General features: G+C 71.5%; 104 protein-coding genes and 7 pseudogenes (1 of these 111 running past the window's edge). 53 read left to right on the top strand and 58 right to left on the bottom strand.

Annotated elements, in window-relative coordinates:
- Positions 1–15: 15 nt before the first annotated feature.
- Positions 16–240 carry a hypothetical protein gene (locus IEZ19_RS17595; RefSeq protein WP_189312150.1) on the bottom strand — a complete coding sequence of 75 codons (225 nt, stop codon included), beginning with the start codon at positions 238–240 and terminating at the stop codon, positions 16–18.
- A gap of 47 nt (positions 241–287) precedes the next feature.
- Positions 288–416 (bottom strand): hypothetical protein, encoded by a 129-nt coding sequence (locus tag IEZ19_RS52595; RefSeq protein WP_268248639.1) that lies wholly within the window; start codon positions 414–416, stop codon positions 288–290.
- Between the two features lie 144 nt (positions 417–560).
- On the opposite strand from IEZ19_RS52595, the pseudogene IEZ19_RS50735 reads away from it, so the two are divergent.
- Positions 561–698: pseudogene (locus IEZ19_RS50735) on the top strand (SAM-dependent methyltransferase); the annotation flags it as partial.
- A 217-nt stretch (positions 699–915) separates the two neighbouring features.
- Here the strand turns inward: IEZ19_RS50735 and IEZ19_RS17605 are convergent.
- The 4 genes and pseudogenes from IEZ19_RS17605 to IEZ19_RS17620 form a co-directional block, all read right to left on the bottom strand.
- Complete coding sequence (locus IEZ19_RS17605) at positions 916–1,500, bottom strand: recombinase family protein (RefSeq protein ID WP_189312151.1); 585 nt, start codon at positions 1,498–1,500, stop codon at positions 916–918.
- A 108-nt stretch (positions 1,501–1,608) separates the two neighbouring features.
- A pseudogene (gene rsgA / locus IEZ19_RS17610) lies at positions 1,609–2,034 on the bottom strand (GTPase RsgA); the annotation flags it as partial.
- Between the two features lie 242 nt (positions 2,035–2,276).
- Positions 2,277–3,770 (bottom strand): cellulose-binding domain-containing protein, encoded by a 1,494-nt coding sequence (locus IEZ19_RS17615; protein ID WP_189312152.1) that lies wholly within the window; start codon positions 3,768–3,770, stop codon positions 2,277–2,279.
- 334 nt (positions 3,771–4,104) lie between these two features.
- Entirely contained in the window at positions 4,105–5,427 is a 1,323-nt protein-coding gene (locus IEZ19_RS17620) for a radical SAM protein (protein WP_189312153.1), read from the bottom strand.
- A gap of 159 nt (positions 5,428–5,586) precedes the next feature.
- Between IEZ19_RS17620 and IEZ19_RS17625 the strand changes: the two genes are divergently transcribed.
- Positions 5,587–6,126, top strand: a complete 540-nt coding sequence (locus IEZ19_RS17625) for a TetR/AcrR family transcriptional regulator (RefSeq protein ID WP_189312154.1) — start codon at positions 5,587–5,589, stop codon at positions 6,124–6,126.
- A 4-nt stretch (positions 6,127–6,130) separates the two neighbouring features.
- Entirely contained in the window at positions 6,131–6,451 is a 321-nt protein-coding gene (locus IEZ19_RS17630) for a hypothetical protein (protein ID WP_189312155.1), read from the top strand.
- On the opposite strand, the gene IEZ19_RS50745 is transcribed toward IEZ19_RS17630, so the two are convergent.
- Both IEZ19_RS50745 and IEZ19_RS50750 read right to left on the bottom strand, forming a co-directional pair.
- Positions 6,430–7,491 (bottom strand): LacI family DNA-binding transcriptional regulator, encoded by a 1,062-nt coding sequence (locus IEZ19_RS50745; protein ID WP_229840429.1) that lies wholly within the window; start codon positions 7,489–7,491, stop codon positions 6,430–6,432. The genes IEZ19_RS17630 and IEZ19_RS50745 overlap by 22 nt on opposite strands.
- On the bottom strand, positions 7,488–8,495 hold the full coding sequence (locus tag IEZ19_RS50750) for a hydroxyacid dehydrogenase (RefSeq protein WP_229840431.1): 1,008 nt from the start codon (positions 8,493–8,495) through the stop codon (positions 7,488–7,490). The genes IEZ19_RS50745 and IEZ19_RS50750 overlap by 4 nt, the downstream gene beginning before the upstream one ends.
- Before the next feature lie 108 nt (positions 8,496–8,603).
- Between IEZ19_RS50750 and IEZ19_RS17640 the strand changes: the two genes are divergently transcribed.
- From IEZ19_RS17640 to IEZ19_RS17650, 3 genes are all read left to right on the top strand, one after another.
- Positions 8,604–9,848 carry an FAD-binding protein gene (locus IEZ19_RS17640; RefSeq protein WP_189312156.1) on the top strand — a complete coding sequence of 415 codons (1,245 nt, stop codon included), beginning with the start codon at positions 8,604–8,606 and terminating at the stop codon, positions 9,846–9,848.
- A gap of 144 nt (positions 9,849–9,992) precedes the next feature.
- Positions 9,993–11,303 carry an ROK family protein gene (locus IEZ19_RS17645; protein ID WP_229840433.1) on the top strand — a complete coding sequence of 437 codons (1,311 nt, stop codon included), beginning with the start codon at positions 9,993–9,995 and terminating at the stop codon, positions 11,301–11,303.
- A 54-nt stretch (positions 11,304–11,357) separates the two neighbouring features.
- Positions 11,358–14,219 carry a glycoside hydrolase family 2 TIM barrel-domain containing protein gene (locus tag IEZ19_RS17650; RefSeq protein ID WP_189312157.1) on the top strand — a complete coding sequence of 954 codons (2,862 nt, stop codon included), beginning with the start codon at positions 11,358–11,360 and terminating at the stop codon, positions 14,217–14,219.
- Positions 14,220–14,307: 88 nt separating this feature from the next.
- Here the strand turns inward: IEZ19_RS17650 and IEZ19_RS17655 are convergent, their stop codons facing one another.
- The 6 genes and pseudogenes from IEZ19_RS17655 to tnpA all read right to left on the bottom strand — a co-directional run.
- Positions 14,308–15,558, bottom strand: a complete 1,251-nt coding sequence (locus tag IEZ19_RS17655) for an MFS transporter (RefSeq protein ID WP_189312158.1) — start codon at positions 15,556–15,558, stop codon at positions 14,308–14,310.
- Positions 15,555–16,532 (bottom strand): AraC-like ligand-binding domain-containing protein, encoded by a 978-nt coding sequence (locus IEZ19_RS17660; RefSeq protein ID WP_189312159.1) that lies wholly within the window; start codon positions 16,530–16,532, stop codon positions 15,555–15,557. The genes IEZ19_RS17655 and IEZ19_RS17660 overlap by 4 nt, the downstream gene beginning before the upstream one ends.
- A 168-nt stretch (positions 16,533–16,700) precedes the next feature.
- Positions 16,701–17,960, bottom strand: a complete 1,260-nt coding sequence (locus IEZ19_RS17665) for an MFS transporter (RefSeq protein WP_189312160.1) — start codon at positions 17,958–17,960, stop codon at positions 16,701–16,703.
- Positions 17,957–18,577, bottom strand: coding sequence for a helix-turn-helix domain-containing protein (locus IEZ19_RS17670; RefSeq protein WP_189312161.1), 621 nt, complete (start codon positions 18,575–18,577; stop codon positions 17,957–17,959). Before IEZ19_RS17670 ends, IEZ19_RS17665 begins: the two co-directional genes overlap by 4 nt.
- Positions 18,578–18,594: 17 nt before the next feature.
- Entirely contained in the window at positions 18,595–19,005 is a 411-nt protein-coding gene (locus tag IEZ19_RS17675) for an ATP-binding protein (protein ID WP_189312162.1), read from the bottom strand.
- A gap of 299 nt (positions 19,006–19,304) precedes the next feature.
- A pseudogene (gene tnpA / locus IEZ19_RS17680) lies at positions 19,305–19,737 on the bottom strand (IS200/IS605 family transposase); the annotation flags it as partial.
- A 39-nt stretch (positions 19,738–19,776) separates the two neighbouring features.
- On the opposite strand from tnpA, the gene IEZ19_RS17685 reads away from it, so the two are divergent.
- The 4 genes from IEZ19_RS17685 (at position 19,777) to IEZ19_RS17700 (ending at position 22,525) form a co-directional block, all read left to right on the top strand.
- A complete protein-coding gene (locus IEZ19_RS17685; RefSeq protein ID WP_189312163.1) occupies positions 19,777–21,021 on the top strand; it encodes an RNA-guided endonuclease InsQ/TnpB family protein in 1,245 nt (414 codons plus the stop codon).
- Positions 21,022–21,128: 107 nt separating this feature from the next.
- The gene (locus IEZ19_RS17690; protein WP_189312164.1) at positions 21,129–21,773 is read left to right on the top strand and encodes a DUF5753 domain-containing protein; all 645 of its coding nucleotides are present in this window, start codon (positions 21,129–21,131) and stop codon (positions 21,771–21,773) included.
- Complete coding sequence (locus IEZ19_RS17695; protein WP_189312165.1) at positions 21,770–21,955, top strand: DUF397 domain-containing protein; 186 nt, start codon at positions 21,770–21,772, stop codon at positions 21,953–21,955. Before IEZ19_RS17690 ends, IEZ19_RS17695 begins: the two co-directional genes overlap by 4 nt.
- Before the next feature lie 3 nt (positions 21,956–21,958).
- Entirely contained in the window at positions 21,959–22,525 is a 567-nt protein-coding gene (locus IEZ19_RS17700; RefSeq protein WP_189312166.1) for a TetR-like C-terminal domain-containing protein, read from the top strand.
- A gap of 42 nt (positions 22,526–22,567) precedes the next feature.
- Here the strand turns inward: IEZ19_RS17700 and IEZ19_RS17705 are convergent, their stop codons facing one another.
- A complete protein-coding gene (locus IEZ19_RS17705; protein WP_189312167.1) occupies positions 22,568–23,317 on the bottom strand; it encodes an alpha/beta hydrolase in 750 nt (249 codons plus the stop codon).
- A 314-nt stretch (positions 23,318–23,631) separates the two neighbouring features.
- Here IEZ19_RS17705 and IEZ19_RS17710 point away from each other — a divergent pair, with 314 nt between their 5' ends.
- Together IEZ19_RS17710 and IEZ19_RS17715 are read left to right on the top strand one after the other, a co-directional pair.
- A complete protein-coding gene (locus tag IEZ19_RS17710; protein ID WP_189312168.1) occupies positions 23,632–25,020 on the top strand; it encodes a prenyltransferase/squalene oxidase repeat-containing protein in 1,389 nt (462 codons plus the stop codon).
- 51 nt (positions 25,021–25,071) lie between these two features.
- The gene (locus IEZ19_RS17715) at positions 25,072–25,809 is read left to right on the top strand and encodes a hypothetical protein (protein ID WP_189312169.1); all 738 of its coding nucleotides are present in this window, start codon (positions 25,072–25,074) and stop codon (positions 25,807–25,809) included.
- Here the strand turns inward: IEZ19_RS17715 and IEZ19_RS17720 are convergent.
- The 5 genes from IEZ19_RS17720 to IEZ19_RS17740 form a co-directional block, all read right to left on the bottom strand.
- Positions 25,790–26,230: an NUDIX hydrolase gene (locus IEZ19_RS17720; RefSeq protein WP_373296996.1), complete on the bottom strand. Its 441-nt coding sequence runs from the start codon at positions 26,228–26,230 to the stop codon at positions 25,790–25,792. The genes IEZ19_RS17715 and IEZ19_RS17720 overlap by 20 nt on opposite strands.
- Before the next feature lie 99 nt (positions 26,231–26,329).
- Positions 26,330–27,163 (bottom strand): isocitrate lyase/PEP mutase family protein, encoded by an 834-nt coding sequence (locus tag IEZ19_RS17725; protein ID WP_189312170.1) that lies wholly within the window; start codon positions 27,161–27,163, stop codon positions 26,330–26,332.
- A gap of 228 nt (positions 27,164–27,391) precedes the next feature.
- Positions 27,392–27,760: a VOC family protein gene (locus tag IEZ19_RS17730; RefSeq protein ID WP_189312344.1), complete on the bottom strand. Its 369-nt coding sequence runs from the start codon at positions 27,758–27,760 to the stop codon at positions 27,392–27,394.
- 88 nt (positions 27,761–27,848) lie between these two features.
- Entirely contained in the window at positions 27,849–29,546 is a 1,698-nt protein-coding gene (locus IEZ19_RS17735; protein WP_189312171.1) for a DUF2264 domain-containing protein, read from the bottom strand.
- A gap of 162 nt (positions 29,547–29,708) precedes the next feature.
- Positions 29,709–30,857 carry an aminoglycoside phosphotransferase family protein gene (locus IEZ19_RS17740; RefSeq protein WP_189312172.1) on the bottom strand — a complete coding sequence of 383 codons (1,149 nt, stop codon included), beginning with the start codon at positions 30,855–30,857 and terminating at the stop codon, positions 29,709–29,711.
- A 59-nt stretch (positions 30,858–30,916) separates the two neighbouring features.
- Between IEZ19_RS17740 and mmuM the strand changes: the two genes are divergently transcribed.
- Entirely contained in the window at positions 30,917–31,843 is a 927-nt protein-coding gene (gene mmuM, locus IEZ19_RS17745; RefSeq protein WP_189312173.1) for a homocysteine S-methyltransferase, read from the top strand.
- 100 nt (positions 31,844–31,943) lie between these two features.
- Here mmuM and IEZ19_RS17750 read toward each other — a convergent pair whose 3' ends face one another.
- Together IEZ19_RS17750 and IEZ19_RS17755 are read right to left on the bottom strand one after the other, a co-directional pair.
- Positions 31,944–33,512, bottom strand: a complete 1,569-nt coding sequence (locus tag IEZ19_RS17750; protein ID WP_189312174.1) for a carboxylesterase/lipase family protein — start codon at positions 33,510–33,512, stop codon at positions 31,944–31,946.
- Between the two features lie 121 nt (positions 33,513–33,633).
- Positions 33,634–34,290 carry a ThuA domain-containing protein gene (locus IEZ19_RS17755; protein ID WP_189312175.1) on the bottom strand — a complete coding sequence of 219 codons (657 nt, stop codon included), beginning with the start codon at positions 34,288–34,290 and terminating at the stop codon, positions 33,634–33,636.
- 44 nt (positions 34,291–34,334) lie between these two features.
- Here IEZ19_RS17755 and IEZ19_RS17760 point away from each other — a divergent pair, with 44 nt between their 5' ends.
- Positions 34,335–34,967: a VOC family protein gene (locus IEZ19_RS17760; RefSeq protein WP_189312176.1), complete on the top strand. Its 633-nt coding sequence runs from the start codon at positions 34,335–34,337 to the stop codon at positions 34,965–34,967.
- 55 nt (positions 34,968–35,022) lie between these two features.
- Positions 35,023–35,424: a VOC family protein gene (locus IEZ19_RS17765; RefSeq protein ID WP_189312345.1), complete on the top strand. Its 402-nt coding sequence runs from the start codon at positions 35,023–35,025 to the stop codon at positions 35,422–35,424.
- Here IEZ19_RS17765 and IEZ19_RS17770 read toward each other — a convergent pair.
- Together IEZ19_RS17770 and IEZ19_RS17775 are read right to left on the bottom strand one after the other, a co-directional pair.
- A complete protein-coding gene (locus tag IEZ19_RS17770) occupies positions 35,407–36,084 on the bottom strand; it encodes a helix-turn-helix domain-containing protein (protein WP_189312177.1) in 678 nt (225 codons plus the stop codon). The two genes, IEZ19_RS17765 and IEZ19_RS17770, sit on opposite strands and share 18 nt — an antisense overlap.
- Before the next feature lie 5 nt (positions 36,085–36,089).
- Complete coding sequence (locus tag IEZ19_RS17775) at positions 36,090–37,025, bottom strand: AraC family transcriptional regulator (protein WP_189312178.1); 936 nt, start codon at positions 37,023–37,025, stop codon at positions 36,090–36,092.
- 82 nt (positions 37,026–37,107) lie between these two features.
- On the opposite strand from IEZ19_RS17775, the gene IEZ19_RS17780 reads away from it, so the two are divergent.
- Positions 37,108–37,944 carry a Rossmann-fold NAD(P)-binding domain-containing protein gene (locus IEZ19_RS17780; RefSeq protein ID WP_189312179.1) on the top strand — a complete coding sequence of 279 codons (837 nt, stop codon included), beginning with the start codon at positions 37,108–37,110 and terminating at the stop codon, positions 37,942–37,944.
- Positions 37,945–37,952: 8 nt separating this feature from the next.
- On the opposite strand, the gene IEZ19_RS17785 is transcribed toward IEZ19_RS17780, so the two are convergent.
- On the bottom strand, positions 37,953–39,101 hold the full coding sequence (locus IEZ19_RS17785; protein WP_189312180.1) for a YihY/virulence factor BrkB family protein: 1,149 nt from the start codon (positions 39,099–39,101) through the stop codon (positions 37,953–37,955).
- Positions 39,102–39,178: 77 nt separating this feature from the next.
- On the opposite strand from IEZ19_RS17785, the gene IEZ19_RS17790 reads away from it, so the two are divergent.
- The 17 genes from IEZ19_RS17790 (at position 39,179) to IEZ19_RS17865 (ending at position 54,972) form a co-directional block, all read left to right on the top strand.
- A complete protein-coding gene (locus IEZ19_RS17790; RefSeq protein WP_189312181.1) occupies positions 39,179–40,816 on the top strand; it encodes an acyl-CoA dehydrogenase family protein in 1,638 nt (545 codons plus the stop codon).
- Positions 40,817–41,132: 316 nt separating this feature from the next.
- Positions 41,133–42,410 carry a GAF domain-containing protein gene (locus IEZ19_RS17795; RefSeq protein WP_189312346.1) on the top strand — a complete coding sequence of 426 codons (1,278 nt, stop codon included), beginning with the start codon at positions 41,133–41,135 and terminating at the stop codon, positions 42,408–42,410.
- Between the two features lie 187 nt (positions 42,411–42,597).
- The gene (locus IEZ19_RS17800) at positions 42,598–43,932 is read left to right on the top strand and encodes a hypothetical protein (protein ID WP_189312182.1); all 1,335 of its coding nucleotides are present in this window, start codon (positions 42,598–42,600) and stop codon (positions 43,930–43,932) included.
- Between the two features lie 17 nt (positions 43,933–43,949).
- A complete protein-coding gene (locus IEZ19_RS17805) occupies positions 43,950–44,522 on the top strand; it encodes a GNAT family N-acetyltransferase (RefSeq protein ID WP_189312183.1) in 573 nt (190 codons plus the stop codon).
- Positions 44,523–44,660: 138 nt separating this feature from the next.
- Complete coding sequence (locus tag IEZ19_RS53485) at positions 44,661–44,744, top strand: putative leader peptide (protein ID WP_309486338.1); 84 nt, start codon at positions 44,661–44,663, stop codon at positions 44,742–44,744.
- Positions 44,745–44,871: 127 nt separating this feature from the next.
- Positions 44,872–46,569 (top strand): nitrite/sulfite reductase, encoded by a 1,698-nt coding sequence (locus tag IEZ19_RS17810; protein ID WP_189312184.1) that lies wholly within the window; start codon positions 44,872–44,874, stop codon positions 46,567–46,569.
- The gene (locus IEZ19_RS17815; RefSeq protein WP_189312185.1) at positions 46,566–46,745 is read left to right on the top strand and encodes a hypothetical protein; all 180 of its coding nucleotides are present in this window, start codon (positions 46,566–46,568) and stop codon (positions 46,743–46,745) included. The genes IEZ19_RS17810 and IEZ19_RS17815 overlap by 4 nt, the downstream gene beginning before the upstream one ends.
- Positions 46,742–47,452: a phosphoadenylyl-sulfate reductase gene (locus tag IEZ19_RS17820; RefSeq protein ID WP_189312186.1), complete on the top strand. Its 711-nt coding sequence runs from the start codon at positions 46,742–46,744 to the stop codon at positions 47,450–47,452. Before IEZ19_RS17815 ends, IEZ19_RS17820 begins: the two co-directional genes overlap by 4 nt.
- 25 nt (positions 47,453–47,477) lie before the next feature.
- Positions 47,478–48,014, top strand: a complete 537-nt coding sequence (cysC, locus tag IEZ19_RS17825; protein ID WP_229840437.1) for an adenylyl-sulfate kinase — start codon at positions 47,478–47,480, stop codon at positions 48,012–48,014.
- Complete coding sequence (gene cysD, locus IEZ19_RS17830) at positions 48,011–48,946, top strand: sulfate adenylyltransferase subunit CysD (protein WP_189312188.1); 936 nt, start codon at positions 48,011–48,013, stop codon at positions 48,944–48,946. Before cysC ends, cysD begins: the two co-directional genes overlap by 4 nt.
- Positions 48,947–48,948: 2 nt before the next feature.
- Positions 48,949–50,286: a sulfate adenylyltransferase subunit 1 gene (locus tag IEZ19_RS17835; RefSeq protein WP_189312189.1), complete on the top strand. Its 1,338-nt coding sequence runs from the start codon at positions 48,949–48,951 to the stop codon at positions 50,284–50,286.
- Between the two features lie 226 nt (positions 50,287–50,512).
- Positions 50,513–51,634, top strand: a complete 1,122-nt coding sequence (locus tag IEZ19_RS17845) for an aliphatic sulfonate ABC transporter substrate-binding protein (RefSeq protein WP_189312191.1) — start codon at positions 50,513–50,515, stop codon at positions 51,632–51,634.
- 37 nt (positions 51,635–51,671) lie between these two features.
- Positions 51,672–52,451: an ABC transporter ATP-binding protein gene (locus IEZ19_RS17850; protein ID WP_189312192.1), complete on the top strand. Its 780-nt coding sequence runs from the start codon at positions 51,672–51,674 to the stop codon at positions 52,449–52,451.
- The gene (locus tag IEZ19_RS17855) at positions 52,438–53,328 is read left to right on the top strand and encodes an ABC transporter permease (RefSeq protein WP_189312193.1); all 891 of its coding nucleotides are present in this window, start codon (positions 52,438–52,440) and stop codon (positions 53,326–53,328) included. Before IEZ19_RS17850 ends, IEZ19_RS17855 begins: the two co-directional genes overlap by 14 nt.
- A 5-nt stretch (positions 53,329–53,333) precedes the next feature.
- Positions 53,334–54,071, top strand: coding sequence for a sirohydrochlorin chelatase (locus IEZ19_RS17860; RefSeq protein ID WP_189312194.1), 738 nt, complete (start codon positions 53,334–53,336; stop codon positions 54,069–54,071).
- 221 nt (positions 54,072–54,292) lie between these two features.
- Positions 54,293–54,424 carry a hypothetical protein gene (locus IEZ19_RS52600; protein WP_268248640.1) on the top strand — a complete coding sequence of 44 codons (132 nt, stop codon included), beginning with the start codon at positions 54,293–54,295 and terminating at the stop codon, positions 54,422–54,424.
- On the top strand, positions 54,421–54,972 hold the full coding sequence (locus IEZ19_RS17865) for a GAP1-N2 domain-containing protein (RefSeq protein WP_229840439.1): 552 nt from the start codon (positions 54,421–54,423) through the stop codon (positions 54,970–54,972). Before IEZ19_RS52600 ends, IEZ19_RS17865 begins: the two co-directional genes overlap by 4 nt.
- Positions 54,973–55,009: 37 nt before the next feature.
- Here IEZ19_RS17865 and IEZ19_RS17870 read toward each other — a convergent pair whose 3' ends face one another.
- The 6 genes from IEZ19_RS17870 to IEZ19_RS17895 all read right to left on the bottom strand — a co-directional run bounded on the left by IEZ19_RS17870 (position 55,010) and on the right by IEZ19_RS17895 (position 59,528).
- The gene (locus IEZ19_RS17870; protein ID WP_189312195.1) at positions 55,010–55,330 is read right to left on the bottom strand and encodes a hypothetical protein; all 321 of its coding nucleotides are present in this window, start codon (positions 55,328–55,330) and stop codon (positions 55,010–55,012) included.
- 298 nt (positions 55,331–55,628) lie between these two features.
- Complete coding sequence (locus IEZ19_RS17875; protein ID WP_189312196.1) at positions 55,629–56,249, bottom strand: mycothiol-dependent nitroreductase Rv2466c family protein; 621 nt, start codon at positions 56,247–56,249, stop codon at positions 55,629–55,631.
- A 55-nt stretch (positions 56,250–56,304) separates the two neighbouring features.
- A complete protein-coding gene (locus IEZ19_RS17880) occupies positions 56,305–57,204 on the bottom strand; it encodes a sigma-70 family RNA polymerase sigma factor (RefSeq protein ID WP_229840441.1) in 900 nt (299 codons plus the stop codon).
- A 91-nt stretch (positions 57,205–57,295) separates the two neighbouring features.
- On the bottom strand, positions 57,296–57,886 hold the full coding sequence (locus IEZ19_RS17885; protein ID WP_189312197.1) for a TIGR03086 family metal-binding protein: 591 nt from the start codon (positions 57,884–57,886) through the stop codon (positions 57,296–57,298).
- A gap of 25 nt (positions 57,887–57,911) precedes the next feature.
- Positions 57,912–58,934 (bottom strand): ketopantoate reductase family protein, encoded by a 1,023-nt coding sequence (locus tag IEZ19_RS17890; protein ID WP_189312198.1) that lies wholly within the window; start codon positions 58,932–58,934, stop codon positions 57,912–57,914.
- 48 nt (positions 58,935–58,982) lie between these two features.
- The gene (locus IEZ19_RS17895) at positions 58,983–59,528 is read right to left on the bottom strand and encodes a DUF1697 domain-containing protein (RefSeq protein ID WP_189312199.1); all 546 of its coding nucleotides are present in this window, start codon (positions 59,526–59,528) and stop codon (positions 58,983–58,985) included.
- A gap of 374 nt (positions 59,529–59,902) precedes the next feature.
- Here IEZ19_RS17895 and IEZ19_RS17900 point away from each other — a divergent pair, with 374 nt between their 5' ends.
- A complete protein-coding gene (locus IEZ19_RS17900) occupies positions 59,903–62,152 on the top strand; it encodes an MMPL family transporter (protein WP_189312200.1) in 2,250 nt (749 codons plus the stop codon).
- Positions 62,153–62,243: 91 nt separating this feature from the next.
- On the opposite strand, the pseudogene mgt reads toward IEZ19_RS17900, so the two are convergent.
- Positions 62,244–63,483 (bottom strand): annotated as a pseudogene (gene mgt, locus IEZ19_RS17905) (macrolide-inactivating glycosyltransferase).
- 127 nt (positions 63,484–63,610) lie between these two features.
- On the opposite strand from mgt, the gene IEZ19_RS17910 reads away from it, so the two are divergent.
- Positions 63,611–64,474 (top strand): phosphotransferase enzyme family protein, encoded by an 864-nt coding sequence (locus IEZ19_RS17910; protein ID WP_189312202.1) that lies wholly within the window; start codon positions 63,611–63,613, stop codon positions 64,472–64,474.
- Between the two features lie 70 nt (positions 64,475–64,544).
- Here IEZ19_RS17910 and IEZ19_RS17915 read toward each other — a convergent pair whose 3' ends face one another.
- From IEZ19_RS17915 to IEZ19_RS17930, 4 genes are all read right to left on the bottom strand, one after another.
- Complete coding sequence (locus IEZ19_RS17915; RefSeq protein ID WP_189312203.1) at positions 64,545–65,291, bottom strand: 3'-5' exonuclease; 747 nt, start codon at positions 65,289–65,291, stop codon at positions 64,545–64,547.
- Between the two features lie 102 nt (positions 65,292–65,393).
- Positions 65,394–66,632 (bottom strand): DUF5919 domain-containing protein, encoded by a 1,239-nt coding sequence (locus IEZ19_RS17920; RefSeq protein WP_229840443.1) that lies wholly within the window; start codon positions 66,630–66,632, stop codon positions 65,394–65,396.
- A 103-nt stretch (positions 66,633–66,735) separates the two neighbouring features.
- Positions 66,736–68,052, bottom strand: coding sequence for a copper amine oxidase (locus tag IEZ19_RS17925; RefSeq protein WP_189312204.1), 1,317 nt, complete (start codon positions 68,050–68,052; stop codon positions 66,736–66,738).
- Between the two features lie 51 nt (positions 68,053–68,103).
- Positions 68,104–68,916, bottom strand: a complete 813-nt coding sequence (locus tag IEZ19_RS17930) for a Tat pathway signal sequence domain protein (protein WP_189312205.1) — start codon at positions 68,914–68,916, stop codon at positions 68,104–68,106.
- 195 nt (positions 68,917–69,111) lie between these two features.
- On the opposite strand from IEZ19_RS17930, the gene glgX reads away from it, so the two are divergent.
- The 3 genes from glgX (at position 69,112) to IEZ19_RS17945 (ending at position 75,209) form a co-directional block, all read left to right on the top strand.
- A complete protein-coding gene (glgX, locus tag IEZ19_RS17935; protein WP_189312206.1) occupies positions 69,112–71,220 on the top strand; it encodes a glycogen debranching protein GlgX in 2,109 nt (702 codons plus the stop codon).
- A gap of 165 nt (positions 71,221–71,385) precedes the next feature.
- Positions 71,386–73,851 (top strand): malto-oligosyltrehalose synthase, encoded by a 2,466-nt coding sequence (treY, locus tag IEZ19_RS17940; RefSeq protein WP_189312207.1) that lies wholly within the window; start codon positions 71,386–71,388, stop codon positions 73,849–73,851.
- Between the two features lie 110 nt (positions 73,852–73,961).
- Positions 73,962–75,209 (top strand): M14 family zinc carboxypeptidase, encoded by a 1,248-nt coding sequence (locus IEZ19_RS17945; protein WP_189312208.1) that lies wholly within the window; start codon positions 73,962–73,964, stop codon positions 75,207–75,209.
- A gap of 73 nt (positions 75,210–75,282) precedes the next feature.
- Here IEZ19_RS17945 and IEZ19_RS17950 read toward each other — a convergent pair whose 3' ends face one another.
- The 3 genes from IEZ19_RS17950 to IEZ19_RS17960 all read right to left on the bottom strand — a co-directional run bounded on the left by IEZ19_RS17950 (position 75,283) and on the right by IEZ19_RS17960 (position 77,768).
- Positions 75,283–75,729, bottom strand: a complete 447-nt coding sequence (locus IEZ19_RS17950) for an SSI family serine proteinase inhibitor (protein WP_189312209.1) — start codon at positions 75,727–75,729, stop codon at positions 75,283–75,285.
- Positions 75,726–77,051: a M14 family zinc carboxypeptidase gene (locus IEZ19_RS17955; protein WP_189312210.1), complete on the bottom strand. Its 1,326-nt coding sequence runs from the start codon at positions 77,049–77,051 to the stop codon at positions 75,726–75,728. Before IEZ19_RS17955 ends, IEZ19_RS17950 begins: the two co-directional genes overlap by 4 nt.
- Positions 77,052–77,219: 168 nt before the next feature.
- Complete coding sequence (locus IEZ19_RS17960; RefSeq protein WP_189312211.1) at positions 77,220–77,768, bottom strand: FHA domain-containing protein; 549 nt, start codon at positions 77,766–77,768, stop codon at positions 77,220–77,222.
- A gap of 141 nt (positions 77,769–77,909) precedes the next feature.
- On the opposite strand from IEZ19_RS17960, the gene treZ reads away from it, so the two are divergent.
- Positions 77,910–79,655: a malto-oligosyltrehalose trehalohydrolase gene (gene treZ / locus IEZ19_RS17965; RefSeq protein ID WP_189312212.1), complete on the top strand. Its 1,746-nt coding sequence runs from the start codon at positions 77,910–77,912 to the stop codon at positions 79,653–79,655.
- A gap of 18 nt (positions 79,656–79,673) precedes the next feature.
- On the opposite strand, the gene IEZ19_RS17970 is transcribed toward treZ, so the two are convergent.
- Entirely contained in the window at positions 79,674–80,618 is a 945-nt protein-coding gene (locus tag IEZ19_RS17970) for a phosphotransferase family protein (protein ID WP_189312213.1), read from the bottom strand.
- Positions 80,619–80,674: 56 nt separating this feature from the next.
- Positions 80,675–81,802, bottom strand: coding sequence for an aminopeptidase P family protein (locus IEZ19_RS17975; RefSeq protein ID WP_189312214.1), 1,128 nt, complete (start codon positions 81,800–81,802; stop codon positions 80,675–80,677).
- A gap of 214 nt (positions 81,803–82,016) precedes the next feature.
- On the opposite strand from IEZ19_RS17975, the gene IEZ19_RS17980 reads away from it, so the two are divergent.
- Positions 82,017–82,772 carry a metallophosphoesterase gene (locus IEZ19_RS17980; RefSeq protein WP_189312215.1) on the top strand — a complete coding sequence of 252 codons (756 nt, stop codon included), beginning with the start codon at positions 82,017–82,019 and terminating at the stop codon, positions 82,770–82,772.
- Here the strand turns inward: IEZ19_RS17980 and IEZ19_RS17985 are convergent.
- Both IEZ19_RS17985 and cyc2 read right to left on the bottom strand, forming a co-directional pair.
- Entirely contained in the window at positions 82,765–83,334 is a 570-nt protein-coding gene (locus IEZ19_RS17985) for a PDZ domain-containing protein (protein ID WP_189312216.1), read from the bottom strand. The genes IEZ19_RS17980 and IEZ19_RS17985 overlap by 8 nt on opposite strands.
- A 20-nt stretch (positions 83,335–83,354) precedes the next feature.
- On the bottom strand, positions 83,355–85,583 hold the full coding sequence (cyc2, locus tag IEZ19_RS17990) for a germacradienol/geosmin synthase Cyc2 (RefSeq protein ID WP_229840445.1): 2,229 nt from the start codon (positions 85,581–85,583) through the stop codon (positions 83,355–83,357).
- Between the two features lie 164 nt (positions 85,584–85,747).
- Between cyc2 and IEZ19_RS17995 the strand changes: the two genes are divergently transcribed.
- A complete protein-coding gene (locus IEZ19_RS17995) occupies positions 85,748–87,013 on the top strand; it encodes a cytochrome P450 (protein ID WP_189312217.1) in 1,266 nt (421 codons plus the stop codon).
- Here IEZ19_RS17995 and IEZ19_RS18000 read toward each other — a convergent pair.
- Both IEZ19_RS18000 and IEZ19_RS18005 read right to left on the bottom strand, forming a co-directional pair.
- Complete coding sequence (locus IEZ19_RS18000; RefSeq protein ID WP_189312218.1) at positions 86,985–88,190, bottom strand: damage-control phosphatase ARMT1 family protein; 1,206 nt, start codon at positions 88,188–88,190, stop codon at positions 86,985–86,987. The genes IEZ19_RS17995 and IEZ19_RS18000 overlap by 29 nt on opposite strands.
- Positions 88,191–88,212: 22 nt before the next feature.
- Positions 88,213–88,860: a ScbR family autoregulator-binding transcription factor gene (locus IEZ19_RS18005; protein ID WP_189312219.1), complete on the bottom strand. Its 648-nt coding sequence runs from the start codon at positions 88,858–88,860 to the stop codon at positions 88,213–88,215.
- A 415-nt stretch (positions 88,861–89,275) separates the two neighbouring features.
- Between IEZ19_RS18005 and IEZ19_RS18010 the strand changes: the two genes are divergently transcribed.
- The gene (locus IEZ19_RS18010; RefSeq protein ID WP_189312220.1) at positions 89,276–90,211 is read left to right on the top strand and encodes a lytic polysaccharide monooxygenase; all 936 of its coding nucleotides are present in this window, start codon (positions 89,276–89,278) and stop codon (positions 90,209–90,211) included.
- A gap of 18 nt (positions 90,212–90,229) precedes the next feature.
- Here the strand turns inward: IEZ19_RS18010 and IEZ19_RS18015 are convergent, their stop codons facing one another.
- Positions 90,230–90,859: a Tat pathway signal sequence domain protein gene (locus IEZ19_RS18015; RefSeq protein ID WP_189312221.1), complete on the bottom strand. Its 630-nt coding sequence runs from the start codon at positions 90,857–90,859 to the stop codon at positions 90,230–90,232.
- A gap of 140 nt (positions 90,860–90,999) precedes the next feature.
- Here IEZ19_RS18015 and IEZ19_RS54165 point away from each other — a divergent pair.
- Positions 91,000–91,122, top strand: a pseudogene (locus IEZ19_RS54165) (DUF6114 domain-containing protein); the annotation flags it as partial.
- A gap of 14 nt (positions 91,123–91,136) precedes the next feature.
- On the opposite strand, the gene IEZ19_RS18020 reads toward IEZ19_RS54165, so the two are convergent.
- Complete coding sequence (locus tag IEZ19_RS18020; protein ID WP_189312222.1) at positions 91,137–91,871, bottom strand: Type 1 glutamine amidotransferase-like domain-containing protein; 735 nt, start codon at positions 91,869–91,871, stop codon at positions 91,137–91,139.
- Between the two features lie 128 nt (positions 91,872–91,999).
- Here IEZ19_RS18020 and IEZ19_RS18025 point away from each other — a divergent pair, with 128 nt between their 5' ends.
- A complete protein-coding gene (locus tag IEZ19_RS18025; RefSeq protein WP_189312223.1) occupies positions 92,000–92,455 on the top strand; it encodes a tellurite resistance TerB family protein in 456 nt (151 codons plus the stop codon).
- A 71-nt stretch (positions 92,456–92,526) separates the two neighbouring features.
- Here the strand turns inward: IEZ19_RS18025 and IEZ19_RS18030 are convergent, their stop codons facing one another.
- The gene (locus tag IEZ19_RS18030) at positions 92,527–93,483 is read right to left on the bottom strand and encodes an ABC transporter substrate-binding protein (protein ID WP_189312224.1); all 957 of its coding nucleotides are present in this window, start codon (positions 93,481–93,483) and stop codon (positions 92,527–92,529) included.
- 301 nt (positions 93,484–93,784) lie between these two features.
- Between IEZ19_RS18030 and IEZ19_RS18035 the strand changes: the two genes are divergently transcribed.
- Genes IEZ19_RS18035 through IEZ19_RS18050 form a run of 4 tightly spaced genes read left to right on the top strand, consistent with a single transcriptional unit; the run spans position 93,785 to position 97,983 of the window.
- Positions 93,785–96,466 (top strand): ATP-binding protein, encoded by a 2,682-nt coding sequence (locus tag IEZ19_RS18035; RefSeq protein WP_189312225.1) that lies wholly within the window; start codon positions 93,785–93,787, stop codon positions 96,464–96,466.
- Positions 96,463–96,939 (top strand): roadblock/LC7 domain-containing protein, encoded by a 477-nt coding sequence (locus tag IEZ19_RS18040; protein WP_189312226.1) that lies wholly within the window; start codon positions 96,463–96,465, stop codon positions 96,937–96,939. The genes IEZ19_RS18035 and IEZ19_RS18040 overlap by 4 nt, the downstream gene beginning before the upstream one ends.
- A gap of 38 nt (positions 96,940–96,977) precedes the next feature.
- On the top strand, positions 96,978–97,394 hold the full coding sequence (locus IEZ19_RS18045) for a DUF742 domain-containing protein (protein WP_189312227.1): 417 nt from the start codon (positions 96,978–96,980) through the stop codon (positions 97,392–97,394).
- On the top strand, positions 97,381–97,983 hold the full coding sequence (locus IEZ19_RS18050) for a GTP-binding protein (RefSeq protein ID WP_189312228.1): 603 nt from the start codon (positions 97,381–97,383) through the stop codon (positions 97,981–97,983). Before IEZ19_RS18045 ends, IEZ19_RS18050 begins: the two co-directional genes overlap by 14 nt.
- 3 nt (positions 97,984–97,986) lie before the next feature.
- On the opposite strand, the gene IEZ19_RS18055 is transcribed toward IEZ19_RS18050, so the two are convergent.
- The 3 genes from IEZ19_RS18055 to IEZ19_RS18065 are packed head-to-tail and all read right to left on the bottom strand — an operon-like array spanning position 97,987 to position 100,438.
- Complete coding sequence (locus IEZ19_RS18055) at positions 97,987–98,655, bottom strand: ABC transporter permease (RefSeq protein ID WP_189312229.1); 669 nt, start codon at positions 98,653–98,655, stop codon at positions 97,987–97,989.
- Positions 98,652–99,305, bottom strand: coding sequence for an ABC transporter permease (locus tag IEZ19_RS18060; protein ID WP_189312230.1), 654 nt, complete (start codon positions 99,303–99,305; stop codon positions 98,652–98,654). The genes IEZ19_RS18055 and IEZ19_RS18060 overlap by 4 nt, the downstream gene beginning before the upstream one ends.
- On the bottom strand, positions 99,302–100,438 hold the full coding sequence (locus IEZ19_RS18065) for an ABC transporter ATP-binding protein (RefSeq protein WP_189312231.1): 1,137 nt from the start codon (positions 100,436–100,438) through the stop codon (positions 99,302–99,304). The genes IEZ19_RS18060 and IEZ19_RS18065 overlap by 4 nt, the downstream gene beginning before the upstream one ends.
- 135 nt (positions 100,439–100,573) lie before the next feature.
- On the opposite strand from IEZ19_RS18065, the pseudogene IEZ19_RS50755 reads away from it, so the two are divergent.
- Positions 100,574–100,717 (top strand): annotated as a pseudogene (locus tag IEZ19_RS50755) (response regulator); the annotation flags it as partial.
- Between the two features lie 285 nt (positions 100,718–101,002).
- Here the strand turns inward: IEZ19_RS50755 and IEZ19_RS18070 are convergent.
- Both IEZ19_RS18070 and IEZ19_RS18075 read right to left on the bottom strand, forming a co-directional pair.
- Positions 101,003–102,319: a GAF domain-containing SpoIIE family protein phosphatase gene (locus tag IEZ19_RS18070; RefSeq protein WP_189312232.1), complete on the bottom strand. Its 1,317-nt coding sequence runs from the start codon at positions 102,317–102,319 to the stop codon at positions 101,003–101,005.
- 298 nt (positions 102,320–102,617) lie between these two features.
- Positions 102,618–102,767: pseudogene (locus IEZ19_RS18075) on the bottom strand (peptide-methionine (R)-S-oxide reductase); the annotation flags it as partial.
- 438 nt (positions 102,768–103,205) lie between these two features.
- Between IEZ19_RS18075 and IEZ19_RS18080 the strand changes: the two are divergent.
- Complete coding sequence (locus tag IEZ19_RS18080) at positions 103,206–105,905, top strand: type 1 periplasmic-binding domain-containing protein (RefSeq protein ID WP_189312233.1); 2,700 nt, start codon at positions 103,206–103,208, stop codon at positions 105,903–105,905.
- A gap of 308 nt (positions 105,906–106,213) precedes the next feature.
- Positions 106,214–106,693, top strand: a complete 480-nt coding sequence (locus IEZ19_RS18085) for a hypothetical protein (protein ID WP_189312234.1) — start codon at positions 106,214–106,216, stop codon at positions 106,691–106,693.
- 66 nt (positions 106,694–106,759) lie between these two features.
- On the opposite strand, the gene IEZ19_RS18090 is transcribed toward IEZ19_RS18085, so the two are convergent.
- On the bottom strand, positions 106,760–107,056 hold the full coding sequence (locus tag IEZ19_RS18090; RefSeq protein WP_189312235.1) for a hypothetical protein: 297 nt from the start codon (positions 107,054–107,056) through the stop codon (positions 106,760–106,762).
- Between the two features lie 235 nt (positions 107,057–107,291).
- Here IEZ19_RS18090 and IEZ19_RS18095 point away from each other — a divergent pair, with 235 nt between their 5' ends.
- Entirely contained in the window at positions 107,292–108,446 is a 1,155-nt protein-coding gene (locus IEZ19_RS18095) for a site-2 protease family protein (RefSeq protein ID WP_189312236.1), read from the top strand.
- A gap of 296 nt (positions 108,447–108,742) precedes the next feature.
- Here IEZ19_RS18095 and msrB read toward each other — a convergent pair whose 3' ends face one another.
- The 4 genes from msrB to IEZ19_RS18115 all read right to left on the bottom strand — a co-directional run bounded on the left by msrB (position 108,743) and on the right by IEZ19_RS18115 (position 112,241).
- Positions 108,743–109,150: a peptide-methionine (R)-S-oxide reductase MsrB gene (gene msrB / locus IEZ19_RS18100; RefSeq protein ID WP_189312237.1), complete on the bottom strand. Its 408-nt coding sequence runs from the start codon at positions 109,148–109,150 to the stop codon at positions 108,743–108,745.
- 15 nt (positions 109,151–109,165) lie between these two features.
- Positions 109,166–110,557: a UDP-N-acetylmuramate--L-alanine ligase gene (gene murC, locus IEZ19_RS18105; protein WP_189312238.1), complete on the bottom strand. Its 1,392-nt coding sequence runs from the start codon at positions 110,555–110,557 to the stop codon at positions 109,166–109,168.
- A 179-nt stretch (positions 110,558–110,736) separates the two neighbouring features.
- Positions 110,737–111,210, bottom strand: coding sequence for an indole-3-glycerol phosphate synthase (locus IEZ19_RS18110; RefSeq protein ID WP_189312239.1), 474 nt, complete (start codon positions 111,208–111,210; stop codon positions 110,737–110,739).
- Positions 111,211–111,365: 155 nt separating this feature from the next.
- Positions 111,366–112,241: a pyrimidine reductase family protein gene (locus IEZ19_RS18115; protein ID WP_189312240.1), complete on the bottom strand. Its 876-nt coding sequence runs from the start codon at positions 112,239–112,241 to the stop codon at positions 111,366–111,368.
- Positions 112,242–112,278: 37 nt separating this feature from the next.
- Between IEZ19_RS18115 and zapE the strand changes: the two genes are divergently transcribed.
- Positions 112,279–112,313: the 5' portion of a cell division protein ZapE gene (gene zapE, locus IEZ19_RS18120; RefSeq protein ID WP_189312241.1), read on the top strand. 1,072 nt of this gene lie beyond the right edge of the window; only the first 35 of its 1,107 coding nucleotides appear in the window; it begins with the start codon at positions 112,279–112,281; its stop codon lies off the right edge, out of view.

The following is a 112,313-nucleotide window of genomic DNA, read 5'->3' on the forward strand; positions in this document are numbered from 1 at the left end:
TGAGTCCCACTCAACTCAAGCGACCTCGTGTCGCACGGCGATGGTCCAGCCGTTCTTGCGCTGCAACGGGGAGAGGAGCCCGCGCAGGTACTGAACGGCGTGCTCTTGGGATTCTGGGCGGTAGAATAGCGGGGTTATCCGCTCGCCCAGCGCGGTGAACTCGCGGTCCCAGACGGCTAAATCGGCCGGGCCGACGGCTTTTGACGAGCGGTCTGGATCATGGGGCTGTGTCGTGGCCACAGTCGTAGCCTCCCATCACCCCATGATCAAGATCTAGCCCTGGAGTACTAGCCGGGTTCGGGTTCGGGTTCGGGTTCGTCGTGGATGGTCAATGCTCCAGCGAGGTCGAGGTCGCCGTTGGTGCCGTGTGCATCGGCGCGGACGAGTAGCACTGCGCCCAGCGCGGTGCTCCTCACGGCACCACGCGTCACGTACAGCCTCGACCACATCATGACTTACGCGAACGCACCCTTGTCCGCGGAGAGTTGGCCGCCGCAGCGAAGGGTCGGTACGGGGCCGGAGAACGGCGGCGAACGGCACGGGTGTTAGGTTTCCTTCCCGTGTTAAGACACCAGGATGAGACCAGGGCGGCCTACGACGGGGTCGTCGAGCTGTATGCGTCGATGTTTGCCAATCGGTTGGAGACGCAGCCGTTCGCGCGGAACATGATCGGCACCTTCGCCGAGCTCGTGCGTGCTGGTGCTCGCCCTGGCCGGTGACGCGGAAACGGACCAGCAACTCGCCCAGGCGAGCGAGAAGTTCCCCACCTCCGCGATCGCCGTACTCACGTTGCCCCGAGCCTGGAAGGAACTGACGCCGGGCAACGCCGTGTTGGCGACTTCGCGGTCCCGCGTGGCCGTAAGAGCTGACCGGTGGTCCGCCGGTCGGCCTGTGAGGGGCTTGCCTCCCTGCCGCTCAGCCGGTGGTGAGGCCGAAGGAAAGTGAGGCGTCCGCCTCGGCGATCTCGATCAGCCTGTTGTACTTGGCGACTCGCTCGCCGCGAGCCGGGGCGCCGGACTTGATCTGACCGCAGCCTGCGGCCTTGCCCGTAGTGACACGGAGGGTGAGATCCTTGATCTCCTCGCGCGCTCGCTCAGCGAGGATCGCAAAGACGATACGGGAGCCGGGCTGGCTGGAGTCCAAGCCCTCCTGAAGGACGTAGAGCCGCGCCTTCCGACGGTCGAATTCGTCGAGGGCGGCCCCTACGGCAGCCATGCCCCGGCGGTCGAAGCGATCGGTCTTCCAGACCGCCAGCGTCTTGACCTCGCCGGCGATGACGTCAGCCATCGCTCCCTCGAGCTTCTCCCGTCGTATGTGCTGCTTCGAGGCGCTCCGCTGCTCGAGCCAAACTTTGCGGACGGTCAGGCCCTGCCGTTCGATCTCCCTGCGCAGTTCACGGGCATGCTGCTTGAGGGTGTCGAGGGTTCTTCTTGCTCCGCCGAAGGTAGAGATCCGCCAGATCCGCCGGCCCCTTCCCCACCAACTCGTCGGGACGGGCATCCCGGAACTCTTCTGCCACACGCCTTGCCATAAGGCCCTCCTACCTGACGGATCCGGCCGGTCCAAACCGGTATCTGTGCAGGTGAGGGCAGGTGTGCATTACATGGCGGACTCCCAGGCCAGCGCCAGGAACCGTTCGACACGGCCGAGGTCGAGTTCGACGGCCAGGGACACGGCGACGATCGCGTGGTCGACGTTGGCGGCGAGGATCTGCCCCTCGGACCGCTTGGAGGAGGTGGAGCGTACGAAGGCGGTACGGCGCGGCAGATACGCCCGTACGTAGCGCGGGGTGCCGCCGGGCTCGACGGCGACCCAGTCGCCGGTGCACACGACACGCATCGGATCGTGCGGGGTGACGAACGCGGTGTCGGCCCGCAGGACGCCGCCGGCGGTGACGACGTCGCACTGGCCGCGGTCGACCCGGATCACCCGCCCGGGCAGCAGCCCTTCGGTGTCGTACGGGGCGAACGCGTCCGCCCATGCCTCGTCCCAGCCGTAGGGAGCGAGAGTGGAGAAGACGGAGCTGGAAGTCAAGGGAGACCCTTCACAAGGGTGGCCCCGGCGGTCGCACGCGAACAGGCGCGGCGAGCTGAGAGGTCGTCAGCCGCCACGGAGGTGGACTTGATGAACTCCTGAATGCGGGCAGCGCCCAGCTCGGCGACAGTCATCGGTCGACACCTCCTCGTACGCACTCGTGCGGTCTCACGCCCCTCGGCCTGAGACCGCAACTGTATCCCTCGCCCGGCGCACCCCGTCAACGCGTTTTCGGCGGGCGGTCACGCGGCCGCGCAGGTCTCGTCGTTCAGTGTGAAGGCGTACGGCGTCGAGTTCCTGTCGTGCCGGGAGGCGAGGAAGCCGAAGGTGAGGGTGCCGTTCTCGGGGACCGACTTGTTGTAGTCGGCTGCGGTGGCCGTGACGCGGGTGCCCGTCTGGGTGGCGGTGGCGTCCCACATCTGGCCGACCTGCTGGCCGTCCCGGAAGGACCAGCCGACGTGCCAGTCGGAGAGGGGCTCGGTGGTGTGGACGGTGACCGTGGCCTGGAAACCTTCGGACCATTCGTCGTCCACGCCGTACTCGACCCGGCAGGTGGGGGCGGGGGCGGTCGTGGTGGGGGGCGGTGCCGCGTCGTCCGGAGTGGACGAGGACGAGCCCTGGGGTTCCGGGTCCGGGTTCTTCCGGTCCTCCTTGGTCGTCGTGCCTTTGGGCGTCGGGTGGGAAGTGGGGGCGGACGACGACGGCGGCGGCGGGGTCGCTGCGGGGAGGGGCAGGGTCGGGTCGGCCACCGGTTGGCCTTCCTCATGGGCCGCCGTGCCGTTCTCGCCGGAGTCGCCGAACGGCATCATCGACACCCCGAGCGCCACCACCGAGAGCAGGACGGCCGTGGCGAGCAGTCCGTTGCGCAGGACGCGGTGCCTGCCGGTCCTGCCGTCCTTCGGGTCTCCGGTGTCTTCCGGATCGGCCGTCGTGTCGGGGCTGGCGCCCAGGCGGACCTCGGCCGCGCGGCGCCGGCGTTCGAGGTAGGCGAGGCCGCCCCAGCCGAGCACGCCGCCCGCCAGGGCCGCGGGCAGTCCGCCGCCGTGCAGCCGCAGACAGGCCGCGGCATCGGCGCACCGTACGCAGGTGGCGAGGTGCCGGGAGAGGTCGTCGGGTGTGTCGGCCGCGGTCGAGCGGGTGACCGCGTCGAGGAGCCGGGCGTAGCTGCGGCACTCCGCGTCCATCGGGCTGTCGAGATGCGCGCGACGGCAGCGGTCCCGTAACAGGGCGCGGACCTGGTCGACTTCCTGTGCGGCTACGCCCGGGTCGAGGCCCAGGCGGCGGGCGACGGCGGACAGCGGCAGCGCCTCGACCTCGGTCAGCCACAGCAGCGTGGCGTCCGCCTCCTGCAGGTCCCTCAACCCGCGTAGCGCGACCGGGCGTTGCAGTGGCGGGCCGGTGTAGCGCGCGGCCTTCCCGGAGTTGAGCCACAGTCTGAGGCCGGGGTCGAGCCGGTGTCCGACGCCGCCGGCGTCCCAACCGGCGGCCGTGGTGCGTACGGCCGTCAGCAGGAGGGGGATCATGGGCAGCCGGGGCGTACGTCGCCCGGTGCCCCGTACGACCGAGGACTCCGCCGCCCGCACCTCGCGCATGCCCAGCGTGAAGGCCTCCGTGGCCAGTTGGTTCGCCGCCTGGGACCCGGACGTGCACAGGTCGGCGTAGGAGAGCACCGCGTCCCAGCACTCGGAGAACAGTGCGGCCTCGGCGGCGTCCTGGGGGGTCGGCAGGTCGGACATCGGACTCCTGCATCCACGAGCGAGGTCAACTCACCATATTGGCGATGGAGTTGGGGGGAACCTCGCGGCAGGGCCCGAGCCTTTCACGTCTTCGACGCAACCGACAAGCGGTCTGTTCACATCCGGTTACGGACAGTCGAACGACCGGTTGCACCGAGTCGAGGCCCGGGTGCGCACAGCTCCACCCTCACGGCAACTCCGCTCTCCTGTACGGACCGCCACCGCGTTCCGACTCAGTGTCCTCCTGAATCCCCTCGTTCTCCCGGCTTTCCCCGTTTCTCCCCCAACTCCTCGAACTCCTCGTTCTCTCCGAACTCCCGGTGCCCGGGACGGCTCACACGCGCGCCGACTCCTCGGCCGCCGGCAGGCTGTCCATGAAGGAGCTGACGGAGAAGACCGCGCGACCGGGACCGGGCGGGCCGTAGCCGGGGGGCGAGGAGAGGCCGAAGTCGTCCATCGTGGCGCGGTACGCCTCGAGCAGCCGGATGTGGTACTCAAGCGGCGCACCCTGCGGGTTGGCCTTGCCGAGCGGAGTCGTCGGCTCGGGGCACCAGGTGGTGAAGCGGGGCGTGATGCCGTGGGACATGAAGAAGCGCAGGCCCTCGGTCGTGGACGCGATCGCCTCGTCGACCGTCGTGAAGCCGAAGGGCTCCGCCATCTCGACGCCGGCCACGAAATTGGGGATGACGTTGCGCGCGCCGAAGATCTCGGCCGAGTCCAGGATGCGCTTGTGCCACTCGTCGCGGCCGACGTAGCGTTCCTTGCCGGGGCAGTACAGCTCGAACAGGCGCCGGTCCCACACCTCGAAGTTGGGGTGGTAGATCTGCACGCCGTAGTCCTTGAAGCGCTGTACGTCGTCGCGCGGCAGCGCCTGCGCCACCACCTTGCCGATCCACCGGCCGGGGAAGCGCTCCTCGATGGCCCTGGCGTAGTGGCCGTAGAAGTCGGCCTCGTCGCGCCCCCCGACCGTCTTGGTGATCGCGCCGCCGGTGAGGGTGTAGGCGGTGGAGGCCCTGGCCGTGTCGTACCGGTCGATGATCTCGAGGGCCTCGAGCACCTCCTCGACGTCCTTGACCCCGGTGTAGGGCCGCCCGGCCGCCTTGTGCTGGCGCCAGTTGTGGTTGATGTCGCAGTACTGGCACTCCTCCTTGGCGCCGAAGTACTGACAGACCCGGAAGACGGTGAGGTAGATCAGGTAGCCCCACTGGATGGTCGGGGCGACCTCCATCACGGACTTCCCGTTGGAGAGCTTGTGCCGGTAGTACTCCGGCATCGGCGGCACACCCACGTCGGCGATCCGCCTGCCGTCGAGGTAGAGACCGAGCAGCCCCTCGTCGTCGGCGGCGACCCGGTACGGCGAGGCGGGGTTCACGCGGACCGACACGACGGTGCGGCGCAGGTCGTACGGCCCGCCCGTGAGGATGATCTCCTCCGGGGGCCGCCGCAGCGCGGCCTCGCCCAGCTCCGGCAGGGTGCCGTGGTCGAACGAGAAGATGAAGTACGACTTCGGCTTGACCTCGCCACCCTCGTTGTCGGACAGGGCGGACGCGTCGAAGGCCACGCCGCCCCGGAGCAGGTCCTCCTTGAAGACGGCTTCCCGCGGTACGTGCGGGAACCGCTCCATCAGATCCTCGACCAGCGCGGTACGGCTGCCCATCCCGTGTCTCCTCCCGGCTCAGGCGTTCGACTCCTCACGGTATGCCCCCGCCCGCGCGCCGGACGTGCCGGGTCCCTCGTGTGCCCCGAAGGCATTGACGTGTCTGACATTTTTCGTCAGGATCGTCAGCATAAATCTGGGTGAACGAGGCACATCGGCATGAGCAAACGGGACGACATCGTGACGGCGGCGGTCGGGGTCTTCAGCCGCCACGGTTTCCGGCGGACGTCGATGGACCTGGTCGCCCAGGCCGCCGGAGTCTCCCGGCCCGCGCTGTACCAGTACTTCCGCAACAAGAGGGACGTGTTCGCCGCCGTCGCCGACCTGGTGACCGAGCGGGTGACGCGGGCGGCGCTCGACGCCGCGCGGGCGGAGGGCACGGTCGCCGACCGGGTGTACGGCGTGCTGGCGGTGAAGCTCGACACGACGGCCGGGATCGCCGAGGCGCGTTTCGTCCAGGAGCTGGTGGCCGAGGCGGCGGCGATGGAGCTGGGCTCGGCGGAGAGCCGGCTCACAGAGATCACCGCGGACCTGCTCACGGGCACGCCCGAACCCCGTGAGACGGCCGCCCTCCTGCTCGCCTCGACGGTCGGCGTCGCCCGGTCCGAGGGCTCGCCCAAGACCCTCCACCGCCGCCTGCGCCGCCTGGTCGACCTGGTCGTCGACGGGCTCGGCACCCCCGCGTCCTCGAGGAGTTGAGAGCATGCCGGCCACCCTGCTCCTGGCCTCCGCGGCCGGGTTCTGGGCCGGGAACGGTCTGCCGTACTACACGGCGGGCAGCACCGGCGACAGCACGAGCCCCGGTCCGTTCCGCCCCTCGGCGTCGGCCGACGTCGTGTGCGGCTGGGTGATGCTCGTCGTCGGGGCCGTCTGCTGGCACTACGCGCACACGGCGGCGCATCCGCTGCCCGCGTACACGGCGGCGGCCCTGGGCGTCCTGTCCGTCGGCCTGATCCACGCTCGCCTGTGGCGGGCCGACCCGTGGAAACGGGCGCGGAAGGCTCAGTCCGCGTCGTCCGGCTGAGGCGAGGGCGCTTTCGTCGAGCCCCTCAGCATCACGTGCGTGCCCAGGACGATGTGCCGCCCGTCGGGCGGTTCGGCTCGCTGCAGGGCGAGGCGCACCGCGGCGCGGCCCAGCTCCTCCTGCGGTACGTGCACGGTGGTGAGCGCGGGGTGGACGTCGAGCGCCGGCGGTATGTCGTCGTACCCGGCCACCGCCACGTCGTGCGGGACACGGCGGCCCGCCTCGCGCAGCGCCTGCACCGCACCGGCGGCGACCAGATCCGTCGCCCCCTGGACGGCGGTGAACTCCCGCCCGGCAGCGAGGAGTTCCCGGGTGGCCCGGTATCCGGACGCGCGCGTGAACGCGCCGTCGACGATCAGGCCGGCGTCCGGAGTCAGGTCGAGAAGCGCGTGCGCCCGGTCGAAGCCGCGGACGCGTTCCGCACTGGTGGACAGTCCCGCGACCCGGCCGAGATACGCGATGCGCCGGTGCCCGGCCGACAGCAGATGCGAGGTCAGGGCGAACGCGCCACCCTCGTTGTCGTACTCGACCACCCCCGCGGGCACGCCCGGACCCAGCGGTGGGCGGCCGACCAGGACGAGGCGGGAGCCCGCGCGGTCGAGGGCGTGCGCGAAGTGCGTCATACGGTCCCGGTAGTCCGGGTCCTGCCAGGCGCCGCCCACCACGATCACCGCATCGGCCCGCTGCTCGCGCATGGTGTCGACGACGGCGACGATGCGCCGCGGGTCGCCGTGCGTGGTGCACAGCAGGCAGAGCCTGCCCGCCGCCGAGGCAGCCTCCTCCACTCCGCGGGCGATGTGCGCGTAGAAGGGGCTGGTGACGTCGTCTACCACGACGGCGACCGTCTTGGTGGTGGCGCCGCCCAGGGCGCGGGCGTGCGCGTTGACGACGTAGTCGAGGTCACGGATCGCGGCGAGCACGCGTGCGCGGGTCGCCGGGGCCACCGGATACGTGCCGCCGAGGACCCGGGAGACGGTCGACGCGGAGACGCCGGCCCGCGCGGCGACGTCCCGCACGGTCGTGGCGTCCCGGCCGCTCACGCCGTCCTCTCCAGCGCGGCGTGGTCGACTGTGTGCGCCAACGCGCGCCCGGAGACCAGCCGTTCGGCCTCTTCCACGACGGTGAGGCCGAGCCGCGCCACCTCGTTCCCCTGGGAGCCCGCGAGGTGCGGGGTGAGGAAGGCTCCCGGCAGGCCGAAGAGGGGCGAGTCGGCGGGAAGGGGTTCGGGATCGGTGACGTCCAGTACGGCACTCAGGCGACCGGTGCGCAGTTCCGCGATCAGGGCGTCGTGGTCGAGCAGGGCACCGCGCGCGGTGTTGATCAGCACCGCTCCGCTGGGCATCAGGGCCAGCTCGCGGGCGCCGACGAGGTGCCGGGTCTCGGGGGTGTCGGGGGCGTGCAGGGTGACGATGTCGCTGGTGCGCAGCAGGTCGTCCAGCGGCAGCAACGGTACGCCGAGCCGGACGGCCTCGGCCTCGTCGACGTACGGGTCGGCCAGGCCGACACGCAGGTCGAAGGGGCGCAGCAGCTCGATCAGGCGGCGGCCGATGCGGGAGGCGCCGACGACGCCGACGCGGCGGCCGTGGTTGCCGATGCCGGGGACGATCTCGCCGTAGGGGAAGGCACGGTCGGTGCGGAGGCGGTCGCGGACGGCGAACACGTCCTTCCCGGCGAGCAGGATCATCCCGAGGGTGTACTCGGCGACGGGCAGCGCGTTGGCGGCCGCGGCCGAGGAGACCACGATGCCGCGCTGCCAGACCTCGGCGGAGGTGAAGCCCTTCACGGAACCGGCCGCGTGCAGCACCGCGCGCAGCTTCGGCGCCGCGTCCAGGGCGGTGGCGTCGAGGCGGGGGCAGCCCCAGCCGGTGATCAGGATCTCGGTGCGGGCGAGCGCCTCCCGTACTCGTGGTGCGGTGAAGTCCTCGGCCACCAGAGTGGGATCGATTTCTACGGACCGCCTCAGCCGCGCGAGTGCATCCGGGGGAAAAATATGTGGAATGTTGCGGTCTGTCATGGCGAACAGTGCCTGTGGACGCTCGGGCAAGGACGTGGCCCTCCGGCTCGGTGACGCGCGGGCAGCAACCGGTCTCTACGCTAGGTGGCGCCCATGAGAGGGTCAATGCACGGGGCATTCACCGGGAGGACGGCAGGGATGACGGAGACGGTCACCAACTGGGCGCGCAACATCACCTATACGGCCAAGGAACTCCACCGCCCCCGTGCACTGGACGCCCTGCGGACGCTGGTGGCCGGAAGCTCGCGGGTGCGGGTGCTGGGCAGCGGCCACTCGTTCAACGAGATCGCGGACCCGGGTGTCGACGGCGTGCTGGTGTCGATCGCCGACCTGCCGCCGGTGCTGGACGTGGACACCACGGCCCGTACGGTACGGGTCTCGGGCGGCCTCCGGTACGCGGAGCTGGCCCGCGCGGTCCACGCGCACGGCCTCGCCCTGCCCAACATGGCGTCCCTGCCGCACATCTCCGTGGCGGGCTCGGTGGCGACCGGCACGCACGGCTCGGGCGTCCGCAACGGCTCGCTCGCCGCGCCGGTGCGCGAGGTGGAACTGGTGACCGCGGACGGCTCGACGGTGACGATCGCCCGCGGCGACGCCCGCTTCGACGGCGCCGTGACCTCCCTGGGCGCGCTCGGCGTGGTCACCGCGCTCACCCTCGACCTGGAGTCGGCGTACGAGGTCGAGCAGTACGTCTTCACCGAACTCCCGCTCGACGGGCTCGACTTCGAGACGGTCGCGGCGTCGGCGTACAGCGTGAGCCTGTTCACCGACTGGCGGGAGCCGGGCTTCAGGCAGGTGTGGCTGAAGCGGCGCACCGACCAGGCGCCGGTGGACTTCCCGTGGGCCGCGCCCGCGAAGGAGGCGATGCACCCGGTGCCCGGCATGCCCGCGGGCAACTGCACCCAGCAGTTCGGGGTGCCCGGTCCCTGGCACGAGCGGCTGCCGCACTTCCGTGCCGAGTTCACGCCGAGCAGTGGCGACGAGCTGCAGTCCGAGTATCTGCTGCCGCGCGCGTCCGCCGTCGAGGCCCTGCACGCGGTCGACGCGATCCGGGAGACGGTCGCCCCGGTCCTGCAGACCTGTGAGGTGCGCACGATCGCCGCCGATCCGCAGTGGCTCAGCCCGGCTCACGACCGCGACTCGGTGGCGCTGCACTTCACGTGGGTCGACGACCTGGCCGCCGTACGTCCGGTGGTGGGGAGGCTCGAGGAGGCGCTGGACGCCTTCGATCCGCGTCCGCACTGGGGCAAGGTGTTCACGGTGCCGGCGCAGGTGCTGCGGGGGCGGTACGAGCGGCTCGGGGACTTCCTGGCGTTGGCCCGGGAGCTGGACCCGAACGGCACGTTCGCGAACACTTTCGTCCGGGACGCGCTCGGCGCCTGACATCACAGGCCCGGACTTCATAAATCCCCTTTACCAAGCCCCTTTCCGAAGGCCTTGTCGAAAGCCCTTCCCCGCCCGTAGCGTTGCGCCGCGCCGGAGCCGACGTCGCCGCGGCCCGGCGCGAGAGCAGGGAGGGGCCCCGCCGTGAAGCGCACGTCACGTGACATCCGTACTGCGAACCGCTACGAGGTGCTGCGCCAGATCATCGCCGCGTCGCCCACGTCCCGCCAGGAGCTGGCCGCCGCCACCGGGCTGAGCCTGGCCACGGTCGCCACGCTCGTCGGCGAGCTGCTCGGCCTGCGGATGATCACGGAGGTCGGCTTCGAGGACTCGGCGGGCGGCCGGCCGCGCGGGCTGGTCGCCGTCCATGCCTCCGGGGGCGCACTGATCGGCGTCGACATCGCGGAGACGTACGTCCATGTCGAGCTGTTCGACCTGGCGCTCACCGTGCTGGCGCGGGCCGAGGAGGACATACGCCCCGGGGAGAGCCGCCCCGAGCAGGTGGTCGGGCATGTCGCCGCGGCCGTCGGCTCGGTGGTCGCGCAGGCCGGGGTCGAGGCGGACCGGGTGCTCGGCGTCGGGGTGAGTGTGCCGGGGCAGGCGGACCGGGACACCGGTGTCTGCGAGTACGCGCCCAACTGGGACTGGCACGACGTGCCCTTGCTCGATCTGCTCGCCGAACACATCGCGTATCCCCTGTACTTGGACAATCCGCTGCACGCCTGCGCGGTGGCCGAGCTGTGGTTCGGGGCGGCGCGCGGACGCGGGGACGCCGTGGTGATCAACCTCGGTACGGGGGTCGGTGCCGGGCTGGTGCTGGGCGGGGGGCTGCACCGGGGCGTGAGCAACAGTGCCGGCGAGTGGGGCCACACCACGCTCGTGCTGGACGGGCGGCTGTGCCACTGCGGCAACCACGGCTGCGTGGAGACGTACGTCGGGGCGCCCGGCATCATGCAGAACCTGCGCGAACTCAGCCCGCAGAGTCCGCTGTTGCACCCGCAGGACCAGACGGCGACCATCGCGGCGCTGGCCCGCGGGGTCGCGGAGCAGGACCCCGTGGCCGTCGAGGTGGTGCGGGACACGGCCCGTTGTCTGGCCGCGGGCATCAGCGATCTGATCAACCTCCTGAACCCGGAGGTTGTCGTACTGAGCAGCTGGGTCGCCGTCCGGCTCGGCGAGCCGCTCCTGACCGCGGTACGCGCGGCCGTCGCCCGGCACGCGCTGCGCCGGCCGCTGGCCGCCACAGAGATCGTCCTGTCCCCGATCCCCACCGACCCGGTGTGCCTGGGCGCGGCGACGTTCGCGCTGGAGGGCGCGCTCCAGTCGGGCGGCCGACGCGCCGGCACCACCAAACGCGCCGCCGCAACTGACCTCCACCGCCGGGCCGTTCGGGTTACCGAACCTGGTGCGGCGCTCCAGATCGGCTCTTCGTCCAACCCCTTGCCGAAGTATTAGCCGAAGGTTAACGTCCCGCACCGCACCCCAGCCGCACTCGAGACGAGGACGTCCATGTCTTTCCGTACCCCCACGGCCGTCGACTACATCGAGAACGTCTCACCGGGCTCCGGGGCGCTGCCGCCCCGGGCCTGGTACGCCTCCTCCGACGCAAAGTGTCTTTCCCTGAACGGAAGCTGGAGTTTCCGCCTGTCCCCGACGGCGGACACCGAGGACGACGCGTTCGCCGAGCCGGGGTACGACGCCGGCGACTGGGACCGCATCGCGGTGCCGGGCCACTGGGTCCTCCAGGGGCACGGCTCCCCCATCTACACGAACCACCTCTACCCCTTCCCGGTCGACCCGCCCCGCGTCCCGACCGAGAACCCGACCGGAGACCATCTGCGCGTCTTCGACCTGCCGCACGACTGGCCGTCGGACGGCGGAGCGGTCCTGCGCTTCGACGGCGTCGAGTCCTGTGCCCGCGTCTGGCTGAACGGCACGGACATCGGCGAGTTCAAGGGCTCCCGGCTGCCGCACGAGTTCGCGGTCGGACATCTGCTGAAGCCCGCCGGCAACGTCCTGGCGGTCCGCGTCCACCAGTGGTCGGCCGGCTCGTACCTGGAGGACCAGGACCAGTGGTGGCTGCCGGGCATCTTCCGTGACGTCACCCTGCTGCACCGCCCGGCCGGCTGCGTCGCGGACTTCTTCGTGCGCGCCTCCTACGACCACGTCACCGGCAAGGGCACCCTGCGCGTCGACTCGGACGTCGAGGGCCGGGTGACCGTGAGCGCGCTCGACATCGATGCCGCCACCGGCGAACCGGTGACAGTCCCGGTCCGGCCGTGGACCGCGGAGACACCGGTGCTGTACGACGGCGTGCTCACCACCGAGGGCGAACGCGTCCCGCTGCGCATCGGGTTCCGTACGGTGGAGCTTTCCGACGGCCTGATCAGGGTGAACGGCAGGCCGGTCCTGTTCAAGGGCGTCAACCGGCACGAATGGCACCCCGAGACGGGCCGCGCGCTCGATCTGGAGACCATGCGCGAGGACGTCCTGCTGATGAAGCGGCACAACCTCAACGCCGTCCGCACCTCCCACTATCCGCCGCACCCGGCCTTCCTCGCCCTGTGCGACGAGCTGGGCCTGTGGGTGATCGACGAGTGCGATCTGGAGACCCACGGCTTCACCGAACAGGCGTGGCGGGACAACCCCGTCGACGACGACCGCTGGACCCCGGCCCTCCTCGACCGCGCCGCCCGCATGGTCGAACGCGACAAGAACCACCCGTCGGTCGTGGTCTGGTCGCTGGGCAACGAGGCGGGCACCGGCCGGGGCCTGACGGCGATGGCCGAGTGGATCCGCGCCCGCGACTCCTCCCGGCTGCTGCACTACGAGGGCGACCTCACCTGCCGCGACACGGACATGTACTCACGGATGTACACCCGGCACGGCGAGGTCGAGCGGATCGGCCGGGGCCTGGACGGCGGCACCCTCAAGCGTCGCCAACTCCCTTTCATCCTCTGCGAGTACGGGCACGCCATGGGCAACGGCCCCGGCGGACTGTCCGACTACCAGCGGATCTTCGAGTCGTACGACCGGCTCCAGGGCGGGTTCGTCTGGGAGTGGATCGACCACGGCATCAAGGACGAGCGGTACGGCTTCGCGTACGGCGGCGACTTCGGAGAGGAACTGCACGACGGCAACTTCGTGTGCGACGGACTGCTGTTCCCGGACCGGCGGCCGTCGCCGGGACTGGTCGAGTACAAGAAGGTGATCGAGCCGATCCGGTTCGCGGGCGAGGGCGCGACGACGGTCCGGGTCACCAACCGGCATGACTTCGCGGACCTTTCGGCGTTCGCCTTCGAGTGGTCGTACCAGGCGGACGGCGCGACGATCGCCTCGGGCCCGCTGCCGGTGCCGGCCCTGGCACCCGGCGAGTCGGCGGAGGTGAAGCTGCCCGAGCCGCCGGCGGACGTGCCCGATGGCGCCGAGACCCAGTGGACGGTACGGGCGCTGCTCGCCGCCGACACCGCATGGGCGCCGAAGGACCATGTGGTCGCCTGGGGTCAGTTCCCGGTCGCGGCACGTCAGTTGCCGTCGGTCACCCAGTCCGCCGCCCCCGTGCCCGGCGAGCGGCTGATCACCCTCGGACCGGCCACCTTCGACGCCCGCACCGGCGCGCTGCGCACGATCGGCGGGGTGGCCGTGACCGGGCTGCGCCTCGACGTGTGGCGGGCGACGACCGACAACGACGACGGCGCGCCCTGGCAGCCGGACGTCCGGCACGGCCTGGTGTGGCGCAAGCTCGGCCTGCACCGCATACACCACCGCCTCGACGCGGTGGACCTCACGGACGACGCGCTGACGGTACGCACGCGCGTGGCACCGGCCGCCCGTGACCTGGCCCTGACCACGAGGTACCGCTGGAGCTCCGACGGCACCCGGTTGCGGCTCACGGTGTCCGTGTCCCCCGAGGGCGACTGGCCGGTGCCGCTGCCCCGGCTCGGCATCCGCTTCGGGCTCACGGAGGCGGACCGGGTGCGCTGGTTCGGCGGCGGTCCGGGCGAGGGCTACCCGGACACCAAGTCGGCGTCGCTGCTGTGCCGTTGGGAGTCCACGGTCGACGACCTGCAGACCCCGTACGTACGTCCGCAGGAGAACGGCGCCCGTGCCGACGTCCGCTGGGCGGAGCTGGGCGGGCTGCGCGTCGAGGGCGATCCGGAGTTCTGGTTCACGGCCCGGCGCTGGACGACCGAGCACCTGGACGCCGCCGCCCACCGCACGGACCTGGTGCCGGGCGACACGGTGTGGGTCAACCTCGACCACGGCCAGCACGGCATCGGCTCCCAGTCCTGCGGGCCGGGCCCGCTGCCGCAGTACCACCTGAACGCCGGACCGGCCGAGTTCTCCTTCGTGTTCTCGGTGGCGGACTGACCGCGCCGGCTCAGTCGGGCCCGGCGACCAGCCCCACGCGACAGCGGCGCGTCCTTGGGGAGAAATGCTGATCCCGGGCCCGGCCCTGTCACGATCGCCGGATCGCCGTCCCCAGTGCCGCCGTCGCGATCAGCACGCAACAGCCGCCGGCGACCAGCGCCACCGGGGTCGTCCCCCGGTGCTCCGCAGCCCAGGTGAGGGTGGCCGCGCCGATCGGGGCCGCCGCGTACTGGAGGGTCCAGAAGGAGGAGGTCACCCGGCCGAGGAGGTGTTCCGGGGTGACTTCCTGCCGTAGGGACATGGAGCAGGTGCCGGCCATGCCGACACAGGCCAGGTAGGCCGCGCTCAGGGCCGCCACCGCCGGGATCGGCCGGAACCAGCCCAGGCCCGCGAAGGCCAGACCGCACACCGTCACCGAGCCGATCCAGGTGGGCCCGAAGCCGAGGCGGCGACGGACGCGGGCGACGAGGAGGGAGCCCGCGATGGTGCCGAGCGCGCCCACCGCCAGGACGGTGCCCACCGTGCCGTCGTCGTGACCGAGGTCGTGCTTGACGTGGTAGATGACCAGGTCGGTCAGGCCGAGGGTGAGGAAGCTGAACACGAAGAGGAGGGCGGTGAGCGCGCGCAGCACGGGGTGACCGTAGAGAAAGGACACGCCGGTGCGCAGGTCCCGCCGGAGGCTCGTGTCCCGGGTGCGGCGGTCGTCCCCGGCACGTTCCCGCAGCCGTACGAACAGCATGCAGGCCGCCGACACCCCGAAGCTTCCGGCGTCCACGGCGACCGCGTTCGCCGGTCCCGACCAGGCCGCCACCACGCCCGCGCCGAGCGGGCCCAGCACCCCGGCCGCCGCTGCCGTCGCGTTCAACCGGCCGTTCGCCTCCGTCAGTCGGTCGGTGCCGACCAGTCCTCGTACGACGGTGACGTAGCCGACGGCGAACAGCATGCCGATGGCCTCGCACACGGGAAGGATCGTGTACAGGAGCCAGACCTGCGGGCCGAACAGCCACACCAGTGGAATCAGCCCGTACAGCACCATCCGCACCAGGTCGCAGCCGATGAGCAGCCGTCGCCGGTCCACCCGGTCCACCACGGTGCCGGCGAACACGGCCGCCAGCACCGAGGCCGCTCCGCCCACCGCGGTCAGCAGCCCCATCCGGGCGAGCGAGCCCGTGACTTCGAGTACCAGCAGGGGCAGGGCGATCAGGGCGAAGGAGTCCCCGAGGATGGACAGGGTCTGCGCGGCCCAGAAGATCCCGAAGTTCCGCTGCCGCCAGAGGGGACGTGCCACGGGCGCGTCCGGCGTGCCCTCCTCTCCCTCACGTCGCGTCTCACGCGTCACGCGTGTCCCCTCGGCCTGGAGGTCCCGGTCATCGATCTCGACATCCTGACGCACTCCTGACGCATGTCGCGCGCCGTCCGCCCGTATTGCCGCTTGAGCGCGCGGGCCATGTGGGCCGCATCGACGTAGCCCCAGCGGGCGGCAACTCCCGCCACGGTGAGCCCGAGGTAGGCGGGGTCGAGCAGGTCGCGGCGGATGCGTGCCAGTCGTTCCTGGCGGAGCCAGGTCGCGAACGGGGTGCCCGTGCGGTGGAAGAGACGGTGCAGGTGGCGGTGCGAGATGCCGTGGGCCCGCGCGACCGACTCGCCGCACAGGGACGGGTCGGAGATGTCGAGGAGGGCGTACGAGCGGATGCGGTCCACCAACTCCGTGGCCGTGTCGGTCCGGCAGGGCTCCCGCTCGGTGAACGCCGCGAGCAGCAGGGACACCAGCGCGTCGCCCACGTGGTGGGCCGTCGGACCGGTCAGTTCCTCGAGATGAGGGCCCAGGCCCAGCAGGAGCGCGGACAGGGACGCCGGGATCCCCGCGTCGCCCGGCAGCCGCACGGCCGCGTGCCGGGCGACGGTGTCGGCGTGCCGGCCCGGTTCCGCGCGCGGGACGGCGACGGCCATGACGTCGCAGCCGTCCATCACGTCGAGCCGGTACGGCCGTGTCATGTCGATGACCACGAAGTCGCCCTGGCCTGCCCGGGCTTGACGTCCGCCCTGGTCAAGGACGGCGGGCCGCGCGTTGTGCAGGGTCAGCGTCAGCACCTCGGGGTCGGTGGACGTGATCACGCGGGGCGGGCGCGTGACCCGGTGCTGGGAGCCGCGGATGCGGGCCACGGCCAGCCGTCCCAGCACGGCCGCGTCGATGTCGGCGCGGAAGGCCGCCGTGTCCGGGGCCGTCACGGAGAGCGGGGCGAGGATCGACGAGGCCGCGGTCTGCAACTCGTCGGCTCCGGCCCGCTCGATGCGTAACGCACCATCACCCATGAAAAGCTCCTCCCCCTCCTTCACTTGGGCCTCTCCCCGTTGACGCGACGTGGCATGCGGCGGTTCCGTGGCGCGGAAGGGAGAAACAGCGGGCGGGATCGGGGGACTTGGCGCCTCACCGCGAACGTACTCTGAGGCATCGGGGGAGCGAGGTCGGCCGGCACGTCATCACAGATCCGGCCGGCCGACCCCCGCCAGCGCGCGGATGCCCGGCACCGGCGACGGCAGCAGCCACAGCAGGGACAGGGCGCCGCCCACCGCGGCCACCGTGATGGTCGGGCGCAGGCCGATGACCGTGGCGAGGGCGCCGCCGGTCAGGGCGCCCAGGGGCCGTATGCCGTAGTTCATGGTGGTGTAGGCGCCGGCGACGCGGCTGCGCAGGGCGTCCGGAACCACCGATGTGTTCAGCGAGTTGAGGTTCACGTCGAAGAGCATCACGCCTGACGCGGAGACGAACTCGACCCCCGCCAGCACCCCGGCCCGCGCCCACCACGGTCCCTCGGCGGCCCACACCAGCACGTACGGCGCCGGGAACAGCACCGCGCCCACCGCCACGCTGCGGCCGATCCCGATCAGCCGGGATATCCGGGGTGCCGTCACCGCGCCGAGGAGACCACCGGTCGCGCCCGCGCCGAACGCGAGCCCGATCACGCCTGCGGACAGGCCGAGTTCCCGGTCGGCGAACAGCACGAGCAGGCCGGTGCCCATGAGGAAGGTGAAGAAGTTCAGGGTGGCCGCGCAGGCCAGACCCGCCCGCAGCACCGGGTGGCGGACGATGAAGGTGAGCCCTTCCCGTGCGCTCCGCAGGAGCGAGGGGGCGGCGGGGACGTCCTCGGCCGCGGATCGTGGTTCGTCGACGCGGATACGACCCACCAACACTGCCGACACCACGAACGACACGGCGTCCACGGCCACGGCGACCGGCGCGGTGAGCAATTGGACCAGCCCGCCGCCCACCGCCGGCCCGGCGATGAACGAGGTCGAACGACTGGCGCTCAGCTTGGAGTTGGCGTCGACGTACGACGAACGCGGCACGAGCCGGGCGAAGAACGACTGGTACGCGTTCCCGAACACCACCCCCGCCAGCCCGGTCAGCAGCGCCACCACGTACACCTGACCCAGCGTCACCATGTCGAACAGCGCGGCCACCGGCAGCGACACCAGTATCCCGGCACGCACCAGATCGGCGGCGACCATCAGCCCCTGCTTGCCGGGCCGCCGGTCCACCCACGCGCCGAGGACCAGGGCGAGCAGGTTCGGCGCCCAGGAGAGCGCGGTCAGTACGGCGACCTGTCCGGCGGACGCGTGCAGCGCGCCCACGGCGATGAGGGGCAGGGCCAGTTCCGTGATGCGGTCGCCGAACTGGGAGACGGTCTGGCCCGCCCAGAACCGTACGAAGCGCCGGTCCTGCCAGAGGGAGCGGGTCACTGCGCCGCGTCCGTGGTGCCCTCGGCGGCTTCCGGCAGTGCGTACATCAGCAGCCGTACGCCCCGGGTTCCGTCCGGCCTGTCCGCCGCGTCCCGGGTGACGTACGGCTCGACGAGTTCCTCCACTTTGTCCTGCAGCGCGGCCAGTTCCTCCACCGAGATCACGATCCGGGTGTTGGCCGCGCCCGCACGCCGGGTCCATTCGGGCTCCAGCCCCGGCTCGGTCTCGGTCAGCCAGCGCAGCGGCAGTTCGGCGGCGCGCGCGAAAATCTCCCCGGACAGCACCCGGGCGGCCGACCGGCCGTCCTCGTCCTCCGGCACCTCGAAGCGGAAGCCGCGCGCCACCGCCTCCCACCGCCGCTCCCGCCTGTCCGTCGAGCCCTCCGCGTCCCGCACCAGGCCGAAGCCGGCCAGGTGCCGCAGATGCCAGCTGGTCACGGACGGGGTGGCACCGACGTGCGGGGACAGCTGAGTGGCGGTGGCGGGACCGTGCCGCTGAAGCCGCTCCAGGGCGGCGAGCCGTACGGGGTGGGCCAGCGCCCGCATGGCCTTGGGGTCGGTTATCTCCAGATCGCCATAGCGATTTGCCGATGCTCCTGGTACGGATGCGCATGCCATGACGTGAGAGTGTCCTCTCACAAACTATGAGAGTCAACTCTCACATCGGCCCAGACGGTCTCGTAGATCCCGTCCGGCCGGAGTTCGACACCCCACTTCTCCGCCAGCGCCTCGACGAGCGGCAGCCCGCGCCCGCCCTCGCCCAACTCCCCGTCTCTGCACACCGGTAGCCGGTCCGTGCGAGCGTCAAGGACCTCGACCCGTACGACTCCGGTGTCCAGCACCAGGCGTACGCGGAAGCCACGCCCGCGAACCCGCCCGTGCCGTACGGCATTCGCGGCCAGCTCGGCCACGACGAGCGTGACGGCGTCGCTCGCCTCGCTTCCGTGTGCGAACCCCCATACGTCTATCCGGTTCGCCACCAACTGCCGTGCGTGGCTCGCGCCGCGCGGCGTCGCGCCGAAGAGCTGCGTGAACGTACTCTGCATGGCTCAAAAGTCGCGTGGCGTACGGAAGTCGGGCCAGCACCGCAACTCGTACGCTGCGCACTGTACGAGTTCACTCGCTGGACAGTGTCCGTGACTTTCCGTGACCCTTTCTTGGTATGACCGACAGCACGATCAGCACCGAGCAGCCCACCAACGAGCCCGAACCGTCGGACAGCCTCAAGGCGTTCGGCGCGACCCACAAGGCGTTTCGCCGCCGGGCGGGTTACCGGGTTCCTTGCAGAAAGCCCCGGCGTTCACGCCGGGGATGAATGCATCTCAGGAGCGCTCTGACGTGCAGTTTAGAGCGGACGTTGCTGCTGCTCGATGTACTGACGGACGATGGCCAACGGCGCCCCGCCGCACGACGCGGAGAAGTAGGAGGGCGACCACAGATGTCCGTGCATGAGGGCGCGGTTGATCCGGCCGGTGAACTCTCCCCCAGCCTTCGGCCCGGAGGTGCCCCCAGCCGTATCCGGCGAGCGGAGACGCCCTTGAGACTGTTGACCAGCTTGGAGACGGCGGCCTTCGGCGGGTAGTGCACCAGGAGGTGAACGTGATCGCGTGCGATGTTGAACTCCCTCGGCTGCGCCCCGACGTCTTCGCACGCCGTGCGCGCGATCGCTTCGCAGCGCGTCAGCGTCTCGTCGTTGAACACCCCGCGCCGCCACCTCGTCACAAGGACCAAGTGCACATGCAGCCCCGAAACAACATGCCTGCACGCCTGTAATCGTTCCGCTACTCTATGAGACCAATCGTAGTAGGGTCCTGGGTGTGCAGCTCCGCTACAACTACCGGGTCTACCCAAACGCCCCGCAGCGCCGTGCGCTGGCGAAGGCGTTCGGGTGCGCTCGCGTGGTGTGGAACGACTGCCTGCGGGACCGCAAGGAGGCACACGCGGCGGGGCTGGCGTATGTGACGTCGGCGGAGTTGTCCCGGCTTCGCATCACCCAGGCCAAGCGCACCGAGCAACGCGCCTGGCTCGCCGATGTGTCAGCCGTCGTCCTGCAGCAGTCCCTGCGGGACCTGGATACCGCCTACCAGAACTTCTTCGACAGTCTGAAGGGCAAGCGGCAGGGCCAAAAGGCCGGTCCGCCCCGCTACAAGTCGAAGAAGGACGCCCGGCAGTCGATCCGCCTCAACACCAACGCCTTCCGCCTGAAGGGCAACGGCACGGTGTACGTGGCCAAGGTCGGTCATCTCAAGGTGAAGTGGTCGCGGCGGCTTCCGGCCGGCCCGACGTCCCTGACCGTCATCAAGGACAGCTGCGGCCGGTACTTCCTGTCCTTCGTCGTGGACACCGGAGCGGATATCCTGCCCGCACTGGAGGCGGAGGCCGGGATCGACCTCGGCCTGTCTGCCTTCGCGGTCCTGTCCGACGGAACAAAGATCAGCGCCCCGCGTTTTTTGCGCCGGGCGGAGAAGAAACTCAAGCGTCTTCAGCGCGAGTTGTCCCGCAAGGCCAAGGGGTCGAAGAACCGGGCCAAGGCCCGTATCAAGGTCGCCCGCCAGCACGCGAAGGTGGCCAACCGGCGCCGGGACTTCCACCACAAGGTTTCCACGCAGATCATCCGCGACAACCAAGCGGTGTATGTGGAGGACCTCGCGGTCTCCGGCCTCGGCCGTACCCGGCTCGCCAAGTCCGTGCACGACGCGGGATGGTCCGCATTCGTCGGCATGCTCGAGTACAAGGCGGAAAGACACGGGCGCACCTTCGCCAAGGTGGACCGGGCTTTCCCGTCCTCTCAGCTCTGCTCGGCCTGCCGCTTCCGGGACGGCCCCAAACCCCTGCACGTCCGCGAGTGGACGTGCGGTGCTTGTGGTGCAGTGCACGACCGCGACCACAACGCAGCCCGCAACCTCCTTGCAGAGGGACGCCGTATCGTCGCCGCCGGACGGGCGGAGACGCTAAACGCCTGTGGAGCGCCGGTAAGACGGGCACACATGCCCGCACAGCGCGGTGAAGCAGGAAGCCCCCGGAAGGGTCAGCCGACCCAGGCCGGACTCCCTGGACTTTAGGCCAGGGAGCACGTCAAACGCAGGAGCAGTACGCGCCGCTGGTGCGGTACCAGCCGGGGACGGTTGCTTCTATTGAGCAGGGGCGGGGGTTTCCACCGCGTGTCTTTGTGGAGCGGGCCGAGGAAGTACGGGACGCGTTCGGGGTGTTGAAGGGGGTGTACAAGCATGCCACGCGAGAGAAGGGGCTGGCGTCGTGGTTCCGGCAGTGGGCGGACCTCGAAGAGCAGGCGATCAGCCTCTACACATGGGAGAACCGCCTGGTACCAGGTCTCCTTCAGACGGATGCGTACGCTCGCACGCTGTTCGGCGGGCGGATCCCGATGTTCACCGACTCGGAGATCGAAGCACAGGTGACAGCTCGCTTGGCGCGTCAGGCCCTGCTGGACGACCGGCCCAACACGTTGTTCAGCTTCATCATCGAAGAGCACGTTCTCAGGCGCCCGATCGGCGGAACCCACGTCATGCGGCAGCAGATCGAGCACCTTCTGGCGGCGACGGAACCGCGCAACCTGGAGTTCCAAGTGATGCCGGCGGAGCGCGGCTTCCACGCAGGCCTGAACGGCCCCATCCGCCTGCTGGAGACCCCTGACAACGAATGGTTCGCCTACTGCGAGGGACAGGAAAACAGCCAGTTCGCCACCAACCCCCAGACGATCAGCGTGCTCCACATGCGGTATGCGAAACTTCGCTCACAGGCTCTGACCCCCGAGGACTCCCGGAGCCTGCTGGAGCGGATGCGAGGAGCGCTATGACGGCCACCGAACTGGCATGGTTCAAGAGCAGCTACAGCGGCGACGACTCCGGCGACTGCGTCGAAGTCGCCACCTCCCCCATCACCATCCACGTCCGCGACTCGAAGAACACCACCGGCCCCCACCTCGCCCTCTCCCCCACCGCCTGGACGGAGTTCGTCGGGTTCGCCGCCGTCGGCTGAATCGTGGCCCGTGCCGGAATCACCGCCGACCGGCTCGTCGCGGCGGCAGCCGATCTCGCTGACGAGGTCGGGTTCGAGAACGTCACCCTGTCGGCGTTGGCCCGCCACTTCGGCGTGAAGGACGCGAGTCTGTACTCGCACGTCAGAAATCTGCACGACCTGCGCACCCGGCTCGCCCTGTACGCGGGTGCCGAGATGATCGACCGGATCGCGGCGGCCGTGGCGGGGCGGGCCGGGAAGGACGCGCTGGTGGCGTTCGCCGGGGCGTACCGGTCGTACGCGCTGGACCGGCCCGGCCGCTACGCCGCCACCCAGATCCGTATCGACCAGAGCCTGATCGCCGACTCCCCCGCCCTGCGCCGCACCGCCGAGATCACGTACGGCATGCTGCGCGCGTACGGCCTCGACGAACCCGATCTCACCGACGCCGTACGGCTGTTGCGCAGCACCTTCCACGGCTACTGCGCCCTGGAGTCGGCGGGCGGCTTCGGCGCCGCGCGTGATGTGCAGGCCTCCTGGGACAAGGCGGTCGACGCCCTGCACATCACGCTCACGCACTGGCCGCGGTAGCGGCACCCGATGGGCAGCCCTGGGCGCCGCTACCGATCTTCCTCAGGCCCGGCCGAGGTGCCGGGCGAAGAACCGGACCGCGCTGTCGGCCTCGAACCTCGGCAGTTCCTTGTGCAGGCCCGCGTTGGCGTGCAACGTCTTCTCCTTCGAGGCGAACGCGTCGAACAACGCGAGGCCGGACTCGCGCGGGATGTGCTCGTCGTCCCACTGGAGCATGAACTCGATCGGGATGGTGATCTGCTTCGCCGTCTCCGCCAGTGCGTCGGGCCAGTGGAGACCGAAGACCGCGGCGGTGATCCTGGGCTCGACCGCCGTCAGCGGCACACCGATCGCGGTGCCCATGTTCAGGCCGAAGTAGCCCACCGGCCCATCCGCGCCGATGCCCGGAAGTTCCTGGAGGGCGTCCAGGGTCGCTTGCCACTCCGGTACGGCGCGCTCGGCCAGGTGGGTGTTGTACCGGACGACGACCGGGCCTTCCGGCTCGCCGGCCGCCCTGGCCCGGTACAGCGCGGCGATCTCCTGCTCGTCGTGCGCCGTGCGCGGCCGGTCGCCGTGACCGGGCGCGTCGATGACGGCGACGTGGAAACCGCAGCCGGTCACAAGCCGGTCGGCGCGGCCTGTCATCGCCGGCCACTTCTTGTGCGTGCCGCCACCGTGGCCCATCAGTACCAGGGGCGCGCGGTCGGCACCGGATGCGGGCGACCAGAGAACGCCGGGGACCTCGCCCACGGTGAAGTCGCGTTCAACTACGCCGTTCGACGACGACTCGGCGGTGAACTGCAGGGAGTGCATTGGTTGTTGCCTTTCGGGAGCGCTTGGTTGTCGAGGCGCTCCCGGCGACATCTATGTCGATCGCCCGACCGTGACGAGAAGTGGGAGCACCCACGTCGATACAGCGTTCATGGGTCTCACCTCCTCGGGCGGTATCACGGCTGACTGGAAGCTAGCAGCCCGACACCGTCCCGCCCAACTCGTTTTCTGCCGGAGATCAGAGGCACGACGGCCTGCGCTTCCTCTCCTCCTGGACCACGGACACCATGCGCACGGCGACGCCCTAGACTGGGCTTTCCGCGGGTGTTGCGTGCCGCCTCGGGGGAGGAAGCGTCTTGTCCCAACAGCAGCTCGGACGCTGGCCGTTGCGATCAGGCGGTACGGCGCCCACACCCGCGCCGGATCCGGGCTCGCCGTCGGCGCGGTTCGTCGGCAAGCTGGCGAGTCTGGGGTGCGTGGCGGCTGGATACGGCGTATTTCAGGGCCTGTTCGGGGTGCTGCCGGACTCGCTCGGCGGAGAGGCGGCGAAGTGGCTGATCTCCGTGGTGAGCGGGGTCGGTACGATGGTGGCCGCCTGGCTGGCGGCGGCGCTGCTGCGTGCCCGGTCCGCAGGAGTGGCACGGGCGGATGCGCTGCCCGTGCGGGTGGTGCCGACCGAACTGCCGGGGCCGCTGCCCAGCGTGTTCGCGGCCGCGTACGAGGCGCTGTTCGACGGGGTGACCGTCGTGGACGATCCGGTCCGTGGGCGGCTCACCGGCTGGTCGCACTCCCTGGGCGAGGGCGCCGCGTCGCCGCCCACGGCGCTGAGCACGGCGTACGGCCTGCACATGATGCTCGACCTGGGCGTGCCCGACGGCCGTCTGAGCACCGGTGACCTGGTGGAAACGCTGTGGCGGCTGCGATTGCCGGACGGCGGCTGGTCGGCGCGGACGCAGGGGACGAAGGCACGGCCGGAGATCACGGCCCTGGTGCTGGGCGCGCTGGCCCGTGCGGGTTCGTCCGGTGACCGGCTGGCGGCCGAGGTGGACGGCTGCACCACCGGTTTCACGCGTGAACTCGACCCGGCGGGGCGGGAGTCGACGCACGTCGTCACGACCGTGCTGCGCGGTCTGCTGCGCGCTGCGCCCCGCTCACCTGTCCTGCCCGCGCTGTGCGAGGCACTGGTGGACGGGGCGGTCGACGACGAGCGCCGTGACCATCTGCGCGGCTGGGCCTACCGGTTGCACGCGCCGTACGACCGGCCGTCGGCGCTGCACACCGCGCAGGCGGTGGTCGCCCTGGACCGTGCGGCCCGGGTGCTGGGCGAGCCGGCCGGGGCGCGCGCGGCCCGTCAGGACGGGGTGCGCTGGCTGCTGTCCTGCCCGGAAGCCCGGCACGACAACTGCCCGGACGTGGCGCACCTGCGCGAGGAGGTGCGCCGTTCGCACCCCGACGACCCGGCCCGCCACGAGGTCCTGTACGTACGGCACTTCACCGCCACCTGGCTGGTGCGCGCCCTGACGACACCGGGCGCACGGGAGGTCGCCGTCGCCGACGGCCTGGAGGAGCGGTGGCGGGAGCGGCTGGCCGGGGCCTTCGCCGCGGTGTGGGCGGGGCAGACGAACGGCATCTGGAGCTGGGACCATGGTGACGGAAGCGAACTGCGGCGGCCCATGTGGATGACCTATCAAGGTCTTTCGGCGCTGCGCACCCATGCCGTATGGATGTATCGCCCGGACAATTAGTTGAAGGCACCAGAACACGGCGTTGCCGTACGGTAGTTGAAGGGTGAGTGCATGGGTGGTCGGCAGGTTCTGGCGGCGCGGCGGCTGCTGACCGAGACGCTCGGCGGCGAACTGTCCGAGGACGAGACGGTGGCCGCCGCACGTGCCGCCATCGCCGAACTCGGCTCTTCCGAGCGGCTGTTGGAGCTGATAGCCGAACTCGCTTCGGGCGAGGGCGATCCCAAGGGCTGCGCCCGGCTGTCCTACCGGCACGTCCTCGGCTTCGACAAGCTGCTGCTGATCGACGGTGGCCCCCGGCTCATGCTGCGCGCGCACATCTGGCATGCGGGTTCCGGCTCACCCGGCGAGGAGGACGTCCACAACCACCGCTCCCCGCTGGCCTCTCACGTCGTACGGGGGCGACTGGCGATGGAGCTGTACGAGGCGGTGCCACAGGGCGGCGGGATTGCAGCGGAACGATACCTGGAGTCACTGGCGGACGACGGGTCGGCGGACTGGCTGCTGCGGCCGGCGGGACCGGCGCGGCTGCGGCTGACGCATGTGGGCCAGTACGCGGCGGGCAGTTCCTACGCGCTGCCCGCGCACACCCTGCACCGGGCCTGGTGCGACACGGACGCGCCGACGGTGACCCTGTTCCTGGAGACGGGCGCCGAACGGCGACCCCACACGGATGTGTTCACGGCGGGCGGTCCGCATCCGGGGGCGGTGTCGAAGGTGCCGTTGGACGTGCCGGGCTATCTGGCGGCGCTGAGCGACCTGGCCGAGCTGCTCAGGAACTCGTACGTGTGAGGACCGCGAGGGCCTGGGACACGACGTCGCGGTTGTAGTCGTCGATCTCGACGGAGGACAGCCGGTCCGTCGGCAGCCACTCGTAGTCCTGGTCCGGCTCGGGGAGGACGACATGCCGGGTCAACGGCCTGACCAGGAAATTGTCCTGCCAGTTCTTGACCTCGTGCCCGCGGTACTCGCTGACGAAGGAGGACTCGCCGATCCGCCGGACCACCTCACCGAGCAGCCCGGTCTCCTCTTTCAGCTCGCGCAGGGCGCCGTCCTCGGGGCTCTCGCCCGCCTCCAGTTTCCCGCACGGCACGCCCCACACACGCGGCAGGAACCGCTCGCGCTCACTGCGGCGCACCAGGAGCACCCGACCCTGCTCGTCCATCACGACGGCGGCCGCCAGTCGCCTCTCGCCGGGGATGTCCATGTCCATGGTTCCTCGGTCCCTCGCCGGTGATGAGTCCAAAGGGTCTGATACCCACGAAAGTATCCACGGTACCAGGATCGGTCGAACGGGGCTGTGCGCTCGATCTCATCCGGTCCCCCGGGCGAGCGCCTGCACCTCCCCGTACGAGGGAGTCGTACCCCCACTCGGCGTACGCCCGTCCAGGATGCCCTCCACGGCGTCGAGGGCCGCGCCCAGGGCCCGCCGGTAGAGCAGCGAACCGAGACTGACGCGACGCACACCGAGCGCGGCGAGTTCGGGGAGGGCGGGACCGTCGGGCGAGTAGAGGACGTTGAGAGGGACCTCGAGGTGCCGTACGAGAGCGGTGATCCGGGCCGGATCGGTGAGCCCGGGCACGAACACCCCGTCCGCCCCGGCCTGTTGATAGGCGTCGAGGCGCTTGAGCGTCCCCTGCCCGTCTCCGAGCCAGTAGGTGTCGGTGCGGGCGTTCACGAAGAGGCCGGGAACGGCGGACTTCACGGCGGCGATTTTCGCCGCGTGCAGGTCAGCCGGCCCGAGCCCGTCCTCCAGATTGATCCCGACGGCTCCCACGGCCCACAACTCCCGTGCGAACTCGGCCACTTCCTTCGGCTCGTCGCTGAACCCGCTCTCGGCGTCGACGGAGAGCAGGAAGGGCCCGCTGCCGAGCGTGAGGGCGAGCTGCAGTGTCTGGTCCCGGGTCGCCGCCGCACCGTCGGGGAGCCCGGTGGCGGCGGCGACGCCGAGACTTGTCGTCCCGACCGCCGCGAACCCACGCGCCGCGAGGGCGGCGGCCGAGGCGTGGTCCCAGGCGTTGGGCAGGAACAGGGGCCGCCCCCACCGGTGGTGAAGACCGGCGAAGGCGGCCCCCGGGGTCGCGTGCGGCCCGGACGTGGCGGGCCCGGCATCGGTGGGCGTCGCGGGTGCGGTGTCGTGCCTCATACGGTGAACGCTAGGCCCGGGTTCCTTCGGCGCCGGCCGAAGTGTCCGCACCCGCCGCGCCCCTTCCCCCGCGTCGGCCGGCGGAGTGACCGCAGGTCCTTACGGACCTGCGGTCACCAGCAGCTCCGGCCGCTCCCACGCCGCGAAGTGACCTCCACTGGAGATCCTGTTGTATCGGTGCCGCCGCGTGGCCCCTCGAAACCGCCGTCGCCGGTATGACCGGCGCCCTCACTCGCCGCGTTCCCCCGCACTCCGCTCCACGCAGAACTCGTTGCCCTCGGGATCTGCCAGTACCGCCCAACCGGTCCCGTCGGCCCGCCGCTGATCGTCGACGAGTGTGGCCCCCAGGGCGAGCAGCCGCTCGACCTCCTCGTCGCGGGTGCGGTCCTGCGGCTGGAGGTCCAGATGAACACGGTTCTTCACGGACTTGCGCTCCGGCACGGTGACGAAGAGCAGCCCCGCCGCCTCGATCAGCGCTTCCGGGTCACCGGGACGGTCGTCCTCGTGCAGGGGCGCGCCGAGAACCCGCGACCAGAAACTGGCGAGGCCGTACGCGTCGGCGGAGTCGATCGTCATGTGGCGGATCTTGGAGGTCATGCGGGGATTGTCGTGGGTGGTGAGGGCGGGCGACAACGGGTTTGCGGGGCGGCGGACGCCGGTGAGGGCACGGCCTTCCTTCATACGATCATCGTGGGGCGGCGCACGTGACCTGGACTCCGGAGGCGTCCAGCACGGCCCGCAGCACGGCCCCCGAACTCCAGTGGATCTCCAGCCCTCCGGCCTCGTCCGTCGTCACGGAGACCAGTTCCGCGAAGGGCAGTGGGTCCGGGTCGGCGGTGAGGCGGGACAGGGCGACGAAGAGGGTGGCGGAGTCGGTCGTCGTGCCCGCGAGGTCGTCCGACAGTCCTGCCGTCGGGGCGAGTTCGGACCGTACGCCCTCCCCCGCCGCCCAGCCCGTGACCCGCACCGGTGTCCCCGCCTCCGCTCCCGACACCAGGTGCGCCCGTACCTCCACCGCGCCCTCGGCCGCCACCAGCGTGGTCACCGTGACGCCGTCGCGTACGGTGTGCCGGGAGGCCGCCCAGCCCTCCCCCACGCCCAGCGGAACGATGTCCGTACGGCCCGGATCGTCGCCGACGATCACGCTGTTGTCGTACGACGCCGACGGCCGCGTCACGGTCGAGTAGGCGAGCCGGGTGTAGTAGGGGTCGTAGCGGACGTCCTCGCTGCCGTGGTTGTGGAGGCGGACCAGGCCGTCCGAACGCGTCGACTGGAGCAGCCAGTTGGGGGCGGCGAGGGACGTGACCGCGTCGGTGCGTTCGGCGGGGCCGGCCTCTTCCGTCGCCGTCCACACCTCGTGGTCCGGTGGGAGGAGAAGGCCCACGAAGCCCTTGCTCGCCCAGTACGGGGAGGCGGGACCCGAATAGTCCTGCAGGAACGCCTCGTCGGGGCCGTGCCAGCCCAGCGACAGCAGGCCGTCGCCGTCCACCGCGCCCCGCTCCAGGAAGTACTTCAGCGCACCCGAGGCCAGCCTGCGGGTCTCGCCCGGTGACAGGGGCGTACGGCCCGTGAGCGCCCCCAGCCACAGCGGGGCCGCCGTCGCGAAACGGTAGGTCAGGGAGCGGCCCTGGAGCATGGGGGCGCCGTCACCGCCGAACAGGCGGGCGTAGTCCTCGAGGTGGCGCTCGAGCCGGCCGCCGTACAGGTCGAGCAGGTCCGTCGAGCCGGCCAGCCAGGCGTGCAGCACCGGGTAGAGGTGCATGGCCCAGCCGTTGTAGTAGTCGAAGGCGCGGCGCGGGCCGTCGCTGTACCAGCCGTCCCCGACGTACCACCGCTCGATGCGTTCCAGCCCACGGTCGATCGCCTTGCGGGCGGCCTCTGTCTCGTGGCCGATCTCCTGGAGGAAGCCGCCGACGGTGACCGGGAACAACTCCCAGTTGCACTCCCAGGGTTCGGCCGTGAGCGCGTCCGCCAGCCAGACCGCCGCCCGCTCCCGCACGGGCTCGTCCAGCCGGTCCCACAGCAGGGGTCTGGTCAGACGGAGGGCGAGCGCGATCGATGCCGCCTCGACAAGAGGCTGACTGCGGTCATCGATCCGCGGCCAGACGCCCCCGGCTCCGGCGGCGAGGCCCTCGGCGTAGCGGCCGAGCACGGTTCCGTCCTGGCGGAAGGCGGCGAGCAGGAGCGTACGGGCATAGCCCTCCAGGCCGTCGGAGAGACGGCCGGACCGGCTGACGTGGTCGCCGGGGAGGTGGTAGAGGGCACGGTCACCGGTGGCGTACGGCTCCACGGCGGCGAGCAGGGCGTCGGCGGCGGCCTCCCAGTGGGCCCGGGCGCAGCCGGTGTACGGGCTGAGCGTGCGGTCGGGGGCGGGCAGGTGCATCAGCGGCGGTTCCCTTCCGTGCGTGACCTGGGGCGCCCCGGTTCCGGTCGGAACGCCCCAGGCCTGGCCGCTGGACGCTACCGCTACGCGGAAGCGCTTTCTAGACCCCGCGGCGATTTCAGCTCCCGCGCGTCCGCTGCCGGTTGGTCGCTCCGTTTCAGGTCAACGGTTCCCGTCGGGCGGCGGCCAGCGGCCGCTCGGGGCCTCCGGGAAGCCCAGCCGGGGCGCCAGCGTCCGGGCCTCCGCCGCCCAGCCCGCAAGGAATGAGAGCGTCAATCCCCGTTCCTGGTACCGGAGTTCGGCGGACACGGTCCGCCCGCCGCCGTAGTCGAGCTGCTCCTCACCGGCTCGGGCGAGCATCAGTGCGGTGAGCCAGTCGTACTTCACGGCCGAGGCGCACACGCCGAGCCGTACGAACGCCTCGTCACCGCGCCATCCGCCCTCCCGCAGGCCGTGCAGATAGGCGGCGTACGCGGCCGCTGCGTACGCGGGCAGCCGGGCGGCCGGCAGGAACAGGTCGAAGACGGAGTCGGGAAGGTAGTTGCCGAGATCCTCACCCAGGGCACCGTCCCCGGCGAACGCCCAGTCGAAGGCTACGGAGTTGGAGCCGGCGCCGCCGTCCGCACCGTCCGTACGGACGTTCGCGGGCCACAGGTCGAGATGGCTGAAGGCGCGCGGCAGGTTCTCCATGACCTCCAGGAACCACTCCCGGTCGTGGTGCAGCCGGACCATCTCGCGGCGCAGCCCCGGCGGGAAGTGGTCACGGACGAGCGGCTGTCGCCAGGCCGCGTCGTCGTCGAGCAGTTCCTGACCGAGGGTGTTGCTGCCGACGTACTGCCGCAGGAAGCGGCGGCTCAGCCAGGGCCGGTCGCCCGGAGGCCCGGCACCCTGCGCGGCACCGAGCCGGTGGGCATGCGCGACATGCCGCTCGACCGTCCAGCCGGTGGCGGGCTCACCGGCCACGTCCTCCAGCCACAGCGCGACATCCCCGTCCGCCCGCTCGACGCTGGCCAGCAGCCGGGGCGCGCGAATGCCGTACGGCTGCCAGGTCTGGGCAAGGCCCGACTCGTAGACGTGGGCCTCGCGCCGCCAGTAGTTCCAGTGCCGGGGGTCGTTCGAGGCGGCCCAGCGGCCGTCGGCCGCCTTGCTGCGGGTGAGGACCTTCAGCACGGCGGACCGGCCACCGGCCCGCACCCGCCAGACCCCGGCGGTGACCCCGTTCCTGGGGTTGTGCACGAGGGGTTCGAGCGTGTATGCCCGGCCGCCGAGAACGTCGCGCGCCTCCCCGTCGAAGAGGTCGATGTCGGTCATGCGCCAACCCTAGGCGGTGCCCGCCACCGTGCCGCACGGCGTCGACTACCGTCGATGACATGACCGGCACCACCTCTCCCGCTCTGCGCGACGCCCTCGCCGCCGGGACTCTCGTGCTCGACGGTGGCATGTCCAACCAGCTCGAATCCGCGGGGCACGATCTGGGGGACGCGCTGTGGTCGGCGCGGCTGCTCGCCGAGCGGCCCGGGGCCGTCACCGAGGCGCACCTCGCCTACTTCCGGGCGGGCGCGAACGTGGCGATCACCGCGAGTTACCAGGCCACGTTCGAGGGGTTCGCCGCGCGCGGCATCGGCCGGACGGAGGCGGCGCGGCTGCTGGCACTCAGCGTGGACCTGGCCCGGGAGGCGGTACGGCAGGCCCGTGGCGAGGGCATCGCGCGGCCGCTGTGGGTGGCGGCGTCCGTCGGGCCGTACGGCGCGATGCTCGCGGACGGCTCGGAGTACCGCGGCCGGTACGGTCTGAGCGTCGGCGATCTGGAGCGCTTCCACCGCCCCCGGGTCGAGGTGCTCGCCGCCGCCGGCCCCGAGGTCCTGGCCCTGGAGACGGTCCCGGACACCGACGAGGCGACGGCACTGATGCGCACGGTGCGCGGCCTCGGGGTGCCGGCCTGGCTTTCGTACACGATCGACGGCGACCGCACCCGCGCCGGGCAGCCCCTGGAGGAGGCGTTCGCCCTGGCCGCCGACGCGGACGAGGTGATCGCGGTCGGCGTGAACTGCTGCGCGCCCGGGGACGTGGACCACGCGATCGAGACGGCGACCCGTGTCACCGGCAAGCCGGTCGTGGTCTACCCGAACAGCGGGGAGGGGTGGGATGCCGGTGCCCGTGCCTGGCACGGCCGCGCCACCTTCAGCGCCGAGCAGGTCAGGGCGTGGCGGGACGCGGGGGCGCGGCTGGTCGGGGGGTGCTGCCGGGTGGGGCCGGACGCGATCGCGTCGATCGCCGAGGCGTTCAACACCGGCTGAGCAACGCGCCCCGGGGGCGCGGGGCTGTACGGACATGCGGCTCCGCCGCGTGGCCGCGACCAGCCACAAGCGACCCGCACCCACCAGCCGGCAGAGCCGATCAGTGCAGACGCGCCCCCACCGTACGCCGCAGCCGCCGCACGGCGGAGGCCAGTTCCGTGCCGCGCGCGGCGAACGTCCCGTCCACCGGCGGCGCCTCGGCGTCGGCCTCCGTCGCCCACAACGCGAGCTCCGCATCCCGAGGCCCGTACGCCGTGTGCGACTCGCCGTCCCCGAAAACCCGTACCGGATGCGACGCGTCCCACGCCTCCCACCCGGGATCCCCCTCGGCTGCGAACCGGACCCACGCGCCGTGCATCTCCTCGCACAGCTCGTGCGGCCCGCCCTCCCCCGCCAGCTTGCGCGACTCGGGCGCGTCCCCGGTGTCGAAGACGAAGCCCAGTTCCAGGGCGTGGCAGGCGCCCAGGTCGGGGAGGTTGGAGGGCCAGGCGAACTCGTAGACGTACGCCGCCCCGGGGCGCGCGTCGGCCAGACGGTGCAGTGGGACGCGCAGCAGGTGGTCGGTGACCATCTGGCCGACGGTCTCGGCCGTACCGGCGTCGGGGTGCAGGGCACGGTAGCCGCGCGGCACCTCGTGGCTGCAGCGGCAGCGGGCCATGGCGCCGGCGAGCGCCACCGGGCCGAGCCGGTCGACGTGGTCGAGCAGCCCGCCCGGCACCAGCCACAGCCGGTACTCGTCCCGGGTCCAGCCCATCAGCAGTTCGACGCCCCGCGCGGCCTCCCCGTCGATCAGCGCCGACAGCGGATCGCGCGGGACGACGTCGCCGTCGACCACGATGCCGAACGCGGGGCCGCCCAGGACCGGGCTGCTCAGCCGGCCCACCTCGGCCTGGGTCTTCAGGAGCAGCTCGGGGTCGACGGCGGCGAAGGCCTCGGCGGTGGCCGGGATCTTCAGCCGGGCGGCCATCCGGCGCACCATGCGCCGTACCTTGTCCCGCTCCGACACCTCCGGCGGCCCGCTCTGCAGGACGGCCCGCCGTACCAGCCCCTGGGCCTGCGGGGCGGCGATCAGGGCACCGATGCTGATGGCGCCGGCCGACTGGCCCGCCAGGGTGATCCGGTCGGGGTCGCCGCCGAACGCCGCGATCGACTCGTGCACCCAGCGCAGCGCGGCCAGCTGGTCGTGCAGGCCCGGGTTGGCGGGGGCGTCGGGGAAGAGGCCGTAGCCCTCGACGCCGAGCCGGTAGTTCACGGAGACGAGGACGACGCCGTCGCGGGCGAACGCGTGCCCGTCGTACACCGGCACCGCCGAGGAGCCCCTGGTCAGGGCCCCGCCGTGCAGCCACACGAGAACCGGGAGCCGGGCGGCGGGACCCGGCTCCGGAGTCCACACGTTCAGGTTGAGACAGTCGTCGCCGGGCACGACCGGGTCGGACAGATAGCACGCGAAGGCGTCGGAGTACGGCGGTTTCGGCGCCGTCGGGCCGTAGGCGCCCGCGTCGCGCACGCCGTCCCAGGGCTCGGGGGGCTCCGGCGGGCGGAACCGGCGCGGGCCGAAGGGCGGGGCCGCGTACGGGATGCCGCGGAACACGGCGGCCCCGCGCTCGTACCTGCCGCGCACCGCGCCGTGCGGCGTCCTGACCACGGGGTCCGTCCGGTCTGCCGTCATCCGCCCACCAGCTCCTCACGCCCACCCACGTGCACCGGCAACAACAAAGCACTACATCGTGCGCCCGTATTCCGGTGCGCGCACGCGGTGGTGGGCCGTTCGAGTCACGGCGGCGCGGCGGTCACTCGTCGCCCACGGTCCGGGCCGCCCAGCCGATGCCGCCGCGCAGGTGGGCGAGGAAATCCCGGTCGGTGTACGCCTCCGAGGTGTGTCCCAGGGCCGTGTAGAAGACGCGTCCGGCCGCGTGCTCGCGGCACCACGCCAGCGGATGGTCGTCGCCCATGCCGCCACCGTCGTAGGACGACTCGTCCGCGCGTACGAGCACCCGTACGGCCCCGCGCGGGTTGCTCCGGAAGTCGTACCACTCGTCCGTGACGTCCCACTCGGCGGGCAGGTGCCGGGTGGCCGGATGGTCCGGGTCCTCGACGACGGCCCGGCCCGGCTGGAGTTCCGGGTGCCGGTCGAAGCGGGCGCCGAGGAGTTCGCCGTAGTACGGCCACCCGTACTCGGTGCAGGCGGCCGCGTGCACGCCGGCGAAGCCGCCGCCCGACTCCACGTAGGAAGCGAGGCGTTCGCGTCCGGCGGGTGTCAGTACGTCACCGCTGGTGGAGAGGAAGACGACGGCCGCGTAGCCGTCCAGGGGGCGTTCGAGGGCGGCCGGGTCCTCGGTGGCGTGCACTTCGAAGTCGTCGAACCCGCGTACGGCGGCGACGGCGTCCGGTATGGAGTCGTGACGGTAGTCGGTGGTGCGGGTGCAGACGAGCAGACGGGATGCCATGGCATCGCAGCCTATTGCGGGCAGTCGAGGTAGCCTCGGCCGCGATGAACGCCATTCCGCCGCTCCTGGACCATCTCGTCGTCGCGACACCCGATCTGGCCGCGACCGTCGCCGACTTCGCCCGGCGGACGGGAGTGGCGCCCGCGCCCGGCGGTGTCCATGTCGGGCTGGGCACGCGCAACCATCTGGTCTCCCTGGGCGGCAGCAGTTATCTGGAGATCATCGGCCCGGACCCGGAGCAGGCGGCCCCCGCCGGCCCGCGCCCGTTCGGGGTGGACCTGCCGGCCGGTCCGCGCACGGTTACCTGGGCGATCGCCACGCCGGACGTGGACGCGGCGGTCGCCGCGGCGCGCGCCCGCGGTTACGACCCCGGCCCCGTGCGGCCCATGAGCCGCCGCACCCCGGAGGGCACGCTGCTGGAGTGGCGGCTGACCGACGGCGCCGCCGCGCACCCCTCCGGCCTGGTCCCGTTCCTCATCGACTGGGGCGCCTCGGTCCATCCGACCGCCTCGGGCCTGCCCGTCACGCCTCTGTTGTCGGTGTCGGCGACCGCGCCGGATCCCGACGAGATCCGGCCGCTGCTCGCCGCCCTCGGCACCGGACTCGCCCTCTCCGAGGGGCCGGTGGGGTTCTCGTTCACCGTGGACAGCGTCAACGGGCCGGTGACCTTCGGCTGAGGGCGTGTCCGATTCGTTCAAGACGGGCGACCCGCGCGGCGCCTACGGTGACGGCATGACTCCACGATTCGCCGTGATCGGCGTGGTGGCCTCCGACATGGCCGCCTCGCTGGCCTTCTATCGTCGCCTCGGGCTCGTGTTCCCCGAGGGTGCCGAGGACCAACCGCACGTCGAGGCCGAACTGCCCGGTGGGCTGACCCTCGCGCTGGACACCGAGGAGACCATCCGTTCCTTCCACTCCGCGTGGCGGCCACCGACCGGCGGGGGCCGCGTCGCGCTCGCCTTCCGGTGCGGGTCGCCGGCGGAGGTGGACTCCGTGTACGACGGCCTGGTGGGCGTCGGGTACCACGGGGAGCTGAAGCCGTGGGACGCCTTCTGGGGCCAGCGGTACGCCACGGTCCTCGACCCGGACGGCAACGGCGTCGATCTGTTCGCGCCGCTACCGGCCGCCGAGTAGGTCACCCAGCGTCCGCCCCGCCAGCTCCCGTGCGTCCCGGGCCAGATGAGGCTGGTCCGCGTATCCGGCCCGGATCGCGGTCTGCGCGAGCGGCACCCCGGAGCGGGCCAGCGTGAGCGCCCGCTGCAGCCGCAGGATGCGGGCCAGGGTCTTGGGGCCGTAGCCGAAGGCGTGCAGGCAGCGGCGGTGCAACTGGCGAGATCCGAGGCCGAGTTCGTCGGCTGTGGCGGCCACCGGGCGGCCCGCGTCCAGCGCCGCGACCAGGCGGCGCAGGGCGGGGTCGGGGGCCGGTGAGCGCTCCAGGGCGATCTCCTCCAGGGCCGTCGCCGGGTCGGCTGCCGCAGCCACGCGTGCGCGCAGCCGCCGTACCTCCGCGGCGGGCCACAGGTCGGCCAGTTCCACGCGCTGGTCGCGCAGTTCGTGCGCCGGTACGCCCAGGGCTGCGGGCCCGGCGCCGGGGTGGAAGCGCAGGCCCGCCCAGCGACGGGGCGGGCCGTCGGGGACGTACGCGCGCGTGTCGGGGCCCGCGACCAGCAGCCGCCCCTCGCTCCACAGCAGGTCCATGCAGCCGTCGGGCAGCACGGGCGAGGCCGTGGGGTCGTCCGCCGTACGGCGCCAGACCACGGCCCCGCTCAGTCTCGACGCCCACTCCTCGTACACGTACGTCAGGCTACGCGCGTGCGGTGGTCCTGGGGGCTGACGCCGTAGACCCGTTTGAAGGCGCTGGACAGGGCGAAGGCGCTGCCGTAGCCGACCTGGCGTGCGATCGCCGCGACGGTGTCGTCGCTGTCGCGCAGCCGGTCCGCGGCGAGGGCGAGGCGCCAGCCGGTGAGGTAGGACATCGGGGGCTCGCCGACCAGCTCCGTGAACCGGCGGGCCAGCGCCGCCCGCGACACCCCGGCCTCGGCGGCGAGGGCGGCCACCGTCCAGGGGTGGGCCGGGTCGTCCTGGAGCAGGCGCACGACACGGCCGACCACCGGGTCGGCGAGCGCCCGGTACCAGGCGGGGGCCGCGGCCTCGGGGCGGGAGAACCACGCCCTCAGCGCAGCGATGACCAGCAGGTCGAGCAGGCGGTCGAGGACGACCTCCTGGCCGGGTTCGTCGCGGACGATCTCCTGCGCGAGGAGCGGCGTGAGCGGGCACTCCCACACGTCGGAGGTGAGCGTGAGCAGCGGGGGCAGCGCGTCCAGCAGCCGGCCGTTGATCTCGCCCCGCATGAGGTAGGTGCCGATCAGCATGACGGCGGTCCCGTCCGGGCGGTCGCCCCAGGTGCGCACGCCGAGGTCCATGGAGCCCTTCATGGACGTGCCGTCGGGGTAGTGGCATTCACCGCCGGGCAGGATCACGGCCTGCGGGGCGGTGCCGGGGTCGTCGGCGGCGGTGTAGGGGTCCGGGCCGCGCGCGATGGCCAGGTCGCCGGCCCGCAACCGTACGCGTTCGCCGCCGTCGGTCATGATCCAGGCGTCGCCGCGGACCGGCAGCATCACCGTGAGCGGGGCCCGGTCCTCCACCCGTACGGCCCAGGGCGGGTCGAAGCACGCCCGGATCAGGAAGGCGCCACGCGCACGTGGGCCCTCCAGCAGGCCTGCGAGAGCGTCCATGGGGGTCAGCGTAGACGCGCTCTTATGGGAACGAGCCGTTCAGCGATGGTCCCTTGCCCGGCCCCGGCAGTTGACTGGATGCATGACACAGAACAGTCAGGACATGACGCTGGTGGTGACGGGCGCGACGGGCCGTACGGGCAGTCGGGTCGCCGAGGCCGCGCGGGCGGCGGGGCTGACGGTCCGGCCGGCCACGCGGGCGCAGGGGTTCGACTGGGGGGACCGCTCGACCTGGGCAGACGCCCTGCGGGGCGCCGCCGCGGCGTACCTGGTGTACCCGACGGACGTGGGCTCCCCGGAGGCGGCCCGGGCGGTGGGGCTGCTCGCGCACGAGGCGATGGGGCTCGGGGTACGGCGGCTCGTGCTGCTGTCGTCGCGAGGTGAGGAGCTCGCCCGGCCCACCGAGGAGGCGCTGCGGGAGTCGGGGGCCGACTGGACGGTCGTCCGGGCCGCGTGGTTCGCGCAGAACTTCAGCGAGGGGCCGCTGGTGGAGGGGCTGCGGGAGCGCGGGGAGCTGGTGTTTCCGGGGGGTGAGGTGCGGGAGCCGTTCGTCGATGTGCGGGACATCGCGGACGTGGTGGTGGCGGTGCTCGCCGCGAGCGACCGGTACATCGGGCAGGCCCTCACCGTCTCGGGGCCGAGGCTGCTGACGTTCGGCGAGGCGGTCGCGGAGATCGCGACGGCGACGGGGCGGCCGATGACGTACCGGCCGGTGTCGCCGCGCCAGTACGGCGATCACCTGGCCGGCTTCGGTGTCCCGCCCGAGGAGGTCGAGTTCCTGGTGGACCTCTTCGAAACCCTGCTGGACGGCCGTAACGCGTACCTGTCGGACGGGGTCCAGCAGGTGCTCGGCCGCGAGCCCCGGGACTTCGCGGAGTATGCGCGGGAGGCGGCCGGGGCTGGGGCGTGGAAGGTGTGACCGTCCGGTCACTTCTCCGGTGTCCTGCGGTCGCCCGAAGTCTTGTGCGAGTGGTTCTTCACGTGGGTGCGGAGGCGGGCCGTGACGTCCTCCGGGGGAAGGAAGCGGGACCAGCGTTCCGGGAATTCCGAGGGCATGTCCGGGTCGTCGGGGTCGTGGTCGCGGGCCTCTGCCGCGCGGACCACGTACTCGGCGACCTGGGCCTCCCGCAGCCGCTCGTTGGCCGCGCGGGCCGCGGACGTGGCGGCGGCCGGCCAGACCCGGTCGATCGCGGCGTTGACCGCGGCGCCGACCAGCACCGCGAACGCGGACACACCGATCCACAGCAGCACCGCCACCGCCGCCGCCAGCGATCCGTAGATCGTCGCGCCCTCGATCGTGTTCGTGAGGTAGATGCGCAGCAGGAAGCTGCCCAGGACCCACATGGCCAGGGCGACCAGGGCGCCGGGCACGTCCTCGATCCACGGGGAGCGCACCGGCACGGACACGTGGTACAGCGTCGTCAGGAACACGATCGACAGGACGATGACGACCGGCCAGTACAGGACCTGCACCACCGTCTCCGACCAGGGCACGACCCGCACCACCGCGTCCGGTCCGGCGACCATCAGCGGCAGCGCGACCGAGCCGATCAGCAGCCCCCCGACGAACAGCAGGAACGACACCAGCCGCGTCTTCACGATGCCCCGGACGCCGTCGAGGCCGTACATCACGGTGATCGTGTCTATGAAGACGTTCACCGCCCGGGACCCCGACCACAGGGCGAACAGGAAGCCGATGGAGATGACGTCGGGCCGGCCGCCCTTCATCACGTCGTGCAGGATCGGCTCGGCGATCTCCTTGACGCCCCTGTCGGACAGGACGGTGCGGGATGCGTCCAGCAGGTTGGTCTCCAGGCTCTGGATGGTGTCGGCGCCCGTCCAGTCGTCCACATAGCCGAGCAGACCGATCAGGCTCAGCAACAGCGGCGGCACCGACAGGAGCGTGAAGAACGCCGCCTCGGCCGCGAGGCCCAGGATGCGGTACTCCAGGCACGAGTTGACGGTGTCCTTGAGCAGCAGCCAGGCGGTCCTGCGCTTGGAGACGTTCCGGTACAGGGCACGGGCCCGGTGGAGGCGCCCCGCGGGCCGCTCGGAGGATTCACTTGCTGACTGCACGATCCAACGGTATCCGGCGCGCGGCACGCTCCTCACCCCGGTGACCATCGCCGACGCCGCGCGGTAGGTTCGCAGACATGGCAGGCACCACCACGCACACCGTGACGAACCAGCCGCCTCCGCTGGTCGCGTACGACGTCTTCGCCGCCGACCGGGCCCTCGTCGAGGCCGTCGACCGGCACACCCCCGCCGATCTGCTGGACGAGGTGCGCGGCGAGCTGTCGGCGCTCGGCCGGTCCGCGGGTTCGGCGCAGTTGCAGGAGTGGGGCGCGCAGGCGAACGAGAACCCGCCCCGGCTGCGCACGCACGACCGCTACGGCCACCGCATCGACGAGGTCGACTTCCATCCGTCCTGGCACCGGCTGCTCGGCAAGGGCGTCTCGGCGGGCCTGACCGCGGCCTGGGTGCGCCCGGCCGGGCATGTGCGGCGGGCGGCCGGGTTCCTGGTGTGGACGCAGGTCGAGGCCGGCAACGGCTGCCCGCTGTCCATGACCCACGCGGCCGTGCCCGCGCTGCGCGCCGATCCCGCGCTCGCCGCCGAGTGGGAGCCGCGGCTGACGTCCACGGTCTACGACCGCGACCTTCGGCCGGCGCATCTGAAGGCCGGGGCGGTCTTCGGGATGGGCATGACGGAGAAACAGGGCGGCAGCGACGTAAGAGCGAACACGACCGAGGCGCGGCCGCTCGCCGAGGACGGGACGTACGAGCTGACCGGGCACAAGTGGTTCTGCTCGGCGCCCATGTCGGACGGTTTCCTGGTGCTCGCCCAGGCTCCGGGCGGACTGACCTGTTTCCTGGTCCCGCGCGTGCTGGCCGACGGATCCCGCAACACGTTCCTCATCCAGCGGCTCAAGGACAAGCTGGGCAACCGGTCGAACGCGTCGAGCGAGGTCGAGTTCGACGGGACCTGGGCGCGCCGGGTGGGCGAGGAGGGACGCGGAGTGCGGACCATCATCGAGATGGTCGCGGCGACCCGGCTGGACTGTGTGCTCGGCTCGGCGGGGCTGATGCGGCAGGCGGTGGCGCAGGCGGTGCACCACTGCACGTACCGGGAGGCGTTCGGCGGCCGGCTGATCGACAAGCCGCTGATGCGCAACGTCCTGGCCGACCTGGCACTGGAGTCGGAGGCTGCGACGGCGCTCGCGCTGCGCCTCGCGGCGGCCTACGACGACGGGAGCGAGCAGGAGCACGCGCTGCTGCGGCTGGCCGTGCCCGCCGCCAAGTACTGGGTGACCAAACGGTGTACGCCGGTGACGGTGGAAGCCGCCGAATGCCTGGGGGGCAACGGCTACGTCGAGGAGTCCGGGCTGCCCCGGCTGGTGCGTGAGTCGCCGCTCAATTCCGTGTGGGAGGGCGCCGGGAACGTCCAGGCGCTGGATGTGCTGCGGGCGCTGCAGCGGGAACCGCAGGCGCTGAACGCGTTCCTCGTGGAGGTCGGCCGGGCGCGCGGCGCCGATCACCGGCTGGACGCGGCGGTCAAGAGCCTGCTGGTCGAACTCGGCGAGCTGGAGGGCGTCGAGGGACGGGCCCGGCGGCTGGTGGAGCGGATGGCGCTGGTGCTCCAGGGCTCGCTGCTGGTGCGGTACGCGCCGCCGGAGGTCGCCGACGCGTTCTGCGCGTCCCGGCTGGGCGGCGACTGGGGTTCCGCCTTCGGGACGCTGCCGTACACCCTGGATCTGGCGTCAGTGGTGGAACGGGCCCGTCCGGTCTCCTGACCTGCGGCCCGGGTGCGGTGGGCGCGCCGCGGGGGTGGTGCTGCGCCGACACGGCACCACCCCCGCCCCGGGCCAGTGCGAGGCCCCGAACGCCGCCGTCTGGGGCGGCGCTGCTCAAGTTTCAATCACCCTCCGGGCGTTCACCAGGGTTGCAAAGGGTTGCAACTTGTCGGCGGGTGTGTGCGGAGTGTGTGCCTCCGGCCTGCCGGAGCGGCAGTATGAGATCGAACAGTCGGATCGGAACCCGCCGCCCGGACGACTTGAAGTACGAGTGTTCGTTGCACTCCGGGAGGGAACCCCTGTGGCGAACCCGCCGATGAACGTCGCGCGACTGGCCGCCGTGGACGCGGCGCAGGCGGCGCGGCTGCTCAGCGAGGTGCGCGAGGCCGCGCTCGCGGGCCAGCGGTCGCGCATCGCGCCGCGCCCGGTGATCGAGGAGTCCTGGGGGCGCGTGCTGCGCAACGGTGTGGACCCGGACCGGGAGACCCATCCCGGGATGCTCAGCACCGACGAGGTGCGGCGCAGACGGGAGGAGTCACCGCTGCGGCATGTGCTGCCGGTGCTGCGGGAGGGGCTGCTCTCGGTCGCGGACGTCGCCCAGCACATCATGGTCGTCGCGGACGCGGACGGCCGGGTGCTGTGGCGCGAGGGCTGTTCTCCCGTGCTCCGCAAGGCCGACGGCCTCGGCTTCGAGCCCGGCGCGGACTGGGGGGAGGACGCCGTCGGCACCAACGGGGTGGGCACCGCGGTCGTGGTGCGCAGGCCCGTCCAGGTCTTCGCCGCCGAGCACTTCAGGCGCGCGCACACCTCCTGGACGTGCACCGGCGCCCCGATCACCGACCCGCGCGACGGCCGGCTGCTCGGTGTGGTGGACGTCAGCGGCCCGCTGGAGACGATGCATCCGGCCACGCTGGCCTGGGTCGACTCGGTGGCCAAGCTGGCGGAGGCACGGCTGCGGGAGCTGCACCTGGCCTCGCTGGAGCGGCTGCGTGCCGTCGCGGCGCCGGTCCTCGCACGGGTCGAGGGGCGCGCGTTGGTGGTGGACGCGACCGGCTGGACCGCGGCGGTCACGGGGATGCCGTACACGCAGCGGGTGGCGCTGCCCAAGTCGCTGTCCCCGGGCCTGAGATGGCTGCCGGCGCTGGGGCCGTGCTCGGTGGAGCCGCTGGCGGACGGCTGGCTGGTGCGCGCGGTCTCCGAGACGGCACTGCCGTCGGGGGCGGGCGCGGTGGTCCTCGATCTGGCGCAGCCACGCCGCTGGTCGGTGTCGGTGTCGGGCGGCGCGGGCTCCTGGTCGCGCGAACTGACTCCGCGGCATGCCGAGTTGCTCTGTCTGCTCGCCGCGCACCGCTCGGGGCGCAGCGCGGCGGGCCTGGCCGAGGACATGTTCGGCGACCCATCCCGCACGGTGACGGTCCGCGCGGAGATGTCGCGAGTGCGGCGGTATCTCGGGACGCTCCTCGAACATCGGCCGTATCGTTTCTGCGAGGACATCGACGTCGAGGTGCTGCTGCCCGACGACCCGCGTGACCTGCTGCCGCACTCCGCGGCTCCGGCGGTCCTGGCGGCCCGGTCGGCCGGGCGCATGCCGTGACAGGGTAGAGCCTCTGGCATATGCGCACACCCGATTCGGCACATCCGGGTGGCATCTTCCGCATATTTGCGGGGTCTTCGGCCGCGGCGACCCCCGGCTGCCGTAGCATCCCGGTACGGGCCTCCCCACCTGCGCCCCGGTCAACACAAGTACCACCGGCCGCAGTTGGCCCGCCTCGGGAGGAACTATGAAGCATCGCGGCAGACATCGCCGGCGCAAACGGGGACAGGCGCTGCGCGCCGTCCTGGCCGGGGCCGCCCTCGCTCTCACCGCGGCCGCCACCCTGATCAGCACCTCGCAGGCCGGGGTCGCCGACCGTCCGGGCGCGCTGGAGCCGCTGACCTCCCCCGCCGCTACCGCCGAACTGCGGCTCCAGGAGCGGCTGGTGCCGCCCCGCACGCTGAACCGGCTGGCCCGGGCGATGGGCCGGCCCGTCGGCGTGGACGCCGTGCTGAAGAGCGCCGACCGCACCCTGCGCCCCGGCGCCGGCTGCACCTCCGCCGACCACGAGTCGCTGCCCGTGACCCCCGAGGCCGAGCGGGCGTACTGCTGGGACCCGGCCGACACCGCCACGGAGGACTGGCGCCCGGCGTCGGTGACCACCTCCGGGGACGCGGACGACGACGGCCTGTGGGGCGCGGACCGGGTCATCCTCGCGGGCTGGAGCCACAGCACGACGAGCGGGCCCACCGCCGACCGGGGCCTGGCCCGCGTCGCGTTCGTCGACGCCGCCGACCCGGTCCGCCCCGTCTACCGCTGGGTGCTGCTGGTGGTCCCGACGGAGGGCGGCCGGGACTACCGCGGCCTCGTCTCGCAGGTCTCCGGCATGGCGTGGTACCAGGACAAGCTGCTGGTCACCACCACGGCCGGGGACACGAACGCGTTGTACGTGTACGACCTGCACCGCATCCAGCGCACGACGGTCGCCGCCGCGGCCGTCGGCCGGGTGCCCGGCGGCTGGTCCGCCGGCGGCTACGGCTATGCGATGCCCGCCGTGGGCGCGTACCGCTTCTCCGCCGGACCGTGCACCACGACCCGCTCGCCCTGCCCGGCCGGCATCTCCCTGGACCGCAGCACGTCGCCGGACAGCCTGGTCCTCGGCGAGTGGACGCCCGCCGACAGCGACCGGCACGCGCGTCTGTGGCGCTACTCCTTCAGCTCGGCCCCCAGCCGCGGCGGTCTGCTCGCGACGGACGTGCGGGGGCAAGTGAGCGCGGTCGAGGCGTACGAGACCCGGGCGAACGGGATCCGCGGCGTCCTCTCCCACCGCCCGCCCGGCGCGGACCGCTCCGAGTGGTACGTCGGACATCTGCCGAGGACGCCGGACGGGCACGGCTGCATGTGGCGCCAGACGACCTCGGGGACCCGGGCGGCCCGCTGCGGCGCGGACGCCACGCACCGTTGCTGGGGAGAGGGCGCAGGCTCGCTGTCGTACTGGCAGGGGACCGGCGAGGTCTGGTCGGTCACGGACCGGATGCTGTTCTCCGTGCCGCTGCCGTCGATCGACAGGTCACTGGGGTAGATGGTTCCCTGGCGTCCATGAGCGCCGTCACCGTCACCACCTGGTCCCTGGAGCAGACGTCCCCGATCGACCTGCTGCCCGCCGCCGCCCCCGAGGGCGACGTCCGCATCGTCCGCTCCGAGGTCCCCTCCCCCGAGTTCAGCCGCTTCCTGTACGCCTCGGTCGGCGGTGACATCCACTGGACCGACCGGCTCAGCTGGAGCCGCGCCCGCTGGCAGGAGCACCTGGACCGGCCCGGCGTGGAGACCTGGGTCGCCCTCGACCGGGGCACGCCCGCGGGGTACGTGGAGCTGGAACCGCAGGACGACGGCGTGGTGGAGATCGTCTACTTCGGGCTGCTCCCGGACTTCCGCGGGCGGCGGATCGGCGGCCATCTGCTGGCGTACGGCGCCGCCCGCGCCTGGGACCTCGCGGACCGCTGGCCGGGCCTCGCGGGCACGAAGCGGGTGTGGCTGCACACCTGCAGCAAGGACGGCGAGCACGCGATGGGCAACTACCAGCGGCGCGGCTTCAAGCTGTTCGACACCAAGGTCGAGGAGGAGGCCGAGGCACCCACACCCGGCCCCTGGCCCGGCGCGTACACCACCTGACCTGCACGGACACAAACCCTTTCGGCCGGATCGGACTCGGTGTGACCACCGGCACTCTTGTCTCGCAAGTCGAGACAAGCCTGTCCGCATGCTGGAAGAAGCTGGACTGGGTCCAGAACGCCGTGACACGCTGCCGTCATGTCTGGAACTGGAATTGCCTTGGTGAGTCGGCGGCACGTCGACCTCGGCCGCATGTCCAGCGCCATCTGTCCGGCGAGCTGACAGCCCCAGCGACGCCGACTTCCCTCGTTTCTGCTTCATCCTGCGCAATGCCGCGCACGTATGTCCTCATGCGTGCGTGTCCGCAGGTCAGAGCCGCATTCCACCGGTCCCGAAGGACGTAATCATCATGGCCGCCACCCCACCGAAGCCTGCCGCCGCCGCGCCCCGCCGCAAGGTGAGCCGTCACCGCGGCGAGGGCCAGTGGGCCGCGGGGCACTTCACCCCGCTCAACGGCAACGAGCAGTTCAAGAAGGACGACGACGGTCTCAACGTGCGGACACGCATTGAGACGATCTACTCCAAGCGCGGCTTCGACTCGATCGACCCCAACGACCTGCGCGGCCGTATGCGCTGGTGGGGGCTGTACACCCAGCGCCGTCCCGGGATCGACGGCGGCAAGACCGCGATCCTGGAGCCGGAGGAGCTGGACGACGAGTACTTCATGCTGCGGGTCCGCATCGACGGCGGTCGGCTCACCACGGACCAGCTGCGGGTGATCGGCGAGATCTCGCAGGAGTTCGCGCGCGGCACCGCCGACATCACCGACCGGCAGAACGTGCAGTACCACTGGATCCGCATCGAGGACGTGCCGGAGATCTGGCAGCGCCTCGAGGCCGTCGGGCTGTCCACCACCGAGGCCTGCGGTGACACGCCCCGCGTCATCCTCGGCTCGCCCGTCGCCGGCATCGCCGAGGACGAGATCATCGACGGCACCCCGGCCATCGAGGAGATCCACCGCCGGGTCATCGGCAACCCGGCGTACTCGAACCTGCCGCGCAAGTTCAAGACCGCGGTCTCCGGCTCGCCGCTGCTCGACGTGGCGCACGAGATCAACGACGTCGCCTTCGTCGGTGTCGTCCACCCCGAGCACGGCCCCGGCTTCGATCTGTGGGTCGGCGGCGGCCTGTCCACCAACCCGAAGATCGGCGTGCGGCTCGGTGCCTGGGTGCCGCTGGACGAGGTGCCCGACGTCCACGAGGGCGTCACCTCGATCTTCCGCGACTACGGCTACCGGCGGCTGCGCACGCGCGCCCGGCTGAAGTTCCTGGTCGCCGACTGGGGTGCGGAGAAGTTCCGGCAGGTGCTGGAGGACGAGTACCTGAAGCGCAAGCTCGTCGACGGACCGGCGCCCGCACAGCCCGTGGAGCGCTGGCGCGACCACGTCGGTGTGCACCGGCAGCAGGACGGGCGTTTCTACGTCGGTTTCGCGCCGCGTGTCGGCCGTATCGACGGCGCTCTCCTGTCGAAGATCGCCGACCTGGCGGAGGCCCATGGCTCGGGCCGGGTGCGCACCACCGTCGAGCAGAAGATGATCGTGCTCGATGTCGAGGAGGCGCAGGTCGAGTCGCTGGTCGAGGGCCTGGAGTCGTTGGACCTCACGACCAGGCCGTCGCCGTTCCGGCGCGGCACCATGGCGTGCACCGGTATCGAGTTCTGCAAGCTAGCGATCGTCGAGACGAAGGCGCGCGGCGCCTCGCTGATCGACGAACTGGAGCGCCGTATCCCGGAGTTCGACGAGCCGATCACCATCAACCTCAACGGCTGCCCGAACGCCTGCGCCCGGATCCAGGTGGCGGACATCGGTCTCAAGGGTCAGCTGGTCCTCAACGACAAGGGCGAGCAGGTCGAGGGCTTCCAGGTGCACCTGGGCGGCGCGCTGGGCCTGGAGGCCGGGTTCGGCCGCAAGGTCCGCGGTCTGAAGGTGACCTCGGAGGAACTGCCGGACTACATCGAGCGGGTGCTGAAGCGGTTCCAGGCGGAGCGCGAGGACGGCGAGCGGTTCGCCACCTGGGCTTCCCGGGCTTCCGAGGAGGCCTTGTCGTGAGCGAGCGTGCCGCCCCGTTCTACTGCCCCTACTGCGGCGACGAGGACCTGCGTCCGAGCGAGCAGGGCCACGGCGCCTGGGAATGCGCGGCGTGCAACCGCGCATTCCAGCTGAAGTTCCTCGGGCTGCTGGCCCGGAACGTTCAGCGAACGGACACCGGAGGGGACTCGATATGACGACCGCTCAGGAAACGTGTACCGACGACGAGTTGAAGGCGCTCGCCGAACAGGCGGGCCGTGATCTGGAGGACGCCTCCGCCCTGGAGATCCTCCAGTGGGCGACGGACACGTTCGGCAAGGACTTCTGCGTGACCTCCTCCATGGAGGACGCGGTGGTGTCCCATCTGGCGTCCCGTGTCCAAAAGGGCGTGGACGTCGTGTTCCTCGACACCGGCTACCACTTTCCCGAGACGATCGGCACCCGGGACGCGGTCGCGGCCGTGATGGACGTCAACGTCATCACGCTCACCCCGCGCCAGACCGTCGCCGAGCAGGACGCGGAGTACGGCCCGAAGCTGCACGACCGCGACCCCGACCTGTGCTGCAAGCTGCGCAAGGTCCAGCCGCTCGAGGAGGGCCTCAAGGGCTACCGGGCCTGGGCGACGGGCCTGCGCCGCGACGAGTCGCCGACGCGGGCGAACACCCCGGTGGTCGGCTGGGACGAGAAGCGCCGCAAGGTCAAGATCTCCCCCATCGCCCGCTGGACCCAGGACGACGTGGACGCCTACGTCGCCGAACACGGCGTACTGACGAACCCGCTACTGATGGACGGCTACGCCTCCGTCGGCTGCGCCCCCTGCACCCGCCGGGTCCTGGCGGGCGAGGACGCGCGGGCCGGCCGCTGGGCGGGGCGCGCGAAGACCGAGTGCGGGCTGCACGGCTGAGATGACAGAGACACAGGAGAACCACGTGACGACCGGAGCCACCGTCTGGCTCACGGGTCTGCCGAGCGCCGGCAAGACCACCATCGCCCACGAGCTGGCCGGCCGGCTGCGCGAGGGGGGCCGCCGCGTCGAGGTGCTCGACGGTGACGAGATCCGCGAGTTCATCTCGGCCGGGCTCGGCTTCAGCCGCGAGGACCGGCACACCAACGTGCAGCGCATCGGCTTCCTCGCCGAACTGCTCGCCCGCAACGGCGTCACCGCGCTCGTGCCGGTGATCGCGCCGTACGCGGACAGCCGTGACGCGGTGCGCAAGCGGCACGAGGAGGGCGGGACGACGTACCTCGAGGTGCATGTCGCCACCCCGGTCGAGGTGTGCTCGGTGCGCGACGTGAAGGGGCTGTACGCCAAGCAGGCCGCGGGCGAGCTGACCGGCCTGACGGGCGTCGACGACCCGTACGAGGCACCCGAGTCGCCCGATCTGCGCATCGAGTCGCAGCACCAGACCGTGCAGGAGTCCGCGGCGTCGGTGTACGCCCTGCTCAGCGAGAGGGGACTGGCATGACGACCGTCGCGAAGGTCGAGGAGGGCACGGGCACGCCGTACGGCCTGTCGCACTTGGACGCACTGGAGTCCGAGGCGGTGCACATCTTCCGGGAGGTGGCCGGCGAGTTCGAGCGGCCGGTGATCCTGTTCTCCGGCGGCAAGGACTCCATCGTCATGCTGCACCTGGCGCTGAAGGCGTTCGCGCCCGCGCCGGTCCCCTTCTCCCTGCTGCACGTGGACACCGGGCACAACTTCCCCGAGGTGCTGGCCTACCGCGACCGTGCAGTGGCCACACATGGGCTGCGCCTCCATGTGGCCTCCGTCCAGGACTACATCGACCGCGGTGTGCTGCGCGAACGTCCCGACGGCACCCGCAACCCGCTGCAGACCCTCCCGCTCACCGAGCGCATCCAGAGCGAGAAGTTCGACGCGGTCTTCGGCGGCGGGCGCCGCGACGAGGAGAAGGCCCGCGCCAAGGAGCGGGTGTTCTCGCTGCGGGACGAGTTCTCCCAGTGGGACCCGCGTCGCCAGCGCCCCGAGTTGTGGAACCTCTACAACGGCCGGCACGCCCCCGGCGAGCACGTCCGGGTCTTCCCGCTGTCCAACTGGACCGAGCTGGACGTGTGGCAGTACATCGCCCGCGAGGGCATCGAGCTGCCCGAGATCTACTACGCGCACGAGCGCGAGGTCTTCCGGCGAGGCGGCATGTGGCTGACCGCCGGCCAGTGGGGCGGCGCCAAGGACGGCGAGACCGTCGAGAAGCGTCTCGTGCGCTACCGGACCGTCGGTGACATGTCCTGCACGGGTGCCGTCGACTCCGACGCGACCACCCTCGAGCAGGTGATCGCCGAGATCGCCGCCTCCCGGCTCACCGAGCGCGGCGCCACGCGTGCCGACGACAAGCTGTCCGAGGCCGCGATGGAAGACCGCAAGCGCGAGGGGTACTTCTAAGCATGAGCACGACCACCGAACTCACCGGGACGACGGAGACGACACTCCTGCGGTTCGCCACCGCGGGCTCCGTCGACGACGGCAAGTCCACCCTCGTCGGCCGGCTGCTGCACGACTCCAAGTCGGTCCTCGCCGACCAGCTGGAGGCCGTCGAGCGCGCCTCGGCAAGCCGCGGCCAGGACGGCCCCGACCTCGCGCTGCTGACGGACGGGCTGCGGGCCGAGCGCGAGCAGGGCATCACGATCGACGTGGCGTACCGTTACTTCGCCACGCCCAGACGGCGGTTCATCCTGGCCGACACCCCCGGCCATGTGCAGTACACGCGGAACATGGTCACCGGCGCCTCCACCGCCGAGCTGACGGTCATCCTGGTCGACGCCCGCAACGGCGTCGTCGAGCAGACCCGCCGCCACGCCGCCATCGCCGCCCTGCTGCGCGTCCCGCACGTGGTCCTCGCGGTCAACAAGATGGACCTCGTCGACTACCGCGAGCCCGTCTTCGCAGCGATCGCCGAGGAGTTCACGGCATACGCGACCGACCTGGGCGTCCCGGAGGTCACCGCGATCCCCATCTCCGCGCTCGCCGGTGACAACGTGGTGGAGCCGTCCGCGAACATGGACTGGTACGGCGGCCCGACGGTCCTGGAGCATCTGGAGACCGTCCCGGTCAGCCATGACCTGGCGCACTGCCACGCCCGGCTGCCCGTGCAGTACGTGATCCGCCCGCAGACCGCCGAGCACCCCGACTACCGCGGCTACGCGGGACAGATCGCCGCCGGCACGTTCCACGTCGGCGAGGAGGTCACCGTCCTGCCCTCGGGCCGGACCACGACCATCTCCGCCATCGACCTGCTCGGCAAGCCCGTCGACGCGGCCTGGACCACCCAGTCCGTGACCCTCCTGCTGACCGACGACATCGACGTCTCGCGCGGCGATCTGATCGTGCCGAGCAAGGACGCGCCCGCGACGACGCAGGACGTCGAGGCGACCGTCTGCCATGTCGCGGACCAGCCGCTGACGGTCGGCCATCGCGTGCTGCTGAAGCACGGCACCCGCACGGTCAAGGCGATCGTCCGCGACATTCCCTCCCGGCTCACCCTCGACGACCTGTCCCTGCACCCGCACCCGGGGCAGCTCGTCGCCAACGACATCGGCCGCGTGAAGATCCGCACCGCGGAGCCGCTGCCGGTCGACTCCTACGCCGACTCGCGCCGCACCGGTTCGTTCATCCTGATCGACCCGGCCGACGGCACCACGCTCACCGCGGGCATGGTCGGCGAGTCGTTCGCCTCCCCGGATCCCGTCAAGGACGCGGCCGAGGACGACGGGTGGGACTTCTGAGCATGAACTCCACCGATTTCTACTCGATGTTCGCGAAGGAGGGCGGCCGTGTCGGCAGCGGCGCCCTCGGCAGCGGGCAGGGCGGAGTGGCGCGATGTGCGAGCTGACGTACGCGCACTGCCTGCGCGCCCTCGCCCCCCACAGCCTGCGTAGACGAAGACCTGCCGACCTCCCGGCCACGACCTGAGAGATCGTGACCGCCGGGCCAACGAGAGGAACACCTCCCGTGCCTGCCAACCTCCACTCGCGTAGTACCTTCCTCCGCCGCGGCCTCGCCGTGGCCGCCGCGCTCCCCCTTCTGACGCTGGCCGCCTGCGGCTACGGGTCCGAGTCCAAGGACGACTCCGCGAACCAGAAGGTCGCCGCCGGATCCAAGAAGATCGACGGCCTCGACTCCGTCAAGATCGGCTACTTCGGCAACCTGACCCACGCGACCGCGCTGGTCGGCCGGGGCCAGGGCATCTTCCAGAAGGAACTCGGCGCCACCAAGGCCGAGTACGCCACCTTCAACGCCGGCCCCTCCGAGATCGAGGCGCTGAACGCCGGTTCCATCGACATCGGCTGGATCGGCCCCTCCCCGGCGATCAACGGCTACACGAAGTCCGACGGCAAGAGCCTGAAGATCATCGGCGGTTCGGCGTCCGGCGGCGTGAAGCTGGTCGTCGACCCGAAGAAGATCAAGTCTCTCGAGGACGTCAAGGGCAAGAAGATCGCGACGCCTCAACTGGGCAACACGCAGGACGTAGCGTTCCTCAACTGGATCGCCGACCAGGGCTGGAAGGTCGACCCGCAGAGCGGCAAGGGTGACGTCACGGTCGTCCGCAGCGACAACAAGGTGACCCCGGACGCGTTCAAGGCCGGGTCCATCGACGGCGCCTGGGTGCCGGAGCCGACCGCCTCCAAGCTGGTCGCCGAGGGCGGAAAGGCGATCCTCGACGAGTCCACGCTGTGGCCGGGCAAGAAGTTCGTGATCACGAACATCATCGTGTCGCAGAAGTTCCTGAGCGAGCACCCGAAGGCCGTCGAGGCCGTGCTGAAGGCCTCGGTCGAGACCAACAAGTGGATCAACGCCAACCCGGACGAGGCCAAGGCCGCAGCGAACAAGCAGCTGGGCGTCGACTCGGGCAAGGAGCTGCCCGCCGACGTCCTCGACCCGGCGTGGAAGTCCATCCAGATCACCAACGACCCGCTGGCCTCCACCCTGAACACCGAGGCGGACCACGCGGTCAAGGCCGGTCTGCTGGCCAAGCCCGACCTGAACGGCATCTACGACCTGACGATCCTCAACAAGGTCCTCCAGGCCGAGGGCGACAGCCCGGTCGACGCCGCCGGTCTCGGCACCAGCTGACCCCACGACCCCGACGAGTTCCCAGGAGGTGACGACCATGGCCACGACGCTCGCCAAGGCCGACGAGTCGGTCGAGCACGCGGCACGCATCGAGCACGTCTCGAAGTCCTTCGCCCAGCCGGGTGGACAGCAGCTCGTCCTGGACGACATCAGCATCGATGTCGCGCCGGGCGAGTTCGTCACCCTCCTGGGGGCCTCGGGCTGCGGCAAATCCACCCTGCTGAACCTGGTGGCGGGCCTCGACGAGCCCACCACCGGTGCCATCACTACGGACGGCCGCCCCGCCCTGATGTTCCAGGAGCACGCCCTGTTCCCCTGGCTGACGGCCGGCAAGAACATCGAGCTTGCCCTGAAACTCAGGGGAGTTCCGAAGAACGAGCGGCGCGGCAAGGCCGAGGAGCTGCTCGAACTCGTGCGCCTCAAGGGGGCGTACGGCAAGCGGGTGCACGAGCTGTCGGGCGGTATGCGCCAGCGCGTGGCGCTGGCCCGCGCGCTCGGGCAGGAGAGCAACCTGCTGCTGATGGACGAGCCGTTCGCGGCACTCGACGCCATCACCCGGGACGTGCTGCACGACGAGCTGACCCGGATCTGGCAGGAGACCGGTCTGTCGGTCCTGTTCGTCACGCACAACGTGCGCGAGGCGGTGCGGCTGGCGCAGCGCGTGATCCTGCTGTCGTCGCGTCCGGGCCGTATCGCGCGCGAGTGGACGGTCGACATTCCGCAGCCGCGCCGCATCGAGGACGCGCCGGTGGCCGAACTGTCCCTCGAGATCACCGAAGTACTGCGTGGGGAGATCCGCCGTCATGGCCAGCACTGAGACGAAGACGACGGACACCGCCGGGCTGGCCGGCATCGAGGCGGGGCTCGACGCGCTGGAGTCCTCGGTGGCGCGCCGTACGCCGTTCCGGCAGACCTTCGTCAACAAGATCCTGCCGCCGGTCATCGCCATCGCCGTGGTCCTGGTGGTCTGGCAGGGGCTCATCTCCTTCAAGATCGTCACCGATCCGTCCAAGCTGCCCTCGCCGTCGGCGGTGTGGCACACGGTCGAGGACGCCTGGCTGCAGGGCACCCTGCTCGACTACATCTGGACCAGCGTCTCGCGCGGTCTGCTGGGCTTCCTGTTCGCCCTGGTCATCGGCACCCCGCTGGGGCTGCTCGTGGCCCGGGTGAAGTTCGTGCGTGCGGCCATCCACCCGATCCTGTCCGGTCTGCAGTCGCTGCCGTCGGTGGCGTGGGTGCCGCCGGCCGTGATCTGGCTGGGCCTGGACAACTCGATGATGTACGCGGTGATCCTGCTCGGCGCCGTCCCATCGATCGCCAACGGCCTGGTGTCCGGCGTCGACCAGGTGCCGCCGCTGTTCCTGCGGGCGGGCCGCACGATGGGCGCGACGGGGCTGAAGGGCACCTGGCACATCACACTCCCGGCCGCGCTGCCCGGGTACGTGGCGGGCCTGAAGCAGGGCTGGGCGTTCTCCTGGCGCTCGCTGATGGCCGCGGAGATCATCGCGTCCTTCCCCGATCTCGGCGTGGGCCTCGGCCAGTTGCTGGAGAACGGCCGCAACGCCAGTGACATGGCGATGGTGTTCGAGGCCATCCTGCTCATCCTGTTCGTCGGCATCGCGATCGACCTGCTGATCTTCAGCCCGCTGGAGCGGTGGGTGCTGCGCAGCCGCGGCCTCCTGGTGAAGAGCTGACGCCCATGCACAAGCCGGTCCTCCTCGTCATCGCCCACGGCAGCCGCGACCCGCGGCACGCCGCGACCGTGCACGCCCTCGTGCGGCGGGTGCGGTCGCTGCGGCCGGGGCTGCGCGTGGAGACCGGCTTCCTGGACTTCAACGTCCCGTCCGTGCACGGGGTGCTGGAGTCCCTGGCGGCGGAGGGCGTACGGGACGTCGTCGCCCTGCCGCTGCTGCTGACGCGCGCCTTCCATGCGAAGGCCGACATCCCGGCGGTGCTGCGGGAGGCCCCGGCACCGCTGCGGATCCGGCAGGCCGAGGTGCTCGGCCCGTCGCCGCTGCTGGTGTCGGCCCTGGAGCGCCGTCTGTACGAGGCGGGCCTCGCGCCCGCCGACAAGTCCTCCACCGGGGTCGTACTGGCCTCGGCGGGGTCGACGGACCCGGAGGCGATCGCGGTGATCGCCGACATCGCGCGGGAGTGGTGGCACACCGGTTGGTGCGCCGTGCGACCCGCGTTCGCCTCCGCGTCCCTGCCGCGCACCGAGGACGCGGTACGGGAACTGCGCGCCGCCGGCTGCGAGCGGGTGGCCGTGGCGCCGTACGTCCTGGCCCCCGGCTTCCTCCCGGACCGCATCGCGCGCGGTGCGGCCGAGGCGGACGTACTGGCCGACGTACTGGGCCCCGCGCCGGAGGTGGCCCGGCTGCTCCTGGCACGGTACGACGCGGCGCACGCCCCGGCTCTGACGGCACTGGGCGCCTGACCGTCCGGGTCACGCGCCGGTCGGGCAGGCCGCGCACACCGCGCGCCGCCGCGCCGCGTCGTCCGCCCGCTTCCTGGGCGTCACCGGCTCCGACCTGCTCAGCTTCCCCGAAAACCCTTCCTGGGCACCGTGCGATCTGCTGGGATGGTCCCCGGGGTACCGGCGGGGAGAGCAGTTCGCGTGGCGGGTCGTGAGTTCGGGCATCGCCTGGGGCTGCCACGGTGGGCGACACTCTCGGTGCCGCAGGCCGCACCGCCGGACTCGAAGAACCGTCCCCCGCGACCCTGGTGGTGCGCCGCTCCATGACGACCGTCATCCGCCGCTGCTGCTTCGGGAAGGGGCGCGCCACGTGAGCCTCGCCCAGCTGCACTACACCTCGGCGCCGCCCGGACCCGGCGGATCGGGCCTCCGGTTCACCGCGGTCAGCCCGGGCGTGCCGGCCACGCTGCTGCGGGAGGCGGAGCAGCTCATCGGGTACGAGCCACCGCACGACCGCCCGGACCGCCCCGACGCCGACCAGCTGAAGTCCTTCCCCAAGGCCCTCAGCTTCAGCGAACTCTCCGACGGCGGACGGTTGTTGAGCCGCACCGTCTGCACCGGCACGGACGACGGCGGGCGGACAGGGACCTTCCACGCGCACGCGCTGCATCTGCCGTCCGGGGCGCGGCTGCCGGACGGGGCGCTGCCGATCACCGCGTGGGAGTCGCCGCGCTGGGCCGACGCCGCGCCGCCGGACGGGCGACCGGTGCCGTTCGAGCGGTTCGAGCCGACCGGACTGCTGCGCAGAGAGCGGCTGGTGGCGTTCGCACGGTCCCGGGCCGAGCGGCTCGCCGCCTTCTTCGCGGACCTGCGCACCCTGGTCGCGGGGACGGACACCCGGCAGATCGTGATCGTGGAGTGAGCTGGTGCTGGGCCCCGTCGGCGGCGGGCCCTGGCACTCACAGCCCCAGGACGTGGGTCAGTTGCTGCACCAGCACCAGGGAGCCCGTGCCCGCCGAGACGCCGACGCCGATCGTCTCCAGGGAGGAACGGATACGGCCGTGATTGGCGCCGCGGCCGTCCGGGGCGGCCTGCGTCAGCTCGTCCCGGATGATCTCGGCGTAGCCGATGAGCGCCGGGTTCTCGCTGCGCAGCCGCTCGACGAGTTGCTCCGCCACGCGCAGGAGAGCGCCGTTGTTGATCCCGACGCGGTCGTCGCCGTCGTGGTCGCCGTAGCCGCGGGACCCGTCGGCGTTCCCGTGGAAGTTGTACGTGCTCATGTCCTGTCCTCGCTCACGCCGACCTGCCCCTCCTGCGGAACTGCGCGCGCCTCACCCTAGGGACGACGCACCTGGTTTGTCGCGGAGTTCACCCGTGTCGAACCAGGGAGAGACCGCGGAAACGAGGGCGGCCGTCCCCGGTCCGGTACTCCCCTGCGATACCGGGCCGCGGACGGCCGCAGAACCGTCCCTGTGCACGGGACGGCATGTTGTACTGCGCCACTGACGTCGTATGTGTCACAGTGCGCTGCCGGTGTCTCACTCTCGGGGGCCGAATTTCGGTCAGCACGGTGCCGGGTCAGCCGAAGGACAGCCCTCCTGTGCGGGTGCGTTTCAGTTCGAAGACGTCCGGGTGGGCGGCCAGGACCCGGAACGCGTCGAAGAGTTCGGCGGCCTCGGTACCGCGCGGCACGGCCCGCAGGACGGGCCCGAACCAGGCCGCGCCGTCGACATGGAGGGTGGGCGTGCCCACGTAGCCGCCCGAGTCGGGCTCGACGCCGGCCTCGTGGCTGCGTCGTACGGCGTGGTCGTACGACGGATCGTGCGCGGCGGCCGAGAGGTCGGCGGGGAGCCCGAGTTCGGCGAGGGATTCGGCGATCACCACGTCGAAATCCTTGTCCCCGTGGACGTGGATGCGGGTGCCGAGCGCGGTGTAGAGGTCGGGCAGGATCTTGGCGCCGTGGCGCTCGGCGGCGGCCACCGCGACCCGTACCGGGCCGATCGATCGGTCGACCAGGTCCCGGTACCAGTCCGGGAGTTCGTTGCCGATGTTGTGCAGATACAGGCTCATCACATGGAATCGGAGGTCGAGCGGGCGCTCCCGCTCGACCTCCAGCAGCCAGCGGGAGGTGATCCAGGCGAAGGGGCAGGCCGGGTCGACGTACATGTCGACCCTGGTGGTGGTCTCGGAACGCGTCATGACGACGACGTTACGGAGCCAGTGGTCCAAGGTGACGACCCAATCGGTCGCCCTTTCACTGGTCCATTTCCACGACCCCGATCTCGATCCGGCCGAGCCGCTCCGGTTCCGCGATCACCTCGATCCCGGTGATCAGCCCGCCCCCGACGGTGAAGGCCAGCACCAGACGCGGGCGTCCGAGTGGCGCCATGACCAGGCCGAACGCGCCGTCCAGCAGGGCGAGTCCGGTGAACCGTGCGCGGGATACGGCCGCCATGGCACCCCGGGCGACGGGCTCGGCGCCGCGGACGGTGACCGGTTCCGGCGTGGGGATGACGAGGGCGTCGGCGCGGAGCACCACGTCCGGGTCGAGCAGCGCGACCAGTGCCGCGAAGTCTCCGGCCCGGGTGGCGGCCAGGAACGCCTCGACGGCCTTGCGCGCCCGGCCCGGATCGCCGGCGGGCGTGGGGGTACCGCCCCGGACGCGGCGGCGGGCGCGGCTGGCCAACTGCCGGGTGGCGGCCGGGGTCTTCTCGAGGATCGGGGCGATGGTGTCGAAGGGGACGGCGAACAGGTCGTGCAGGACGAAGGCGACGCGTTCGGCGGGCGCCAGCGTGTCGAGGACGACCAGCAGGGCCACACCGACCTCGTCGGCCAGCTGTGCCTCGCGGGCCGGGTCGGCGCCCTCGTCCGCCCCCGGGGACTCGGGCGCCGCCTCCAGGGGCTCCTCGCGCCGGGTGCGGCGGGCCCGCAGCCGGTTGAGGCAGACGCGGGTGACCACCGTGGTCAGCCAGCCGGTGAGGTTCTCCACGCCGTCGAGGTCGGCCCCGTCGGCGCGCAGCCAGGCGTCCTGTACGGCGTCGTCCGCCTCGCCGGCCGAGCCGAGCAGCCGGTGGGCCACGGCCCTCAGACGAGGCCGGTCCGCCTCGAACCGTGCCGCCAGCAACTCCTGGGCGCCCGCCGTGTTGTCGTCCACCGCGCCGGGTCTCCTTCCTCGTCCGGGTGTGCAACCGGTCGAGGACCACGAAACGCCGGACGCGGCCAAAGATCAACACCCCAGGGGCAGGTCACCCCACGGCGCCCTGCCGCGGATCCCGGCCGCTGGCGGCGAGCGCACGGTCGAAGACGGGTGCGTCGCCGGGCACGGGCACGGGGTCGGCGAAGCCGTCGTACTGGCGGTAGAGGTCGCCGTGCTTGACGACCACGTCGAGGACGAGCCGGGCGGCGCCCTCCGAGACGTGGTACTCCTGGCCGGTGGCGGTGGCGACGTCCCAGCCGTGCACCGCCAGCTCCTTGATGATCATCGAGGCGAGGTCGGCGGCGGGCATCGCCGCCATGCCGAGGTCGACCTCGCCCTCCCAGACCGCCGGGTCCGCCCAGGCGGCCACCGCCCGGTCCAGCTGAGCGGCGTACGCCTCGGCCCAGTCCGGATCGGCGGTGAAGTCGCGTTCGGACAGCTCCTCGGACAACTGCTTGCGCAGGGCGCGGTGCTCCAGGCCGTGCGAGGTGTAGAGGACCCAGTGGTTGACGAGTGCGCGGACGTCCCAGTCGGGGCAGTGGGTACGGTCGTCGAGCCGGGCGGCTGTGACACCGCGCGCGACGCGGGCCGCCTCGGCGGCGCATTGGATCATGTACGGGTGCAGGTCGTCGTACGTCATGCGGCCCACGCTAGGCAGCGCCCGCTCAGGTCTCTTGAACAAACGCGACAGCGTCGTCCGCCAGCCGCGTCAGTTCGGCGACCGGCATCGACCCGGCGGCCCGCCGCTCGCGCGCGAATGCGTTGGCGAGGCGCTGGAGCAGCTCGTTCAGCGGGGTCGGCACCCCGTGCACCCGGCCGAGCAGGACGATCTCGCCGTTGAGATAGTCGGCCTCGATGGTGCCGGTGCCGCGGGTGAGGGACTGCCAGGAGGAACCGCCGCCGCGTGGGGCGCCGTCCAGCGGGACGAGCGTGATCTTGTCGCCGCGCAGTGCGGCCTGCTCCTCCTCGCTCGCCCAGGCGATCCCGGCGGCGTCCAGCACGGCCTCGCCCTCGGCGCGCACGCGCGCGTACAGCGCCCGGCTCTCGTCGCTCGCGAGGGGACCGCTGACGGCCTCCAGCGCGTTGGCGAGGTTGCCGAGCAGCTTGGCGTACTGCCAGCGCGCCACGTCCGCCACGACGGGCGCTTCGAAGCGCGCGGTCTCGAGGTCGGCGGCGATCCGCCGGGCGGTGTCGTCGGTGCCGTGCGGATGACGGCCGAGGTGGAGCATCCCGGTGAGCGGGGATCCGGCGGCGGAGACAACGCCGGGTTCCACGAACGTCGAGGGAAGCCACACGCAGACGCCGTACACATGCCGGAACCGACGCAGCGCGAGCCGCCGGCTCTCCACCCCGTTCTGCGCGCACAGCACCGGCAGCCGCTCGGCCGCCGTGCCCCCGCCCTCGACCGCGACGGGCCCCCAGGTCTCCAGCGTGGCCTCGGCGTCCTGGGTCTTCACGGCCAGCACGAGCACGTCGTCGCCGCGCAGCGTGCCGAGCGCCCCCGGGGTGTCGACCACGGGCAGCCGGTACGTCAACTCACCCTCGGGCACGCGCAGCCGCAGCCCTCCCTCACTGAGCGCCGCGAACTGCTTGCCCCGCGCGACGAGCACGACCTCGTGCCCGGCCTGTGCGAGCCGGCCTCCGATCGCCCCGCCGACGGCCCCTGTCCCGATGATGATGTAGCGCATACGTGAGAGCCTCGCACAGTCACACGGCCTGCCCCTGTCCGCGCGGGGTCACTCGGCCGTCAGCTCCACGAGTTTGACGACCGTGTTCCAGTTGCGGCTCGTCGCGATCACGCCCTTGGTGAGGCGCGGCCTGGAGAGGTGTTCGGCGAGCTTGGAGCGGCCGAGGCCGTCGGGGGCGTACAGGTACAGGGCTCGGTCGCCGAGGCGGAACTCCTCGGGGAGGTAGGCCGCGGGGTCGATCTCCGCGAAGCGGCCGGGGGTGACGGGCGCGGAGAAGTACGTGACGTGGAGTTGCCTGGGCTCCAGATCCGCGGCCGGGAAGGGGCAGGCGTCGGCGATCGCCGCGAGGTAGGCGTGGTCGCGCACGATCACGTCGGCCGCGAAGCCGAAGCGGCTCTCCATCGCCGCCGCCAACTCCGTGGCCAAGGACTCCTCGTCACCCCGCGCGGTCGTGAACACGGCCTGGCCGCTCTGGAGATGGGTGCGTACGCCGTCGTGTCCGAGGCCCTCCATGAGCTGACGCAGCTCGGCCATCGGGAGCTTCTTCCTGCCACCCACGTTGATTCCGCGCAGCAGCGCCGCATACCTCTTCATCCACCCACCATAGGGCGGCCGTCGTGCCCCGTGGGGGTGGGCACGACGACCGCGCGCCCGTGGTGCGGGCTGGGCGAAACTCTGGCCCATCCAGGGGCTACGGAGCAACACCTGCACGCGGCTGTGACTTGTTCGACAACGCTTCTCGATCACAAAGTGAATCCCTGTCGTCGGTACGGACACCCTGATCGCCGACCCCGGGAAGCCCGGATAGATGTAGGGGGTCGGCATCATCCCCGACGACGAGAACCCCGGCCCGCACTTCACCGGGCAGCACGACGAGCGGGCCTTATCCGGCCCATATCTTCGAATCGAAACAAGGCGATGTCGTGGCGGCCGGGATCCGTCACCGCACACAAGGGGGCAAGTCCGTCATGGGGAACGGAGATTCGCGGGTGCGGGGCCTGGCGGCCCGGGCCGGCGGCTGGAGCGCCAGGCACCGCTGGGCGGCCGTCGGTATCTGGGTGCTGTTCGTGGTGCTGGCGATGGGGCTCGGTTCGGCGGCCGGCCGGGTCGACGTCGACGAGAGCGACCAGCTGAAGGGCGAGACACACACCGCCGCGCAGATCATCGACGACGCGGGGATCAAGGAACCGGCCGGTGAGACCGTCCTGATCCAGTCCAGGGACGGCGCCGTCAAGGCCACGGACCCGCAGTTCCGATCGGCCGTCGACGCCGTGGTCAAGGCCGTCGACGAGACCGGCAAGGTCACCGGCGTCACCTCGCCGTACGACACCAAGACCATCTCGGGGGACGGCCGCAGCGCGCTCGTCCAGTTCGACATGCGCGGCGAGGCGGACACCGCCGCCGACCGGGTCGAGCCGGTGCTGAACGCCGTCGCGGGGGTGCAGAAGGACCACGGGTCGCTGCGGATCGAGGAGATCGGCGGCGCCAGCATGAATAAGCAGTACCAGGACGCCTTCGGGAAGGACTTCCAGAAGGCCGAACTGTCCGCGGTGCCGGTGGCTCTCGGCATCCTGCTCATCGCGTTCGGCGCGCTGGTCGCCGCGCTGCTGCCGGTGGCGCTCGCGATCACCGCGATCATGGCGACGATGGGTCTGATGGGCATCGTCAGCCATCTGCAGCCGATGAGCGACACCGCCAACTCCGTGATGCTGCTGGTCGGTATGGCGGTCGGCGTCGACTACTGCCTCTTCTACCTCCGCCGGGAGCGCGAGGAGCGCCAGGCCGGGCGGGACCCGCAGACGGCGCTGCGGATCGCCGCCGCCACCAGCGGACGCGCGATCATCGTCTCCGGTGTCACCGTGTGCGTGGCGATGGCGGGCATGCTGTTCACCGGCCTCGCCGAGTTCGAGGCGATGGGCCTGGCCTCGCTGATGGTCGTGGCGGTCGCCATGGTCGGTTCCGTGACCGTGCTGCCCGCGCTTCTGTCGCTGCTGGGCGAGCGGGTCGAGAAGGGGCGGATCCCGTTCCTGCGCCGCCGGAACCGCGGCGCCGGTGCGGAGAGCCGGTTCTGGACCACGGTCCTGCGGGGCGTGCTCGCCAAGCCCGCGGTGTCCGTCGTCGTCGCGGTGGGCGCGCTGCTGGCCGTCGCCTCCCCGGCTCTGGGCATGAAGACCTCGCAGCTCACCCTGGACCAGGAGTTCGGGGACAAGCTGCCCATCGTCCAGACCTACAACCGGCTCAACGAGGCCTTCCCCGGCGGCTCCGAGCCCGCCGAGGTGGTCGTCAAGGCCAAGGACATCAACGCTCCCGAGGTCCAGCACGCGCTGGCCGACTTCAGGGACCGGGCGATCGAGTCGGGCGCCTCGCGCGGCCCGGTCGACATCAAGCTGCACGCCGCCCAGAACGTCGCCCTGGTGTCGGTGCCGCTGGTCGGCGGCTCCGACATGGACAAGGCGACCAAGAGCCTGGAGAAACTGCGTGACGAGGTACGGCCGGCCACGCTCGGCAAGGTCGACGGCGTCCAGGCGCCGATCACCGGCAACGTCGCCGGGTCCCACGACTTCAACGACCAGCTGGTCGGCTCCGTGGTCCCGGTCTTCGCCTTCGTCGTGGTCTTCGCCTTCCTGCTCATGCTGCTGTCGTTCCGCTCGCTGACCGTCGCGATCACGTCGATCGTGCTGAACCTGCTGTCGGTGGGCGCGGCCTACGGCATCCTCGTCGCCGTCTTCCAGCACGGCTGGGGCGCCTCGCTGGTGGGCGCGGAGGGCGTCGGCGCGATCGTCACCTGGCTGCCGCTGTTCCTCTTCGTCATCCTGTTCGGACTGTCCATGGACTACCACGTGTTCGTGGTCTCCCGGATCCGCGAGGCACGGCTGCGGGGCCGTACGACGAAGGACGCGATCCAGCACGGTGTGGTCACCACCGCAGGCGTCGTCACCAGCGCCGCGGTCATCATGGTCGCCGTGTTCGCGATCTTCGGCACGCTGTCCATGCAGTCCATGAAGCAGATGGGCGTGGGCCTCGCGGCCGCGGTGCTCATCGACGCGACGATCATCCGCGGTGTGCTGCTGCCCGCGGTGATGGCCCTGCTGGGTGAGCGCAACTGGTATCTGCCGAAGTGGCTGCACCGGCTGCCCGACCTCACCCACGACGAGTCGCCCGAGGCCGTGGCACCGGCCCCGGCGACCGAGGGCGAGGCTGAGCCGCTGCGGGTCTGATCCCCCGAACCGCGTCGACACGAGGGCCCGTTGATCTCCGAAGGGGGGCAACGGGCCCTCGCTCATGCCCGGCGTGCGGGCGGTTTTGCGCTCATGCCCGGCCCGCGGGAAGTTCCGCCTCGATGAGGTCGGCCGCGCGCAGCGTCCCGCCCTCCTCGGCCATCCCGGCCTGGATCGCCTTGAGCTTCCGGGCCACCTCGGGGTCGTCGACGAGCGCGAGGGCGATGGCGCGGAGAGTGTCGGCGGTGGCCTCCTCGGTGGTCAGGCACCGGGCCACACCGAGGCCCCGGAGCATCTCGGCGTTGCCGAACTGGTCCACGGCCTGCGGTACGGCGATCATCGGTGTCGCGGTGGCCAGCCCCTCCTGGCTGCCGCCCGCGCCGGCGTGCGTGACGAACAGGTCGGCCTGCCGCAGCACCGCCAACTGCGGGACCCAGGGGCGCACTTCGACGTTCTCGGGTACGACGCCCAGCTCGGCGGGGTCGACGTGCCGGCCGACCTGGAGCACGAGATGCCAGCCGGGCAGGTCCCCGAAGGCGGCGACACACTCCCGGTAGAAGGCGGGCTGCTTGGTGAACGCCGATCCGAGCGACACCAGCACCACCTTCTCGGCCCCGGCCGGACGCCGCCAGTCGCCCTGCGTGGCACGGTCGCCCTGACAGGCTCCGACGAAGGTGTACACGCGCTCGTCGACCCGGTCGGCGTTGGGCTGAAGCGCCTTGGGGATCAGGACGAGGGAGCGAGCGGGCCGGCCGACGAACGGATCCGGGTGCTGGGTGATCCCGTTCTCCGCCAGCCAGGCCGCGAAGCGGGCGTAGTAGGCCCGGCCGCGCTCGGTCCTGCCCGGCTCCGCCCACATCGGCTCGGCCACCTCCTCCTCGTAGCCGTCCCAGGCGACGAGGCTCGGCGAGAGCGAGATCGCGGGGACGCCCCAGCGGTGGGCGAGGACGCGGGCCGGATAGGAGGCGATGTCGTGCAGCACGAGATCCGGCTCGTCATCCCGGTAGACCTCGGCGAGCTGCGGCAGCGCCTGGATGGCGTCGTCCAGGAAGGGCTCGACGTTGTCCAGGAGGGTGGTCCCCCAGGCGGACGGGTCGGCGTCGGGCCCGGGCAGCACGGAGGTGTAGGGCACCGGCCGGGCACCGGTCTGCGCCACGGCGAACACCGGCGGGATCGCGTATGTGACGCGGTGTCCCCGCGCGACGAGCTCGCGGATCACCTCCAGGCTCGGGTTCACATGGCCGTGGGCGGCGATGGAGAACATGGCGATGTGCGCGGGAGTGGTCATGGCGTCGAGGCTAGGCGAGACGAGACGTCTCGTGCAATTCGATTCACCCGTCACCGGTGGGGGTCGGCGAGCACCCGGTTCCAGGTCTCCGGGTCAGTGGGCCGCACACCGGGTCCGACCTGTGCGAATGCGAGACTGGTCCGGATCGGAACGGGACACGGAGGCGGACGATGGACGAGGCACGGGCGCGGGACGTACTGGCCACGGCGGGAGTGCTGCCGGGGTCGGCACGGGACGCACGGCTGCTCGCCCTCGGGGAGAACGCGGTGTTCGCGGCCGGTGACCTGGTCGTCAAGGTGGGGCGGGACGCCGAACTTCTGGACCGGGCGCGGCGCGAGCTGGAGATCGCCGGGTGGCTGGCGGAGGCGGGGGTGCCCGCGGTACGCGCGGCCGGCACCGAGCCGCTTCTGGTGGAGGGTCACCCGGTGACCGTGTGGCACCGGCTGCCCGACGCCGTACGGCCCGCAGAACCACGGGATCTGGCCGAACTGCTCCGGCACGTCCACACACTGGACTCCCCCTCCTTCGAACTGCCGCCTCGCGAGCTGCTGGGCGGTGTGGAGCGCTGGCTGCGCCTGGCGGGTGACGCGATCGATCCCGCGGACGCGGCATATCTGCGGGAGCGGCGGGACGGTTTCGCCGCCGCGGCGGCCGCGTTGACGCCGCATCTGCCGCCGGGGCCGATCCACGGGGACGCGCTGCCCCGCAATGTGCTGGTCGGGCCGGACGGGCCGGTGCTGGTCGACCTGGAGACGTTCTCCGCCGACCTGCGGGAGCACGACCTGGTGGTGATGGCCCTCTCCCACGACCGCTACGGCCTGCCCGACGGGGCGTACGACTCCTTCACCGAGACATACGGCTGGGACGTGCGCACATGGGAGGGCTGCTCGGTGCTGCGCGGCGCGCGCGAGACGGCCAGCTGCGCCTGGGTCTCCCAGCACGCACCGAGCAACCCGAAGGCACTGGCCGAGTTCGAGCGCCGGGTGGCGTCACTGCGGGAGGGGGACGAGACCGTGCGGTGGTATTCGTTCTGAGTCGGTCGCGCGGCCCGGCGCTTCAGAACGAACGGTGATCGCGCTCGGGCCGGAGTCGCGCGGCCCGGCGCTACGGTGCGCCGCGCGTGGCCTTCACCGATCCGCCGTCCGTCAACTCCCGTACCGGCCAGGTCCCGTCCACCACCGCCGCCGCGTCCCCCTTGCGGCGCAGGAAGTTCTGGAAGTCCGCCGCCCACTCCGCGTACCACTCGATCTGGCGGCGGTGCAGTTCTGCCGGACCGAGAGACGCGATCTTGGGATGGCGGTCGGCTATCGCGACGGCCAGGCGGGCAGCGGCCAGGGCGTCGGCCGAGGCGTCGTGGGCCGCGTCGAGGCGGACGCCGTACTCGGCGCAGACCGCTTCGAGGTTGCGCTTGCCGCGGCGGTAGCGGTCGACCCAGCGGTCGATGGTGTACGGGTCGACGACCGGGGCGGGGTCGGCACCGCCCAGCCGGTCCGACAGGGACGGCAGCCCGTGGCGCCGCAGTTCGGCCGAGAGCAGGGTCAGGTCGAACGCCGCGTTGTAGGCGACGAGCGGGACGCCCGTCTTCCAGTGACTCGTGAGGACGCTCGCGATCGCGTCGACGACCTGGTCGGCCGGCCGGCCCTCGGCGACCGCACGCTCGGTGCTGATGCCGTGCACCGCCACCGCGTCCGCCGGGATCTCAACGCCCGGGTCCGCCAGCCACTCCCGGCTCCCTGTGGCCCGTCCGGCCCTGACCTCGATCACGGCCCCCGTGACGATGCGCGCCTCGCGCGGATCCGTCCCGGTCGTCTCCAGGTCGAAGCCGATGAGCAGCTCCCGGTGCCAGCCCATGGGCGGCCCCCCTTCTTGGTGGTGCTTTCCCCCAGTGGTCTCCACGATCGCATGCGCCACTGACAATCCGACGAGCGCGTTCCGTTTGTGTGCAAGGACAGTTCAGGACACAGAGCGCGAATCCACCCAAGCCAGCTCGAACTCCTCGCGATATGTGGGGAAGAGCCCGGCTTCCGGCACGTCGTCCGACTTGAGCGTCCGGTCGCCGTTGCGGAGCACCAGCACCGGCGACTCCATCCCCCGCGAGCCGCGCAGATAGGACTGCACCACGGCGACGCCGTCCGCGCCGTCGCCGTCCACGAGGTACGCCGTGAACCGGGGCGTCTCGTCGTAGACGTGGATCTCGAAGGCACCCGGGTCACGCAGGCGGGAGCGCACCCGGCGCATGTGCAGGATGTTCATCTCGACGGACCGGCTCAGTTCGCCCCGTCTCATCCCGAGTTCGCGCTCGCGCCGCTTCACCGCGCTGGAGGCCGGATTGAGGAAGAGGAGCCGTGCCCGGCAGCCGGACTCGGCGAGCCGCACCAGACGCCGTCCGGAGAAGTTCTGCACGAGCAGGTTGAGGCCGATGCCGATGGCGTCCAGCCGTCGGGCGCCGCCGAAGATGTCCTCGGCGGGGAACTGACGCATCAGCCGCACCCGGTCGGGGTGCACGGCGACCACGTCGGCGTACCGGTCGCCGACCAGGTCCTCGACCGCGTCGACGGGCAGCCGGCGCGCGGAGGGCACGTCACCGCCGGAGCCGAGCATCTCCAGCAGTCGGGCCGAGGCCCGTTCGGCCTGGTTGAGCACGGCCTCGGACAGCGCACGGTTGCGGGAGACCACGTTGCGGGTGACCTCGAGCTCGTCCAGGGCGAGTTCTACGTCCCGTCGCTCGTCGAAGTACGGCTCGAAGCACGGCCAGTGCTGCACCATCAGCTCGCGCAGCTGGGGCAGGGTGAGGAAGCTGAGTACGTTGTCGTCGGCGGGGTCGAGCAGATAGCCCTTGCGGCGGCTGACCTCGCGCACGGCGACCGCGCGCTGCACCCACTCCTGTCCGGCCGGTCCGGCGGCGGCGACCACCCAGTCGTCGCCGTGGACGGGTTCGTAGATCGGACGCAGCACGGCGGCCACGACCGCGCGCAGCCGCTGTTCGACGAGGTTCAGCCAGATGTAGGCACGGCCGGCCCGTTGTGCGCGCGTACGCACCTCGAGCCAGGCCTCGGCGTCCCAGTCCAGTTCCGGCCCGATGGCTCCGGCGTCCATCGGCCGGGCCAGGGACACCGCGCCGGGCGGGACGTCTGTGGAGTTCCCCTCGTGACCTTCGTCACCAGGGGGCAGCTCCAGCCCTCCCGAGCCCACCCGTGCACCGCCTTCCGCTCCCCCGAGCACTCCCCGTCTCAACGATCAAGGAAGGGTACTCCGGTACCGGTCGGCGGTGCAGCCGGATGGACAGGGTCGTTTCTCAACTTCGGTCTTCCATACGCCCGTTCTGATCAGCGAGCGCGGCCGGAGTGAGGGGATTCATAGCGGTGACATCGCGCGGCGCGAGGGAGAATCCCTGCCAGTGGACGGGCATGGGCTGCTGGTCCTCGTCGCGCGCGATGTGATGGAAGCCGACGTTCACCCACACCACGGGGTGAGTGAGCGTCTGTCCGTTCACCCATTTGTCCACCGTCCTGGGGTGACCGGCGGCGCAGCCCGGGTTGTTGCTCGCGAACTGCTCGCACCTGTCGTATTCGGTGAAGTAGACGTCGTGCCTGGTGAAGCCGTGGCCCGGGTACTTGGTGCCGGTGCCCTGGACGATCTCGTACGACCGGGCGTGGCCGTCCCTGTTCTTCCCGGCCGTGCTGACGACGCGCCACCAGCGCATGTTCCGCGTGTCACCGGCGAGTTCCTTGGTGACCTCGGTGCGGGTGGTCCGGTTCGTCGGCGCCTCCTGACCGCGCGCCGGCGCGCTGACCACGGAGTCGTACTGCTCGACACGGCTCTTGGCGGACCCGTCCAGGCCGAAGTCGAGCCGCCAGAAGACGTTGTGACTGTGGCTGGTGGCGTAGGCGGTGGCACCCTTGCCGATGGGCCAGCCGCGGCCGTCACCGGCGTCGTAGTCGACCGGGGAGAGGCTGCCGGTGGCGCCGACGTTCATACTGATCGTGCCGTCGTCCTGGAACCGCCACTCGGTCATGTACTCGTACCAGCCGACCCTGTTGACCGTGTAGACGAGCAGGTCCTTGCCCTGCTGCTGGTACACCTTGTCCCCGGTGTCGGCCTGCATGCGGTACGCGTGACCACGCGAACGGGTCGTGATGCACAGGCCGTTGACGTCGGGGTGCCGCGGGTCCCAGGCCTCGGGCACCTTGACCTTCCGGATGGTGCCGCCAGGACATTCGCCGGCGGCGAGGTTCATCAGGCCCTGGGCGAAGCCGAAGCCCGTGAGGTCGTCGTACTCGACGCTCCCGTCGTCGTACGGCACGTCGATCTGGCCGAGCCTGACGCCGGCGAGCACCTTGATCGGGGCGGCCTCGCCCCTGGGCTGGTAGGAGACGTCCTCCAGGACGAGTCCGGCCTTGCTGTCGTAGCGCCGGCACATGCGCCAGGTCGTGCCGGTGGAGAGCTTCTGCTCGATGCGGTAGGCCGCGCTGCAGTGGGGCGCCGCCGCCGAGGCCGACACGGGCCGGGCGACGGCCGGTCCCGCCCCGGCGCCGGCACCGACGGCCAGCGCGGCCACGGCCACGCCCACGGCGGCCCGCCTGCGGGCACGGCTGATCGTGTTCACACGCATGAAGACATGACTCCTCGTACAGGGAGGTGAGTGGGAGGAACGAACCCGTGCTCAGCGCCGGAGCGCGACGACCTTGCGGGCGCTGAGGTCGATCACGAGCGAGCGGGCGTCGATCCACGGCCCGTTCGTGACCTTCGGGAACAGCCGTACGCAGCGGTGCTCGCCGCACGCGTCGAGAGCGGCGGGCTGTGCGCCCGGTGTCGCGCGGTAGACCGCGCTGCCCAGCAGCAGTTGGTCGGGCGAGGTGAGTTCCTGTCCGGTGGCGTCCTGGTAGTCGGCCCTGAGGCCCGCGCCGAGCTTGTCGGCGATCAGCAGCTTCGCCGCCTCGACGTTCTCGTCGTGGCTCAGCGGCGGCTGCACGCCGTGCCGGGTGAGGGTCTCCTCGGTCTTCCCGGTGTCGAGGTTCACGGTCCGGGTGACGAGCGTGTCGTCGCGGTAGTCGTAGAACGTCACGTCCGCGCGGCGCGGCGCGTGCGGGTCGTCCACCTCGTCGGCGAACGGTTCGGCGAGGTCGACGCCGATGCGCTGTGGGCCGCGCCCGCCCTCGACGTTCTCGCTCGCGTGGAACAGCTGCCCGTTCGCCGCGATCCTCTCGACCCGTGACAACTCGTCGTCGGTGAGCGGGTCACGGCCCGTACCCCTCGCGCCCTCGGCCGGGGCCTGTTCGACGACGCCCGGCCCGGCCGCGTCCCGGCCCTGCCCCGCCTGCCGGGCGGTCGGTGTGCCGTTGCCCCTGGATCCTTCCGTGTCGTCGGCTCCCGCCGCGCCCGGCAGGGTGATCGCGGCCATCACCGCGGTCCCGGCCACCGCGACGGCCGCTCCGGCCACCACCTTTCCCAGATGGCGGTGCACCGACTCGCGCACATCTTCCCCCTGCTCCCCCTGTGTCCAGGGAGTACGTGTTTGCCCCACTGGTTCGGCATACGGCGTCACATGCGCCGCTGTATGCACTGGTCGCACGGTAAGAGGGAGGTGAGCCGGAGGGGGTTCCGTCACTTTCGGGCAGACTCGGGGTCAAGGCGCCCCCGGCGGCGCGGGACACCTGGAAGAGTCGTATCCATGCAGGTCTGGCCTGGAGAGGCATATCCCCTCGGCGCCACCTACGACGGCGCCGGCACCAACTTCGCGGTCTACACGGAGGCCGCGGACCGAGTAGAGCTGTGTCTGTTGCACGACGACGGCTCGGAGACGGCGGTGGAACTGCGGGAGAGCGATGCGTTCGTCCGGCACGCGTACGTGCCGGGTGTGATGCCGGGGCAGCGCTACGGCTTTCGCGCGCACGGCCCGTACGACCCCGGCCGCGGGCTGCGCTGCAACTCGGCGAAGCTGCTGCTCGACCCGTACGCGAAGGCGGTCAGCGGTTCCGTGCGCTGGGGCGAGGAGGTCTACGGCTACCACTTCGACGCGCCCGAGAAGCGCAACGACCTGGACTCGGCGCCGCACACCATGACGTCGGTCGTGATCAACCCGTACTTCGACTGGGGCGACGACCGCCGCCCACGCACCGAGTACCACCACACGGTGATCTACGAGGCCCATGTGAAGGGCCTGACAATGCGCCACCCGGGCCTGCCGGACGAGCTGCGCGGCACCTACGCCGCCCTCGCGCACCCGGCAATCATCGAGCACCTCGCCCAGCTGGGCGTGACGGCACTCGAGCTGATGCCGGTGCACCAGTTCGTCAACGACCACCGCCTGGTCGACATGGGCCTGAACAACTACTGGGGCTACAACACCATCGGCTTCTTCGCCCCGCACAACGCCTACGCCTCCTGGGGCGACCGCGGCCAGCAGGTCCTGGAGTTCAAGTCGGCGGTCCGGGCGCTGCACGAGGCCGGTATCGAGGTCATCCTGGACGTCGTCTACAACCACACCGCCGAGGGCAACCATCTGGGCCCGACGCTGTCCTTCCGGGGCCTCGACAACCCGTCGTACTACCGGCTCGCGGACGACCCGCGCTACTACACGGACACGACCGGCACCGGCAACTCCCTGCTCATGCGGTCCCCGCACGTGCTCCAGCTGATCATGGACTCGCTGCGCTACTGGGTGACCGAGATGCATGTCGACGGGTTCCGCTTCGACCTCGCGGCGACCCTGGCCCGGCAGTTCCACGAGGTGGACCGGCTGTCGTCGTTCTTCGACCTGGTGCAGCAGGACCCGGTGGTCTCCCAGGTCAAGCTGATCGCCGAACCCTGGGACGTCGGCGAGGGCGGCTATCAGGTGGGCAACTTCCCGCCCCTGTGGACCGAGTGGAACGGCAAGTACCGCGACACCGTGCGGGACCTGTGGCGCGGAGAGCCGCGCGCGGTCGGGGAGTTCGCGTCCCGGCTGACCGGCTCGTCCGACCTGTACCAGGACGACGGGCGGCGCCCGCTGGCCTCGATCAACTTCGTGACCTGCCACGACGGGTTCACGCTGCGCGACCTGGTGTCGTACGACCAGAAGCACAACAGCGCCAACGGCGAGGACAACCGGGACGGCGAGAGCTACAACCGGTCCTGGAACTGCGGTGTGGAGGGCGAGACCGGCGACCCGGACGTCCTGGCGCTGCGGGCCCGGCAGATGCGGAACTTCGTCGCCACGCTGATGCTGTCCCAGGGCGTGCCGATGATCAGCCACGGGGACGAGTTCGCGCGCACGCAGGGCGGCAACAACAACGCGTACTGCCAGGACAACGAGGTGTCCTGGGTGGCCTGGCCCGACGGCGGCGCGGAGCTGCTGGAGTTCACGCGCGCGATGGTCTGGCTGCGCAAGGACCACCCGGTCTTCCGCAGGCGGCGCTTCTTCCACGGCCGCCCCGTGGAGGGCACCCACGACGACCTCTCCGACATCGCCTGGTTCACCCCCGAGGGGCGGGAGATGACGCAGCGGGACTGGGACTCGGCGCAGGCTTCGGCGCTGACGGTGTTCCTCAACGGCAACGCGATCTCGGAGCCGGGCCCGCGGGGTGAGCGCATCGCCGACGACTCCTTCCTGCTGATGTTCAACGCCTCCCCGAAGCAGCTGGACTTCGTCGTGCCGGTCGACCACGGCAGGCAGTGGCAGGTCGTGGTCGACACGGCCCGCGCCGACGGGGTGCCGCCCGGTACGGGTCCCAAGGCGGGGGCGGGTGAGCGGCTGACCCTGGTGGACCGGAGCCTGACGGTGCTGCAACGGCCGGCGTAGCGGGTACGCGCGTGTGTCCGGCGAGTGGGCGGCGGGGCGTGGCCGTAGCGCGCGTGCCCCGGTCCTGGAGTATCACCCGTACGGGCGATACAGCCGGGCTCGCGCGCGTGGGTCAGGTGCGGGAGCGGTGACAGGAAGTTCGGCGGGCTGGGTACGTAGGTCTGCATGACCTCTGAGCGACCTGTCCCGGTGGTGCCGACAGCCACCTACCGGCTGCAGCTGCAGCCCGGCTTCCCGTTCTCGGCCGCCGCGGCCGCCGTACCGTACCTGGCGTCGCTCGGCATCTCGCATCTGCACCTGTCCCCCGTCCTGGAGGCCGTACCCGGCTCCATGCACGGCTACGACGTGGTGGACCACGCGCGCGTGCGCGCGGAGCTGGGCGGCGAGGAGGGGCTGCGGGCACTGGCGGTCACCGCGCGGGAGCACGGGCTCGGCCTGGTGGTGGACATCGTGCCCAACCACATGGCGATGGTCCCGCGCCACAACCGCGCGCTGTGGGAGGTGCTGCGGGAGGGCCCGAACTCCCCGTACGCGCGCTGGTTCGACGTCGAATGGGACACGCAGGGCGGACAGTTGCTGCTCCCGGTGCTCGGCGGCCCGCTCGGCGCGGAGATCGGCGACCTGGTGGTCGACGGCGGCGTGCTGCGCTACCACGACCACGCCTTCCCGCTGCGCGAGGGCACCGCGGAGCTGCCGCTGCCGCAGCTGCTGGACGCGCAGTGGTACCGGCCGGTGTGGTGGCGGCTGGCCCGGACAGAGCTCAACTACCGGCGTTTCTTCAGCATCTCCGAGCTGATCGGCGTGCGGGTCGAGGACCCGGAGGTGTTCGACGCGACGCACGCCAAGATCCTGCAACTGCTGCGCGAGGGCGTGGTCGACGGGCTGCGCGTCGACCACCCCGACGGCCTCGCCGACCCTGACGGCTACCTGCGCAGGCTGCACGAGGCGACCGGCGGACGGTGGACCGTCGTGGAGAAGATCCTGGCCGACGGGGAACACCTGCCCGCGTCCTGGCCCGTCGCGGGCACCACCGGCTACGACGCCCTGCGGCACGTCGGCGGCCTGTTCACGGACCCCGCGGGTGCCGGTGAACTCCTCGGGCAGTACCGCAGGTTCGCGGCCCCGCAGACGGACCGCGGCGGCGACTGGGACGCGACGGTGCGGCGGGCGGCGTACAAGGTGCTCACGCACGAGCTGGCCGCCGAGACGGGCCGGCTGACCCGGTTCGCGAGCCGCCTGTGCGCCACGTCACCGGACCCGGCCCTGCGCGACCGCGCGCCCTGGGCGCTGCGCACCGCACTCCAGGAGCTGCTGGTGCGGATGCGGGTGTACCGGCCGTACGATTCCGTGGACACGGCCGCCGTGGTCACCGAGGAGGCCGCCGCCGAGGCCCGGCTCGCCTTCGTCGTGCCCGAGGAGGGCGGGGCCGTCGACGTCGTACGGCGTCTGCTGCTGGAGCCCGCCGGGGGCGCGCCGGAGCGGGCGGAGTTCCGGGCGCGGTTCGGGCAGACGTCGTCGGCGCTGCGCGCCAAGTCGGTGGAGGACACGGCCTTCTACCGATATGTGCCGCTGCTGTCGGCGACCGAGGTGGGCGGCGATCCGGGCCGCCCCGCGGTGTGCCCGGAGGACTTTCACGCCTACTGCGCGCGCGTGCAGCGCGACTGGCCGGTCACCGGGACCGTGGTGTCGACGCACGACACGAAGCGCAGCGCCGACGTGCGCGCGGCGCTGGCGGTGCTGACCGAGTGCCCCGAGCGCTGGGCGGCCGTGCTCGCCGAGATCACCCGGGACGGCGAGGGGGTGCCGGACGCGCAACTGGCGTGGGCGGCCTGGCAGACGGTGTTCGGGCTCGGTCCGGCGGCGCCGGAGCGCGTCCAGGGGGCGCTGCTCAAGCATGTGCGCGAGGCGGGCCTTTTCACGAGCTGGACGGAGCAGGAGCCGCCGTACGAGGAGGCGGTGGCGGCGTTCGTCGCGGCGGGCCCGTGCGGGCCGCCCGGCGGGCATGTGACCGCCTTCCGGGACTCCCTGGCGCCCCACATCCGCGCGAACGTCCTCGGCACGGCCCTCGTCCATCTGACGATGCCCGGGGTGCCGGACCTGTACCAGGGCACGGAGGAGGAGTACCGGGCCCTGGTGGACCCGGACAACCGACGACCGGTGCGGTTTCCCTCCGGGGGGTCGGGCAGGTCCCGAGGGGTTGACGAGGCTGCGGGGTCCGGCGTGGCGGGCGAGCACCGGGGGCTCGGGAAGGCCGACGGCTCCGGAGAACCCGGCGGTTCCGAGAGGCTCGGTGAGAAGGCCGCCGTGACCGTGGCGGCTCTGCGGCTGCGTGCGCGGCGGCCGGACCTCTTCTGCGACACGGCGACGTACGCGCCGCTGGCGGCGGAGGGACCCGCCGCCGGGCACTGTGTGGCGTTCACGCGCTCCGGTGCGGTGCTCACGGCCGTGACCCGGCTGTCGCTGCGGCTGGCGGAGGCGGGCGGCTGGGGTGACACCCGGCTGCCGCTGCCCCCGGGGCGCTGGCTGGATCTCCTCGCACCGGAGCGGGAGTTCACGGGGCACACGCGCATGGCGGAGCTGTTCGGGCCGAGGCCGGTGGCGCTGCTCGAACGGATCGGGGACGCGGGCTGATGCACCCGGGCGCCCCCGGGAGCCTCCAGGTGCCTCCCGCGCAGTCTTCTTGACAGTTCACCTGACTCGTGCGGGACTGGGGGTGGCGATGCCGGACGGAGTAGTCGGGGGTGAGTCTCCTGCCGGAGCCGCGTTACCCCAGGGTTCCCGAACTGGTCGCATTCGCTAGGGCATTGACAGCTCGTCGGCCCGGCCTGTGCGCCCTGCGACAAGTGGGGGTCTCCCGCGCAGGAAGACCGCTCCACCTGCTGTCGGTGGGTCATGCCCAGCGCGCCGTACTGGTCGTCGCGGGCGCCCACGCCAACGAGCCCGCAGGGGGTTCCACACTCCTCGCGCTGGCGGAACGCGTCGTACGGGAGCGGGAGTTGCGGGCCGACACGTCCTGGCACTTCCTGCTGTGCGCGGACCCGGACGGGGCGAGCCTCCATGTGACCCCGGCGCCGCGCAGCCTGCTCGACTACCACCTGGGCTTCTACCGGCCCGCGGGACCGGAGCAGCCGGAGTGGTCCCCCGCCGCGCTGCCGCCCGACCGGCTGCCGCCCGAGACCCGCGCCCTGACCGGAGTGATCGACGAGCTGCGTCCCTACCTCCAGGTGAGCCTGCACGGGACCGACCTGGGCGGCAGCTGGGTGCAGTTGACGAAGGACGTACCGGGGCTCGCCGAGCCGTTCGCCAAGTCGGCCGCCGAGCTGCACATCCCGGTCGAGACGGGCGCCTCGGACGCCGCGGGCTGGCCCGCCACCGGGCCCGGTGTGCACGTGATGCCCGGCCCCGACTCGGGTGTGGCCTACCCGAGCATGCCGGACGACGCGCGGCACAGCACCTGGTACCACACGCACCGGCACGGCGGTCTCACGGCGGTGGTGGAGGTGCCGATGTGGGCCAGCGACCTGGTGGACGACCCGGCGCCGCATCCCGCGCCGGCGGCCGCGATGCGGCGGCTGGCGACACGGCTGCGGCGGGACGCGCTGGAAGTGGAGCGGGTCCTCGACGAGGCACTGCCCCGGCTGCCCGGGCCGGAGGGGCCGCTGCTGCGGGCCGCGAAGTGGGCGCTGGAGCTGATCCCGGGCCTGGCCGCCGACTGGACCGAGATGCCACCGGTCGACACGACCATGGCGTACGTCGGCAGTGTGGACGCCTTCGGACGGCGGCTGCCGCTGCGGGCGGCGGCGATGCTGCTGCGGGTGCTGAAGGAGGCCGACGACTGCGCCGCGCCCCGGCTCGAACAGCTCGTCGCCTCCTGGTGCGATGCCTTCGCGATACGGTTCCGCGCCCGCTGGGTGCCCTTGGAGCATCAGGTCGAGCACCAGTCCCGGACGGTGCTCGCGGCCGCGCTGCACGCCCGTGACCGGGCGTAGAGCCGGGAGACAAGCGCACGTGGAGCGAAACCGGTCTCCACGCGCGCGTGCTGTCGTCACCCGCGGACGCCGCTCAGCCGTCCAGCGCGAAGACCGACCCCGTCCGGGCACTCAGGACGCAGGTGTTGGCGAACGTCTCCCGGTACTCGACCGGCCGTCCGTGCCACTGCCCGCGTGCGTGGGCCGTCACCGGGGCGTAGATCATGGGGCAGACGGCGTCCTGGTCCTGCGGCATGGCGGCGATGTCGCCGTCCGCCGCCTCCAGTTCGGCACAGGCATCGGCGGCGTGCGGGCGGCCCTGGGGCCGGTCGCACAGCAGCAGGGTGCCGCGCGTGTCGCTGGAGCGGGCGTCGCCTCGGGTGACGGTGAGGTAGAGCCAGTCGCCCTGGAACTTGCCGCCCGGCACCGTGCGGGCGGGCTGGTGGGCGGCCTGCGCGGCCGGGACCGGGCCGACGGCGAGGAGCGCGACGGCCGCGAGCAGGGCGGCCCGAACGGCTGTCGCTGTGGTGGTGTTCTTCATTCCCTGTGCATCGGCACGGCGGCCTCGGTCCCCCACTCCGACTCACCCGAACGGGATCGCACGCGCGCGTGGAGGTGCGCCAGTTCGAACGCGCCGAGCACCACGCGCGTCTGGTACTCGGCCTGGCGCGCGACCGGGATCCAGCGCGCACCGAAGCCGTCGTGGTAGTCGGCGCACCACGCGTCGATGAGCCGGTCGAGGTCGGGCAGCGCACCGGCCGGGTCCTGGCCGGTGCTGCGGACGAGCCGGTGCAGGAGCCCGGCCGTGCGCAGCGGGAGCCGGCGCCCGGCGATGCGCAGGGCGGCCAGATGGGCGTTGTCGAGCACGGGGAGGGGGTGGGCCCCGCCGTCGTCGGTGTCGGGGTCCCAGGCGTCGGCGAGGCCGGGGCAGACCAGTAAATAGTCGTCGACCGGGGCGAGCAGCCTGGCCGCGTCGGGCGCCCCCGCCAGCTGGGGCCGGATGCGGGCCAGGACGCCGTCCAGGAGCCGTGTGTCGTAGCGGAGCGCCGCGCTGATGGCACGCAGGACCGAGTCCCGGTCCACGGGTGCCGAGCCGTCCTCCACGGCGGCCACGCCCCACATCGGGGCCTCGACGACCGCGGTGACCGTGCCGTGCCGGTGCGGGTGGAACCAGGTCGACTCGACCGCGGCCTCGGTGATGGCGGCGGCCAGGTCGCTGCGGTGCGGTGGCGGGATGCGGTAGACGGCGGGGCCGACCGGGGGCCAGTACAGGGTGTCGTAGGCGCCGAGTTCCCGCGGGATGCGCAGACGAGCGGCGGTGCGCCGGACGCGCTCGGCGAGGCCGGGCAGGTCGCGGGTCAGCTCGACGAAGCCGCCGCCGACGTCGACGCCGTGCAGCGAGCACTGGAGGAAGGGCCGCAGCTCGTCCTGGAGGGCCAGCAGGGCGCGGGTCTCCGGCAGTGCGGCGGCGGCCGCGCCGTCGGGCAGCCATTCGGGCTGTTCCAGGAAGCCGGGCCGGAAGAAGTTCCGGAAGTAGTGGCCGAGGGTGTACGGGCCGGACAGCCAGCCCTCGTTGCGGCGCGAGCCGTCGGGATCGAGGCACAGCAGCAGATGCCAGGTGGCGTCGGCGTTCACGGTGAGCCGGGGGTCGGCGAGGAGGCGTTCGGCGAGGTGCACGACGGTGGCGCCGCCCACCGGTTCGTTGGCGTGCGGACCGGCGACGACGAGCGCGTTGCGGCTGCCATGACCGATCGAAAGCAGCCACAGCGGTGTGCCCGCGCGTGAGGTACCGACGCGGCGCAGCCGGGCGTCCTCGGGCCGGCGGGCGGCGAGCGCGGCCGCATGGGCGCACAGCTCGTCCACGGTCGGATAGCGGAGGAGCGGCAGGGCACACCTCCACGAAACGGTGCTGCCGGATCACCTGGCGTGCATGGCGTACGCACAGTCAGTCACGACTTCAGGGGTACGTCAACACCGCGGTGGACAAGAGGTTTTCGGCCAGTGAGAGAGGTGTGTGCCCGGCGCGGAGGTTCAGCCGGCCGCGAGCCGGAAGGTCACATGCCCGAAGCCGACCTGGTCGCCTTCGCGGACGAGGGCGGCACCGATGACCCGGCGGCCGTTGACGGTGGTGCCGTTCGTCGAGCCGAGGTCCGTCAGGACCCACATCCCGCCCTGCCGGGAGAGTTCCGCGTGCACCCTCGACACGGTCTCGTGCGTGAGCCGCAGCCCGTTGACGGGATCGCGGCCGATGCGCAGCGGTCCGCCCATGCCGTGCGGCAGCAGCAACTTGGGCAACCGCTCGGCCTGCCAGGCCCGGCGCAGCCGGGCGGGAAACCCGGACACCGCCTCGACCGCTCCGAACACCATCCGCGAGAAAGCGCTCTCCCGGGGCAGATCGGCGGTGAGCGCGGCGAGTTCGTCCGCGCGGCGCGCGACGAGCGCGAGTTCCATGCGCCGTACGAACGTGTCGTGCGACAGCCGCCCCTTGACGACCCCGTCCCGGAGCACCTCAAGCACCTTGTCCCGGTCGGCGTCGGAGAGCCGCGCGGGATATGTGTTGAACTCGAAGGCCGACGTCACGTTCGTGATTGTCGGTCAGTGAACCCCGGGTGTCCAGGAAACATGGAAACGGTCCCCTTGCGCGTACTCGCAGCGGATCGATCTCTCTCACGGCACGATGGACCTGCTACATCACGGTGAGCAGACGAAGGGGAACCGTCCGTGCAGTTCGAGGTGTGGGCACCACAGGCAGACCGTGTGACGCTCCATTGCGGGGGCGTCACGCGCGCGTTGGAGCACGATCCCGAACGGGCGGGATGGTGGTCCGGGGAGGCGGAGGCGAGCGACGGCACACGGTACGGGTTCACACTGGACGGCGGTCCGGTGCTGCCGGATCCGCGCTCGCGCCGCCAGCCGGACGGTCCCGACGGCCTGAGCGCGGTCGTGGACCACGGCCGGTACGCGTGGCGTGCGGCGTGGCAGGGGCGCGCGCTGCCGGGGGCGGTGCTGTACGAGCTGCACGTGGGGACGTACACGCCCGAGGGCACGCTGGACGCGGCGGCGGAGCGACTGGGTCATCTCGTCGAACTCGGTGTCACGCACGTGGAGTTGATGCCCGTGTGCCCCTTCCCCGGCTGGCACGGCTGGGGGTACGAGGGAGTCTCGCTGTGGGCGGTGCACGAGCCGTACGGCGGACCCGAGGCGCTGAAACGGTTCGTCGACCGGGCGCACGGGCTCGGCCTGGGTGTTGTCCTCGACGTCGTGCACAACCACCTCGGCCCGTCCGGGAATTACCTGCCCGCCTTCGGACCGTACTTCACGGAGACGCACCACACGCCGTGGGGGGCGGCCGTGAACCTGGACGCGCCCGGCTCGGACGAGGTGCGCGCGTTCCTCGTGGGCAGCGCGCTGGCCTGGCTGCGCGACTACCGGATCGACGGGCTGCGGCTCGACGCGGTGCACGCGCTGCGCGACACCCGCGCGTACCACTTCCTGGAGGAGCTGTCGACGGCGGTTGACGGCCTCGCCGCCGAACTGGGGCGGCCGCTGTTCCTGATCGCCGAGTCGGACCTCAACGACCCGCGGATCGTCACCCCGCGCACGGAGCACGGCCTGGGGTTGCACGCACAGTGGAACGACGACTTCCACCACGCCCTGCACACCACGCTGACCGGCGAGTCCCAGGGCTACTACGGCGACTTCGCGCGCGAACCGTTCGCCGCTCTCGCCAAGACGCTGACGGGTGGCTTCTTCCACGACGGCACGTACTCGAACTTCCGGGGCCGCCACCACGGCCGTCCGCTGAACCGCACGGAGGTGGCGGCGCACCGGCTGCTCGGCTACGCGCAGACCCATGACCAGGTCGGCAACCGCGCCCAGGGCGACCGCCTTTCGGCCGCCCTCTCCTCCGGTCACCTCGCCTGCGCGGCCGCGCTCACGCTGACCGGGCCGTTCACACCGATGCTGTTCATGGGCGAGGAGTGGGCGGCGGGCACGCCCTGGCAGTTCTTCACCGATCACACCGATCCTGAGCTGGCGGAGGCCGTACGGCTGGGCAGGCGACGGGAGTTCGCGGCGCACGGCTGGGCGAAGGAGGACGTGCCCGACCCGCAGGACCCGGCGACCTGGGAGCGTTCCTGCCTGGACTGGTCGGAGCCGGAGCGCGAGCCCCACGCGCGCGTACTGGCCTGGTACCGCCGGCTCATCGTCCTCCGCAAGGAACAGGCGGACCTGACCGATCCCGACCTCGCGGACATCAAGGTGGCGTACGACGAGGAGGCCCGCTGGCTCGCCTTCCGCCGCGGGGACGTCCGGGTGGCGGTCAACCTCGGCAAGGAACCGGCAGCGATCCCCCTCGGCACGCGCCGCGCCCGGGTGCTGGCGGCGTGGGAACCGGTCGAGGCACCCGGCCCGGACGGCCTGCTGCACGTACCGGGCGAGTCGTGCGTGGTGCTGACGCAGGAATGAGAAGCAGCCGTTGTCCGACTACGGCTCCTCGTCCGTCGCACCGCCCCTGAACTCCGTCGTCCGTTCCAGGAGGATCGCCTCCCAGGCGCGGCGGAGCTGGGTTCTCAGCAGGGTGACGGGGGCCGTCCCGCGGCCGTCGAGGCTGTCCGTGAGGTGGAGGACCGTGTCGCAGCGGGCCAGCCAGAGGCCGCGCAGACAGGGGCGGGCCCCGTAGCCGGCGAGGGTGGCGGCGCGCACGGCGGCGCCCGAGCCGACGGCGAGGACGAGTCCGGCGATGTCCTCGGCAGGGTCGCCGATCGCCGCGTCGGTCCAGTCGAGGACGCCGCGCACCCGGCCGTCGGGGCTCACGACCAGGTGCTCGCCCCTGAGGTGGTGGTGGACGAGGACCGCGGTGCCGGGCTGCGCGGCGAGCTGCGCCGCACCCGGCGAGGTGAGCTGGCGGAGCCGGGCGGGGTCGAACTCGTCGGCGGCGCCCAGGCGCTCACCTGCGTGCACGGCCATGCGCCGCAGCGCCTCCAGGGAGCGGGGCGCGGTGCGCGGCACACCGAGCGACTCGGCCTGCCGTGCGGGCACCTCGCGCAGCCCCGTGAGCAGCCCGGCGAGGTCGGCCTCACCGACGGCGGACACGTCGTGCTCCTCCGCCGTACCGCCGGGCACCAGGTTGTCGAGCGTGTACGTCAGCCCGGGCGCCCACTCGCCGTGCGCGACGCTGGTCGGGACGGTGACGGGCAGGTGCGGGCGTACGAGATCGCGCAGCCGCAGCTCGCGGCGCTGACGCACGGCTGCTTCGCGGTCGGGCGCCAGGCGCAGCACATGGCGGCTGCCGACCCACCAGGTGTGATGCCCGGCTCCCTCCGCGACCGGGCGCACGTCGGGGCCCGCGGTGCCGTCCGCGCCGTCCTTGAGGAGCGTACGGACCAATCGGCGGACGATGTCCGCGGTGGGAGTCGGTGCCTGGGTCATGGGTCGCGCCGTAACCGTTCGGAAGTGCGTCGAGGTGGTGTCTCCTGGGGGCCGGGTCAGTCGACTATGACCATCTCGCGGGTCGTGTTGTTGAGGCGCCGGCCGCCGTCCTCGGTCACCGTCACGATGTCCTCGATGCGCACCCCGAAGCGGCCGGGCAGATAGATGCCGGGCTCCACGGAGAAGCACATGCCCGGCACGAGGGGCTGCTCCTCGCCCTCGATCATGTACGGCGGCTCGTGCGTGGTGACGCCGATGCCGTGGCCGGTGCGGTGGATGAAGTACTCGCCGTACCCGGCGTCGTCGATCACGGCGCGGGCGGCGCGGTCGACGTCCTGGCAGGCGGCACCGGGCCGTACCGCCCGGAAACCTGCCTCCTGGGCGGCACGCACGATGTCGTGGACCGCGCGTTCCTCCTCGCTCGGCGCACCGACGTGCACGGTGCGGGTGGTGTCGGAGCCGTAGCCGTCCTTGAGGCCGCCGAAGTCGAGGACGACCATGTCGCCGTCCTGGATGACACGGTCGCCGACCTCGTGGTGCGGGTTGGCGCCGTTGGGTCCCGAGCCGACGATGGTGAAGTCGACCTGGGAGTGTCCGAACCGGCGCAGCAGGTCGGCGAGGTCGTGGCCGACGTCGGACTCGCGCCGGCCGGAGAAGGGGACCTTCCGGATCTCCTCGAACGCGGCGTCTGCCGCCGCGCCCGCGGCCGCGAGGAGTTCGAGTTCCGCCACGTCCTTCACCGCGCGCAGCATCGGCATGGCGTCGGTGAGCGCGGCGTAGGAGGTGCCGGGCAGGGTCTTCTGCAGGCCGAGCAGGTGCAGGGCCCAGGTGTTGTCGCTGATGCCGAAGCGTCCGTCGGGGGCGAGGAGCGCGCCGGTGAGGGCGTAGGGGTCCTTGCCGTCGGTCCAGCAGCGCAGGGTCAGGCCGGGCGCGCCGGGCGCCTTCTCCGCGTCCGGGGCCTCCAGCGCGGGGACGACGAGCACCGGGTCCTGTCCGGCGGCGAGGACGAGTACGGTGAGCCGTTCGGTGACCGCGGTGGGCGTGTAGCCGGTGAGCCACACCAGGTCGGGTCCCGGGGCGACGAGCAGTCCCGCGAGGCCGGCGTCGGCGGCGGCGTGCGCGGCGCGCACCATCCGGGCCCGGTAGTCGTCGGCGGTGAAGGGCGCGGGCGTACTGCCGGTCATCCGGTTCTCCCAGGTCGTGTGCGGCGGCGGGGCAAAGGACCACGGGCAGCATCCTGCCCGGACACGGAGGGCGGCGCGAGCCGGTTACGGCGGTCCCGCAGCCCGTGTCACGGCGATCCATCGACCTGCTAACGCATCATCCTTGATCAACCATTAATTCTAATGCTTGGATGCCTTTCGCACGTTAGAAGGCCTCCGGGGAAGGCGGACAACAATGCTCGTACTCGCACACATCAGCGATCTCCATCTGGACGGAAGCGTACGGGCCACCGAGCGGGCCCTGCGGGTGCGTGACCGGCTGTGGGAGCTGCCGGAACAGGTGGACGCGCTGCTGGTGACCGGGGACATCGCGGACCACGGCGCGGAGGCGGAGTACGAGGAGGCCGCCCGCATCCTCGGGCTGCGCGACGGCGACGCCCCGTTCCCGGTGCTCACCTGCCCGGGCAACCACGACAGCCGCGCCCCGTACCGCAAGGCGCTGCTGGGACACCCGGCCGACGAAGGACCGGTCAACAGCGTGCGGCTCCTCGACGGCGGCGCGGTGCTGATGTGCGACTCCAGCATCCCGGGCGAGGACGACGGGGCGCTCGACGAGGAGACGTACGGCTGGATCGAGGCGACCCTGGACGAACTCGACCCTGACATGCCCGCGTTGCTCGCGCTCCACCACCCGCCGGTCGCGCTGCACCACCCGCTGCCAGACTCCTACCGACTGGCCGAACCGGATCGGCTGGCCCGGCTGCTGGCGCGCCGGCCCGCGATCGCGGGGCTGATCACCGGGCACGCGCACACGCCCGCCGCCACCGTCTTCGCCGGACGCCCGCTCGTGGTCGGTCCGGGGGTGACCTGGACGCTTCGGCTGCCGTGGGAGGGCGAGGGGGTCGCGGACCGGGACGCGCCGGCCGGGTTCGCCTTCCATGTGCTGGACGACGGAGGGCGGTTGACGAGCCACTTCCGTGTGGTCACGTGACGATGCCGGGGACGGCCGTCAACTTCTGGAAATTGCCGTTCTCATGACGTACCGTCAGGGCCACCTCGGTCCCGGGGGTGGCGTGGGCGACGGCGCGTGCGAGGTCGGCCGCGGAATCGATGCGCGCCGATCCGAACTGCAGGAGTACGTCGCCGCGCACCAGGCCCGCCGTGTAGCCGGGGCCGGGAAGATGAACGCCGACGACCAGCGCGCCGACTCCCCGGGCGTCCACGGCCTCCACACCGAGGGTCGCGCGGGTGGTCTGGGTCTGCGTGGGGCTCGGGGCCGCGGTGGACGGTCGGACGGGAGCGGACGGGTGCGGCGGCGGTGCCTGGCGCTGCAGTTCGGCGAGTCTGCTCATGCCGATCACCGTGGCGCTGACCGTGCCGATGCCGACGCCCGACAGGACGAGGACCGTACCGGCGAAGACCCCGAGCAACGCGGCCCTCAGCCGCCGTCCGCGCCGTCGCGCGGCGTGCGGCCGCCGGACGGGACCGGCCGTGCCGCCCTCCCGTCGCCCCTGACCCGGCATCGGTTTGGGACGCAACACTGTCTGTTCCATGGTTCGCCTCCGGTGGTGAACTACCCGGCGCACGCGGGCGCGACGAGCCACGAACGAGTGAGACTGACCTGGGGGAAGCGGGGAAATCCTCCAGCTCGGCCGACGGAAAGCGCGGGTGGCCGGTCCGGGAGGAAACCGTGGGCGCGGCGGGCGAGGTAGGAGGCCTTGTAGCGGTCCACGCTCCGGTGCCAGTTCAGGATTCCGGCCAGCCAGTTGCGCAGGTCGGCCACGTACGCCTCCAGCGCCGCGCGCCCCTCGGACGTCAGCTCGAAGTCCTCGTTCACGACAGGGAGTTCATGCGCCACGACATGCTCGAACTGCTGCAGGCGCTGCGTCATCAGGTCGTGCACGACACGGAGTGCGGTCGGATGGTCCGCGCCGAAGAAGTTCTGCACGACGAGGACGGCGTTGTGCATCTCGCCGTCGTACTCGATCTCCTTCTGGTAGGAGAAGACGTCGTTGAGCAGGCAGGCGTAGTCGACGGCGGCGTTCTCCAGCGAGCGCACGGGTCCACTGCGGTACACCTCGGGCGGGATCGAGGGGCCGTGGCCCATGCGGCACAGGCTCAGGGTGAGGTCGGAGCCGAAGGTGGCGCGGCGCATCTCGAGATAGTCGACCGGGTCGGGAACGCGGTTCTGCAACTGGTTGGACAGCTCCCACAGCCAGCTCGCCGTCATCGTGTCCACCGCCCGCTTCACGGCGCCCCGTTGGCCGTCGGTCATCTCCGCCGTCGTCCGGGACCACAGGTCGAGGAGCGCGCGCTCCATGCCGTTGGCCGGGACGGGCAACGGCTCGCCGGCGGGCGGCATGCAGGCCGACAGCCGGGCGGTGGCCGCCTTCGCTCCGGCCAGGTCACGGCGGTGCCCGAACACCAGCGGGTAGTAGTCGTCGGCGTACGTTCCCCAGGTGAGCCACTGTGAACTGAGGTCGAGGGCGTCGGCGGTGGCGTCCGGGTCCAGGCCGGCGGCGCACAACGGGAGGTCGCCGGCCGCGAGTTTGTCCTCGTCCCAGACGCCCTCCTCGAGGAGGCCCATGCGGTGCGCCCAGCCGGGCAGACGCTCCCGGGCTCCGTCCAGGTGCGGGGACAGCTCCAGCGCGAAGGGCATGGCGAAGTCCGGCAGCACGGACGGGCCGACCTTCTGGAACGGCACGTGCGCGTACGCCCGCAGATGCTCTGCGGCGGCCGAGGCGAGCAGTGCGCCCACATCCGCCGCGGAGACGCCGGCCCCGGTCGGCCCGTGCCACGGCGAGGCGGATGCGGCGCCCTCGTTCATGTACCGGCTGGAACGCAGGTGCCATTCGTGGCCGCCCGACTGCCAGTCCTGCAGTCCCTTCGTGTAGGCGGCGACGGCGACGACCTGGTCCGGGGCGAGGCCCTTCTCCAGTGCCAGCGCCGGGACTTCGGTGAGCGCGGTGTGCTCGAACTGGTGGAGGCGTGAGGTGAGGATGTCGTTGACGGCGTCGGCGGCCTCCTGCGTGGTGCAGCCGAAGAAGGTCTCCAGGACGAGCACGCCGTTGCTGTTCTCGCCCTCGTCCTCCACCTCCCGCTGGTAGGAGAAGAGGTCGTTGCGCAGGTGCACGGCGTCGGAGAAGGTCTCCATCAGCACCCGCAGGGGCCTCGACTCCGCGACGGAGGCGGGCACTTCGGCGGTCACGTACTCGACGAGCCCCGCCGACCAGGGGGCACCGCCCACCTTGCGGCGCATCTCGATGTACTCGACGGGGTTGGCGATCCGCCCCTCGTTGATGTTGGACAGCTCCCACAAGGACTCGTTGAGCAGGTGCTCGGTGGCGACGGCGAAGCGCCGGCGCCAGCCGGCGGACATCGATGGAACGGTGCGCGCCCACAGGTCGGCGAGGCCCGCCTCGACCGGGTTCTCCGGCTCCGGTACGGGAGTCGACAGGTCGAGCGGCATGAACGACGGAAGCCGGTCGAGGTGGGCCTTGCCCGCGGCCCGGTCCTGGGTGCGCTTGTACATCTCCAGGAAGTGGTCGTCGAAGAAGAACACCCACACGTACCAGTCGGTGATCAGGGAGAGGGCCGTGCCGTCGCAGTCGGGGTGGGTGTACGCGCACAGCAGTCCGTAGTCGTGCGCCTCGAGGTCGGCCTGGTCCCAGATTCCCGAGCCCTCCAGCATGCCCATCTCGCGTGCCCACACGGTCGAGTGGGCACGCGCCTCGTCGACCTGCGGGTTCAGCCGCGCGGGGTACGGCATGTAGAAGTGCGGGAGTTCGAACGGCTGCGTCATGGCCGGGTCCTGCCCGTGGCCCTGCGCCGCCATCCGTGCGGCGGCACGTGATCACACCTTCGCGTGACATCGGCCGCGAAGGCCTGCGGACGCCCGTGACGGCAGGTCGTGCCGTGTGGCCGGCGCTCTTGCCCGACGCCGGTCCGCGGGCCACGGTGGTCGGCATGACCTCCCTGCCGCCCCTCGAGGTGATTCCCGACGTCTTCGATCCGCGCCGGTACGCCACCGGTGTGCCGTACGCCGACTATCGCGTCCTGCGCGATCACCACCCGGTGGCCTGGCAGGACGAGCACGAGGTGCTGGGCTGGCCCGCCGGACCCGGGTTCTGGGCGGTGACCCGGCACGCGGACGTGGTACGGGTGCTGAAGGACTCGGGGACGTACTCCTCGTACGTCGGCGCGACCCAGATCCGCGATCCGGACCCGGCGGACCTGCCGTTCATCCGGCGCATGATGCTCAATCAGGACCCCCCGGGGCACGGCAGGCTGCGGCGGCTGGTGAGCCGCGCCTTCACGCCGGGGCGCGTGGACCGGTTCGCGGCGGTGGCGCGGGAGCGGGCCCGCACGCTGTTCGCGGACGCCCTGGAGGCGGCCCGTGACAGTGCCGGTACGGTCGACGTGGTCACCGCCGTCACCGACGAGTACGCGCTGCTCAACCTGGCCGACCTGCTGGGCGTCCCGGAGAGCGACCGCCGGCTCCTGCTGCGCTGGACGCAGCGGGTCATCGGCTACCAGGACCCGGACGAGGCCGCTCCCCCGGTCCTGGACGCGGCGGGCAAGCCGATCGACCCGCGCTCGCCCGCCATGCTGACGGACATGTTCGCGTACGCCCGGCAACTGGCGGCGTACAAGCGCCGCTTCCCGGCCGACGACGTGCTGACCACGCTGGCGCACGACGCCGAACTCACCGGTCCCGAAATGGAGATGTTCTTCTTCCTGCTCACGGTCGCGGGCAACGACACGGTGCGCAGCGCGGCCCCGGGCGGTCTGCTGGCACTGGCCGAGCACCCGGAGGCGTGCGACCTGTTGCGCGAGGGAAAGGTCCGACTCCAGGCGGCGATCGAGGAGTTGCTGCGCTGGCATCCGCCGGTGCTGACGTTCCGCCGCACCGCCGCCCGGGACACCGAGCTGGCGGGACAGCGCATCCGTACCGGTGACAAAGTGGTCGTCTTCCACGCCTCGGCCAACCGCGACGAGCGCGCCTTCGCCGATCCGGAGCGGCTCGACCTGGCGCGTACGCCCAATCCGCACGTGTCCTTCGGGGACGGCCCGCACGTTTGCCTGGGCGCCCACTTCGCCCGGCTCCAGCTGCGGCTGTTCTACGAGGAGGCGCTGCGGGCGCTGCCCGCGCCGAGAGTCGCCGGGCCGCACGAGCGGCTCGTGTCGAACTTCATCAACGGGCTCAAGTCGCTTCCGCTACAGGTGAGGTGACGTCCGACACCTGGATGAGCGCGTGCGTGCCGCTGATGCGCCACGCCGCCCCCTCGGCGGCGTCCAGTGCCGCCTCGGTGGCCGCGTCCAGGCCGGTGATCACGTCGGACTTCAGGGTGCGCAGGGTGGCGACCGGACCCGGGAAGCAGGCGGTGACGTCCCGGAAGGGCGTGGTCGGCGGCCACAGCCGGTCGCCCACCAGGCGGCGGTAGTTGAGGTCGCCCTTGAAGACGGTCAGCGATGCCCGGGCGAAGTCGGCGCGCAGGTCGCCGGGCATGTCCGCGTACGGCAGCGGCGCCGCGGCGAAGGGGTGTGCGCGCACCGCGAGACGGCCGTCGGCCATCGCCGCCCACAGGCCCCGCCCGTACTCCCCCGCCGCGCCCGGCGCCGAGGTGAGCCGGCGCACGGCGTCGACCACATCGGCGGTCGTCGCGTCGGAGACGTAGTACGGGTACGGCTTGACGTGCAACACCGCCCGCCCGACGCGTCCCTCGGCCAGGAGGTGGGCGATCAGCAGCAGGTCTGGGACGAGTTCGCGCCCGGCGTTGTCCGCGACCACGCACAGGGTGCCGGTGCCGGACGGCTGGAGCAGGGACCACAGGGCCTCGCTGTCGTCGGCGACCAGACCGGGGACCGCTTCCTGTGCCTCGGCGCCCGCAGCCGACAGGCGGAAGCCCAGGTCCGCGCGGTTGCCCCAGAGCGAGCCGTGCAGCAGGGCCCGCGCCCGCTCGTGAGCCGGGCGGCCCTCCAGGGCGTCGAGGGCGGCGAGTTCCTCGTCCGTCTCCTTGGCGTCGAGTTCGGCGAGCTTGAACGGGCGGAAGGGGTCGATGCCCTGCCAGGCGCCGGGGCCGAACCAGCCGACGGCGTCCAGGAGCCGGCGGTAGAAGTAGCTCTCGGACCACAGCCAGGGCGCCTCGAACCAGGAGCGGCCGGCATGGGCGTCCACGCCCCAGACCCGCCACCGCTCCCGGTCGGGCGCGTTCGCCGGGAGAGGTTCGATCACGCCGTGCAGACAGCTCTCGAGGAGCGCGTCGAGCGCGCGGTGCTGCTCGGGTCCGTACGGGAAGGCATCCCGCACCTGCCCGATGATCGCCGGATGCCGTTCGGCCAGCACGCCGTGGGGGAACGAGCCGGGTTCGTCGCCGAGGATCACGGGCGCGGTGGAGAGGTCGGACATGTGCGTCACCGTACCGCGCGGGTCAGACGGTTCTGATCTCCCGCTCCAGCTGCGTGGCGAGCGTCAGATAGCGGGCCCGACGCGGTACCGGGACCAGAGCGCGGATCATCAGGTGCCACATCTCGGTGATCCTGCGGGGCAGCCGGGTGACGGGTTCGAGGGAGCGGCCCGTGACCCGCGTGCCGACGAAGAAACAGACCAGGGAGTGGGCCACGGCCTCCACGTCGATGTCCGCGTGGACGTCGGACTCCCTGACGGCGCCGAGGAGTTTGCGGGTCGTGATCTCCAGCCATTCGGTGAAGGGGTGCTTGAGCGGCGGCCGGACGGCCAGGTCGGCCGTGGCCAGACGGAGTCCGGCCCGCGGGATCGGACCCTCCACGGCGAGCCGAGCGATGCCGAACATGGTGCGCATCAGGGCCTCGAGGGAGGAGCAGCCGCGGCTGTCCACCTCCTTCACCACCTGGCGCGCGGCCCGGGACTGCAGCTCCATGATGGCGTGCGCCAGGTCCTCCTTGGCCGCGAAGTGGAAGTACAGGGCGCCCTTGGTGACCTGGGCGTGCTCGACGATGTCGCTCAGGCTGGTGGATTCGTAGCCACGGCGGTCGAACAGGTCGGCGGCGGCTGTGATGATCGTTGCTCGGGTCTGCTCGGCCCGTAACTGCCTCGCCATCGACTGAACACTCCTTGCGGACGGAAACGAACGGGACGTGCCGTTTGTTTATTACCCCTCGCACACGATAGCTCACCGTGTGACAGCAGGATCCAGGTGTGCGGACCTGGTGACCGGCACGTGTGACTCGTGAACGAACGGCCGTGACTGTGTTCGGAGTTCGAAAAGCGGACGATGTCAAACCACGGCCCTCCCTCGGCTCTCTCCCGCATCCGGAGGCATTGGCGGGTGGCGGACCGCCGCACCGGTGATCGCCACGATACGAGGCAGCTGGTCGGTTCTCAATGCCACCTCGTCAGGTCCGTAAAACGGACGGCCCGGTCGGTGTGGCGCATCCAGGGCCTGAACGGGGCGGGGCCGTTTCCCGTACTGCACGGAGCAGCCCGTTCCCGCGCCGGCCGAGGAGACGTCCCGGATGACTCGGATCACCGCACCCCTCAGGGTCACGGGGGCCGCCGTCGCGGCCCCGGCCCTGCTGTCCCTCTGGGCGGCCGGACCCGCCCTGCATGGCGCGCCGACGGCTCCGGTCAGCCGGGTGTACGCCTGCTCGCCCGGCGGCGGCAGCGCGGCAACGGCCGCCTGCCGGGCGGCGATCGCGGCGAACGGAGGGTCCTTCACGGCGTGGGACAACCTGCGGGTGGCCGGCGTCGGCGGGCGGGACCGGGAGGTGATCCCGGACGGCCGGCTGTGCAGCGGGGGCCTGCCCGCCTACAAGGGGCTCGATCTCGCCCGTACGGACTGGCCGTCGACGCGGCTGACCCCGGGCGGGCGGCTGACGATGACGTACGCCTCGACGATCGCGCACGAGGGCACGTTCAAGCTGTATCTGACGAAGCCGGGTTACGACCCCGCGAAGCCGCTGAAGTGGTCGGACCTGCCTGAGCGGCCGTTCGCGGCGGCCGAGAACCCGGCGCTCACCACCGGGGCGTACCACATCACCGCGACCCTGCCGGCGGACCGGACGGGGCACCACGTGCTTTACACGATCTGGCAGAACAGCAGCACGCCGGACACCTATTACTCGTGCTCGGACGTCGTGTTCCCGGCGGCGCAGGCGCAGGCGCCGACGGCCGGGAAGAGTGCGGCGCGGCAGGCTGCCACGCCCGCGCCGGTGCGGACCACTACTGCCCCCACCCCGTCGCGGAGCGCGCTCACGGCCGAGCCGTCGCCGGCCTCTTCCCGCGCCGCGGCCGGCGGCGCAGACAGCACGCCGCTGGCCTCCGGCACGGACGCCGGGTCGGGGCCGTCCGCGCCGTTGCTGGCGGGCGGCGCCGCCGCGGTGCTCGTGCTCACCGGCGGCGCCGCCCTCGCCCTGCGTCTGCGTCTGCGTCTGCGTCTGCGTCAACGGTGAACGCGGAGCGTTCAGTGGTCAGTTGACATCGACGGGCACCCCGCCCTGGGTGGCGTCGACGACGGGCGCATATGTCGCGGTGAAGTAGGCGGTGGAGAAGCAGAGCGAGGAGCCCGAGGACTTGGTGAGCGGCTGGTTGGTGAAGGTGATGCTGTGGTCTGCGTTGTCAGCCGTACCGGTCAGGTCGACCGCCTTGTAGACGCAGTTCACGTTGCCCAGCAGAGTGCGCAGGTTGATCGTACTCTGCACGCCGGAGATGGTGACGGTGCCGTCGGAGCCGACGGTGGCGCTGTACGGCAGGTTGTCGACGGTGATGCTGTTGACGCCGCTGACGCCGACGACGTTGCTGGTGCAGCTGCTGAAGTTCAGGCCCGTGAGCGACTCGGTGGCCGTGCCCGGGGCGGCGGGGTTGCCGGTGGCGGTGGCGCTGAAGTCGGAGGCGGCGCACTTCACTCCGCTGGTGCCGGTGGTGCTGGAGTAGAACGTGGCGTTGGTGCCGCTCGCCAGCTGGGAGGTGAGGGTGTCGCCGACCGCGACGGTGTTACCGCCCGCGGTGAGTACCGGGCCGGCGGCGGAGGCGGGCACGGCCACCGCGAGGGTGACGGCGGCGACGGTTCCCGCGAGGGCGAGCATGTTTCGCTTGCGCATGGGAGTGCCTCTCTTCTGGAAGTGGGGGTGCCAGATGACGTGGGGGTGGGTCCGAGGCGCGCGATCTGCCCGGTCCTGCCGACAGGCCGGGCATGGAGCGTGGGTGGTGCGTGAAAGGAGCCGTTCAAGGCCGAAGCCGCGGCTTCTTCATCGGGCTCCTCCTGGGCCTGGCGGGAAGCTGCCTGACCTTCGGCTGGCTACCGGACCAGGAGCCGAGGGCGGGCCGCCGCAGGCGTCGCAAGGAGGCCCGAGCCGCCGGCTAGCTCCTCCGTCCCGGTCAGACCCCGGGCAGCCTGCGCGGTTCGATGCGCTCCTCGCTCACGCCGTCCCCGTCCCGGGTCACGGCGTACGCGCCCTTGCCCGGTACCTCCGCGACCGCTTCGACGAGCCGCGTACCCCGGTAGACCAGGCCGACCCCGTCGTCCGTGCAGTGCGTGGTGGGCAGGGTGCCCTCGGCGACCAGACGGTGGACCAGGGGGCGGCGGCCCGGGTCGGTGTCGTAGTGGACACCGTTGCCGTACGGCAGAAAGCCGAGCGCGTCCGTGAGGGGGCGGAGTTCCGGTCCGAAGGAGTCCGTCGTGCCGCCCCGGAACCAGCAGATGGATCCGGCGCTGACCCCGCTCAGGACGACTCCGGCCGCCCAGGCGCGTCGCATGATCCGGTCCAGGCCGTGCACCCGCCACACGGCGAGCAGGTTGGCCACCGAGCCGCCCATGACCCAGACGACGTCCTGTGCGAGGACCGAAGCTTCCACGTCCTCGAGGTTGGGCCTGGGGAAGAGGTGGAGCGGCGTGAGATCGAACCCGGCCACCCGCGCCGCCTCGGTCATCCGTGCCGTGAAGTGCTCGGCGTCCCCTATGGCCGTGCCGACGTACATCACACGCGGCCGGCGCCCGTGCGCACCCGACAGGTCCACGGCGTGATGGACCAGCGCGTCGAACTCGACCATGGTCCGCCCGCCCGTGCGGTGTCCGCCGGACGTCGCGACGATGGTGGGTTCGATGGCGGCCATGATCGCGATGCTAGCCCCAAGGGGCCGGATCCGTGCCGCGAGTTGTCGTGATCCCCGGAACTTCTCGGCCCCGCCGGGAGTTTCTACCTTGTTGTAGAAGCAATCGTCTGTGCATACGAGGAGTTCGCATGGCCCTGTGGGACCGCATCAAGGAGTCGGCATCGACGATGCAGACCCAGCTCGTGGCGAAGAAGAACGATCTGAAGAGCGGTGCCTTTCGTGACGCGAGCATGGCGATGTGCGCCCTTGTCGCCGCTGCCGACGGGACCATCGACCCCGCCGAGCGTCAGCGCGTGGCACAGCTCATCGCCACCAACGAGGTGCTGCAGAACTTCCCGGCGGACGACCTGCGGCGCCGTTTCGAGGAGAACCTGAACAAGCTCACCGCCGACTTCGCCTTCGGCAAGGTGAGCGTGCTCCAGGAGATCGCCAAGGCGAAGAAGAAGCCCGCCGAGGCCCGTGCCGTGATTCAGATCGGCATCGTCATCGGCGGCGCGGACGGTGACTTCGACAAGACCGAGCAGGCCGTGGTGCGGGAAGCGTGCTTCACGCTGGACCTCCCGCCGCACGAGTTCGACCTCTGACCGGCGGTTTCTTCCGGTCTTTCGGCGCGGGTGCCCCCACATCCGGAGGCACCCGCGTCTTCCGGTCCGGGTCAGTCCAGGCCCGCCGACTTCAGCCAGGCCTTGGCCACGTCCAGCGGGTCCTTGTTCTCGGACTGCACCTGGGTGTCCAGGTCCAGCAGCGTCGCCGTGTCCAGCTTGGCCGAGACCGCGTTCAGCGCGTCGACGCCGTCCTGGGAGAGCCCGCTCTTGTAGACGAGCGGCTGGACGTTCTCGAAGCCGAAGAGGTTCTCCGGGTCCTGCAGGACGACGAACTTCTCCTTGGAGATGGCCGGGTCCGTGGTGAAGATGTCCGCGGCCTGCACGGTGTTCTTCTTCAGCGCCGCCTGCGTCAGCGGACCGCCCGCGTCGAGCGCCTTGAAGGACTTGAACTCCAGGCCGTATACGTCCTTGAGGCCGACCAGGCCCTGCTGCCGCGTCTGGAACTCCGGCGAGGCCCCGATGACCAGGTCCTTCGCGACCGGCTTGAGGTCGGCGATGGAGGACTTGTCGGTCAGGTTGTACTTCTGCGCGGTGGCCGCGTTCAGCGTGACCGAGTCCTTGTCCTGCGCCGGCGCCGGCTTCAGCAGCGTCAGCTTGGAGTCGAGCTTGGCGTCGATGGCCGCCGTGGTCGCCTCGACCGTCTTCGGAGTGGCCTTCGGGTCGAGGTAGGCCAGCAGCGCGCCGTTGTATTCGGGCAGGACCGAGATGGTGCCGTTCTTGAGCAGGCCGTACGTCGTCTCACGGCTGCCGATGTTCAGCTTGTAGGAGACCTTGATCCCCTTGGCCTTGAGGGCCTCGCCGTAGATGTCGGCGACGAGGATGCTCTCGGCGAAGTTGTTCGAGCCGACGACGACCGTGTCACTGCCGGCCTTGTCGCCGGAGAGCGGGTCGGACTTGTCGTCGGAGGAGGAACAGCCCGCCAGCAGGGCCGTTGCCGCGGCGAGCGCGACGGCCGCCGCGCCTCGGTTTCTCCGGATTGACCTGCTGGTGTGGGTGTTGGAAGTCACGGTTCCCGTTCCGGGCTCTGGAGTTGGCTGGGGGTCTGTGTACAGGACTGCAACGGACTGCGAACAGTTCTTCACTGATCCAATCCAGCCCGTTCTCACCCAGTCAAGCGCCACCGGGTCACCGATTGGCTTCGATCCCTGCTCTCTTGTGATGGATTCTTGATGAAGTGCGGCCCGATCGTGGGTTCGAAGAGGCTGTAGTCTCGCCGCAGTTGATTTCCGTCACTGCGGTGCACGGGGCCCGCACGAGTGTCGTCACGTATCAGCTTTCGGGTGGAGGCACCCGCACGAAGGAGGCCCGGTGTCCACGAACCAAGTGGACGCGCCCGCCCGGCCCGCCCCTCCGACCAGGGGTGGCATACGGGGCTTCGCCGACCGCTGGCCCTTCCGGCGCAAACTCAACCTGCTCGTCGGCATTCCGCTCGCAGTGGTCGCCGTCCTGCTGACCTACCTCATCACCGACCTGCTCGGACAGGCGAACAGTGCGCGGTCGGCGGCCCAACTGGTGCGTGACAGCGCCCAGGTCGCCCGGCTCGTGGACCGGGTGGAGGCGGAGCACCAGCAGGCCATCCTGCTCTCGGCGCGCTACGAGGCCGGTGCCGAGATGCCCTCGGCCGATGCCTACCGCAAGGCCCAGGAGGAGGTGAACTCCCAGGTGCGGAAGGTGCGCGGCACCTTCGGCGACCGCCTCCCGGACACCGCCGCGCGGGCGCTGCGCGAGGTCGAGGGCCTGTCCAGCCTGCGTGACTCGGTCGAGCAGGCCTACCTCCCGGCCGACAACATCGACCCGGCCTACGCCAACACCGCCAACGAGCTGATCGACAGCCTCGGTCTCGACCGCAACGCGGCCCTCGCGTCCACCTTCACCGGCAACCTGCTGGACTCCCTGCTGCGCGCGGATGCCGCCCACGCTGCCTTCGAGACCAGCGTGTTCTCGGCGACGACCGGGGACACCAACGCGCTGATCGAGTTCACCAACGCGGTCGGCGCCTACGACCTCTACAACCACCAGGCCGACCGCTTCGGCCGGTTCGCCACCGATGCGCAGGCCGAGGAGCTGGCCGGCGTCGAGCACACGCCCGCGCAGCGCGCCATCGCCGAGTCGTACGCCGAGATGCAGATCGACACCGGCAGGCTGGAGGCGGGCAGCCAGGCGGAGATCCGGCTCGCGGTCAAGCAGGCCCTTGCCTCCTACCCGTACTACCCCGAACAGGCCGCGGCCCGGCTGAAGATCACCACCTCGCTGATCGGCCAGATCGCCGACCGCGCCGACAACACCTCCGAGTCCGCCACCTGGCGGGCCTCCCTGCTGCTGAGCGGCACGCTGCTCGGCTTCGCCCTCTGGATCGCCTTCGCGGTGCTCGTCCGCCGCTCGGTGATCCGTCCGGTGCAGGCCCTCACCGGTGTCGCGCACGAGGTCGCCGACGTAGCGGGCCGGGAACTGGCCCGGGTGGCCGACGACGACGCCGAGGACGACGGCCCGCCCCGGCTGCGGGACATGCCCGTCACCGCGCGCGACGAGATCGGCGACCTGGCCGAGGCCTTCAACCAGGTGCAGACGACCGCCGCGGCGCTCCTCGAACGGCAGGTGCTCAGCCGCCGCAACACCGCCGAGATGTTCGGCAACGTCGGGCGCCGTGTCAGCAACCTGACAACTCGTCAGCTCGCGCTGATCGATGCCGTGGAGCGCGGCGAGACCGACCCGGCGCTGCTCGAACGCCTCTACTCCATCGACCACATCGCCGTACGTCTGCGCCGCAACGCCGACAGCCTGATGCTGCTGGCCGGCATCCGGGAGACGGTGCTCGAGGCGGGGCCGACCGAGCTGACCAACGTCGTACGGGCCGCCCTCGGGCAGATCGAGGGCTATCAGCGGGTACGGCTGTACGCCGCGACCGAGACCATGGTGGCGCCCGACATCATCGGCGACCTGACCCTGATGGTGGCCGAACTCGTCGAGAACGCGGTGTCGTTCTCGCCGGAGGGCAGCCCCGTCGAGGTGACGGTCCGGGCCGGTGCCGAGGGCGCGCACGTCGTCGTCACCGATCACGGACTCGGGATGAGCGCGGAGCGGCTCGCCGAGGAGAACGCGCGGCTGATCCGCCGTGAGCGCCTCGACCTGATGCCGACCAAGGTGCTGGGCCTGTTCGTGGTGGGCACCCTGGCCCGCCGCTGGGAGATCGGGGTCGAGCTGACCCGTACGCCGGGCGGCGGCGTGACGGCGGAGGTCTCGCTGCCGGCCTCGCTGCTGCTGACGATGAGCCCGGTGAACGCGGCCGCACCGACGGCGGCGGCCATCGAGCCGGCGTCCACCACAACCGGCGGACCGAAGCCGTCTCTCACTGCTTCGGCCGACGAGGCCACTGCCGGCGAACCCGGCCCGCTCCCACGCAGAACCACCCGCCGAGACCGGGCGGAGGCCGGCACGCGGACGACGGCGCCCGTGGGAGAATCGACAGCGACGGCGCACGGCACGAGCCCGGCAGCGCCCGCCGGGAAGCCGACGGAACCCGACGGCACGAATCCGCCGGCGTCCGACGCCACGTCAACGCCCGCCACCGGAACGCCCGCCCCCGCACCCGGCCCGGTCTCAGCCGCCCCCGGCGATGCGCCTACCATGGGCGGCAACGCGTCCGCGACGAGCAGTGGCAGGCCACCGAAGGCCCCGCTCATTCCCCGCGCCCGCACCGAGTCACCCCTCCCGGCCGTCGCCAGTGACGCCGACGGCACCTCCCGCCCGCTGCGTCGCCGGGTCCGCGGAGCCACGCTCCGTACGACCGCCGGCACGCAGCAGGTGGTACCCCAGACCGTGCGTCCGACCGATGCCGACGCCGTACGCGACGCCCTCGACGAGTTCGAGGCCGCCGTGGAGCGCGCGCGGCGCGACAGCGACACCGGCAGCTTCGCGCGCCCCGGCGACGGCACCCGGCCGACGCACCGACCGCACGACCAGAACCACCACCCGGAAGGAGCCGAGCAGTGAGCACGTCGACAGGTGACACCCCGACGGGCGGTACCACGCCGACCGACCTGCGGGCCGCCGCGGCCGACTTCACCTGGCTGCTGAACCGCTTCGCGACAGAGACAGCCGGCGTGGTCGACGCGATCGCCGTGTCGTCGGACGGACTGCTCATCGCCGTCTCGGAGTTGCGCGAGCGCGCCCACTCCGAGCGGCTCGCCGCGATCGTCTCCGGCATCACCAGCCTGGCCGCCGGAGCGTCCGGCAACTACGGCCTGGGCGGTCTCAACAAGGTCATCATCGACCTGGAGGGCGGCCATGTCATCGTCTCCGCGATCGGCAGCGGCGCCGTACTCGGCGTGGTCGCCGACAAGGAGGCCAAGCTGGGCAACATCGCCTACGAGATGACGCTGTTCGCCAACCGGGCCGGCACCGCCCTCAGCCCGCAGCTCGTCCTGGAACTGAAGAACACCGTCGGCGTGCCGTCGTCGCGCTGACCGGCGCCGCCCGGCCGAGAGAGGAAGCGAAGGATCCCATGGCGGACGGCTCCCCGCCCCCGGGCGCCGACCCGGTCGGTCCCGCCCCCGCCGTGAGGCCTTTCCTGGTCACCGCCGGCCGGGTGGCGGACACCGCCTCCGGCCGGACGATGCCCGTCGAGACCCAGGTGGTGGCCACCGCCGCCGGACTCGGCGCGCTCGCCGGGCTCTCCTTCGAGCAGCACGACATCGTCGCCGCCTGCCGCCGCCCGCAGTCCCTGGCGGAGTTGGCGGCCCGGCTGCGGCTGCATCTCAACGTGGTCCGTGTGCTGGCCGAGGACCTGCGCGCCGCCGGGCAGTTGACGGTGCACGTGCCCGACGTCGCGGCCACGCACGACGCGTCCGTCCTGCGCAGGGTTATCGATGGGCTCAGGTCCATCCCCGACTCCCGAGGGGTACTCCGTGACACCGACTGAACCACTGGTCCACGGCGCCGCCGCCGCGCAGACCGCCGAACGGCCGCCGCTGCCGGTGAAGATGGTCATCGCGGGCGGCTTCGGCGTCGGCAAGACCACATCCGTGGGCTCGATCTCCGAGATCGAGCCGCTCACCACCGAGGCCTCGATCACCGAGGTCGCCGCGGGCGTGGACGACCTCACGCACACGCCGCGCAAGACGACCACCACGGTGGCGATGGACTTCGGGTGCCTCACCATCGACCCGACGCTCAAGCTGTATCTGTTCGGCACGCCGGGCCAGGAGCGGTTCGGGTTCATGTGGGACGACATCGTCGAGGGCGCGGTCGGCGGACTCGTCATCGTCGACACGCGGCGCCTGGACGACTGCTACGCGGCCGTCGACTACTTCGAGCACAAGGGCATCCCGTTCGCGGTGGCGATCAACGCCTTCGACGGGAAGGTGGAGCACACCCTGGACGAGGTCCGCTGGGCGCTGGACGTGAGCGAGGGCGTGCCGCTGGTGGTGTTCGACGCCCGGGAGCGGGGCTCGGTGCGGGACGCGCTGCTCGTCGTACTGGAGCTGGCGCTGGCCCGCACCGAGGGCTGAGCGTCAGGCGCCGCGCCGCACGCCGGGCGACACCGCGAACCGGCCCACCGCCCAGAACACCGCGAGCGTGGCCAGCGCCAGCCCGGCGACCAGGGTGGCGCCGCCGACGACCTTCTCGTAGCTGCGCTGGTAGAGGCCGTCGATGATGTAGCGGCCGAGTCCGCCGAGGCCCACGTACGCGGCGATGGTGGCCGTCGAGACGATCTGGATGGCCGCCGAGCGCAGCCCGCTGAGGATCAGCGGGAGCGCGACCGGGAGTTCCACCTGGAAGAGGATCCGCGACTCGGACATGCCCATGCCGCGGGCGGCGTCCACCGGGGACGGGTCGACGGAGCGCAGGGCCTCGTAGGTGGTGACCAGGATCGGCGGTACGGCGAGGACGACCAGCGGGACCATCACGGGCACCAGGCTGAACCCGAGCAGGATGGTCAGCAGTACCAGCAGACCGAAGGTGGGCAGCGCCCGCCCCGCGGTGGCGATCAGGGCGAGGGCGTTGCCGCCGCGCCCGTAGTGGCCGGTGAGCACGCCGATCGGCAGCCCGATCACGGCCGAGTAGGCGAGGGCCTCCAGGGAGTACCCGATGTGCTCCCAGAAGCGGGTGGGGATGCCGTCGTAGCCGTGCCAGTGGGCGCTGTCGCTGAAGAAGGCGTGGACGAAGTTCAGTATGTTCACCGGGCGGCGCCCTTCCTCGGCATCCACGGGGTCAGGACGCGGCGTACGAGAACCAGTGCCGCGTCGGCGAGGATCGCGAGCGCCGCCATGGTCAGCACGGCGTTCACCGCCAGCTCGGGCCGGTGGTAGATGTTCGCGTCGTTGAGCAGGTTGCCCAGCGCGCCCTGGTTGCCGATCAGCATGCCGATGCTCACCAGGGAGATGCTGGACACGGTGGCGACGCGCAGGCCGGCGATGATCGCGGGTACGGCGATCGGCAACTGCACCTGGAAGTAGCGGCGTACGGCCCCGAGGCCCATGGCGGTGGCGGCGGCGAGGGTCTCCGGCGGCACCGACCGCACGCCGTCCACGATCGCCGGGACGAGCACCACCAGGCTGTACACGGCGAGCGGGATCATCACGGTGGTCTCGCTCTGGCCGGTGTAGTCGATGAGGAAGACGAAGAAGGCCAGCGACGGGACGGCGTACAGCACGGTGGTCACGCCCAGCACCGGCGGGTACAGCCAGCGGAACCGCACGCACAGCTGGGCGATGGGCAGTGAGACGAGCAGACCGACGAGGACCGGGATCAGCGCTTCCCGCAGGTGGAGGCCTATCAGCCCGAGGTAGCTGTGCTGGAGGTCGCTCGGGATGTCGAAGAATCCGCTCACCGCACGGCCTTTGCTTCGTCGTCGGTCCGTCCCTCGGCGTGTGCGTTCCGGATGGCCTCGGCGATGACCGCCTGCGACACGACACCGACGACGCGCCCGGTGCCGTCCACGCCGACGGACCAGCCGGTCGGCGACAGCACCGCACCGTCGAGCGCGGCGCGCAGCGAGTCCTTGCCGTGCACGAACGGCCGTCCGTAGGGGAGCAGTTGACCGACGGCGATCTCCCCCGCGGTGAGGTCCTGCGGTGCGCCCCACCCGAGGGGCTTGCCGTCCAGGTCGGTCACGAGGAGGTAGGGCACGTCGGCGGAGCCGCGCGCGGCGAGCTTCTTCGCGTCCGCGTCGACGGGCACGACGGGGCCGGACTCCAACTTCAGGGCGCCGGACGGGAAGAAGGACAGCCGCCGGATGCCCCGGTCGGTGCCGAGGAAGTCCTCGACGAAGTCGTCCGCGGGCGCGCTCAACAGCTCCGCGGGCGGCGCGAACTGGGCCAGTTTGCCGCCGGTACGCATCACGGCGACCATCGTGCCGAGCTTGATCGCCTCGTCGATGTCATGCGTGACGAAGACGATAGTCTTTCCCAACTCCTCCTGGATACGCAGGAGTTCATCCTGAAGCCCCTTGCGCACCACGGGGTCGACGGCGGAGAACGGCTCGTCCATGAGCAGCACCGGCGGGTCTGCGGCGAGCGCCCGCGCGACACCGACGCGCTGCTGCTGTCCGCCCGACAACTGGTAGGGGTACCGCCTGGCGAGCGAGGAGTCGAGGCCCACCCGCTCCATCAGCTCCGCCGCGCGCGCCCGGGAGCGCTCCTTGCTCCAGCCGAGCAGCCGGGGCACGGTGGCGATGTTGTCGATGATCGTGCGGTGCTGGAAGAGACCGGCGTTCTGGATCACGTACCCCATCGAACGACGCAACGTGTTCACGGGCTGCGCCTGGATGTCCACGCCGTCGAGGAGGATGGACCCCTCGCTCGGCTCGACCATCCGGTTGATCATCCGAAGGGTGGTCGTCTTGCCGCAGCCTGACGGCCCGACAAGAACCGTGATCGAGCGGTCCGGTATCTCCAGCGACAGCCGGTCGACCGCCACCGTGCCGTCGGGATACCGCTTGGTGACTGAATCTATCCGTATCAAAACGCCGAATACCCTTCGGGTTTGGCAGAAACCTGCCCACTTTCGGCCACGGTCGTCGTTGCGCAGGCCATTGCGTGGAGAGTCTAGACCGCGATTGTTGCGGCTTCTTGGCCACGGGTGCAGCAGCATGGCCTGGTGGAGAAAGTACGACTCCTCGTCCTCGACGAGGATCCGCCCATCGCCGACCTGGTCGCGACGGTCGCCCGGTACGAGGGCTGGGATGCGGTCATCGCATACTCCGGCGAGGAAGGGCTGTCCCGGGCCGCCGAGTTCGACCCGGCCTGGACCGCACTCGCCCCTCCTCCCCCCAGCTCCTCGCAGCCGCGGCCCCCAGCCCCGAACCAACCTCCCTGGCACGGTCGATCACGTCGGAGCCGGGCCGCTCCGCCGCCCTCCTGCGGCGCGCTCTTCCACACCTGCCTCAACCTGCACGAACCCGGCCGCCCGGCCATGACCCGCCCGATCCCCGTACCGGAACCGCCCGCCGCGCCTCGCAGGCTCCCGCACGAGCCCGCCCGATTCGGGGGTGGAGGAGGGAGATTTCGAGCCGGCTCGACGGTCGGCCTACGGACAGCCGCCGCGCGTGCCGTCACCCCCCCCCGCCCCCTCCTCCGGCACCGCCGTGCCCTGGCGCAGACGCGGGCGGGCCGCCACCACCGCTACGTCGTCCTCGGCGTGCCGGGCGTCGAAGCGGTTGAGGATCGTCTCGAGGATGTCGTCGACGGGCGCGGCGGTCGCGAAGCCGAGCGTGGCAAGTCGTTCCAGCGAGGCGTCGATGTCCTCACCCCGGTGCTCCACGAGCCCGTCGGTGAACAGCACCAGGGTCTCGTCCCGGTCGATGGTGTGCGTGGTCGACTCATAGCCCCCGAAGCCGGTCCCCAGCGGCGGCCCGACCGGCACGGGGACCACCCGGGTCTCGCCCTCCCGGCTGATCAGCACGGGCGGCAGATGCCCGGCACTGGAGAGCGTGAGCTGGCCGCGGGCCGGGTCGACACGCACGATCAGGCAGGTCGCGGGCCTGCGGTCCTCCTCGCCGGACGCGATGTCGTCCATCTGGCGCAGCACCCGGTGCGGGGGCAGGTCGGCGGAGGCGATGTAGCGCAGGGAGGAGCGGTAGGCGTTCATGTCGACGGCGGCCTCGAGGCCGTGCCCCATGACGTCACCGACGACGAGCAGGGTGCGTCCGAAGTGCAGCCGTACGGTCTCGCACCAGTCGCCGCCGACCAGGGTGCGGCTGCCCGCCGGCAGATAGCGGATGGCGACGTCCAGGTTCGGGTGCGGCCGGCCGGGCTCCGCCAGCAGGGCACGCTGCAGGTCGCCGGCGGTGCGGTTGACGTTGTCGTACTCGCGGGCGTGCCGGATGTGCGAGGCGGCCCGTTCGGCGAGGAGGGTGAGGAGCTCGGCCTCGGGGCCGGTGAACGGTTCGGCCTTCCGGCCGCAGACCAGCACGCCGTAAGAGACCTCGCCGCTGATCAGCGGAACGCAGAGTGCGGGCCGTGCGTCCTCGCCGCCCGGGTGGACCGTCCAGGGCTCCGGTGGGCGGTCGGCCGCGGGTGACGCGTTCCCGCGAGCCACCGCGCCGGCCCAGCGGGCGTCGGGCAGCAGGTCCGGGTCGCCGGTGATCGACTCGTACCCGGTGACCGTCTCGCCGAGGTGGCGCATCACGGCCGCCGCGCCGCCGGCCACCTCCGCGACGGTCCGGACCAGTTCCGTGCACGTCGTGCCCTCGTCGAGGGTCGTGCCGATCCCGGCCATGACCGCGCGCAGGCCCTTCAGCCGCGACGACGCGCCGTCCCCCTCCGTGAGCCCGTTCCCGGGGCCGCGATCGCCGACCGCCGCGGGTCTCCGCAGGGCCTGGATCCAGCGCGCGACACCCGCCACCCTCACAGAATCTCAAACGGGAGCGATCCCAGCACCAGCCACGCACTTCCCTTCGGCAGCACGGACCGGGCCTCTCGATCGACAGGCCGCATGACGGACTACGCCCGGCAAACTCGGGTGCCGCTGCCTGTGGACGTGCGGCACGAGTCCGCGCGCTCACGTGGTCGAGGACTTCGACGAGGGGGTCCTTCGGCCGGGAGGTCACCGGATACGAGGTGAAGGACCTGACGGCGGCCCTGACCGGGCCAGGGCCAGGGCCAGGGCCGCCGGCGTAGCCGCTCGGTGAGCGCCTGGGCGATCAGGCCTTGTCGGCCGTCAGCCGCAGCGAGGTCGAGTTGATGCAGTAGCGCTGGACGGTCGGGGTCGGACAGCCCTTCCCTTCGAACGTGTGTCCGAGATGCGATCCGCACCGGGCACACCGCACCTCGGTCCGCACCATCCCGTGCGAAGTCGCAGAAGGACGGCCAGCCATCACTATTAGTCGAGGGTGACCACGACGACGTCGGGCCCCGAGTTTTCAGGCGGTGAGCGTCGCAGTAGCCGCACTGGACCGGGCCCCTGTGGCGCATCTGGACCGACACGGTCACGCCTCGGTCGAGGCCGGCCAAATGACCGAACATCGTCGCCACTCTGCAGGGCGCCCTCGTTCTAGCCCGTGCACGGCATTCACTTCAGCCCCTGCGCAACGCCAAGAAACTTCCTACCGCCCTGGCCAGTTGATGACCTGTGAGGCTTCGGATGCGGTCCCCCTCTTCCCCGGGGAGTAGTCGTGAAGGAAACGCAAGCGCTTCCAGCAACCCGTTGTGACAGCCGGAATCCGCCGAGTATGCTCTCAAGTTCCTTTCATATTCAGGAAGTTGAATAGTGCCGACCAGCGGGGGACTGCGTGCCGACGACTCGAAGCGGATCCGAGGGTTTCCCCGACGACCGGGCCGTGAACTTCGTCCTCGGGTTCCCGACAGCGGTGGCTCCCGAGTACCGGAACCGGTCGAGCCTGGCGTCCAGCCCGCCGCTGTTCGTCCTGCGGGTGCCTGAGACGGGGTACGCGGCCGGTGTGGACCGTGTTGTCGGAGCGCTGCGCGCCTCGCTCTACGACAACGGCAAACTCGTGCCGTTCGCCCACCTGCCCCCGGAGGATGACTCGGCACTGCTCTCCGAGACCGCCGGAATCCAGCTGTTGTCCGGCGCTCCGGAGTACATGACGCCCGATCGGTTCCCGCACTTCCGCGTCATGCGGGACCTCGTCACGTACATCCGGCGGAATCCGGACGCCTGGAGACAGGGCCCGCAGACGCGGAGCCTGCGCTTGTACGCCAGCGAGCAGCGCGCCCAGCGCGGCGGCCTGTTGGGCTTCACCAGGAGGGAGACGGAGGCGCCGGACCTCGGCCTCGGCGGGCTCCCGGGCTTCCTGGTGAAGGTCAGCTGGCTCTCGTTCGTGCAGCGGATGCCCAAGTGGCTGTGGGCCTGCTGGACGTCCCGCAAGGTGATGCGGGGATGGCTGGGGGCGGAGAAGATCGCCGGAGGCGGCAAGAAGCTCTTCCGGGTGATGGATACCGTGGGCGCCGTGTGGGGCGCGCAGCTGAGCAGGGACCCGAACCACGAGGAAGCGCTCCAGCAGATCGACCGGCTCCTGTTCCGCGCCCTCCTGGAGGACTTGCGCACCCCGGCGATCGGCCGGATCCGGCCCGGCCGACGGCGCAGGACGGGCCGCCCGGTCCTGCTCGTGGAGCTGCCGCCGCCGGGCACACCGGGCGCCCGTGCCGCCGATCGTTTCCTGCGCTCCGTGGATGAGGCGCGCGCCACCGCCGGGCCGCCGGGTCCGCTCGTCGTGGCCGTGGGACAGCCGTCCGAGACCCTGCTGGCGGACCTGGACTGTCGTGACGAGTTCACGTTCGCGCAGGCGAGTCAGCACCTCGGCCAGAGCGACAAGCCCACGGTCCTGGTGACCTTCACCGAGGAGGCCATGGCCGGCCCGGGGCTGGACCTGCGCAAGGTCACTCCGCGCACGTTCAAGTTCAGCCGGACGATCCCCACCGGAATCGTGACCTGCGTGACCGTCGTGGCCCTGATCGCCGCGGGCCTGGTCACACGGAGAGCTCTCACCCCCGACGTGGACCACAGCTGCGTCGGCGGCAGCGAGTCCGTCGCCGAGTCCGCGCGGACCACCCCCGTTCCGGTCGACTCCAAGGGCTGGTACGAGGCTGCCGTACGGGAGATCGACGAGCAGAACAAGCGGGCCGAGCAGGCCGCCGCTCAGGGCAGAACCGTGCGGACCGTCGTGGCATTCGTCTCCAGTGTGCCGACAGACGAGAACGAGACGCGCTTCGACGGCACTATCCCGGAGCTGCGCGGCATCGCGATGTGGCAGAAGAAGGTGCTCGACGACGCGGTGTCCAACGACTCGGCCGTACGCTTGCGGGTCGAAGTCCGGCCCACCGGGCGGGCGTTCGCGAACGCCGTGGCGGAGGCGAAGAGGCTCGTCGCCCGGGTGCGGGACGAGCCCGGTGTCCAGAGCGCCGAGGCTTACGCCAGGGTCGTCGGCGTCCTCGCATACGCGCAGAGCCGGGACGAGACCCGGGACGCGCTCCAGGTGCTCGGCGCCGCAAAGATCCCCACGATCGGCACCACAGCGACCGCCGACGAGATGCTGGGCGGCGACGCCAGCCTCAGCTACTGGCCCTTCACCCCGGCCAACTCCACCGAGGCACGGATCGAGGCGGACTTCGCGAGCGGCCAGAACATCGTGGCCGCCCCCGGCTCCGGCTCCGGCGACAGCTGCTCCCCCGCCCGCCGCGCCCTCGTCATCGAGAGCTCCGCCGACCTCTACAGCCGCAGCCTCGCGGACAAGTTCCGCGCCGGCTTCCCCGGCGCCTCCCAGGTGTTCAACTTCAACCAGGACGGCGACTTCGAGCCCGCGCCGCCGGCCGGCGCGACCAGCGTGTCCAGCGCCGACGAACTGGCACGCCAGCTGTGCAAGGCGCTCAAGGAGCAGCCGGAGTCCGTCGTGTACTGGTCGGCGCGGGCCCGCGACTTCACCGCCTTCATCGACGCCATGGACAACCAGGGCACCTGCATCGGCGACGACATCACCGTCCTCGGCGGCAACGAACTCACCAATGTCGCCCAGACCGGCGCCTTCAACAACAAGAACTGGCTGCGTCTGTACTACTCCGCGCACCGGCAGCCCGCCTCGGACCCGCGCGTCAGCGACAAGACCCGCCAGTTCGTCGACGACTACAACGCGTTTGTGCAGAGCACCACGAAGGGCACCGACCCCTGGGTCCAGGACGGCCATTCCGCCGTCTCCTACGACGCGTTCCACGTCCTGTCCCAGGCGGTCGACCAGGCCCGTCTGCGCGACGAGTCCGTTTCCCGCGAGTCCGTCCTCGTCGCCCTCGGCGCAGGCGTCACCTTCAACGGTGCCACCGGCTACGTCTCCTACGACCAGGGCAACAACGCCCCGCCCGTCGACAAGACCCTCGTCCTGCTCCGCCAGCTCGCGGACCGGACGGAGGCCGTCGTGGTGTGCGGGGCGTACGAGCAGGGCGCGTCGAGCCGCGCGCAGGGACCGCCGTGCTCCCGTTGAGGCGGTTGCATCTCATCGGCGCCCCCGACGAGATCCGCCGGTGCACTGCGGACGATCCGCGCTGCACGCCGCGCTCGACGCTGGAGTCCGCATGGGCCCGGAACCGGGCGGCGCGCGCTGATGCTCCAGGGACGTTGATGGTCGGGTCTCCGAAGACGGCGGGCGGTCCTGCGCCGTGCTCCGGCATGGCTGCTCGCGGAGATGCACGCCGCCGATGAAGTCCGCCTCGGCCTGGCGAACGGCCAGGAATGCCCGCGCGATATCCGGCTCCCATCCGGACGAGGGAGGGTGGGAGGGAGGAGCGAGCGATGGCGCGGATGTTCGTCGACGGCGACGACCTGGTCGTACACCTGTCGTGGCGGGAAAAGGCAGCCGCCCGCCGCGGCGACGTGCGTGTGCCGCTGACGGCGGTGTGCCGGGTGACGGTCGAAACCGACTGGTGGCGCGCCCTGCGCGGAGCCCGCCGGCGCGGCCTCTGGATTCCCGGGGCCCGGTGCATCGGCACGCGCAGCCACCACGCGGGGATGGACTTCGTGGCCGTGCGGCCCGGCAGACCCGTTGTGTGCGTCGAATTGCGGCCCGCTGCCCCCTTCCGTCTTCTCGCCGTATCCGCGCCGACCCGTGGGGAGGCCAGTGCCACGGCTCAATGGCTCGGCCGAACCGCACCGAAGATCGACACATCCACGCCTTGTCGGCAGCCGCTTCCGGTGCCCGAGGAGAACTCTGAGGGGAGCACGTCCTACTGCCTGACCGCCAGGAGGCGTGACGACCGGAATCATCCAGGCTGATCCACGGCGTCCAGGACAACGTACGAGCCGCAGTCCAGAACCAGCGCCCAGCCACCCAGCCCGCCGCTACCGCTGGGGAATGGTGAGTTCACGGCCGCGGTAGAAGGCCTCCCGCTCCTCGACGACGTAGGGGGCCATGGCCGCACGCCGCTGCGCCTCCGGCTCGGAGGCCCGCCAGGAGTCGCATGCCTCCTTGGAGTCCCAGAACGACACCCCGGTGATCTCCTGTCCGTCCTCGGACCAGTACGCGAAAGCGCGGCGCAGGGCCTGCGGGTAGGGGGCCGGCTGCCACGCCCTCTCGAAGTCCTCCAGGGTGCCGGGCCGAAGGCGGCGCGTCGTCACCCAGACAAAGTGTTCCTCCATCGCCGCCTCCTGCGCGAGCCCGGTTCGGCCTGGTTGGCCCTCTTCGACCACCGTAGGTCCCAAACACCGCTTGTGCCTGCGTGGCGATCGTGGCGCTGCCGAGAATCCCTGGCCGGGTTCCGGGTCGCGGTCCTGTCGGCACTGATGGCATCGGACGTTTCCGGTCCCGGGAGCCGGAGGCGGACACTTGAAGAGGTGGTGCAGACGCCGGATGCGGCTGTCGGCGGTGATGGCGATGAAGGGTACGGTCCGGCTCGGAAGTGTTCGTGGGGTGGCGGTGCGGGCGCACTGGAGTGTGCCGCTGATCATGCTGCTCTTCGCGTACGGACTGGCCGACCGGACACTGCCCGGATACGCGCCGGGCCTGGCGCCGGTGGTGTACGCGGTCGCTGGAGTGGTCGGTGCCGTGCTGTTGCTGGCGAGTCTGGTGGTGCACGAGGCGGCGCATGCGCTGACTGCCCGCCGAGCGGGGATGTCCGTGCGTGACGTGACCCTGTGGGCGCTCGGTGGCCTGACCCGCATGGACCGGCCGACCACAGCACGGGCGGCCTTCACGGTCGCCGTCAGCGGGCCGCTCGCCAGCCTGTTGCTCGGTGGCGTCGGGCTGGGTGCGGCGGCCGCGGTTCAGGCGGCGCCGGGCTGGCGGATTCTGGTTGCGGTGCTGGGCTGGTTCGGTGGCACCAACCTGCTGCTGGGCGTCTTCAACCTGCTGCCCGCCGCGCCCCTGGACGGAGGCCGGGTGCTCCTGGCGGCACTGTGGTGGCGTACGGGGGACCGCGAGCGGGCTCAGCGGGCGGCCGGGCGCAGCGGGCAGGTCGTCGGCATCGCGCTGGCCGTTGTGGGGTGGCTGGCGTTCGCGAGGGGGATGACGGGCGGCTTGTGGCTGATGATCGTCGGCGCGTTCGTGGGGGGTGCCGCCGCGGCCGAACGACGGTGGGCGGAGCTGGTCACAGCTCTGCGCGGGGTGCGGGTGGAAGAGGCGATGACCAGTCCGGTGCTCACTGGTCGAGACTGGCTGACCGTGGACCGCTTCCTGTCCGAGACGGCACCTCGGTCGGGCCGCTCGGTGCTGGCGTTGCTGGACTTCGACGGCCGTCCCAGCGGTGTCGTACGGCTGCGACGGCTGACCAACGTGCCGCCCGGGCAGCAGCAGTCGGTGCGCGTACGGGACCTCGCGACCCCGCTGTCCGCGTGCACGGTCGCCGCACCGGACGAACTGCTGACCTCCGTGCTGGAGCGCCTCGGCACCGGGAGCGGACTGCCCGTCCTGGTCCTGGAGGACGACCGGCTGCGCGGGATCGTCACCGCGCACGACATCGACCGTGCTCGCCAGTGCCGGTCAGCTCCCCCGCGCTCCGGGACGCCACTCCTGCCTCCGGGCAGTCCGTAGCCGCCGCTGATCGATCCGATCCAGTTCAGAGGCGTCCACCGACCCCACACTGCTGGGACTTTTCAGTGACTTTCAGCGCTGTCCGAGGGACTTCCGAGGGATTTTTGGCCGCCCAACGAGGCAAGCCCACGAAAGACCCGAAAGGGCCTCCGTCCCAGATCAGAGGCCCTTTGCAAGGCAAAGTCGCAGGTAGCGGCGGACGAGTCGGGCGGTACGCCGGGTTTTGGCCCCTTCAAGGACGTGCCATAGAGCCGATCCCGGTCACCCCCGAAGGCGCGCCGTCGATGAAGTACGCGTCAGTCCTCGTCCGGCGTCAGCCGCAGCGAAATGCTGTTGATGCAGTAGCGCTGGTCGGTCGGGGTCGGATACCCCTCCCCCTCGAACACGTGCCCGAGGTGCGATCCGCACCGGGCACACCGCACCTCGGTCCGCACCATCCCGTGCGAACGGTCCTCGATCACCTCCACGGCGTCGGTGTCCTTCGGGTCGTAGAAGGACGGCCAGCCGCAGTGCGACTCGAACTTGGTGCCCGAGGTGAACAGTTCGGCACCGCAGGCGCGGCAGGAGTAGACGCCCTTGGTCTTGGTCCCGGTGTACTCACCGGTGAAGGCGGGCTCGGTGGCGGCTTGGCGCAGCACGGCGTACTCGGCCGGGGTCAGCTCCTCGCGCCACTGCTCGTCCGGCTTGTCGACGTCGTACGACATGGATCTTCAGCCCCTTCACTGCTCCGACAGGCGGTCCAGAATCAGCGGGCCCAGGTCGGTCACGTCGCCCGCGCCCATGGTGAGAACGAGATCGCCCACCCGCGCCATTCCCGCGATCACGGCGGGGGCCTCGGACTTGTCGTGTACGGCCGTGACGTCGGCGCCCGCCGCACGCGCCGCCTCGATGATCAGGTCGCTGGTGACGCCGGGGATCGGGTCCTCGCGGGCCGGGTAGATGTCGAGGACGACCGACGCGTCCGCCAGGGCCAGCGCCTGGGCCATCTCCTTGCCCAGCTCCTGGGTGCGGGAGAACAGGTGCGGCTGGAAGAGGACCAGGATGCGGGCGTCACCGGCGGCCGCGCGCATCGCCTCCAGGTCGGCGGTCATCTCAGTGGGGTGGTGCGCGTACGAGTCGACGACCTGCACACCGGCCGCCTCGCCCTTCAGCTGCAGGCGCCGCTTGACCCCTGTGTACGCGGCCAGTGCGGGCGCCAGCTCCGCGGCCGGCACACCGAGCGCCGCGCCCGCGGCCAGCGCGGCGACGGCATTGTGCGCGTAGTGCCGGCCCGGGACCGACACGGTGAAGGTGAGCTCCGAACCGTCCAGAAGAACGGTCACCTCGCTCTTCAGCCCCTGTGGCACGACCGACAGGACCCGCACGTCGGCGTCCTCGGCCTCGCCGTACGTCACCGTACGGACCTTCCCGGCAAGGCGCCGGGTCAGCTCCCGCGCACCCTCGTGATCGGCGGAGATCACCAGCGTGCCGCCGGGCACGATCCGGCCCGCGAAGGTCTCGAAGGACTCGTAGATCTCGTCCATCGAGGCGTAGTTGGCGTGGTGGTCCAGCTCCACGTTGAGGACGATGGCGACCTCGGGCGCGTACTTGTGGAAGCTGCGGTCCGATTCGTCGGCCTCGGCGACGAAGATCTCGCCGTCGCCGTGCAGGGCGTTCGAGCCGGGGGCGTCCAGGTCGCCGCCGATGGCGTACGAGGGGTTCAGCCCCAGCTCGGTCAGCGACACGGCCAGCATGGAGGTCGTGGTTGTCTTGCCGTGGGTACCCGCGACCGCGATCGGCCGCAGACCGCCCATCAGCGAGGCCAGGGCGTCCGAGCGATGCACCACGGGAACGCCCAGCTCCGCCGCACGGACGAGCTCCGGATTGTCCTCCCGGATCGCCGACGACACGACGACACAGCCGGCGTCGTCGGCGAGATGCCCGGCGGCGTGCCCGATGTGCACGGTCACCCCCAGCGCACGCAGCGCCTCGGCGGTCGCCGACTCCTTGGCATCACTGCCGGCCACCTTGGCTCCACGCTGCGCGAGGATCTTCGCGATACCGGACATCCCGGCCCCGCCGATCCCGATGAAGTGCGGTCGGTCCATGGCGGTAGGAAGGCCGGGTGCCATGCATGTCTCCCCAGGTACGGTGCGATCGGAGCAGGCCTAGCCTATGCGCTGCAGCACCGGGGGCCGTGCAAGGGGCGCGGGGCCGTAACGATGTGCGGCTCGGCCGCGTGGACGCGAACGACCACGACGGCCCCGCACCCGCCATCGCACCACACCCCCGACGGCGTCCGGGCCTACCGCTACGCCTTGCTGTGCGAGAACAGCTTCAACACCGGCACCCCCACCTTGTGCCGGGCCCGAGACGCCCAGTCCCGGTGGAAGAACTCCTCCACGTAATGAGGGTCGGTCAGCACGATGACCTCATCCGCCCCGACCTCCCCCACGAGCGTCTTCAACGCGTCGAGCGGATGATCCTCGACGAGTCTCCCCTCGGCCTGACTGCCCACCGCCCGCAGAGCCGTCAGTGAAACCGCCAGCGCCTGCTCGGCCGGCTCCTTCGCCGCGGCCCCCTCCGGCGTCTCCCCCTCCCGCGCGGCGTCGTCCAGTTCGCCGAGGGCGATGTCGTCGATGGCCCGCAGCAGCCGGTCGGCCTGGTCCCCGCGGGGCTGGAGCAGCACATGGAACGAGACGGGCTCGTCTCCGTGCAACGTGCTGACGAACTCCACGTCGGCGGACGTCAGGGCCTTCTCGATCATCAGTACGCTTGTGAACACCAGCGCCCCATTCTCCTTCGAGGACCCGCGGGCCCTCAATCCTCCGTGGGCCGTGTCAGGCCCTGCGGAAACCATCCTGCCCCGTGATCGCACGGGTTCTGCCGGAGATTAGTGTGCCCGGCAGAAGCCAAGCGGAACGATATATTCCGATTAATTCAGGACCGACGGTACCGACCGAACAGAAACCCGGCCTCTTCCAGCAGAGACACCAGTTCGAAGTGCAGGGGTACGGATACCGACGGCCCCCCGGAGATCCGCTGCGCCCCGCCCGCGACGAGCAGCGGAGAGAGGGTCAGACACAGCTCGTCGAGCACCCCGGCGCCGACGAACTGCCCGAGCAGCCGGGGCCCGCCCTCGGTGAGCAACCGGGTGTGGCCCAGGCCGGCGAGGATCCGTACGGCGCGTGCCGGGTCCACCCCGGTCCCGTCACCCGCGATCACCACCCGCGCGCCCGCCTTCTCGGCCGCGGCGACACGGTCCGGGGCAGCGGCGGCGCCGGTCAGGATCAGGGTGGGCACCAGCGGCGAGGTGTACAGCGGGAGCGAGAAGTCCAGGTCCAGACTCGCGCTGACGACCGCGATCACCGGCGCCGGCCCCTGTCCCGCCGCATCCCGGGCCGCAGCGAATTCCGCACGCGCGCGTGCCGGGCGGTAGCCCTCCTGCCGTACCGTTTCCGCGCCCACGACCACGACATCCGCCAGCGCCCTCAGCGTGCCGAAGATCCGCATGTCGGCCGCGCTGGAGATACCGGCGGACCGGCCGTCGTGCTGGGCGGCACCGTCGAGCGTGGACACCATGTTCCCGCGCAGCCAGGGCTCACGGGCTGCGGACTCGGGGTACGCATAGGCGGCGGCCAGCTCGTCGAGCCCCCACTCACGGTCAGCGAGCCCGGCCGTAGCGCCGGTACCGCCCGCACCTCCCGCTCCTAGGGCCCCGGCCACCCCGCCGACGCCCCTCACCCCCTCTTCCTCCGCGCCCCCGCCGGAGGCCTGGGCTGCTGTTTCGTCGGTCACAGGGAACAGGCGTCGCATGCCGTGCAGTGTGACACGGCGCTTAGCATGGGGAACCGTGTCCTCCTCCACCGCCGCGTCGGGCCTCCGTTC

It is taken from the genome of Streptomyces brasiliensis (genome assembly GCF_014647875.1).
In the GTDB taxonomy this organism is placed as follows: Bacteria; Actinomycetota; Actinomycetes; order Streptomycetales; family Streptomycetaceae; genus Streptomyces; species Streptomyces brasiliensis.

Bases quoted from the DNA above. Each gene is read 5' to 3' on its own strand.
- IEZ19_RS17605 (WP_189312151.1), bottom strand. From the start codon at position 1,500: ATGCCCGTCCCGACGAGTTGGTGGGGAAGGGGCCGGCGGATCTGGCGG.
- IEZ19_RS17615 (WP_189312152.1), bottom strand. From the start codon at position 3,770: ATGTCCGACCTGCCGACCCCCCAGGACGCCGCCGAGGCCGCACTGTTC.
- IEZ19_RS17620 (WP_189312153.1), bottom strand. From the start codon at position 5,427: ATGGGCAGCCGTACCGCGCTGGTCGAGGATCTGATGGAGCGGTTCCCG.
- IEZ19_RS17625 (WP_189312154.1), top strand. From the start codon at position 5,587: ATGAGCAAACGGGACGACATCGTGACGGCGGCGGTCGGGGTCTTCAGC.
- IEZ19_RS17630 (WP_189312155.1), top strand. From the start codon at position 6,131: ATGCCGGCCACCCTGCTCCTGGCCTCCGCGGCCGGGTTCTGGGCCGGG.
- IEZ19_RS17640 (WP_189312156.1), top strand. From the start codon at position 8,604: ATGACGGAGACGGTCACCAACTGGGCGCGCAACATCACCTATACGGCC.
- IEZ19_RS17650 (WP_189312157.1), top strand. From the start codon at position 11,358: ATGTCTTTCCGTACCCCCACGGCCGTCGACTACATCGAGAACGTCTCA.
- IEZ19_RS17660 (WP_189312159.1), bottom strand. From the start codon at position 16,532: ATGGGTGATGGTGCGTTACGCATCGAGCGGGCCGGAGCCGACGAGTTG.
- IEZ19_RS17670 (WP_189312161.1), bottom strand. From the start codon at position 18,577: ATGGCATGCGCATCCGTACCAGGAGCATCGGCAAATCGCTATGGCGAT.
- IEZ19_RS17675 (WP_189312162.1), bottom strand. From the start codon at position 19,005: ATGCAGAGTACGTTCACGCAGCTCTTCGGCGCGACGCCGCGCGGCGCG.
- IEZ19_RS17695 (WP_189312165.1), top strand. From the start codon at position 21,770: ATGACGGCCACCGAACTGGCATGGTTCAAGAGCAGCTACAGCGGCGAC.
- IEZ19_RS17705 (WP_189312167.1), bottom strand. From the start codon at position 23,317: ATGCACTCCCTGCAGTTCACCGCCGAGTCGTCGTCGAACGGCGTAGTT.
- IEZ19_RS17715 (WP_189312169.1), top strand. From the start codon at position 25,072: ATGGGTGGTCGGCAGGTTCTGGCGGCGCGGCGGCTGCTGACCGAGACG.
- IEZ19_RS17720 (WP_373296996.1), bottom strand. From the start codon at position 26,230: ATGGACATGGACATCCCCGGCGAGAGGCGACTGGCGGCCGCCGTCGTG.
- IEZ19_RS17725 (WP_189312170.1), bottom strand. From the start codon at position 27,163: ATGAGGCACGACACCGCACCCGCGACGCCCACCGATGCCGGGCCCGCC.
- IEZ19_RS17730 (WP_189312344.1), bottom strand. From the start codon at position 27,760: ATGACCTCCAAGATCCGCCACATGACGATCGACTCCGCCGACGCGTAC.
- IEZ19_RS17735 (WP_189312171.1), bottom strand. From the start codon at position 29,546: ATGCACCTGCCCGCCCCCGACCGCACGCTCAGCCCGTACACCGGCTGC.
- IEZ19_RS17740 (WP_189312172.1), bottom strand. From the start codon at position 30,857: ATGACCGACATCGACCTCTTCGACGGGGAGGCGCGCGACGTTCTCGGC.
- mmuM (WP_189312173.1), top strand. From the start codon at position 30,917: ATGACCGGCACCACCTCTCCCGCTCTGCGCGACGCCCTCGCCGCCGGG.
- IEZ19_RS17750 (WP_189312174.1), bottom strand. From the start codon at position 33,512: ATGACGGCAGACCGGACGGACCCCGTGGTCAGGACGCCGCACGGCGCG.
- IEZ19_RS17755 (WP_189312175.1), bottom strand. From the start codon at position 34,290: ATGGCATCCCGTCTGCTCGTCTGCACCCGCACCACCGACTACCGTCAC.
- IEZ19_RS17760 (WP_189312176.1), top strand. From the start codon at position 34,335: ATGAACGCCATTCCGCCGCTCCTGGACCATCTCGTCGTCGCGACACCC.
- IEZ19_RS17765 (WP_189312345.1), top strand. From the start codon at position 35,023: ATGACTCCACGATTCGCCGTGATCGGCGTGGTGGCCTCCGACATGGCC.
- IEZ19_RS17775 (WP_189312178.1), bottom strand. From the start codon at position 37,025: ATGGACGCTCTCGCAGGCCTGCTGGAGGGCCCACGTGCGCGTGGCGCC.
- IEZ19_RS17780 (WP_189312179.1), top strand. From the start codon at position 37,108: ATGACACAGAACAGTCAGGACATGACGCTGGTGGTGACGGGCGCGACG.
- IEZ19_RS17790 (WP_189312181.1), top strand. From the start codon at position 39,179: ATGGCAGGCACCACCACGCACACCGTGACGAACCAGCCGCCTCCGCTG.
- IEZ19_RS17795 (WP_189312346.1), top strand. From the start codon at position 41,133: ATGAACGTCGCGCGACTGGCCGCCGTGGACGCGGCGCAGGCGGCGCGG.
- IEZ19_RS17800 (WP_189312182.1), top strand. From the start codon at position 42,598: ATGAAGCATCGCGGCAGACATCGCCGGCGCAAACGGGGACAGGCGCTG.
- IEZ19_RS17805 (WP_189312183.1), top strand. From the start codon at position 43,950: ATGAGCGCCGTCACCGTCACCACCTGGTCCCTGGAGCAGACGTCCCCG.
- IEZ19_RS53485 (WP_309486338.1), top strand. From the start codon at position 44,661: ATGTCTGGAACTGGAATTGCCTTGGTGAGTCGGCGGCACGTCGACCTC.
- IEZ19_RS17810 (WP_189312184.1), top strand. From the start codon at position 44,872: ATGGCCGCCACCCCACCGAAGCCTGCCGCCGCCGCGCCCCGCCGCAAG.
- IEZ19_RS17820 (WP_189312186.1), top strand. From the start codon at position 46,742: ATGACGACCGCTCAGGAAACGTGTACCGACGACGAGTTGAAGGCGCTC.
- cysD (WP_189312188.1), top strand. From the start codon at position 48,011: ATGACGACCGTCGCGAAGGTCGAGGAGGGCACGGGCACGCCGTACGGC.
- IEZ19_RS17835 (WP_189312189.1), top strand. From the start codon at position 48,949: ATGAGCACGACCACCGAACTCACCGGGACGACGGAGACGACACTCCTG.
- IEZ19_RS17850 (WP_189312192.1), top strand. From the start codon at position 51,672: ATGGCCACGACGCTCGCCAAGGCCGACGAGTCGGTCGAGCACGCGGCA.
- IEZ19_RS17855 (WP_189312193.1), top strand. From the start codon at position 52,438: ATGGCCAGCACTGAGACGAAGACGACGGACACCGCCGGGCTGGCCGGC.
- IEZ19_RS17860 (WP_189312194.1), top strand. From the start codon at position 53,334: ATGCACAAGCCGGTCCTCCTCGTCATCGCCCACGGCAGCCGCGACCCG.
- IEZ19_RS17870 (WP_189312195.1), bottom strand. From the start codon at position 55,330: ATGAGCACGTACAACTTCCACGGGAACGCCGACGGGTCCCGCGGCTAC.
- IEZ19_RS17875 (WP_189312196.1), bottom strand. From the start codon at position 56,249: ATGACGCGTTCCGAGACCACCACCAGGGTCGACATGTACGTCGACCCG.
- IEZ19_RS17885 (WP_189312197.1), bottom strand. From the start codon at position 57,886: ATGACGTACGACGACCTGCACCCGTACATGATCCAATGCGCCGCCGAG.
- IEZ19_RS17890 (WP_189312198.1), bottom strand. From the start codon at position 58,934: ATGCGCTACATCATCATCGGGACAGGGGCCGTCGGCGGGGCGATCGGA.
- IEZ19_RS17895 (WP_189312199.1), bottom strand. From the start codon at position 59,528: ATGAAGAGGTATGCGGCGCTGCTGCGCGGAATCAACGTGGGTGGCAGG.
- IEZ19_RS17900 (WP_189312200.1), top strand. From the start codon at position 59,903: ATGGGGAACGGAGATTCGCGGGTGCGGGGCCTGGCGGCCCGGGCCGGC.
- IEZ19_RS17910 (WP_189312202.1), top strand. From the start codon at position 63,611: ATGGACGAGGCACGGGCGCGGGACGTACTGGCCACGGCGGGAGTGCTG.
- IEZ19_RS17915 (WP_189312203.1), bottom strand. From the start codon at position 65,291: ATGGGCTGGCACCGGGAGCTGCTCATCGGCTTCGACCTGGAGACGACC.
- IEZ19_RS17925 (WP_189312204.1), bottom strand. From the start codon at position 68,052: ATGCGTGTGAACACGATCAGCCGTGCCCGCAGGCGGGCCGCCGTGGGC.
- glgX (WP_189312206.1), top strand. From the start codon at position 69,112: ATGCAGGTCTGGCCTGGAGAGGCATATCCCCTCGGCGCCACCTACGAC.
- treY (WP_189312207.1), top strand. From the start codon at position 71,386: ATGACCTCTGAGCGACCTGTCCCGGTGGTGCCGACAGCCACCTACCGG.
- IEZ19_RS17950 (WP_189312209.1), bottom strand. From the start codon at position 75,729: ATGAAGAACACCACCACAGCGACAGCCGTTCGGGCCGCCCTGCTCGCG.
- IEZ19_RS17970 (WP_189312213.1), bottom strand. From the start codon at position 80,618: ATGACCCAGGCACCGACTCCCACCGCGGACATCGTCCGCCGATTGGTC.
- IEZ19_RS17975 (WP_189312214.1), bottom strand. From the start codon at position 81,802: ATGACCGGCAGTACGCCCGCGCCCTTCACCGCCGACGACTACCGGGCC.
- IEZ19_RS17980 (WP_189312215.1), top strand. From the start codon at position 82,017: ATGCTCGTACTCGCACACATCAGCGATCTCCATCTGGACGGAAGCGTA.
- IEZ19_RS17985 (WP_189312216.1), bottom strand. From the start codon at position 83,334: ATGGAACAGACAGTGTTGCGTCCCAAACCGATGCCGGGTCAGGGGCGA.
- cyc2 (WP_229840445.1), bottom strand. From the start codon at position 85,583: ATGACGCAGCCGTTCGAACTCCCGCACTTCTACATGCCGTACCCCGCG.
- IEZ19_RS17995 (WP_189312217.1), top strand. From the start codon at position 85,748: ATGACCTCCCTGCCGCCCCTCGAGGTGATTCCCGACGTCTTCGATCCG.
- IEZ19_RS18000 (WP_189312218.1), bottom strand. From the start codon at position 88,190: ATGTCCGACCTCTCCACCGCGCCCGTGATCCTCGGCGACGAACCCGGC.
- IEZ19_RS18005 (WP_189312219.1), bottom strand. From the start codon at position 88,860: ATGGCGAGGCAGTTACGGGCCGAGCAGACCCGAGCAACGATCATCACA.
- IEZ19_RS18010 (WP_189312220.1), top strand. From the start codon at position 89,276: ATGACTCGGATCACCGCACCCCTCAGGGTCACGGGGGCCGCCGTCGCG.
- IEZ19_RS18015 (WP_189312221.1), bottom strand. From the start codon at position 90,859: ATGCGCAAGCGAAACATGCTCGCCCTCGCGGGAACCGTCGCCGCCGTC.
- IEZ19_RS18020 (WP_189312222.1), bottom strand. From the start codon at position 91,871: ATGGCCGCCATCGAACCCACCATCGTCGCGACGTCCGGCGGACACCGC.
- IEZ19_RS18025 (WP_189312223.1), top strand. From the start codon at position 92,000: ATGGCCCTGTGGGACCGCATCAAGGAGTCGGCATCGACGATGCAGACC.
- IEZ19_RS18045 (WP_189312227.1), top strand. From the start codon at position 96,978: ATGGCGGACGGCTCCCCGCCCCCGGGCGCCGACCCGGTCGGTCCCGCC.
- IEZ19_RS18085 (WP_189312234.1), top strand. From the start codon at position 106,214: ATGGCGCGGATGTTCGTCGACGGCGACGACCTGGTCGTACACCTGTCG.
- IEZ19_RS18090 (WP_189312235.1), bottom strand. From the start codon at position 107,056: ATGGAGGAACACTTTGTCTGGGTGACGACGCGCCGCCTTCGGCCCGGC.
- IEZ19_RS18095 (WP_189312236.1), top strand. From the start codon at position 107,292: ATGAAGGGTACGGTCCGGCTCGGAAGTGTTCGTGGGGTGGCGGTGCGG.
- msrB (WP_189312237.1), bottom strand. From the start codon at position 109,150: ATGTCGTACGACGTCGACAAGCCGGACGAGCAGTGGCGCGAGGAGCTG.
- murC (WP_189312238.1), bottom strand. From the start codon at position 110,557: ATGGCACCCGGCCTTCCTACCGCCATGGACCGACCGCACTTCATCGGG.
- IEZ19_RS18115 (WP_189312240.1), bottom strand. From the start codon at position 112,241: ATGCGACGCCTGTTCCCTGTGACCGACGAAACAGCAGCCCAGGCCTCC.